Raw genomic sequence first — 112,436 nt, forward strand, 5'->3', positions numbered from 1 at the left:
CTCCACGATCGCCGACTACTTCGACCAACTCAAGACGTTCACCATGCTTGACATGGCGTCACAGATCACTTGTCCGACACTACTTCTCGAATCTGCTGGCGACCCGGTCGGCGGCGGCGGCCCTGCACTTCTGGACGCCATCAGCTCCACCACCAAAGAACTCATCAGCCCGCCGGCGTCGAGCGGGTTGGCCGGCCACTGTGGCGGTCTCGGTCAGAAGGTATGGGAACGAATCGTTTTCGACTGGCTCGACACCATCCTCACCCCAGCCGCCGCTACCGGGTAGTCGTCCGACACAGGAGCACCTTGAGAGCTCCACATCAGATCTACCCACCGACCACGCCCGCTGACTCGCCCCGGGTCCGCCGCGCCTCCTAGACCAATCGCTTGATCCTGACCCCAATGACCGAGCTGGAAGACTACGCAGCGAGATTATCAAGGACAACAACACCGACAGCTACAGCGGTGAGCATCGCGGCAGCGAGAGCGCCCGAACCACCCTTTTCCGCACCCCGTGGACTCTTTTGTCACCTACGCTGTCCGTCTGTCGACACCCCACGCGTCGTTCAGTCATCCGGTGTTTACGAGCCCCGCACCTAGTGGGCCAGGTTTGTGCACGGCCGGCCGATGATCCGCGATCGGCAATCTTCCGCAAACCGGCCCGCTACCGCGTTGAGGGGTTCACACTCGATGGCATGTTCGTCGGGGAGAAAAATGAGGTCAGAAGAAATGCGGAAAAGAACGAGAGCAGCGGTAGTCGCCGCCATAGTGCTGGCATCTGCGGGATTTGGGACTGGAGTCGCAACCGCGGCCCCCTACGTTCCCGACGTTAGCCACGTGATTGCCAACGCAAGCGCGAACGGGGAAACCATAATCGTAACGCTCACAAACAACATTCCGGCCAGCTTCGCACCCGTGGGCTGCAACTACGGACTATTTCCCGACGGAGTGATCCCAACACCGGGAGGAGCGCAGGCCATCCCTGGAACCGTCCGCAGCGCGGTACTTGCAACTCCGGGGGCCACCGATGCTCAGACAGTGACTCTTCCGCCCGGTGACTACGACCTTCACTTTGAATGCGTCGCCGAAGGGGTCGCCGACAACGCCGCTTTTGAAAACTTGACGCCTGGGCCGTTCTTCTGGGGCACCCAAGCAACGCTGGACTACTCCGGCTGGGCAGGAACAGGACACCCAGTGGTAGGTGTCACGACAGTCGAACCAGAACCAGAACCAGAACCAGAGCCCGCATGCTTCGGCAGCGTCTGCCTCCCCTAGTCCAGACCCATCGGTACACGGTGTGTGTCACGAAGTTTGGTGAGCGGCGACGCCACGGCGTACCGCCGGACTAACCGTGCCATGCACAGCAGACGACCCCACCGCGATCGGAGATCATGGTTGGGGTCGCTGTCGACTATGCGACTGGTCGTCCTGACGTATTTGAGAGCGACGTTGGCTACCCGGTGTTTAGCTGCTTCCGGCCGAACCGGAGCTGCTGCCGAACGCTCCGGCGGTGATACAGAAGATGCCCCCGTTGTTGTATGGGGTGGTGGGGGGAGCGGCTGGCGGTGTGTAGGTGATGGTCACCGAGGGCGGGGTGCCGCGGGCTGCTAGGACGGGGTCGCCGCCGTCGGGATCGAGTGATGATCCGCCGCCGCCGCCGTTGGCGAATGATCCGCCGCCGCCGCCGTACAGGCCGCCGCCGCCTCCACCTGTGCGTAGCGTGCCTGTTGCGGGGAAGCGTGCACCGGCGGTGCCGCCCTGCCCGAGGCTGCCGGCTTCACCCGGTGCCTGGGCGAAGGTGCCGCCGGCTCCGCCAGCGGTGGCGGTGCCGGGCTGGCCGACCTGCGCGAGGTTGCTGCCAGTAGCGTCGGGTGCGCTGCCGGCGTTGCCGCCGGCGGAGTTGATGCCAGCGCCGCCGCCTCCGCCGCTCACACCACCGGCGCCGCCGCCATTGGCCCCGCCGGTGGCGCCCGTTGCGTTGCCACCGACTACCGCGTACACGGTGGACTGTGAGACCGGGATGGTGGCGGTCACGACCGCGCCCACACCACCAAGGCGAGCGAAATTGCCATTGCCACCGGTGCCGCCGGTGGCGGTGATGGCGGTGACGCCCGCAGGCAACGTCAACACGTTCTCACCAACTGTGGTGTAGGTGCAGGTGACTGATCCACCCGGGGTTGATTCCACGCATTCGGCAGGCAGCGGCGCAGCCGACGCTGACGGCGCCCCGATAGCCAACGCGGCGAATGCGCCCGCCACAGAAACTGCCGCCAGGCTTTTCCGGCGCCACGCAGTCGGGGCGCCGCTGTTCAGACGCACCCGACCAGCGTCGCCTGACGTGTTCAGACGCCCGCGCCCTCACCCCCATTCAGTCGATCGCGTCCTACCAACTGTTCAGCACCCACGACACCGTCGGCGCCCTCAACCTCTACGCCGAGAACCCCGACGGGTTCAGCCAGCACGACCGCGACCTGGGCTACATCTTCGCCGCCCACGCCGCCATGTCTGGGCAGCAGTCTCACGTGGTGAACACTTCCGCAGCGCTCTGGCCTCCCGCGACACCATCGGCCAAGCCAAAGGCATGATCATGGAACGCTACAACCCGGCCCCATCCAAGCCTTCGAACTCCTACGCCAACTGTCCCAAGACTCCAACATCCGCATCGCCGACATCGCCCAGCGACTCGTCGAGAATGAACGGCCTGACGCCCTTTGACATCAACCGGATATGCAGCGGAGGCAGCACGAACGACGGAACCCGCGGCTGTCCACCTCACGCATCTGCTGCCCCGGGACACTGCACGTGCGGCGTGTGGGGGCTGATAGCCAATGTATTGCACCGGGCCCCATTGCCGGGCGGTGATCGGTGACGGAGCCGGCGGGACCCTGGCCCTGCACCTGGCCACCGACCACGCCGACTCGATGCGGATCGCGCCACTAGCCCCCGAACTGGGGTCTAAGGGCTTCGCACTTATACGCCGCTGGCACCGACGTGCACGATGTTGCGGCCCGGCCCGGACCGGCCCGTCGACGCGGACCTTACCGGGCCCGCGCCGCTGATGGCGTTCATCGGCATCCGCGACCTGCTGCCTCCCCCGCCTCGACTCCTACAGACTCGGGCCCGCCACGACGGCGTACCCATCGACCTCAAAATCGACGACGCCATGTTCGACAACTGGATCCGATGATCACTGCCCGAGTCGCGGCCGGCCATTATCGAACTCGCCGAGTTCACCAGTGCCGCTGCCACAGAGTCTCTGGCACACACCAGATCACGTGAGCGGGCGTTGTAAGTCTGCAGCGCGACAGCTGGCTACAGAGCCCCGACGCGCACGCTCAGGCAGGGCCTCTGTGACGGCGACGGGTCTCACGCCGCCCAGTGGCTCGATACCCGTCAAGGGCCGGTGCGCGCGGCCTACCGGCCCGCGCGACCCTTCACCACACTCTCTCGTTCCATCACCGCAAAGTGTCGGGGGCCGACCGCCGATGACAGGCTCGCGCCGCGGGCCAGCTCGCGATGAAACGATGATCGGGACTGCACCCGGTTGGGCGGCCTGCCCAGAAAGGGAAGTGTGGACCCGAAAGGCGTACTCAATCTGGGCACCACCCCATTTCGACGAAGCGTCTTCAAGCACTGCTGCCAATGCGCATACTGAGCACGATCAACAATCCCGCCACCACGGAAAGCCCTATGAAAACCGGAACCGGTAGCCGCGCCACGCTTCGCCCTCAGATTGAGCCCTCGCCGGCCCGGCGCCACAGCCGAATACTCGTTACGGCACTGACGGGCTTGCTCCTTGCAGCCGGATCACTCGGTATCCCTCACTACGCCGTCGCTGCCCCTGCACCGTCGGTGAGCACCCTATACGCCGTGGGCTATTCGCTGGAACGCAATAGACATGAAGTCGTGGCGGTACCCGCGGCCGGCGGCGCACCGGCGACCTCCGCCCTAGGAACACCTACGCCGCGGGCGGTAACAGCGATTGGCGACACCCTCTACATCGCCGACGGGCCTGCGGGTGAGCGGAACGCCGGAACCGTCGTCGCTGTCCCAGCCGACGGCAGCACTGAATCTGTCACCATCATCCGCGACCTGGATTTCCCCACGGGCATCACCGCTGTCGGGAACACCCTCTATATCGCTGACCTGCAACTCGGATCAATCGTCTCCGCGCCAGCAGATGGCAGCTCCTCCCCCACGACCGTTGTTGGTGGGCTCAATGGACCCGGAGCAATAACCTCGGCCGGAAGCACGCTCTACTACGCCTCGGACAACAGCGCCTCGATCTACTCCGTCCCGATCGATGGCAGCAGCAACCCGCGAACAATCGTGTTTGACGGAAGGGACGAAATAACAGGTCTCACCGTCATCGGAAACACGCTCTACTACTCGGTCGAAGGCGACCACCTGGGGTCCGTCTTCTCGGTTCCCATCGACGGTAGTTCTGCCCCCGTCGTCACGGCACGAAATATTTCAGGTATCCGTGGGCTGACCTCCGCCGGCAACACTCTCTACATCACAACACTGCGGGACATCTATTCGCTACCCACCGACTCCGAGACCACCACGCTCCCAGCTCCCCTTTTCAGCTACAACGGCAACGCTGGCTATCTCCTCGCGATAACGGCCATCACACAGACGACCCCGCCCCCCGCCCCGTGTACCGGATCAGTCTGTATCACCCCGGGAATGTTCGGCAGCAGCTGATTTACGCAGAGCGAGACGCCTACCGCCAGACAGCATGTTGACCAAACAATCGGTGTTGATGCGATCGCCTGCACCGCGTCTTGGAGCCCTAAAACCCTCTATAGAAATACGAGATTCCCCCAGGTAGCTGACACCGAGCTAGCGGGATCCCTGGATCCGTCGAGAGGTGTTCACTACCTGGAGGGGGCCGCAGCGCACAGGCCTGCCGACACCGAGCATCGAGTCTGAGAGTTATTCGTGCATAGCGTAAGAACTCGGCACTCGTGCATGATCGCTGTCTATCCTGGAAAGATATGAGAGACCACCACGCACGGCTAACGGTTTCAACCCTCGCCGCGTGCGGCGTCGCGCTCACAGGATGCAGTACAGGCGAAACGGCCAGCAACGCAGCATCCATTGACACGTCCGTCGAAAACACCTCCATTGCCCCGGCCTACGACAGCTCTTGTGTTCTGCAGATCGATGCACCCGCACATTTGAGTTTCACGGCAATCAACAACAGCTCGACGACCATCGAGACGCTGCGACGAATTTCGACTGAAGCCGCGCACGGGGTGTCGATCACTGCTGCCACCCGGACATTTCGAATCGAACCGCGAACGTCTATCGCTGCTGGGCAACCAATTCAAAACCTCGCAGCCCCCGGCGCACCCGAAAACACTCTTACCGTGGACTTGCGGGGACTCAAGGACATGGTGTATCCCGGCACGTCAGTGCCGGTGACATTTCACTTCGATCATGCAGGCCCCATTACCGTCGACGTTGCAGTCAACGCGTGCCCCCACACAGTCGCAGACATAAGCCCCCGCACCTGAACTACCTCAACCCCTCCGGGTACAAGGACCTCCGAAGAATCGGACGACTTCTCACAATCCGAACTTTCCGCATCGGACCACCAAAAGTCTGGGGCAGCTGCCGGTGTGATTTTTGCTCCGCATCGAGCGCGCCGTGCCATTGTGCTTCTGGGCAGTCCCCCTTGCCCACAAGAACGCAGCCAGGAGTTAGGTGGCGAGCACTTGCGGGGACAGGGTTTTGACCATCGCGTTGGCCCACTGCATCTGACGTAGCGACTCGGGGTGGCAGCCTTCGGCCAGGTCGAGCAGGTGAGTATTTTTCATGGCTTGCGTGCCTTGGGCGAGCAGTTCCCAATCCAACGAGACCCCGGCTGTAGTGCGGTACAGGTGCCGTAGATCCACGAGGAGCAGCAGGGCTGGTTCGGGCCGGCGCCCGAGTGCCTCACTGAGCCGTTGCTGCACTGAGTCGGTCACGGTGTGAGCGAGATCAACTGTTGATGATGGTCGCTTGAGGGTTAGTCCGTACTCTGCTCCAGCGTCGCTGAGTTGCTCGATGTGGTCGTCGGACCAGTGTGCGAGATCGAGAGCTACATGGTGGATTTCGTGTTCGACCCGATGGCGGGCAGCCACCGCGCGAAGCAGTCGGGCCAGGCCGATTTCGGAGCGGTGCAGCTCGGTCAGAGCCATCGTCAGGTGACTCATCGCTGCACCACCCGGTCGAGGCTGGTGGCCGCGGCTGCGCCCACTGTTGCCGGGGCTGCTGCGGGGTCGACGGGGGCTGAGGCGGTGTTGGTCGGCGCCGCAGAGGGCGCTGACCCCGTCGAGATTTTGCGGATCCCGGCGGCGGCGGTCTTGAACAAGGGTTGCTTCGAGGCCGGATCCCAGTCGGTGAGGGTGAGTTCATTGGCGGCCCGCTCATGCTGAGTTTGTGGGTTGCCGGTGTCCCAATACCCGTAGTGGAAGGGCACGAACACCACTCCTGGGCGGGTGCCACTGACCCGGACATGCACACGAATGGACGAGCGTGGGGTGAACACCTCCACCAGATCCCCTTCGGAGATGTCGTACCGGGCAGCGTCGGCGGCCGACACTTCCACCCACGGCGACGGGGCGGCGTGCTGCAGTTGCGGAGCTCGTGCGGTTTTGGTGCGGGTGTGGAAATGGAACAGGGTACGTCCGGTGGTCAAGACCAGTGGGTGGTCGGCGTCGGGAACTTCGTGAGGCCGGGCATAGTGTGCCGCTTTGATGATCGCTTTGGCGTCGGGGTTGAGCGCCCGGTAGTCGGTGGGTTCGACGGGGGCGCCGGTGACCAGGTCTTTGCCGTAACTCTCGCAATAGTCGGGCGCGCTGTAAAAAAAAGCCACCCGCGTAGAGGCGTTCGGTTCCTTCCGGGGCGTCGGAAGTGCAGGGCCACTGCACGCCATCACGCGTGCGGAGCATGTCGTAGCTCATGGCGCTGTAGTCACACGGCCGTCCGGCGCTGCACTTCTTCCACGCCTCGAAGGCTGATTCGGCGTCCGTCCACGGCGGCAGTTGCTGTCCGTCGTTGTCCCGGAAGTTCATGCGGCGAGCGAAGTCGAGGAAGATGTCGAGATCCGGTCGCGCCTGCCCGGGCGGTTCGACGGCCTTGTCCGACAGGTGCACGGTGCGATCGACGTTGGTGAAGGTGCCGGTCTTTTCTGCCCAGGCCGCAGCGGGCAACACCACATCGGCGAGCTCGGTGGTTTCGGTGGGGAAGATGTCCTGGGCCACGACGAAGAGCCGCTCTTGGCCGAGGATGGCCCGGATACGTGCCAACTCAGGCATCGACACGGCCGGATTGGTGGCGCTGATCCACAACATACGGATCGAGCCCTGCTCGGCGTACCGAAACATCTGCATGGCATGCGTGGGCGGAGCGTAATGCGGAATCTGCCCGGAGTCGATGTTCCACAACCGCGACAACTGTTCGATGTGTTCATCGTTGGACCAGTTCCGAAACCCTGCCAGGTCACCGTCGGCACCGCATTCTCGGGTGTTCTGCGCGGTGGGCTGACCGTTCATCTGCAGCACACCGCATCCGGGCGCACCGAGCATTCCCCGCACCAGGTGCACATTGTTGACCTGCACCGCCGCTGCTGTGGCTTGGTGGGATTGATAAAACCCTTGCAGCACAGTGGACAACAACTTCTCCGCAGTGCCCAGAAGCCGTGCTGCAGCGCGAATTTCGGCGGCATCAAGTCCGCAGATGTCGGCGGCACGCTCCGGTGGATACTCGGCGACACAGGCCTTGAGGTCAGCGAATCCGACAGTATGAGCAGCCAGGTACTGCTCGTCGATCCATCCCTGGGCGATGATGTCGTGGAGCAGTGCGTTCATCAAGGCCATGTTCGTTCCCGGCAGCGGCGCCAAGTGCACCGTGGCGTGCCGGGCCACCTCGGTCAGGCGGGGGTCCACGCACAGCAGTTTCGGCGGGTTCGGTCCGGCGAGGCGGTCCAGCATGCGGGTCCACAGCACGGTTTGCGTCTCGGCCACGTTGTGGCCGTACAGCGCGATGACATCGGCGTGGTCGATGTCGGCATACGAGCCGGGTTGTCCGTCGCTGGCAAAGGATTCTTTGAGGGCTTCGGCGGCGGTAGCAGTGCACAGCCGGGTATTGCCGTCCACATGGTTGGTGCCGATAGCCCCATGCGCGATGACCCCTAGGGTGTAGTACTCCTCCAAGAACAATTGGCCACTGGTGTAAAAGCCGATGGCGCTGGGACCTTGGTCATCGAGAAGGTGGCGGGTGTGCTCGACGATCCGGTCCATGGCGGTGTCCCAGTCCGTCTCGACAAGCACGCCGTCGACCCGGACCAGCGGCTGCGTCAAACGATCTGGAGAACTGTTGGCCTGCCACCCGAACAAGTCCTTGGGACCAAGGCGTCCGTGATTGACCCGATCCTGTTCCCGGCCGCGTACCCCGACGATCTGATCATCTTTGACCGCGATGTCGAACCCGTCGCCGTTGGAGTGCAACACCGACGCCGACCGCACCCACCGGTCAACATCCTGCTCCCCGATCCCGTCGGCCAAGAACATATCTACCCGCGCCGGCCACGGCTGGCCGGAACCGTACGGGGTTCGGGTACCCCACGGCTGCGCAGTGCCGGGATTGTGATGCATCCTGCGCCCTCCCACATCCGCCGTGAACGGCTTTCCTACCTCTCCTGCTTACTCGCAATGCTTGCGGCAGCGCAATGGGTGGGGCAGCGGACGTGTCAGGTCCTACGTGATGGGTGGCCACAGCAGTGCGGCCGCTCCCCCTTCGGCGGGCTCGCCGGCGGCGGCCGCGAACTTGCGCAACGACGCCGCCAAACTCTGTCGGGCACTGGGCGTCATGGTGTGCAAGATCGACTCGACGGCCGCGCGTCGCCGGCCGTTGACCCCCTGCACCAGGGCTGACCCGGCGTCGGTCAGGGTCAGCGCCAGATGGCGGCGGTCCGTGGGAGAGTCGTAGCGATCGATCAGGCCCGCTTTGTGCAACCGATCCACGGTACGGCTGGCGTTCGACGGATTGACATCAAGTTCGCGCGCCACCGCCGCAAGATTGACCTCATCGCGCGTGGCCAGCAACATCAACACCCGCAACTGGCCAATGGTCACGATTCCTTCGATATCAGCGATCGACGTTGCAGCAATCCCAACCAAGGCCCTCGACGCCGACAACACCGCATCCACCTGCGCATCAAACGATGCCGTCGCGGCCGAACCAGTCGATACCTCGCCTCTCGCCATACCCTTATCGTGCAGACTATCTTGCACAAGCGCAACAGTTGCGGGCCGGGCGAGACCGCGTGCTCGCGGCGGGAGCGGCGGGCGCGGCGCCATTCCGTCACGTCGATGCCATTTGGCAATCGGTTCACCGAGTCCTCGATGCGACCTCACCCAGCGCGTAGCCATGCTCGCTTGACGTAATCACTTGCTATGACACTTATGTCGTCGCCATGACGTAGCTGTGGGCACATGCGGTGGTACACGCCTGCACCGGTGAGACGGGGAAGTGCCGTGTGCACAAATCAGATGCGGGTTCGGCTTTGACCGTGAGCGGCCTGCACCGTCGTGTCATTGCGCAATAGTCACGCGTCCCGGCGCTGGCTCGCCCCGGCCACACACCACGGCGAGGACGTGCTGAGTGTGACGCCGCGCCGCGGTAGAGGGCGCCTTGGTGCCGGCTGAAAGTTGCCGGTGCATATCGTAAGAGTCCGGCACGTGCTGTGCACGGCGTTCTAAACTCGGTCATATGAGCACCCATTTTGCTCGACCAGCTGTTGCCGCTGCCGTCACTGCACTAGCAATTGCACTGTCGGGGTGCAGCGAAAATCAGTCGGACAACACTGCAGAACCCGCCGACACCTCAATCGACAATGCCTACATCGTCCCGGCTTTCGATCAGTCGTGTGCCCTACAAACCAATGCGCCCGCGGACTTGAGTTTCACTGCCACCAACAACAGCTCGACCATCACCGAAACGCTGCAGAGGATTTCAACACCCGCAGCCGCTGACGTCACAATCACCGCACCCGACAGTGTTCTCGCCATGGAGCCCCAAAGCTCGATCGCTGCCGGTCAACCGGTCGAGAACACCAACGAAACGGCTGCGCCCGACGAACCCTTCCACGTCACCCTTCACGGGGTAAAAAACACCCTGCAACCGGGAAAGTCAGTCCCCGTGGCGTTCCAATTCGAACGGGCAGGAACCCTCACTATCAACGTCGCGGTCGATGCATGCCCGACGCAGAAGGACTAACCCACTTCCGGGCCAAGCCATTCCTAGCCCGCGTACGCCGCACCGGCTCGATGTTGGTGAACGCTTCTTGGCCAGCCGTCATATGTGGCGCCGGGATCGTCGACAGTCAGGTCAATTGCTGTTGCTCATCGCCCATTACAACGGTGATGACATAGGAGAGCTGGCTGGCGGGGTGATGGCATCGCGCACGCCACCTGTGCGGCGCAAGCTCGCCGACCGATTTTGAGCGCGACGCTCGACTGCCGGGCGCATTAGCGATGTTGTGCAACACGCAAGCACGCGCTCTGGGTGCCCTCGTGCGGATCCGGCACACGCACCCTCAAAGACGGAATCGGGACAGCTTTCGTGGATGCACACGGGACAGATTGTGACAGGATGATATGCCGGTAGAGATGATGCCGCCGCCCTGATCGGGACCGACGCTCGCCGCCCGACAGGTGCGAGTTCGCTGCTGTTCGTCGAAAGGGGATCGCCCGGTGCCAGTGGAGAGAAACAACAAAGCGTTCATTGCCGACGACAGCGCAGACACCGTCGGCAGTGCCGCTCTCACCGTGGTGACCGTCGCGCATAGCGAGTTAGTCATTCTCACCGTGCAGGGCGCCGTGGACGCCCTCACCGCACCCCAGCTGTCCGAGTCAATCAATGACGCCCTCACCGGCGCCCCACGCGGTGTGATCATCGACCTGTCGACGACCGAGTTCCTGGCCTCTGCAGGTATGACCGCTCTGGTGACCGCCTACGAGGCGATCGCCCCGACCGGGCTGTTCGGAGTCGTCGCAGACGGGCCGGCCACCTCGCGACCCTTGCACCTGGTCGGTCTCGATCAGACTTTCACCCTCTACCCCACCCTGGATCAGGCGATCGCCGACATGGCGTGAGCGCGCCCTACCCTTAGAACCGTTCGGCGGTGGGTAGCTACCGCCTATGGCCCCCACACCCCAGATCCGGCGCAGCGCCGCAGACTGCGGGTTCACCCTGCACGAGGTACCCGCCGACGCCGCCAGTGCCGCCGTCTTCCGCCACCACTTCACCCCGTGACTCACTGACGAATGTCGCTGCACGGCCCCGCAGCGCGCCGACATCGTCCTCGCAGTGCACGAAATTGTCGCCGCCACCGTCACCCTCCGCTGGCGACTGACGTCGCGACGGATGTGCGCGCGACCGCCTTAACAGTCAACGCCCGTACCCGGCGCCCTCGGGGGCTTTTCCGTGGCGTGGTCAGCGTCGCATAGTCTTCGTCGGGTGCGGATCAACCTGGATAGACGTTGGTAATTGGACAGGGCCGGCCGGTGCCTCATCCCGGGTACCGCAGGCTCTACACGGCTCTCCGCACGTTGCGCCCCGTCGGCGCGCCGGGATCATCTGTCGAGGTTGTGCGTGCCAGCGTCGGCGCGGCGGTTGGCCTTGGACTGACGGGTCTGACGTTCTTCGTTGTTAGCGCCCATGTCGATGCCGCGCTGTACCTGGTTGCGCCCTTTGGTGCGACCGCTGTGCTGCTATTTGCCGCGCCGAGCAGCCCGTTAGCGCAACCGTGGCCCGTTGTTGTCGGTAACACATCTGCGGCACTCGTGGGTATTACCGTCACGCCACTGATGGCTAGTTCGATTGCCCGGGTGTGCGTCGCCGTTGCGGTGACGGTGGCGGTGATGCTGACGCTTCGGGCCGTTCATCCGCCTGCTGGGGCAGTTGCCATGACCGTTGCTCTAGCACCCGAGGCTGGACATTCGTTCGGTTTTTTGTTTGCTCTTGTTCCTGTTGCCGTCGGCACTCTCTTACTCGTGATCGTCGCCGCGATCTACGGACGAATAACACGACATCACTATCCACTTCGTCAGTTTGAGTCTGCTCCGGCGGCGGTGGAGCGGATAGGTCTCACGGAAAGTGAGTTGCACGACATCCTGGCTCGGTATGAGCAATCACTGAATCTCGGCGTAGCCGATCTTGCACGATTGGTAGGTGCCGCCGAAATACAAGCGGCCGGGCACCGAACCGAACCCATCGTTGCCGGCGACATCATGTCCACGGACCTGGTGACGGTTAGACCAACGGCATCGGTCAACGAATTGGTCGATCTATTTCACCGCCACGAGTTCACCTGTCTGCCAGTGGTACACCCGGCAGACCGCTTGGCGGGCGTGGTCTTCCAAATTCATCTGCTTGTCCGACTTCGAGAGTCATCGATCAAAGGCAGGCTCGATACCCTGTTCCGACGAGGGAATGCCCGTGAACGGTCAGCAGTATGCGCTGCGGACATCATGGATGTGGGGTCGCCGACGGCTTCAGTGCGAACACCTGTGGCTGCGCTGCTACCGTTGCTCGCCGCCAGCGACTGCGATGCAGTTCCGATTCTTGACGACGACATCATTGTTGGGATCGTTACCCAGACAGACCTGATTGCCGCATTGGCGCGTCACACGGTGAGCGAGTCGCAGGTGAGCATCACAGAGTCATTCCAGGACGCCCGTCAAGCGCACTGCCTGAGCTAACGTGGGCAGGTGATCACCGAACGTGTGCGTGGGCGTGTGCCGGTCGGCAGCGTAGCGCCCAGCACGACGAACTTGCGCCTCGACGAGGTATGCGAGGTTGTCTTCGCCATCGAATCAGGACACGTGATGTCCTACGGCGACATCGGCGTACTTGTTGGACTCGGCCCCCGGCAGGTCGGCCGTGCAATGGCCCTCATCGCAGCACAAGGAATGCCCTGGTGGCGTGTTGTCTACAGCGACGGAACCCCTGCACGCTGCCACGACGGGCAAGCGCCGCTGCTGCTGGCCCAGGAGCGAACCCCGATGCGCGGCACTCGAGTCGACATGTCGCGCGCACGACAGACCATTGTCGGCTGAGCAATCCACGTGCTGGAGCGATCACTGACAGAGGCCGTTTGTGAACACAACATTGTTCGTGGCTGGCTAGGTGTCAGTCAGTCTCAGAAGTCTGACAATACTGGATCAGACGCCGTATGCAGCTCACCGAGCCCGAGAATGGTTATCGATAGTCAGGGAAGTTTCGCCACGGTCATGAGCACTACAGAATCTTCGATGGATTCCAAGGAGTGCGGTAGCTGCGGCACTATGAGAAGATCGCCGCGACGGCCCTCCCACGAGTCGGGCCCTGCTCGGAGCTGCACTCGCCCAAAGAGGACCTGCACTGTCGCTTCGCCTGGATTCTCGTGCTCACTCAATTCTTGGCCCGCCGTCAGCGCGATCAGCGTCTGACGCAGGACGTGTTCGTGACCGCCGTACACCGTGTGCGCGGCGCGTCCGCTCGTGGCCGATGTCGCCTTCTCGAGTTGTTCGCGGGCAAGTGCTTCCAACGAGCGCTTCATCATGGAGTGTCCTTTGTTCTGTACGAGTGGAGTAAGACTGTTCGAGCTGCTGACGTTGGACTCGATCCCGTTGTGGTTGAAGTACGACTGCCCGGCCGAAGTGTCGATCCGCGCCGTCACCTGACCTGGCGGGTAGTCAGCCTTCACGATGGCGCAGGCCCCGGTAGAACTGCCGCGGCAATACTCCCACGCCGATGACCTTCGAGCGTGGACGCGTACGAGTGATCACGCCGGAACCGCGTTCACACCGGACTTGCCCGACCTGAGGGATTGATGGTTCTAGTCTTCGCTGGAGCTGCGATTCCCAATCCACGCAACAACTTCCGGGTCGCATGAGTGAATCTGCTGCATTTCCTCCCCACCGTCGCAGGTGAGTAAGGTCAATGTCACCGCGGACGAGTTCTTCGCCACGACACGCCATATCCCGCCTGAATCGGACCAACGGACCAGGGTCTGCACGACATCATCCACCACCGCCCACCCCCATGCCGGAGGGATCTAGGTGGTATGAGCTGTGTATCACCGATCACCCAGTAACCAGTCGCGGAACACTACTGCGTGGTTGTGTACGTCGTCTTTGGCTGAATACAGCAACACAATGGAGCTGACCGTCGCCGCCTGAATAATCGGCTCTGCCGGTGTCGGGTTGGCATCGAGCTCAGCGAGATATTGCTGACGGAATTCAACGAAGCGGTCTGCCCGGTGGCCGAACCAGGACCGAAGTTCTGGACTCGGTGCCACGGCTTTGACCCAGGCGTCGACGTCGAGATCGGATTTCGCAATCCCCCGAGGCCACAGCCGATCTATCAAGAAGGTTGGCGAGGTCTTCTTGATCGATCGCTTGTCGTAAGTTCGTTCCAATTCAATCGGACCCATTGCGTTAATGGTGGCATACGCACAGCTCTCGCACCAGGTTTACGGCCGAACCGCGGGCCGATCACACTCCCGGGGTGCGAATATGGGTCAGCCAGCAACCGGCGTCAGTTCGTCGGCCTTTCCGTTCGTCCAATTGTCGGGTCCGAAAACCTCGAAGTGAATGTTCTCGTCCGCGACATCCTTCTCGAGAAGAGCTGACCGCAGACCCAACATGAACGGCAGCGGACCACATAGGTAAGCGTGGGTGCCTTTTGTGATCGTTACGTTGTCCAAGTCGGCGCGACCCGCCTGCAGGCCGGACTCCGGAACACGACCACCCAGATCCTCGTACCACCGGTGCATGACGGCCGTGGGCAACTTCTCGACCAGCTGCGTCAGCTCCACCCGATGGGCATGACTATTCGGCGATCGGTCGGCATGAAGCACCGAAATGGGTCGGCTATCACTTGTCTCTGCCAGATGACGCAGCATTCCGATCATGGGCGTGCAACCGATACCCGCCGAGGCGAGCAAGATGGGAGAATTGTCCGGTTGCAGAGTGAGATCACCGAAGGGTGTGGTGACACTGAGAACATCACCCTCGAAAACGTTGTCATGCATATAGTTCGAAACCTCGCCGGCCGGGGTTGCCACTCGCTCGCCGTCCAATTGACCGGCGATTCGCTTAACAGTGATGCGCCAGTCGGAACTAGACGGTGCCGACGAGAGGCTGTACTGCCGTATCTGACGCGCGCCGTCGGCAAGAAGCACTCCCACCGACAGGTACTGCCCCGGTGTGAATCTCGGTAGAGCAGAGCCGTCCAGGGACGCAAGAACAAACGACAGTGTATCGGGTGATTCGTGCCGTCGATCGCGGACGCGGACGTCTCGCCAGACATCCCCCACAGCGACGCCGGCCCGCTGGTAGAGTCCGGCCTCCATCGCGATCAACGTCTCCGCCATCAGCCAGTAGACCTCGTCCCATGCCGCTGCCACCGGTGGCGTGATGGCTTCGCCCAGCACCTCGACAATGGCTGCGAACAGGTGTGTATGTACGACCTCGTACTGGGTGGGCTCGATACCCAATGAAGCATGTTTGTGGGCGATCCGAGAAAGGATCCGGTCCACCCGTACTTGATCTGGTTCGAGTTGCAGCGCAGCGAATGCTGCGATTGCTCCGGCGAGCGCGCGTTGCTGCTCGCCCTGCTTTTGGTTGCCGCGATTGAAGAGATTTCGTTCGAGGTCGGGTTCGGCAGTGAATAGGTTCCGGTAGAAGAGGGTCGTTATCTCGTCGATGGCCGCGCCGACCGCCGGTAGAGTCGCCCGTATGAGTTCCGTTGAAGTGGCCGAGAGCATTTCAATCTCCTGTCTTTGAGGGAATCTGAGGATCACTACCACCAAATCGCGGAAGCGACAGCAATACGCCGCGTGTAGGACTACGCGTGAGGTCCTCGACTGTGACGGTGTCCAAGGACTCGAAGAAGGACTCCTGGGCACCGCGAAGCGCAGACCGCAACAGGCATCCACTGCGGAGCGGGCAAGGCTGCGCGCCGTCACAGTCGACGACCTCACCATCACCTTCGAGGCGACGCGCGATCCACCCGATTGAAGCGACTCGACCCAACTCGGTGATAGCGAGCCCACCGCTGCGTCCGCGTTGGGCATCCACGATGCCGAGCTCGCTGAGCCTGGATATGACCTTTGCCGTATGCGCGTACGACACCGAGAGCTCTGCAGCGATCTGGCGAGTGCCCGGCCGGTCCTCGCTATCATCCACCGCAAGGCGCATGACGACGCGAAGCCCGACGTCGGTGAATCGAGTGAGTTGCACACTGCGAAGTTACTTGAATTTGCATCTGAAATACCAATTATGTGAGCGGAGACATATGTGCGTTCGTTTCGGCGAATCCGTTTGCCGAGGAGTATGGCGAAACCAGTTCTCTCGCATCGGTTCTCTACGAACCGCGACGGTGTGCGCGTTTCGGTAATCGTGCGTGATCGTGTCAGCGGCGAATTTGCCACGTCAGGGGTCTGGTCACGTGCGGATACCTGCGAATAGGCGCTTTCACCGCAACAGACTCAGCACTACAGTGCAGGTCGCCGGTCAGCCCAGTATCCACTCGCCCGGGGATGTTTCCACCAGCGTGTGGGGCTCTACAACGTCGGAGTCAACGGGTAACGGACCCATGATTCGGGGACGTTGGGCATGGGGATCGGCCTGCTGCTCGTTGTCGTCCCAGGCGATGCTGCCTCCGGCGGCGCGCAGTGCCTGACAGTCGATGGCGAGGGCGACCAGGGGCAGGCCGGCGTCCTGATAGACGGTGCTGGCGGTCTGACATATTTTGTCCTCTGTGGTGGCGTGGATGTATCCGACATCGTCGAGGGTCTTGCCGCGAGTGGACACTTCGTACTCGCCGAAGCGTTGCGCACCCTCCCAGTCGTCGGCGAATGCAATGTGGAACACTTTCTCGTTCATAGCTAGCCTCTCGGTATCATCAGTGCGATTTTTCTCGCTGGCCGTCAGCGGTGATGTTGATGTATTTGTCACCGTTTCGGTGTGCGTCGCGTCAGCTGTGGTGCACGATCATCAGCGGGCATTCGAGTCGTCGCAGCAGTGCCGTTGCCGTGGTGGGGCGCAAGGCCCCGAGCCACGTCGTATCCCGGCGGCCGACGACGACCAACTGAGCGTCGCTTGCTGCTTCAACCAGGGCACGGCGGGCTGAGGTTCGTACGACTCCTAAACGCACCGTGACACTGGGGAAACGTTGTTGCCAGGGCTTGAGCTCCTCGGACAAAGCGGTGTACTCCTCGAGTTCGAGCGCCCACTCGAGCACAGAATCGTCGCAGGCCTCCGTCGCGTCGGTGCTCCATCGGTGAATCACCACGAGATCCACGCACCGCAACGACGCCTCCTCGAACGCCGCTTCCACCGTCGGCGCACTCGTGGTGGCGTCATTGATGCCAAGGACTACCGGGCCAGTCGCGGGTATTTGATGTTTCGGGCTGTGGTGAAGTATCACTACCGGACATGGTGAGTGAGCGGCTACTGATCGAGCAAGAGCGCCCACGTGCTTGCCCGGGCCGTGAGCCCCGAGGACGATCATTTGCGCCCGGTGTGATCGTTCGATGAGGTCTACGACGGGCTGAACTGTGGGCTGATTGTTCGTGATCTCTGCTGCCACTGCGCCCTTGGTGACGTCGGCGGCAACCGTTAGTGCTTCGTCCAACAGTGCTTGGCACTCGTCTGTGCGGAAAGTATCGACGTCTATCGAGGCCCAGACTCCCATTCCGTTGCCGTAATAGAGGACGGGTGGTCGTGTGGTCGGTACAAGCATCAACCGGGTTCGCCGTCGCCGGGACTCGTGCGCAGCCCACAATAGTGCTTGTCGCGATGCCGACGAGCCGTCCACGCCGACTACGATAGGTAATTGACTCGAGCGTTCCTCAAATTCTGGATACATCGAGTACCTCCACTAGGTCAGGTGTTGAAGTACTTCGCTTCGGGGTGATGAAGGACAAAAGCATCGGTCGACTGCTCGGGATGTAGCTGTAATTCCTCAGACAGGTGGACCCCGATGCGCTGTGCGTCGAGCAGTGCGACCAGCTTGGTGCGATCGTCGAGATTGGGGCAGGCTCCGTAACCGAAGGCGTAACGTGCGCCCCGATAGTCGAGGTCGAAGAATCCCTGTGGTGTGTCGGGATCGTCGGCACCCGCGGTTCGTCCGCCGAAGTTTAGTTCTGCGCGGACCCGCTGGTGCCAGAATTCTGCGAGCGCCTCGGTCAGTTGCACCCCGATGCCGTGGACTTCCAGATAGTCGCGGTATGCGTTGTCGGCGAACAACTGTGCGGCATAGTCGGCGATGGGTTGGCCCATCGTGACCAACTGCATGGGCAAGACATCGACCTGACCGTTGGCGAGCGCACTGCGGCGCGATCGAATGAAGTCTGCAATGCACAGGAACCGACTTCGCTGCTGCCGCGGAAACTGGAAGGTGACTCGGGTTTTCGCTGTTGGGGATGGATGCTCCAAGACGTGGACGGTATCGCCGTCGCTGATCGCCGGGAAGTATCCGTAGACCACCTTTGCGTGTTGGATGATGCCTTCGGTGGTGAGGCGTTCGATCCATTGGCGTAGCCGTGGTCGTCCTTCGGATTCGACCAGGTCGTCGTAGCTGGGGCCGGTGGCGCCGCGCGTCCCGCGCAGCCCCCACTGACCTAAGAACAGTGCACGCTCGTCGAGGAGTTCGAGGTAGTCGGTGACGGGCACGCCGGCGGCGATGCGGGTTCCCCAGAACGGTGGGGTCGGGACGGGGTGATCGTCCTTCACGTCGGACCGAATTGGCACCTCTACAGGTATCTCGGTGGCCTTGCGCTGCAGTGCGATGCGTTGTGAACGTTCGTGGCGGGCCTTACGTTCAGCGAGTTTCGCTGCGGCAGCGTCCGCCTCGGGGCTGTTCGGTGGCGGGCCGTGCCCACGTTTGGTGGCCATGATGTCGTCCATCAGTCGTAGACCTTCGAACGCGTCGCGGGCATAGTGGACCTGGCCGGGGTAGGTGACGGCGAGATCGGTTTCAACGAATGCGCGCGTCAGTGCGGCTCCACCGAGCAATACCGGATACCTTTCGGCGAGACCTCGCGCGGTGATCTCGTGCAGATTGTCTTTCATGACAACGGTGGATTTGACCAACAACCCGGACATACCGATGACATCGGCCCGTTCGCCTTCGGCGGCGTCGAGGATTGAGGTGATGGGTTGCTTGATGCCGAGGTTGACTACGTCGTAGCCGTTGTTCGACAGGATGATGTCGACGAGATTCTTGCCGATGTCGTGGACGTCGCCTTTGACGGTCGCGAGCACGATGCGTCCCTTACCGTCGGCGTCAGCTGCCTCCATATGCGGTTCTAGATGTGAGACAGCGACTTTCATCACTTCGGCAGACTGCAGCACGAACGGTAGTTGCATCTGACCCGAGCCGAAGAGTTCGCCGACTGTCTTCATGCCCGATAGCAGGGTGTCGTTGATGATTGCCAGTGGCGGCGTGCGCTCCATAGCGGCATCGAGATCGCTGCTCAGGCCTTCGCGTTCGCCGTCGACGATGCGTCGCTCGAGACGGTCGAATAACGGCAGTTGAGCAAGCTCTTGTGCGCGGCTTTCACGAGCGGAGGCCGCTGAGACACCCTCGAACAGTGCCATCAGCTCTTGCAGAGGATCGTAGCCGTCGCGTCGACGGTCGTAGACCACGTCCAAAGCAATGGTTCGATGCTCGTCGGGGATCCGCGCGATGGGCAGAATTTTAGAGGCGTGCACGATCGCCGTGTCGAGGCCGGCTTGTACACATTCATGGAGGAACACCGAGTTCAACACTTGCCGTGCAGCGGGATTGAGACCAAAGGAGACGTTCGAAACCCCTAGGGTGAAGTGCACTTTGGGGTGACGTTGCTTCAGCTCTCGGACGGCTTCGATGGTCTCGATAGCGTCGCGGCGCACTTCCTCCTGTCCGGTGGATACCGGAAATGTCAACGTGTCGATGATGATGTCTTCTTCAGCCACATCCCAGTTGGTCGTTATATCAGCGATCAGCCGTTGAGCGATTGCGACTTTCCCCGTCGCGGTGCGTGCTTGTCCTTGCTCGTCGATGGTCAGTGCCACGACGGCAGCGCCATGCTGTGACACCAGCGCCATGATGCGCTGGAATCGTGATTGCGGGCCGTCTCCGTCTTCGTAGTTCACAGAATTAACCACACATCGACCGCCGAGTGCCTCCAGCCCAGCTTGCAGTACTGCAGGTTCAGTCGAGTCGAGCATGATCGGCAGCGTCGAACTGGTGGCCAAACGGCTGGCTAATGCGGACATGTCCTTGGCGCCGTCGCGTCCGACGTAGTCGACGTTGAGATCGAGCATGTGTGCACCGTCGCGGGTTTGCTCCTTCGCTATAGCGAGGCACTGCTGGTAGTTTTCGGCGATCATCGCCTCGCGAAAGGCTTTGGATCCATTGGAATTGGTGCGTTCCCCGATCACCAGAAAAGTGGAATCTTGGTGGAAGGGCACTGCCGTGTACAACGACGATACTCCGGGTTCGTGTTCGATCGTGCGCGATGGCCGAGTCACCGCGCGCAGTGCTTGGCAGACGTGCTTGATGTGCTCGGGCGTGGTGCCGCAGCACCCACCGACCAGCGACAGTCCGTAGTCGCGGACAAATCCTTGCAGTGCGTGGGCGAGTTCTTCCGGGCCCAGCGGGTAGAGCGCCCCATCGGGGCCGAGCGTGGGGAGTCCGGCGTTGGGCATGACGGACACTGGGACGCCGGAGTGGGTGGACAGGTACCGCAGATGTTCACTCATCTCTGCGGGCCCGGTAGCGCAGTTCAATCCGACCAGGTCTACACCTAGCGGCTCGATCGCTGCCAATGCTGCGCCGATGTCGCTGCCCAGGAGCATGGTGCCGGTGGTCTCGACAGTGACATGGGTGATGACCGGGATGTGGCGGCCCAACGACGCCATCGCGTGCCGAGCACCAAGTACCGCCGCTTTGACTTGGAGTAGGTCCTGCGATGTTTCGATGAGCAGCGCATCGGCGCCGGCCTCGATCATTCCCAAGGCGCACTCGATGTAGGCATCACGCAAGACCGCGAACGTGGTGTGACCCAGGCTGGGCAGTTTCGTGCCCGGCCCCATCGAGCCCAACACGAAGCGGGGGCTCGCATCAGTGGCCGAAGTACATTCATCAGCTGCGAAGCGGGCGATTTCGGTGCCTTTACGCGAGAGTTCACGAATGCGATCACCGATCCCGTAGTCCCCGAGATTCGATAGATTGCAACCGAAGGTATTCGTTTCTACTGCGTCCGCACCGGCTTCGAAGTAGGCCCGGTGTATGGCGGAAAGGACGTCCGGTCTGGTGTCGTTGAGGATTTCGTTGCAACCGTCGAGACCAGCGAAGTCGTCCACAGACAAGTCGGCGTTTTGCAGCATGGTTCCCATCGCGCCGTCTCCGACGATGACCCGCTGCGCCACCGTGGTCAGCAGCTCCGAGTCGTACGTTCGCGTCGATGTCATGGCAGAGAGGACTCCTGGCGGGTGGGCGGCGCAATAGTGTGTGGCCGGTCGGTCAGTCGGGTTGCTGTCAATGTGAGGGTGAAAGCACGTTGACACTGGTGACATTCCCACCCCCGGTCCTCACGAGGGTAGAGATCCTGTTCGCCGCAATAGGGGCAGTAGAAGAATTCCATGTCCGGGTTGACCATGTGGTGTGACGTCATCGCGGTGCCGGGGTAAGAGTCGATTCGTCCACCCGCCGAACCCATCCAGCGAAAGTCTCGGCAGGCAGGCAATTCGTTTGATACGTCTGGAGAAGGTGTTCGATATAATCAGGCAGGTCGTCGGCAGCCACTTTGAGGCCGCGCACTTTCCGGCCGAAGCCGACGTCGGCCGACAGCCCGCCTCCCAGTTGCACCTGGAACCCCTCGACGTGCTGACCGGTATCGGTGGTGATGATCTGCCCCCGCAGGCCGATGTCGGCGGTCTGTATTCGGGCACAGGAGTTGGGACACCCGTTGACATTGATGGTGACCGGTACCTCAAAGTCAGGTAGCCGACGTTCGAGTTCAGCGATGATCTGTTTCGCGCGGTCTTTGGTGTTGACGATCGCGAGTTTGCAGAACTCGATACCGGTGCACGCCATGGTGTGCCGGCGAAAGACGCTGGGATCAGCCGACAGTCCCAGCTTTTCGAGCTCCTCGGCAAGTGGAGTGGTGTGTGCTTCTGGTACGTCGAGAATGATTAGTTTTTGGTCGATCGTGGTGCGTACCCGCTGGGAGCCGTAGCGTTCTGCCAGCTCACCAACTCGCGTCAACATCTCGCCTGATGTGCGTCCCACGCTCGGTGTCACACCCACGTAGAACCGGCCGTCTTTTTGCGGGTATATACCGACATGGTCGCGCCGCAGGGTGCTGGGCGGTGCAGCTGCCGGCCCTTCCACAAGAGTGAACCCAAGGAATTCCTCCTGCAGAACGGTGCGGAACTTCTCGGTTCCCCAGTCCGCGAGCAGGAACTTCAGGCGCGCTTTGGCCCGTGCGCGACGGTAACCGTAGTCACGGAACAAGGACGTGACGCCCACCCAGACTGCAGGTACTTGCTCTGGCGGGACAAACACTCCGAGCCGCTGGGCATACATGGGGTTGGTGGACAGGCCCCCGCCCACCCACAGATCAAACCCTCGTTGCCCCTCTGGCCCAAGAACTCCTACAAACGCGACATCGTTGATCTCGTGAATGGTGCAGTGCCGGGAACATCCGGAGATGGCGGTCTTGTACTTACGCGGCAAATTGGAGAAGGCGGGGTCGCCGACGAACGGGGCCAGTGCGTTGAGCGATGGTGTGCCGTCGATCACCTCGTCGGCAGCGATGCCGGCAACCGGGCAGCCGAGCATGTTCCGGGGCGTGTCCCCGCAGGCTTCGATGGTCGAAAGCCCCACCGACTCCAACTGTTCCCAGATCGCCGGGACGTCTTCAATACGTACCCAATGGAACTGAATGTTCTGCCGGTTGGTGATGTCGGCAGTGTTTCGGGCGTACTGCCTCGACAGTTCACCGATGACCCGCAGTTGGGCGGTCGACAGTTGACCGCCGGCGATGCGAACCCGAAGCATGAAGTAGCTGTCCTCGAGGTCCTCGGCGTCGAGCTTGGCTGTCCTGCCTCCCTCGATCCCTGGGCGTCGCTGGGTGTACAGGCCGTACCACCGAAAACGGCCACGCAGATCCGACGGATCAATCGAGGCGAACCCGTTGCGCGCATACACGCCGATGATGCGATCGCGAACATCGAGGCCGTCGCTGTCGCGTTTGAACCGTTCGGTGAAGTTCAGCGGCTCACGATATCCATGAGCCCACTGCCCCTCACTGCGAGTGCGGACTGTTCTGGGACGCGCTCGAGGAGTCGCTCCTGTAGTCATAGCGGCACCGGGCTCTGCGTACCGATGGTGTACTCGTCGCCGGCGTGGACATGCAACTCACGCAGCCCGGCGACGCACGCTGCGCGTGTCTGGGGGTCCAGCCGGTCGAGCAACTGCGCCAGTTCACGCCGTCGATCAGCGACAGCCTCGCGCACCACAGCATGACCGCGGGTAGTCAAGCTCAACGTCACCACACTCCGGTGCGAAGGCTCATTCCCGCGCTCGACGTAGCCTGCTGCGCAGAGCTTGTCAGCCATCCTGGTCACAGAAGAACCCGCCAATCCCAGAGCTTGGGCCACGTGGGTGGAGGGAAGCGCGCGCTGCTCGTGCAAGACGAGCATCAATCGAAACTGCGGCAAAGTGAGCACATCGTTGATCGCGGTGAGGCTGCGCAGCGCGACACCGACAAGGTCGCGAGTAGCCACTTCGAATACATCGAGGTCGCCTTCGGTAACGGGTGCGGAACGAATCTTCTCTTGCATAGAGCAAGTCTTGCATAAAGCAATACATTTGGCTACATCGTCCACAGTCGTGCGCCGACCTGATTCCAGAAGCCTGCTGGTGCGCGTCGTGGCAGGTCAGCTGCCAGGATTGGCGAGGTGGCGTTGCGCCTCGTCCCACAGTCGCTTGATGACGTCGGCGGCGGGGTCGGCGCGGGCTGATCGATAGCCCGCACCGGCCCACACATTGGTCATGTCTGCATTGGCGGCGTGCATCGCTGCCTCTCGTAGCGGTCCGGTCATCGTGTTGACCTCTGGGTAGGCCGCGGGTGCGTAACGATTGAACTCGCGGTGGAAGAGATTCGACAGCCCTCGTGCTGGTCGGCCGGAAAACGCCCTCGTCACTACCGTTGTAGTGAACCGGGGGTCGGCCAAAGCGTCGCGACGAACGGGATGGGTCCCAGCTTCGGGACAGCGCAACAGCAGGGTTCCGACGGCGACCGCTGAAGCACCTGCGTTGAGCAATTGTGCGACGTCGGCGCCGGTTGAGACTCCCCCGGCGGCAATCAGCGGCAGACTCGTCACCTGTGACACTTTGTCGAGGAGCACGCGCAGTTCGATGTCGGGCGGTTCCGTACCCACGGAAAATGTTGACCGATGTCCGCCCGCCAAGGGTCCTTGCACTACGAGGTAGTCAGCTCCTCGATCTGCCGCGTCGCGCGCGTCGTGCGGCGAGGTGACGGTCACCACCACCTGCGTGTGCACCTCCTTGAGGCGGGCCACGTCGACGAGACGGGGAAGTCCGAAGGTAAAAGACAACCACGGCACCCGTGAGTCAACGAGGACGTCGACTTTGGCCGCATAGTCGCTGACGCCGTCCACCACGTCGGGCACCTGCGCTCCCAGAGCGGCGGCTACAGGGCTCAAGCGATGACGATAGGCACGCAGGGCAGCGTAGTCAGGTGTGAAGCTTGGTTCGGGGACAAAAACATTCACGCCGAACCGCTCCACTCCCTGATCGCGGACCCCGGCGACGGCGTAGCGTATCGCCGCGGGACTGATCGTTGCCCCCGCGAGGAAGCCCAACGCGCCAGCGCCGGAGACTGCGGTCACCAGATCGACTGTTGTAGGCCCGCCGGCCATGGGCGCGCCGACGATCGGAATGGGCAGATCCGCAAGGACGTTCCCGCAATTCTCGGTCGATGTCATCGTCAGCCTTCCACTACAGAACTCCAGACCGGAACGTTCCCAACCATGCACAGTGACCGACCTCGCTGTAGCGACATGTCTCACTTACCGCCCACGGTCGTCCCAGGTCGGCAACGTCAGCATCGACCCGAGGTGTTTGAGTTCGTCTCGATGCATCGCACTCAGACGTGCCAAAATCCGTTGGCCTTGTTCAGTGAGCTCGACCCGCACCATGCGGGCGTCGTCCGGATGAACTGCCCGCTCCACAAGCTGCTGCTTCTGCGCCCGGTTCACCAGTTCCACCACACTGTGATGACGCAGCTGCAAGCGATCGGACAGCTCAGCTATGCTCGCCCATTCCCGATCGGGGTAACCCTTGAGCGCCAACATCATCTGGTACTGCTGAGGCGCAATTCCATGAGCCCGAACCGCTTCCTCACTGAACCGCAAGTAGCGCCGGATGCCAAAACGGAAGCGCGCCAGCGCCTCAAACTCCCGCTTCGATAGCGGCTCTGGGTCGTGCTCACCATCCCTAAAAGCATCGTCGTCAGGGGTCATCATTTCACTCACAGTCACCTCACTTCCATCGTTACACGATACAGCTCGGGGGCTAGCATTCCGCGCCGTCTAGATGGGTCGAGACTCAAAACAACTCGTTACACGGCGCATTCGTCGTTCGCTCAGCAGCCCACCCCACCTACCGCCAGGTAGGTCGTAACTAATTTCTATCGTGTTACGATGTACCTGTCACGTTGAAGTGCTGACCGGTTGACAGGTACTACGACGGGCGACCGTCAGGCGGCGCGCGCCGCCGCCGGTCGCGTAATCCTCGTTACCTGGCTGCTGCGGCTCCCCAGGTCCGAACAGGGACGCCACTGACTAGGTAGGAGTTGGCAATGATCGCAATACTTCTGTATGCACTCGCCGCGATAGGCGGCCTCGCCGCGTTGTTGGCGGCGACGAGCGTGCGCGTAATCAAGCAGTACGAGCAGGGGGTCGTGTTTCGACTCGGCAGAGTGATGCCTGACGTTCGTGCTCCTGGCCTCATCACGCTGATTCCCATTGTTGACCGCCTGGAGAAGGTGAGCATGCAGATCGTCACCATGCCGGTGCCGGCCCAGGATGGGATCACCCGTGACAACGTCACCGTCCGAGTGGACGCTGTGGTCTACTTCAACGTTTCTGACCCCGTACGCGCGGCCGTGGATGTGCAAGATTACATCTCCGCTATCGGTCAAGTCGCTCAGACGTCCCTACGTTCCATCATTGGTAAAAGTGACCTCGACGACCTGTTGTCGAACCGCGAGCGCCTCAACGAGGGCCTCGAGTTGATGATCGACAGTTCGGCCCTTGGATGGGGCGTGCACATCGACCGGGTCGAGATCAAAGATGTCGTGCTTCCCGATTCGATGAAGCGCTCGATGTCCAGACAGGCTGAGGCCGAACGAGAGCGGCGGGCACGAGTGATCACCGCCGATGGCGAACTCCAAGCATCGGCGAAGTTGGCGCAGGCCGCCGAAGCGATGACTGAGCATCCCGCAGCATTACAGCTTCGCCTGTTGCAAACCGTGGTAGAAGTTGCTGCCGAGAAGAATTCGACGTTGGTACTTCCGTTCCCGGTGGAGCTGCTGCGGTTTCTCGAACGAGCGACCCCACCTGAGGACCCGCCGACCGCACAGCCGCCCAATCCAGATGGGGCGATTATGCCCAGAACCAACAGCGCCCCAGCCGAATATCAGGCGCGGTGCTACGTCACCTGAAGACCTGACAACGTAAAACTACGACTGACGTACAGCACGTCGTTATCGTGCGGACATCCCACCCGGCGGCGGCACAAGGAGAGGTTCAATTCTATGACGCACAGTGAGGCTTCGGTATGAACGTGGCAGCATTGGCACCGGCGGATGCGTGGGCACAGTTACGCGAGGGCAATAACAGATTCGTCGCTGGACGCCCGCATCATCCCAGCCAAGACATCGGTGATCGTGAGCGACTGGCTCACGGACAACACCCTAAAGCGGTCATATTCGGATGCGCAGATTCCCGGGTAGCTGCTGAGATCATCTTCGACCAGGGATTAGGTGATGTATTTGTAGTTCGCACTGCTGGACATGTCATCGGCAGTTCGGTGCTGGGTTCGATCGAGTACGCCGTAGACATCCTCGACGTACCTCTGATCGTGATCCTCGGGCACGACAGCTGCGGTGCGGTCGAAGCAGCACTCGGCGCCCTCGATAACTTGGACATCGCCGGCGGTCATATTCGCGACCTGGTCGAACGCGTCACACCGAGCATTCTGCTGGGCCGGAGTGAAGGCCTCACCACTGTCGACGAGTTCGAGGCCCGCCATGTCCAAGAAACCGGCAAGTTACTGATGGAACGCAGCAAAATTATTTCTGCAGGTGTGGCCGATGGTGACATAGGGATCATTGGTCTCACCTACCGCCTCGCAGACGGCAACGTCCATCTCTGCGCAGCGGTTGGGGATGTGAATGATGATGTGTAGCTGAAGTACACGAACGCCGGCGAAGAAGCTCACTGGACGAGTTCACCTCGTGACGAGGATGGCCATCACGCGGTCGTCCACCCTCTGGCACAGGTGAGAATGCCTCGACGATGGGAAGCGTCACCGTCATGAATTTCGAGCAATCCCTCGCGATAGCAATTGTCTTCGTCTGGTTAGGCATGGTGTTGGCTATCTCGTTCCTAGAGACCCCCTTAAAGTTTCGGGCGCCGGGGGTGGACGTGCCAACTGGTCTTGGAATTGGCCGGCTAATTTTTCGTGCATTGAACACGGTTGAAGTAGTGCTCGCGTTAGCGCTCGTCGCCGTACTTGTCACCGACCGTCCAGATGCAACGACAGCAGTGACGGCCGGTGTGACGGTTGCGATTCTCGCCCTGCAAGTAGTCCTTGTACGGCCCCGGCTAACGCGCCGAACCAACCTTGTTCTTGCCGGGGACGACGTTCCCCACTCGTACGCACACCATGCTTATATCGCTCTCGAGGTGGCCAAGGTCCTGGGCCTATTGGCCACCGGAATCGTGCTGTTGAGTTGATACGCCGGCTGTCACAACCGCCTACCGCCTCGACAAGGAAGCACGAGCTCAAGGTGAGGGTGCATGGGACAACCCCCTTGCCCACTGCATTCCGCACCGGCAGAGTCGTAATGTCAAAGTCTCATCCTGAACAAACAGGTGCCAGAACATGCTGATTTCTGTTGGTCACGGACGTCTGAACAAAGACGAGCTGCTGGCGCTGCTGCAGCAGTCCTCGATTGACGAGGTTGTTGATATTCGTCGTTTCCCGGGTAGTCGGCACAATTGACGGGGCTCAGGAAAGTTCCCCAGTGGTGCTCATCGAAATTCCCCACCCGTGAGGTGGGTCTACTGTAGCGGCCGGCGGATGGTTCCGGCGGCGGTGCGGTGGTTTTCTGATCGGGCGTGGTGGTCTCGCAGGCGATAGGAATCTCCGTCGAGTTTGAGGACAACTGAGCGGTGCAGGAGCCGGTCGAGCATGGCCGCTGCGACGGTGGTGTCGCCGAGGACTTCGCCCCATTCGGAGACGCTGCGGTTGGTGGTGATCACGATTGACGTCTTCAGATATCGTTGTGCCACAACCTGAAACAACGCAGAGGCAGCCTCGGCAGGCAGCGGTAGATACCCCAGCTCATCAATCACCAAGAGTGTCGGCCCGGCATAGAACCGCATGCAGGTGGCCCACCTGCCTTCGATAGCCGCTTTGTGGCAGCGGGCCGCCAGATCGGCGGCGGTGGTGACATAGGTGCGGTACCCGGCGTGCACCGCAGCTCGGGCCAGCCCGACTGCCAGATGTGTCTTTCCTGTGCCTGGCGGGCCCATGAGCAGGACATTTGTAGCTGATTCGAGGTATCCGCAGGTGCCGAGTTCGGCGATCAGCTGGCGGTCCACGCCGGGAGCGGCGTCGTAGTCGAACCCGTCTAAGGTGGCTGGGGTGGGCAGGCTCGCGAACCGCAACCGGCCGGCCAGGCGCCGGGCTTGATTCTCTTCGACTTCTACGGCTAGGAGTTGTTCGAGGGTGCTGGTCATCGACCACCCCTCGCCCTGTGCCCGCTCGAGCATCCCGGGCAAGGCCTCCGCGGCGGCGTGGAGTTTGAGCACCGCCAGGTGGTGCCGCAGTTGCTGGTAGACCGAGATCTCAGCCTGCGTGGCCGGCTCAGGCACCGCGTTGGTGGTGGTTGTTGTTTTGGTGCGGGTCATCGCAGCGTGGTCCTGTTCTGTGCGGCGCGCTCATAAGCGCTCATGTCGATCACGGTGGCAGACTCGTCGGCCGCGGCTACCGTGTGGGAGTTGTTGTTCAGCAATAGATCTGCAGCAGCGAGCGCGCTCTTGCCGGGTGGGATCCGTTGCTTGCGGCGGTGCGGAGGTCCACCGGTGTTGGCCGTGGCCATCACTTCGGTATTGAGCGCATGGACGTGGCCGTGATCGCGGACCATCACCCCCGACCCCTCAGCGGCGAGGCGATGGCGGGCGATGACGATCCCGCCGGCGGTGGCGATATCGATGTGGGCGTCGCCGAGCTGATGGGTCACCATCACCTCGCCCATCGCCGGCTCCGGCGGCACCGAATACTGATTGCCTTTCCACGCCACCATCGCCTGCCGGTTCACCTTCCGGGTCTCGGTCATCGTCGCCGGATAGGGTGAAGTCGGCAGCGATGCCAGGGGTTCACGCCCAGCAACCGTTGCGACGGTGGACTTTCCGTCAGCGGTGACCCGGACGCGGGTGTCTCCTCGGCGAGTGCAGAACGTGTCCAAACTTTTCTGGGCTTGCTCGGCGGTGACGTCATCGCCCAGGGTCCGCCACCACCGCTGAGCGGCGACCCGGTTGGCAGCCTCCACGACACCTTTGCGATTGCCGCGCCGCGGCGGGCAGATCGCCACACTGACCCCGTAATACTTGGCCACTCCCGCGAAAGATGCTGTCACCGAGCCCGAATCGGGATGGCAGACCGTGGCCATCCGGTCAAACCGCCACACCTTCGTGAGGCCGCCATGCTGGCGGGCGACCCGGCCGAGGCCGGCGATCAACGTCGGCTGGGTCATTTCGGCGGCCAAAGAGCCCCGCCAACGCCCCGAGTGGGCCAGCGACCCAACCAGCAGATGCGCAGTCTTACCCCAGCCCCACGACGATGGCGGGTCGGGTAGGTCCACCCAATCCCATTGCTTCTCTTCACCCGCCGGGTGATCGATGATCGCATTCGGGCGGCTGGTCGCGGTCTGACATTGCGGGCAGACCGGGCGCAGGTTCCGAGTGCGGATCTGGCGGGTCAGCGTCTGATAGGACTGGGTGTAGCCGAGGTCTTCGAGCTCATCGCACAACGTTCGGGCCCACAGATGTGGGTCGTCGATCAAGCGTGCGGTGATGTAGGCGACGAACACCTCGAACGCATCGACGGCGCTGCGCGCCCGCACACCGGGCGAGCGGGTGCCGTTGAGATAGGCGCGGACCGTTTTGCGGTCTCGGCCGGTGTGGCGGGCGATCGCCGAGATCGTCAACCCTCGTTTGTGCAGGGCGTGTACTTCCATATCGTCCTCCCATGTAAGCATGAGGAAGCGGGTCTCCTTCGAGTAGCTGATGAGTGGTCAGAGACCATCAGCATCGAGGGAGACCCGCCCTCGTTGGCGGTGCCACACGGGTGGGGAATTTCCGTAAGCGTTACTGGGGAATTTCAATGAGCGCCGTCACAATCCAGATGTCGGTAGCGATGCCATGACTCAGTGGGTGGCTCAGGGCGGTATTAGATACCGCACCGATCCTCGACTCGGAGGGCGGCGTCGCCTGCCAGCCGACGCTGTGGTCGAGGATTCCTGGTGGCGAGTACAGCAGTTCGCTGCCTACGCAGCCCATACCCGCACACCAGAGTTCACGGCCGCCGTTCGTGAACTCCTCGAATCCGAGGGACGCACCGCGATGATGTGCAGTGAAAGCGTGTGGTGGCGATGCCACCGCAGACTCGTGGCCGACGTTGTCGTGATGCGATGGAACGCACCCGTTGAACATCTCATGCATACCGGACGACTCACGCCACACTCACCGGCAGCCGGCGCCCGCATCAGAGCGGACGGACACATAATTTGGGACGGCGATCCCGACCGTCGGTAACGACGTAGGCTCCCGTCCCCTACGCCGTCGTATCGGCAGTATGGGTCGCGAGCGGACCCCTCAGCACACCGCGACATCAACCAGTAACCGAGAGCGTTCATGGGGGGCTCGCGTCGCTCAGCAGCTGGTCGTCAGCGGGCCTTTCGTTTTTGGGTTCGACGTGCCGTCGACGGCGGCCGCTTCCAAGTCGAGCGTGCTGTGAGCCAGAGCTAGGTAGCGCAGTGCCAACTCCACACCCGTTCTGTACCCCGCGTCATACTCGGGATCACGCTTGGGGGCCGTACTGAGCGCACTGGTCAACCGATCTCCGATGGCCTGCAGGTTCGCCCGCTCACGTCGACCATCGGAGCGTCCTCTGGGTATTGAGGCGTCGGTGTGCCCGACCTCCGACGCCAATGTGTCAAGCACGCAGATCCTGGCGAAGCGCATCCCGGCCTCGTGGCCGACACAGAACAGCGACGCACGACGGTCCAAGCGCGCCGTGGTCGAGAAATGCTCGTGCAGAGCAGCTAGTAACTGAGCGAGTGTCCGATTGCCTCGACCGGGGTCAGGCATTCTTACGCCTTCGCACGATCGTCCGTTCCGCCACTGCCCGTTTCTGATCGCGCTTCTCCTTGATCGCTAGACGCTTCTTCTTCGAACTCGAATTCTTCTCTGCCATCGTCCCTCAATGCCATAGGTCAATCGCGGCCGCAAGGACCGCTCACCGACCGACCATAGCCCAATAAAAAATAAAATCCAGCCTGCCCCCGGACGGCTCCGCTCAGACCTCAGCGCGTACCGCAGAATTTCGACATCTTCTCTTCCCCAGTAGATTTCGGGGCAACCCCTGCAGAGAGGAGCGACTGGCATTTATTTATTTTCCGGCTAGAGTCCGAGGAACGGATAAACAAAGGAGTGTGGCCGTGAAAGCGGTTGTCATGGAGTGCTGTATTCGGGTCTGCGCGACGCCGGCGCGGTTTTTGGCGTTTCGACACGACGCGGAGCGACTCGCCAGCGCGGCGTTCTCGGGACGAACGCGGCGTTCGAGCGCGACGGTCGATGCGGGGCCCCGCCTGTTGCTGCGGCAGTGGCACATGCTGAACGACCTAACACGTCTTGGTGAACCGCAGTGCCGAGAGTTGTGTTTGGCCTTCGCCGGCAATCCGGCCCGGGTGACCCCGGCGAAACTCGAGGCGCTGTCCCGCGACATCCTGGCCACGCTCGATACCAGCACAGTGGAGACGTCGACCGAGACTGTTCCGTGGATCCTCACGCTGACGACAGACGTCGATGCTGCGTACCGACGTCAGATGACCGACAGACACCCGACTCTGCACACCAGCGCCAGCACCGCTCCTGGCGATGTGACGCGCTTCAAGACTCTGGCTACGCAGGAAGTCATGCAATGACCACCGTTCCGTTATCCAAAGAACGCCCCGGGGGTCGCCTCGAGCAACAGTTGTCTGAACTGTGTCGATTGCGGACGGAAGTCAGTGCCGAGATGATGGGCCATCGCCGCATGGGTGACTTAGACAACAACGACGCTTACCACCGAAGCGTGACAGACCTCGAAGCACTCGACAGCCAGATAGCTCGGATCCACGCTGTGCTCGAGGTCATCGATGAACCGGACCTCGGAGACGACACCGTTCGGATCGGTTCCGTAGTCACCGTCGAGTTCGATCACGATCACTTCGATCGCGCCCGATTTCTGCTCGGTGCACATGAACAACACGAGCTGGTCGCCGTCGAAATCTGCTCTCCCAATTCGCCACTCGGCCAAGCGATACTGGGTTCGGCAGTGGGAGACGAACGCACCTACGTACTGCCGACGGGACGGGAATGCACGGCAACGGTAGTGGACTGCGTCCACCACCATTGGTGACCGGACCAGTCGACAGTTCCTCAACATCAGGCGGAGTACCGGTAATGATCATCGGCTACGCCGACGACCTCAGACGACGGATATGTAACGCGCTGATCGATTCGGGTGCGGTTGTCGAGGTCATCGACCCCGACCGGCCTGGACTGCGAACTCAACACAGCGGACACCATCGGTCGCGTCACCTCGACGACGTTCCCAACGCATACCGCGACGCCGAGCCGTCCTATGTCGTCACCGTCACCCAAGAGATTGATGACGAGCACCGGTCGCTGCTGGGTCGGTGGCGACGTCGGTGCCACCGACGCGTCGAGACGGCGCGTTTGCTCGGAGCCGCGACCGACGCCACTTCGATACCGGATTCCTGTCGCATCCTTGTCGTCGGAGATGCCCGCAAATCCACCCCGACACGGACCAGCCACTCGTGGATCAAGCACCTCGCGCGCGAGGTCACCTACGAAACCGAGATCAACGGCACTCAAGTGGATTCCGCGACCTACCTACTCGTCAGAAACAACGTGGAACTGCGCAAGTCGCTGAACCTCGTCGCCGCATGGTGGTCGAGGACCAAAGCCACGCGAACGCCGACCGTTGCCTACTGATCGCGCCCTCATGCTGGTAGGACGCTGACTGTCCGCGCTAAATGGTTTTAGCAGCATCTCCTGCCGAGTCCACGCATTCACCGAGAAGCCGCCCTTATGTCAGGTCCGCCGGTCGCGGGCATCACCCCCGGATTGTTGGGCAGCAGCTGAAGCCGGCCGGATCATCGGCCGACCTGCCTCCGCGGGCGCCCACGGTGAGGGCTCGAGCGAGGGTGAAGTCGTGAGGACCGAACGGCCGCGGCGGCGATCGCTATCCGCAGCACGTCAGCTTTCGTACTCCAGGCACTTCGCTAGAACTGCATGCAGCGCTGGGTTGGTGTCGTCCCGACGCCACGCAGCTCGCATGTCGACCGAAGGTGCAGGATCGGTCACGGGAACAAAGGCAACATTCGGATCCATCACATTTCGAGCGACCGATGCCAAAGTGAGGTGACACCCGACCTGCGCGCCGACCAGCGCGAGCGCTGTGTGGGTGTCTGGCGCGACCTGCACGACTTCGGCGACGAATCCGCTCGCCTGCGCGAGTCTGCGCATCCGGTCCGGCAATACCGCGCCTTCATGCGCCGGCAAGGTGATGAATGATTCGCCGGAGAGCTGGGCGATGGAGATCTTCTCACTGCGCGCCAAGGGGTGCGTATCGGCGACGGCGATCACGAGAGAATCGGGCATCACAACCCTCGTCATGATCGTCGAGGGGATGATGTCCCATCGGCCCAGAGCAATATCTGTGTCGCCGTTGGCAAGCCGTCTCATCGCCGGTCGCGCGAAGTTCTGGCTCGACAGCTCCAGTTCGATCCCCGGCGCCCGCAACCGCACCGTGCGCGCCAGCTGGGCGATGAGCCGATTGGTCGAAACACCGGCGAACGCGATCCGCACCAAGCCTGCCTCACCGTCTTCTGCCGCGAGCACCGCGGCCTCTGCGCGTCGCAGAGCTGTGAATACATCCCTGGCCGGCTCGACGAGTGCCCGACCACTTGACGTCAACTTCACCGAGCGGGTGTTGCGTTCGAACAGCCGACTCCCCAGCTTGCGCTCGAGCTGACCGATGGTGCGGCTCAGCGCAGGTTGCGCAACATGGAGCCGCTCTGCGGCACGGCCGAAATGGAGCTCCTCGGCGACGGCCGAAAAAGCTCGCAATTCCCCGATGTTCACCAGCGACATCCATGATTCATGACAACTGAGTTATAACAGAACTGGCAATCGAGTATTGGACTGATACCAATTCCCTGCGGCATAGTCCTCAACATGACCCCAAACGATCCTGCCTTCGCCGAAGATACCCCCGGCGATGTCTTCGCCGATGTCCTCACCCAGATCAACCAATTCATCCGGTTGCGCGTCGTTCCACGTGAACTCGAGATCATGTCGCACGACGAGATCCCCGCCGACCTGCGTCAGCAGGTGAAGGACATGGGTCTTTACGGCTATGCGATTCCCCAGAAATGGGGCGGCCTGGGGCTCGATCCCGCACAGGACGTGGAAGTCGCGATGGAGCTCGGCTACACCGCGCTGTCCCTCCGCTCGTTGTTCGGCACCAACAACGGCATTGCAGGTCAGGTGCTGGTCGGGTTCGGCACGGAGCACCAGCAGGAGCAGTGGCTACCGGGCATCGCCTCCGGTGATATCGTCGCCTCGTTTGCCCTCACCGAACCGGGCGCGGGCTCCAACCCGGCCGGGTTGAAGACCACCGCTACGGCGGACGGTGGAGACTGGATCATCAACGGTAGCAAGCAATTCATCACCAATGCGCCCGACGCCGGCCTCTTCGTGGTCTTCGCCAAGACAGACCTCCAGCCCTCCCGCGGTAATGGGATCGCCGTCTTTCTCGTACCGGCCGACAGCCCTGGCATCGTCGTCGGACCCAAGGACGCGAAGATGGGGCAAGAAGGATCACGCTCGTCAGGCATCACGTTCACCGACGTGCGGGTCGGCGCGGACGCGCTCGTCGGAGGCGACAGCGAAGCCGGGTACCGCGCGGCGCTGACCTCTCTGGCCCGAAGCCGCATGGTCATCGCCGCTCTTGCTGTCGGACAGGCACAACGAGCACTCGACGAATCGGTTGCCTACGCAGCCACCGCCACCCAGGGCGGCACGCCCATCGGCGAATTTCAGCTGGTGCAAGCCATGATCGCCGATCAGCAGACCGGGGTGATGGCCGGGCGCGCACTCGTCCGGGACGCAGCCCGAGCATGGGTGAATGGCACCGACCGTCGGATCGCACCATCGGTCGCAAAGCTGTTCTGCACCGAGATGGCCGGCAAGAACGCTGATCTCGCGGTCCAGGTCCATGGTGGGGCGGGGTACATGCGCGGGGTCGCAGTCGAGCGTATCTACCGCGACGTACGCCTGCTCCGACTGTACGAGGGCACCAGCGAGATCCAGCGCCTCATCATTGGCGGTGGCCTACTTCGTGCCGAGCGGCAGCGCGCATGAGAACCGCTCTGCTGTAACACGATTCGTGATCAATTGGTCTCCAGATCACGGATTTCAGCACCATCGAAGAGGCACGGGTCAATGGCCTCCGTATGATACAGTCAATTGACTGAGTCGATTGACTGTATCTTCTTCGAACCGGGATCACTCCGTCAGGCATAGAAATTTCGGAAGCTGCGGTTCCGCCGTCCACACACTGCGCCGCCCGCATCGGCCTTCCGAACGAACCTCTGCGGAGACCGCAGACCCAACCCCGCCCGACAAGTGAAAGTGAGCAAGCTATGCAGAGCAACTCGGAATTGGCATCGCCGAAGGTGGCACTCGTCACGGGAGCAGGACGCTCACGGGGCATCGGCGCGGCTACGGCGTTGCACCTCGCCAGCGCCGGCTACGCCGTGGTCCTCACGGACGTCATACCTGATGGGCACGCCGGTGAGGAGACGATGGGAGCACTGAAGGCGACTGCCGAGAAGATCGGGGAAAACGGTGGCAGGGCGCTTATTCAGCCCCTTGATGTCACCGACAATGTGCAGGTCACCGAGGCCATCGACAATACAGTGACCACCTTCGGTGGGCTATCGGTGCTCGTGAACAACGCAGGGACTGGCGTCGGAGTGGGACCGTTTGCCACGCTCGACGACTCGAAGTGGGACCTGTCGTGGCAGATCAACGTGATGGGGGCGGTTCGGTTGAGCCGCGTCGCCCTCCCTCACCTCGCCGAGCAAGGCGGAAGCATCGTTAATGTCGCTTCCACAGCGGGCATCGCCGCGGAGGCGGGCTATGGCGCGTATGTCGTCACCAAGCACGCTCTCGTCGGACTCACCCGACTCCTCGCCGCGGAACTCGGCCCGTCGGGCGTCCGCGTCAATGCTGTTGCCCCAGGGATGATTCACACCGACCTCGGCGCGTCTGAGCTCGATGTCATCGCCGACTCCTCTGGCTCGACCGTCGAAGAGGCTACCCGCGCGGTCGTCGACGGGATCCCCCTCGGACGCCTCGGCACACCCGACGACGTCGCCGCGGCGATCACCTGGCTCGCTGAAGCCGCCGACTACGTCTCGGGTGCGATCCTCCCCGTCCACGGCGCCGCGGTGTCCGGACTCAACTGACCTTCCTCTCCGAGGAAGGCGGGGACCCCGCCCGTCCATTGATGTACGGACAGAGCCCTTTAGCCCCGCAGAAGCATCCGACGACGCCTCCCACAGCAAGGCACTGCCAGGGCGTATCACCTCGCCGGGTCGGCCAGGGCGATCCGCCCTGGCCGAGTGCTGCGCACGGGTCGACCTACCCGCATCGACGTCCTTTTCCATCTCCGAAATCACATCTGCGTTAATTTCTCGGTCAAGTGACATAGTCGGTTGACTAAGACGGCAGGAAAAACTACTGTCCCATGCATATGGTCCAGGTCACAATTCTTGGATCACCAGGTACAGGAGTTCATATGACAGCGAGTAGCCAACGTTTGAGTGGCAACCTCACCACCTTCAAGATCGTGACGATGGTGGTCGCGGCGGCCGCGCCGATGGGTGCCGTCATCGGCATCATTCCGATCGCGATGGCGATCGGCACCGGGGCCACCACACCACTTGTGTTCGTCGTCGCGGCCGCGTTGCTGCTGTGTTTCGCAGTCGGTTACGCGGCGATGAGCAGACGGATGTCGGCCTCCGGCGGCTTCTACACCTACATCGCCAAGGGGCTCGGGCGGTCGACTGCCATGGCCGCAGCGGTCATCGCGATCACCGCCTACCTGTCACTGACACTGCTGATCTTGGCCGGGGTGGGGAACTTCGGGAACACGGTGGCCGCCGTCCTCACCGGGCATGACGTGCCGTGGTGGGCCTTCTCGGCAGTTGCGCTCGCGCTCGTCGCGGTGATGGGAGTTCGCGAGATCAACATCGCGGGAAACGTTCTCGCAGTCATGCTCGGCGTCGAAATCCTGGCAATCCTGGTGCTCGACATCGCGATCGTCGCCCAGAAGGGCCTCGACGCTTTCCCGTTGGCTGCGATGAACCCGACTGACCTATTCACCGCGGGCTCGTTCGGATTGGGAATCATGTTCGCGTTCACCACGTTCCTCGGCTTCGAGTCCGCCGCGATCTATGCCGAGGAGTCGAAGGACCCGCACCGGACGATCCCCCGCGCTACCTACTCAGCAGTCGTCCTGATCGCCACTTTCTACGCGGTGACCACCTGGATCATGGTGGGCGGCATCGGAGTCGACAATGTGCAGGAGACCGCTGAAGCGAAACTGAGCGGACTGTCGTTCTGGCTCAGCGCCGAGTATGCGTCGGATCTGCTGACCAAGGTCATGTATGTCACCGTCTTCACGAGCCTGTTCGCGGCCATGCTCGCCTTGCACAACGCTTCGAGCCGGTACATTTTCTCGATCGGACGCGAAGGTGCGCTGCTTCCAACATGGTTCGGCGTCGCGCACTCCAAGTTCGACACTCCGGCACGGGCAAGCATCGCGGTGACGATCCTGACATCGGCTGTCACCGTGGTCTTCGCGGTGCTCGGTGCCGACCCGTACCTGACCATGCTCACCATCATGACCGGACTCGGGACGCTCGGAATCGTCCTCCTCCAGGCACTTGCTGCCGGCGCAATCATGGTCTACTTCTGGCGGACCTCACGCAGTAGCACCGGCGTACTCGTCGGATCGGCGATCGGTCTCGTCGCCTTCGTCACTGTCTCCATCTTGATCCTCAAGAACTTTCAGACCCTGGCAGGCAGCGATTCCGCGTGGATCAACGTCTTGCCCTGGTGCCTTCTCTTGGCTGCCGCGCTCGGCGGCCTTCGGGGCGTCTGGCTCAAATCGCACAAACCCGATGCGTACGCGCGCATCGGCACCTTCGGCGACCAGACGGCTCCCGCCCACGAGGAGCTGCCCAGCACTCCCCTGCAGAAGTAGGCAGAGCACTTCACCCAGCAGTCGTCCAAACATCCACCTTCAGAAAGGTCTTCATGAAAACGCGCATCACCGAACTGTTCGGCATCCAGTACCCCATCATCCAGGGCGGAATGCACCACGTCGGATACGCGGGGCTGGCCGCCGCGGTATCGAACGCCGGCGGCCTCGGGCTGATCACCGCACTCACCCAGAAGACGCCCGGCGACCTCGCCGCCGAGATCAAGAAGTGTCACGACCTCACCGAGAAACCGTTCGGCGTCAACCTCACCTTCCTCCCGTCCGTGAATCCGCCGGACTACGGCGCCTACGTGAACGCCATCATCGACGGAGGCGTACGGATCGTCGAGACGGCAGGCAATGAGCCCTCTCAATGGCTACCGCCCCTCAAAGCCAACGGCGTCAGCATCATTCACAAGTGCACAACGGTGCGCCACGCACTCAAGGCGCAGGCGATCGGATGCGACGCGGTCAGCGTCGACGGCTTCGAATGCGGCGGGCATCCCGGCGAGGACGACATCCCCAACATGATCTTGCTACCCCGGGCTGCCGACGAGCTGGAGATCCCTTTCGTCGCCTCTGGAGGGCAGGCCGACGGCCGATCTCTGGCGGCATCCCTCGCGCTGGGAGCGGAAGGGATCAACATGGGCACCCGGTTCCTCGCCACGAAGGAAGCTCCGGTTCATGAGAACGTCAAGAGGGCCATCGTCGGGGCAACCGAACTCGACACTCGGCTGATCATGCGTCCCCTGCGGAACACCGAGCGCGTTCTCAACAACGCAGCGGTGGAGCGTCTTCTGGACAAGGAACGGACCCTCGGGGCCGACATTACATTCGAGGACATCAGGGCCGAGGTTGCCGGCGTGTATCCGCGGGTGATGATCGATGGCGATGTCGGCGCAGGCGGTTGGTCGTGCGGAATGGTTGCCGGACTGATCCACGACATCCCCACCGTCGCCGAACTGATCGAACGCATCGTCGCCGAGGCCCGCCACATCACCGAGACTCGGCTGCCCGGACTGTTTCAAGAGCAGAACGAGCCGGCCTTCACCTGACAGGCCGCAGCCGGCGATCAACGGTCGCGAGGCGTCGCCAGCGATGTGAAGTAGTCGGCAAACGCATCCAGTGACGCCTCCGCGGCTGCGGTGTCCCGGTCGGCCAGCCACCCGAGGACCAACCCGTCGATCGCGCTGGTCAACATGCGGGCGAGCACCGACCGCGGCACGACCCAACCGACACCGGCGATCTCCTCCATCGTCGCGATCGACCGTTCCGTCTGGGCGTAATACTGGGCGTACTGCCACTCGGCCAGGGCGGCGAGGTCCGGCTCACGCAGGACGTAAGTGGTCAGTTCGTATCCGACCAGCTGACGTTCAGGATGCGCCTTGGCCTTGTCCCACGCACTACGGATCCCGTTGCGGAACGATTCGCCCACATCGGTGGTCACCTTCTTGGCGTCGATGGCAGCGTCGATCATGGAACCGATCGTGATCTGGACCAGCTCCTCGAGCAGTTCCTTCTTCGAACCGAACGAGTAGTGGAAGACGCTTTGGTGGACACCGGCTTCCGCGCAGATCGCCCGCGTGGTCGTTTGCGCCACTCCATCGCGGGCCATCACCTGAAAAGCCGCCTCGACCAGGTCTTGACGCCGCTGTTGCACGGAAACGCGTGCCATGTGCTGTTCTCCTCATCTCGACCAAACGGGCAGTCACTTGTCGAACTGCGTCATTGTAGTCACTTGACCAAGATCATAGTTAGTCGGCCGACTGAGTCGGTTGACATACTTAGTGGTTGTAGTCATGCTCGTACTCAGAGCGTCAAGCAGTTCTCGCCAATCAATCAAGGAGACAACGTGAGTGAAGATGTCGCGCGGAGCGACCGGGTATGCGTCATCGGCGCGGGACCGTCTGGGCTGGCCACAGCGCGGCAGCTGCGCGAAGCCGGCATCCCTTTTGACGTCCACGAAAAGCATTCCGACGTCGGTGGTATCTGGGACCCCACCAACGAGGGGAGCCCGATCTACCGGACCGCTCATTTCATCAGTTCGAGGTTCAACAGTGGGTTCTACGGCCACCCCATGCCCGATTCGTACCCCGACTACCCGTCGTGGTCACAGATCCGAGACTACATCCACGACTTCGCTACCGACGAAAAGCTCTACGAATACATCACATTCAACTCCCGGGTCGAGCACGCCGAGCTTCGCAGTGACGGACAGTGGGACGTCACCGTCGGCGGCGAGCAAAAGCGCTATCGAGCACTGGCGGTGGCGACCGGTGTCACGTGGCACGCCAGCACCCCGGAACTGAAAGGGCAAGAGACCTTCACGGGCAAGATGATGCACTCGTCGGAGTACTCCGACAGTTCGATCTTCTGGGACAAGAAAGTGCTCATCGTCGGTGCAGGCAACTCAGGGGTCGACATCGCATGCGACGCCGCCACCAGCGCCGAACGCGCATTCCTCAGTGTCCGCCGCGGATATCGCTTCATCCCCAAACACATCTTCGGCATGCCGCTGGACGTGTTCTCCAAAGGGGGACGGAAGGCGCCTGCGGGAATAACCCTGCCCGACAACATGGATGAGATCGTCGACGCTCTCGTCGGTGACGTGACTCGCTTTGGACTCCCGGCACCAGATCACGATCTGCTCACATCGCATCCGATCGTCAACGATCAGATCATCCACCATTTCAATCACGGCGACATCACCGCCAAGCCCGACATCGACCGGCTCGAGGGATCGGACGTCGTGTTCAAAGACGGTACCCGAGAACAGATCGACGTTCTTCTGCTGGCGACCGGATACGACTACAAGATCCCCTTTCTGGATGATCAGTTGTTCGAATGGCAGAACGGCAGACCGCAGCTCTACCTCAACACCTTCAACCGCACGGTTGACTCCCTGTATGTCGTGGGTTTCGTCGAGTTCGCCGACGCAGCGTACAAGCGATTCGAGGAAATGGCCCAGCTGGTCGCCATGGACCTCACGCTCGAAGGAGCCGAGAAGGCGACGTTCGCGGAGATGAAGGCACATCACCAGCCCGATCTTCGCGGCGGCCGACACTACGTCGACTCTCCCCGTCACGCCAATTACGTCGACACACTCACGTTTCAACAACGAATGCGCGAGATTCGCGATCAGTTCGGGGTCGACCAGCTGACCGACACCGCGCCCTGAGTTGCACACACCGTCCCACGTGCTCGGCCCCGGCTGAGCAGATCCCAGCAAAGGATAGTCATGTCGAATGTCAGACGAGGGCGAACAACCCATCTCTACGACGGCGAACTGGTCGTGTTCCACATCGGAATGACTTTCAACAAATGGTGGCGGCCCGACCTATGGGTGCCGGTATTCCTCGCCATGCCGATGATGGTGAAAGAGTTGAGCGAAGACCCGGAGTCGGGCCTGCTCGACTACGAAATGCTGTTCAACCGCAATGGCCCCTATGTGGTGCAGTACTGGTCGTCGATCGACAAGCTGTATGAGTACGCATCTGAGGGATCCCTGGCCCACCGGCCGGCGTGGGCCAAGTTCAATCGCACGGCGCGAAAGGCGCCCGGTGCGGTCGGGGTCTGGCACGAGACATTCGTGGTCGAGCGTGCCGAGAGCATGGTCGTCGACACCAAACCTCTGGGCCTCCCGCGGGCCACCACAGCCGTGGCCGTGCAGAAGGAACACGCCCGTGCACAGTCCCGACTGACCGACGGCCGCACAACCTTGCCCTCAACGTCAGCCGGCCTCGACCGCACCGGAGGAGGTGACAACCCATGAGTTGGTACACCGTTGCGCGCCATGAGCCCTCGACACCGGCCATCGTCGATGGAACCCAGACGTTGACTTTCGGGCAACTCCGCTCGGTTGTCGCGCGTATCACGGCTGGTTTCGACAAGATGGGCGTAGCCGCCGGCCATACTGTCGCGGTCGTCCTGCCCAACTGCTGGGAACTGCTCGCGATCGAACTCGCTGCCTTGAGTACCGAGCGGTACTTCCTGCCCATCAATCACCATCTGACAGCTGACGAGATTGCCTACATTCTGGGCAACAGTGCGCCCTCCGTGGTGGTGACCAACAACGAACTGCTCGATGTGGTCGAGGCTGCTGCAGGCCAGGTCACCGACTCCGTTTTCGACCATGTGCAAACCACCGGGCCCGGTGTCCACGCCTTTGATCGAGTATGGGCCCATCTCCCCGATTGTGATCCCGAGGTTCGACGCGCTGGCTCGGTCGTCTATTACAGCTCAGGAACCACCGGCCGGCCCAAGGGAATCCGGCGGCCGCTCAGCGGCACCACACCGGAGCAGGAATCTGACGCGTCCCAGGTTGCCTGGGCCAAACTCCAGGTCGCTCCGGGCCCCGGGGTGCATGTGGCCGTCGCGCCCCTCTACCACGCAGCTCCAAACGGAATGGCCCTCGGAGCGCTCGGCCGTGGTGTGACAGTCGTCATTGCACCCGGAAAGCGTTTCGACGCAGCCCGATTCCTGTCTCTCGCCGGCGAGGTGGGGATGACGGAATCTTTTATGGTTCCGACGATGTTCGTGCGCCTGCTGCAACTCCCGCCGGCCCAGCGGGAGGCCTTCGACCCAAGCCTGTTGCGATGCGTCGTCCATGCCGGTGCACCCTGCCCCATCTCGGTCAAACAGCACATGATCAGCTGGTGGGGACCGATCGTCTCCGAGTTCTACGGGTCGACCGAGAGTTCAGTGACCACCACCGTCACCAGCGCGGAATGGCTCGACGCCCCTGGCACCGTGGGAGGTGCGCGCCCCGGTTGCCGGATTGAGATCCACGATCGACAAGGCAGTGTTCTGCCGCCCGGGGACGAAGGCCTCATCTGCATCATCGGCAGCCAGCCCTTTGAATACATCGGCGATCCGGGCAAGACCCAGGAGAGCTGGGTCGACGGTGGACTTGTCCTCGGCGACATCGGGCGGCTCGACGAGGCTGGGCGGTTGTTCGTTCTCGACCGTCGCAGCGACCTGATCCTCACCGGCGGCGTCAACGTGTATCCGGCGGAGATCGAACTGGCCCTGAGCAACCATCCGCAGGTTCAAGACATCGTTGTCATCGGGATGCCCGACGACGAATGGGGCCAGCGAGTTCTCGCGGTCGTGCAACCCGCCGAAGGTGTCGATAGGAATGCTCTCGCAGAGGATCTGGCGGCTTACGCCAGCCCGATCCTCGCGAAGTTTAAGCAGCCACGCGAGTACCGCATTGTCGACGAGATCCCACGAATGCCCACCGGGAAGGTCAATCGGACGGCCATCCGCGAACGACAGATTGACTCTGGGCAGGCCTGAACCTGCAAATTGAGTCGCCGATACCCACTTGCCGCATCAACCCAGATACCTGACTGCACGGTCGACGCCGTGCACAAACCGCGTCGCACTCTCTGAGCGCCCCACTCCGAAGGACGAAACCTCATGCTACTCAACGACACAACTGCGGTCATCACAGGCGGAGGCCAAGGTATCGGCGCCGCGATCGCCCGCACGTTCGCCGACAATGGCGCGCGAATCGTCATCGGCGATCTGGACGAAGCCCGCGCCAAAGAGTTCGCCGCGTCGATCGGTGTCGACGCCGTGGGCGTGGGCTGCGACGTGGCAGACGGTGACAGCGTGTCGGCGCTGCTCGACGTCGCCATCGCCTCTTTCGGATCGCTCGACGTGATGGTCAACAACGCCGGCATCACCCGCGACGCGACCATGCGCACGATGACGGATCAGCAGTTCGATGATGTTGTCGCCGTGCACCTCCGAGGTACCTGGAACGGCACCCGCCTGGCTGCGGGCATCATGCGCGCAAACGGAGGAGGCTCGATCATCAACATGTCCTCGATCTCGGGCAAGGTCGGGTTCATCGGCCAGACCAACTATTCCGCCGCCAAAGCCGGCATCGTCGGGTTGACGAAAGCCGCAGCCAAGGAGGTAGCTCACCACGCAGTGCGCGTCAACGCCATCGCCCCCGGGCTCATCCGCACCGCCATGACCGAGGCCATGCCCGCTGCGGCACTTGAGTCCAAGATGGGCGAGATCCCGATGCAACGCGCGGGCGAGCCTTCCGAAATCGCTTCGGTTGCGCTGTTTTACGCATCCAAGATGTCCTCGTACATGACCGGTACCGTTGCCGAGGTCACCGGCGGACGGCACATCTGACTCCCGGCCTGGCACGTCGGTCCCCAATCTTGGACCGTGAGCAGATGCGGCACAACAGCAATGCAACGACCAGGAGATCTCGAATGTCACATCCCACTCGAGCAGGCATCGACGAATCAGCGGCGAAGCGCACAGATGTGGCGACAGTTCGCAGCGAAGATCCTGCTGACGGCGTGAGAGTTTTGACCATTGATCGCAGGCATCGACGAAACGCTCTGGACCACGCCACGTACCTGGCCCTTGTTGCTGCGCTGGAAGATACCGACGCAGACCCCGACATCAGGGCGATCGTACTGACCGGCGCCGGTGACACCTTCACCAGCGGCAACGACATCGCCGACTTCCGGCAACAAGGCCCTCGCGGTGGGCCCCTGTTGTTTTCGGCCTTGATCAAGCTGCGAAAGCCGGTGATCGCGGCCGTGGAAGGCCATGCAGTGGGGATCGGAGTGACATTGCTGCTGCACTGCGACCTGGCGTTCGCAGGTGAGACGGCACAGTTCCGGCTGCCCTTCACCGCGCTAGGACTGTGCCCCGAAGGTGGATCGAGCTACCTCCTCCCCCGTCTCGCCGGCGAGAAACGCGCCAACGAGATGCTGTTGCTCGGGGAGAGGTTCACTGCTGCGGAGGCGGCTGCAGCGGGTCTTATCAATCGGGCTGTGCCATCAGGCGACGCGCTAGAGGATGCGGTTCGGGCGGCAGCGACGCTCGCGCAGCGGCCAACAGCATCTGTGCTGGCCACCAAGGCGCTCATCCGAGCCCATCGGGATCCCACAGTCTCCGCAGCTCTGGCTGCCGAGTTAGAGGTGTTTGCCGAGCGGCTCGCCGATGAGGCAACTCAGGCCATCCTGTCCGCGCCACGCGGCTGACGGGCCCGACACAACCGCTGTCAGACGAAGTTAGCAGCGCCACGAACAAGTCTTCGTCACTTTATGGCTGCTCTGTCGTGCGAGCCGTGGACAGGAGGGCCGCAATGACGGCAGGTGCTGGCGTCACCAACCTCTACTCGAACACTGGCGACTCTGTCGGGCAGCGGCAGCCGTCGTACCGACGCATATATCGGGTCAGCGTCCGACATAAGACCCTCGCTTGCTTGTCTAACAAACTCGGCAACCGCCTTGTCATGAGCAGGTGTCGTCAGAGGCGGCGAGACGGCTGCGGGTTCGCTAGAGCCGGAAGCTTCGCCTGGGTCGGACACTCGTCAATTTGACCACAGACACCCCACGTATTTGCAGATTATCCTGACGCACTTGATGGCTCGCCAACGCGGACGCGGACCTAGTCGTCAGTCGCGCATCCGTTAATACTTGCCCCGGCCCCTCGTGCCTCTGTCTTGCGGCCACAACATCATTACCCCAGCTCACGACCCATTCGTTTATTGCGGCGGACCTCGGTCGCTCGGGGCCTCACTGGGACTAACAGCGCTCCGCCGATTGCGCGTTGACCTGTTGACGTGCGGCCGCCGACGACGCCCTGTGCGTGTTCTGCGCTGAATTACACAGTCTACCGTTGTCGGAATCCTCGGTGTTCGCAATGTCGCGCTGGTCGACGCCAGTATCATCTGCGCTAATTGGATTTAGCGCGGCACTTCTAGCAACCAGCAATGGCCACTCAGTGAGAGGTCCACACTCCTCGCCCGAGAACCGCCACGTGACCGACTGCGCACGTACGGCCCAGCTACGCGGCACATGACGGTGCAGCTATTCACGATCGAACGACGACAATTGGTGACAGGGGGTGAGCGAAGCGCCTACCCGCGGGCCATATCCACGAACCGACTCAAATGTAGTTGGTGCGCAACGGTAATCGTCGACGTCGGACCGTTACGGTGCTTACCAAGAATGATGTCGGCTTCACCGGCGCGGGGGTCGTCCCGCTCGAACGCATCAGGCCGATGCAGCAGGATGACCATGTCGGCATCCTGCTCCAGTGAGCCTGACTCGCGAAGGTCAGAAATCATGGGGCGCTTGTCAGTTCGCTGTTCAGGACCACGGTTCAGCTGACTGATTGCGACCACCGGAACCTCGAGCTCCTTCGCGAGAAGCTTGATGCTTCGCGAGAACTCCGAGACTTCCTGCTGGCGAGATTCGACCTTTTTACCCGAGGACATCAGCTGCATGTAGTCGATGACCACCAGCTTGAGATCATGCTTCTGCTTCAAACGCCTTGCCTTGGCCCGGATTTCCATCATCGTCAGGTTGGGCGAGTCGTCGATGAACAGCGGCGCCTCCGAGATCTCACCCATCCGGCGTGCCAGCCGCGTCCAGTCGTCGTCGCTCATCTTTCCTGAACGCATGTCGCCGAGCTTGATCTTCGCTTCGGCCGAGAGCAACCGCATCACGATCTCGGTTTTGCTCATTTCCAGCGAGAACATGGCACTCGTCATGTGGTGCTTGATGGAGCATGAACGCAAGAAGTCCATGGCGAGCGTGGAGTTGTGAGTCGGGATCATGGAATCACCTGCGAGGTACATGTGATCAGCGTTGTCGACCTGGACGCACCGTACCGGCACGCTCTCGACCTGTCGCACGTCGACGATGTACCTCGCCGAAGACCGTGCGAGATTTGTTGCCTGTCGACGTTCTTTGTGCAGAAGGGCCTTGCGAGAAAGTCCAAAGACCTCGTCGTCAGTCGAGAAGGTCAAGGTGTACGCGACCGAAGACGCCTCGGTGTGGCCTTTGACCCGCTTTGTCGAAGTGCCGCAACGATATCCGAGACTCACAACGACTTCGCGAACGTCGCTGACCAGACGTGCATTAGTGCCCGTGAATTGCACAGCACCACCCGCCGTGACTGTACCGTCGGTGTCCAGCAACCCGGCGAGAAGCGCGCGCCGCTGGTCCTCTGAAGACCTCAGGTACGCGGTCGGTATGTGCTTGTTGTTCAGAACGCCCAGCATACGAAGACGGCCCTGCACGCTGCCCACTGTGTTCAAGCACTCTTGGCAGGCGTACTTTCCGGTAAACTCGCGGCCGCACCATTTACAGGGCGTGGGCGCAACTGGCGCAGACATGAAACGCGACTTCCCGCCGCACGACTGTCCGCAAGTCCTCACATGAGCGAAAGCCGGAACGAACTCGACGCCGCAAACAACGCAGTTCTTGGAGGCGATCGGGTCGTTGGCCGGAAGCCTGATCCAGTATCGCATTGTCACATTCGGACTCAACCGGCAGACATAACCTTCGGCCTCGATCCGCATCGGGATTTCCGGGTCATCCGAGGTGAGATTCGCGGTGGCCGAGGTACCGTCACCGAGCCAAGCACCAAGCGTGTAGGGCTGGACCAGCAGGTCGCGCTCCGGCAATTGGACCGGCTTCGCGTTGGAGACCGAGTGATTGACCCGGCGATCCTTGGTGTTCGTCCTCAACGTGGAGAGTATCTCCGCTGTCGTCCGAACCTCAGCTTGCGCTTTCGAGTGGCGGCGAGAAGCTCGGGTGTCGGTCAACCACTGGTGCTGCTCATCGGCCACGATCACTGAACCATCGGAGAACTCAACTTCATAGCAAGGCCGATCAACCATCTCCTCAGTGGCCGCAACAACGCGGGTGGGCTTGCCGTCGGCGCCGATCAGGTGATCGCCGACCTGGATCTCACCCATGGTGGTCCATCCCGATGGCGTGGCCAGCGGCGTATCGAGGGCCAAGGCTTTTCCGACGCCAGGTCTCGCCGCCACGATGATCATCTGACCCGCATGCAAACCGTTGGTGAGTTCGTCGAGATCGTGGAAACCCGTTGGCACCCCGAGCGACAGACCGCCCCGCGAGGCGATCGAGTCGATCTCGTCCATCGTCGGCTGCAGTAGCTCTTCAAGAGCCACATAATCTTCTGCGGTACGGCGTTCGGTGACCTCATAGACCTCGGCCTGCGCGCGGTCGACGACTTCGGCGACATCCTGCCCGTCGGCCCCGGCATAGCCGTACTGGACGATGCGGGTGCCCGCTTCCACCAGTCGACGCAGGATGGCCTTCTCGGCGACGATCTCCGCGTAGTAGCCGGCGTTGGCGGCCGTGGGAACCGTCGAGATCAAGGTGTGCAGATAGGGCGCGCCACCGATGCGGCGCAACTCTCCTGCACGGTCCAGCTGGCCCGCCACGGTCACCGCGTCGGCTGGTTCACCCTTGGCATACAGATCGAGGATCGCGTCGTACACGGCTTGATGGGCTGGACGGTAGAAGTCGCCGGGCCGCAGCTTTTCGAGGACGTCGGCGATGGCGTCCTTCGACAGCATCATGCCGCCCAGCACAGATTGCTCCGCGGCCATGTCTTGCGGAGGCTGGCGACCGAAGTCCTCACTCGGGGGGGCCTGCTCTCGAGCCTCGGCATGCCCACGGTCGTCAACTACGGCCAAGACGCCACCCCTTCTCGCTTACCTGTTCGAAATCAGTCTCGCAGGACTGTCCGACAAGCCCCGACCAGCTCCGGTCACGCCGATCCATCAATCCACTCGGCCAGACACTAAGGGCTCGGAGCAATCGCGCCAAACCGAGCTGTGCACCATCCTGTGCACCAACTGTGGACGCTCCGCGCATACCTGTTAGCGCCCTGTTGGGAACTTGTGGATAAGTCGACGAACTTTCGACATTCAGGCACTTCAGAGGTGGTTTCACGCTTTTGAACACTGTGGATACCTTTTCGGCGGCGTGTCTCTCCATGTCCGTTTTCGGCGTGTTCCTTTTCGCGCGTCGGTTCGGTAGCAGCTTCGCGCGTCGGTTCGGTAGCAGCCCGATGGCGCCTCGCCGTAGCACGAACGGGTGAACGCCTTGACCGGCCCCGAAATGACCCTTACGATCACGCCCCACCAGACCCGCCAACCCAACACATACGAGCCCGCGAAGTGGTGCAATGATCACCAGGCAAGCAATGCTGGGGAGGCATTCATGAGAAAACTCATCGGTGTGATGGCAGCGTTGGCGGCGACGGCGGGGTTGCTCACAACCGGCTCGCCGGCGTCGGCCGCTCCCGGTCCCGACTACACGCAGGTGCCTGACCTCTCTGGCTATACGGCGGTCGATCCTGACCCGTACTTCTCACTCGACTACAACGACAACGGGCGCACCTTCTTCGTGACCCCTGGCGGTCGGGTGTGCGCGATCGGCTCGGGGTACGCATACGTCGGCTGCAACGGCCGGCCGGGCGGAGCTCCCCGGGACGCCGTCGGCGTGGCCATCTCAGGAGGCCAGGAAGGTCCGTACTGGGTACCCCGGGACACGACGTACAGCACTGCCCCCGAGGGTTGGTTCGAGCCGCCGCTGCTCGGTGTCGGGCAGTCGATCACGGTCGCCGGCTCGACCTGCGCGGTGAGCCCCGTCAGCGTCACCTGTGTCGGCGGGCCGCGTGCGTTCACCGTCGCCCAGTCGTGGTTCAAGTTCGTCTACCCAGCGGGCGACAAGTACCACGACAACAACATCAACCCGAGGTATCTGCCGCCAGATCAGCGTTGAGCGAGACCCGGAGTCGGCGCATGCGCCTCTGTCATGTCCCGTTCAGCTCGTCCTGATACGTCTTCATCGCGCCGATCATGGCGCTGAACACCCGGTGCGCAGCCTCGAGATCCTCGTCGGGGAGTTCCGCCAGCGCGTCGTGCGTGTGTTTGCCGAGCGGCGCGAAGAAGGCTCTCGCCACCGCCATCCCGTGATCGTCGTAGTGCAGCATCACTTTCCGACGGTCCTTCTCATGTGCCTCACGCCGGATGTGCCCGGAGCCGATGAGCCGTTCCACGAGATGCGTCACCGCTCCGCCGGATACCTGCAGTCGCTGACCGAGCGCGCCCGATGTGAGCGGCTCGCCCGCAGAATCTGCGACCATCACATGCAGGAGCGCCCGAAAATCATTGGCACTGAGGTCGTTCAGCCCAGCGAACACACGCGAGATCTGATCCGACTCCGCCGAGAGCGCCCGCACATCGGCCGACATCTGAAACTCCAACTCGGCACGCGGGTCCCCCGAAGGGACTTGCTCGGACATCGTTTCCTCCTGCCGACGGCGCTACTGCCACCGGAAGATAGTTTACTTGCTCAATATTTGAAAATATGAGATTGTCTGAAATATGGCGATAAATGACACGTCAACTGATTCTCGCACCCTTTGGGATCAGCTTGCCGCTTCAGTGACCGGACGACGATCGTGGTGCATCGCACTGGTGATCGTTCTGATCTCGATCGCCGCGATGGGACTCATCGGTGAGAACGACTCGGCCGGCGAGGCTCCTCAATCCCTGCCGGCCAACGCCGACTCCGCCGACGTCGACGAATTGCTGGAACAGTTCCCCGACTCGGACGTCGCGCCGGCGGTCCTCGTCGTGGTGCGCGATGACGGTGGCACCCTCACCCCGGCCGACCAGGAGGCCGTCGCAGCGGCCCAGCAGCGCATGCTCGCGGTCGAGCGGTCCGTTCCCACAGACAGTCTTACCGGCCCGCCGGTGGCGCTCTCACCGGACCAGATGGCCGCGATCTCGATCGTGCCGGTCAGCGCCGACCTCAACGGCTTCAAGCTCACCGATCTCGTCGACGAACTCCGAGCCGCAGCTGACGACGGACTACCGAGCGACCTCACCACCTACGTCACCGGCGGCCCGGCGTTCGGCGCCGACACCGCCAACTCGTTCTCCGGCGCCAACGTCACCCTGCTCGCCGTCACGGCTCTGGTGGTCGCCCTCCTGTTGATCGTCACCTACCGGTCCCCGGTGCTGTGGCTGGTCCCGCTCATCGTCATAGCGTTCGCCGACAGGCTGGCCAGTTCTGTTGGCACCGGCCTGGCCGAACTCACCGGTCTGTCGTTCGACGGCTCGACGTCGGGGATCACCAGCGTGCTCGTCTTCGGGGCCGGCACCAACTACGCGCTGCTGTTGATCTCTCGCTATCGCGAAGAGTTGCGGGCCGAGGCCGACCATCGAATTGCGTTGCGGCGCGCCGTCCGTCAGGCCGGCCCGGCCATCCTGGCGTCCAACGCAACGGTCGTGTTGGCCCTGCTGACCCTGCTCCTCGCCGTGCTCCCGAGTACCCGTAGCCTCGGCGCGCTGGCAGCCGCAGGTCTGGTGGTGGCGGTGATCTTCGCGCTGCTGGTGCTGCCCCCGCTGCTGGCTCTGTTCGGGACCAAACTCTTTTGGCCGTTTGTACCCAAGGTGGGCGACCCCGTCCCCACCGAGGGTGGCACCTGGTTCCGTATCGCCGGAGCGGTCTCCCGGCACCCCGCACGAGTACTCGTGGTCTCTCTGACCGCTCTGATCGCGTGCTCACTCGGCCTGGTGGGCGCCAACATCGGCCTCTCGCAGACCGAACAGTTCCGGGTCAGCGCCGACTCGGTCGAGGGGTTCGACAAGCTGTCCGAACACTTCCCGCCGGGGCAGTCCGATCCCACCACCGTCCTCGCGAAAACGTTCGCGGCCGAGGAGGTTCAAGGAATCATCGAGTCGACGCCGGGGGTCGTGTCGGTGACGGAGACCGGACAATCCCCGACCGGGTTCACGAAGTGGTCCGTGGTACTCGATGCCGATCCGGCCTCGCAGGAAGCCTTCGACATCATCGAAGAGCTGCGGACCTCCACCGACGAATTGCGCGGTGCCAACGCTTTTGTCGGCGGATCCGACGCCAAAGCGCTCGACATCCAAAACGCCTCTGAGCGCGATCGATTGGTGATCATCCCACTGATCCTGGCGGTGGTCTTCATCATCCTCATCGTATTCCTCCGAGCGCTCGTCGCGCCGCTCGTGCTGGTCGCGACGACCGTGCTGAGTACTCTCGCCGCGATCGGGATCGGCAGTCTCATCAGCGAACACATCTTCGGCTTCCCCGGCGTGGACAACAACGTCCCGCTGTATTCGTTCCTGTTCCTCGTCGCGCTCGGTATCGACTACACCATGTTCTTGGTGATCCGCGCCCGCGAAGAGACACCGGAATACGGTACGCGACAGGCGATCATCCGCGCGGTCGCGTCGACCGGCGCCGTGATCACCAGTGCCGGAATCGTTTTGGCAGCAGTGTTCTGCGTGCTCGGCATTCTGCCGCTGATCACGCTCACCCAGATCGGGATCATCGTCGGCCTGGGTATCCTTCTCGACACGTTCCTGGTACGAACAGTGGTGATACCCGCTCTCTTCAGTCTGATCGGGCCTCGCATGTGGTGGCCCGGCAATGTGGATACACAAGCGCGTCCACACCCGCAGTTACAACCGCAACAGAAATAGGAGATGGCAACCATGGCGTTCTCACCTCGACGGCTCAGCCGCGCAGTGATCGGTGGGCTGGCAATCGCTTTCGCGCTGGCCTGCGCGGCCCCCGCCTCGGCCGACACCAGTTCACTGCCCCAGCCGCTCAAGCCGGTGGCCAAACTGGACACCCAGCGCTACCTCGGTACCTGGAACCAGGTCGCCGCAATCCCCCAGCCGTTCAACCTGATCTGCGCCCGTGACACCCAGGCGCAGTACGACCTGATCGATGCGAGCAACATTCGGGTCGAGAACACCTGCACCACCTGGACCAACGGTGAGAACAAGATCGTCGGCAACGCGCGCGTCAACGACGCCGTCACCGGCGCACAACTGCACGTGAGCTTCCCCGGCGTCCCCACGCAGGAGTCGAAGTCCGGTCCCACCAATTACGTCGTCACCTATATCGCCGATGACTACTCCTGGGCATTTGTCGGAAGCCCCGAACGCACGTCGGCGTTCGTCCTGTCCCGGGAGCCGAATGTGAGCACCGCGCAGTGGAAGCAGATCCGCAAGGTCGCCGAGGACCGCGGCTACAACGCCTGCACCATCCTCACCTCACCGACCACCGGTGGGTCCAACGAGATCCGCCCGCTCTGCACTGTCTGAGCTGACACCCACACAACAACAACAAACCCCCGACCAGATGGCCGGGGGTTTGTTGTCGGATCGCTGTGTGACTACTCGCCGGCAGCCACGGTCAGGCTGAACTTGGCGGCGACATCGCCGTGCAGGTTCACCACGACCGGGTACTTGCCGGTGGCCTTGATGTGGCCTTCGGGCAGTTCGACGCTGCGCTTGTCGATCGCCGGTCCACCGGCGGTCTTGATCGCGCCCACGACGTCAGCCGTGGAGACCGAACCGAAGAGCTTGCCGGAGTCGTGGGTCTTGACGCCCAGCTTGACCTCGGAGAGTCCTTCGATGGCCTGCTTGAGCTCGTTGGCGTGCTCGACGCCACGAACCTCGCGCAGATCACGCGAACGGCGGATGCCGTCGACCTGCTTCTGGGCTCCACGGGTGGCGACGATGGCCAGTCCGCGGGGCAGCAGGAAGTTACGGCCGTAGCCGTCTTTGACCTCGACGGTGTCGCCTGCGACACCCAGGTTCTCAACCTCTGCGGTGAGGATCAGTTTCATGTTCTTGGTCCTTTCCGCTTATCGAGAGGTCGAGGTGAAGGGCAGCAGGGCAACTTCGCGCGAGTTCTTCACCGCGATGGCCACGTCCCGCTGATGCTGGACGCAGTTACCGGTGACCCGACGCGAGCGGATCTTGCCACGGTCAGACAGGAAGCGACGCAGCAGCGCCGTGTCCTTGTAGTCGATCAACAGGTTCTTCTCTTTGCAGAAAGTGCAGGCCTTGGCCTTGACGATCTTTTCTGCACCACGGACCTTCCGTCCGCCTTTAGCTTTTCCAGCCATGTGTACATACTCCAAAAGTGTTCAGATCCTCGGCATGTGACTGCCGAGACCCTGGAATGTTCGTCAGAACGGTGGTTCGTCGTCCCCGCCACCGAACGATCCGCTCGCCGGGGCACTGCCCCACGGATCGTCGTTCTGCGCAGCGCCGCCGCCGCCGGAATTGCCTCCGCCGCCGCCACGGTTTCCACCGCCGCCGCCGGAACCGGCATTGCCGCCACCGCCACCGCCGCCTCCACCGCGCGAGGCCCGATTGACCTTTGCGGTGGCGTAGCGGAGCGAGGGACCGATCTCGTCGACCTCGAGTTCGACCACTGTGCGCTTCTCACCCTCACGGGTTTCGTACGACCGCTGCTTGAGCCGGCCGGACACGATCACGCGTGAACCCTTGGTGAGAGATTCGGCAACATTCTCGGCGGCATCACGCCAGATGTTGCAGCGCATGAACAGCGCTTCGCCGTCTTTCCATTCGTTGGTCTGCCGGTCGAACGCACGCGGCGTAGAAGCCACGGTGAAGTTCGCGACGGCGGCACCGGACGGTGTGAACCGGAGTTCCGGATCAGCCGTGAGGTTTCCAACGACGGTGATGATGGTGTCGCCTGCCATGTGTATCTCCCGAGTTCAGTTGCGGTTGCGCAGTGGTTGGGGTCGATGTGCACCGAGCGAGCGAGCCCCCTGTGAGAGGAGCCTAGAGCCCGGTACCGACACGCATGAGACGTTCAGAAGGACCGAATGGTTCAACTGGACGCGTCAGCAGTGCTTACTTGGCCGGTTTTGCAGCAGCCTTGGCCGCGTGCTTGGCAGCAACCTTGGCGCGACGCACCTTGGCCCGCTCATCGACACGCATCACCTTGGTGCGCAGCACCGACTCGTTCAGCTTCAGCTGACGATCGAGCTCGGTGACGGTTTGGGGCTCCGCATTGAGATCGACGACTGCGTAAATTCCCTCGGTGTGCTTGAGAATTTCGTAGGCAAGACGGCGCTTGCCCCAGACATCGACGCCTGCAACATTTCCGCCATCCTGGCGAATCACGTTGAGGAAGGTATCCAACGATGGAGCAACAGTTCGCTCATCTAGGTTGGGGTCGAGAATGACCATCAATTCGTAGTGACGCATAAGACCTCATCACCTCCTATGGACTAGGTCGGCCACGGACGTTCCGTGGCAGGAGGGTCGCCGCGTCGGCAACGCTGGCCAGGTTACCTCAACAGACCGTGACCAGCGAAATTCCCCATTCGGGACCATGAAACCTGAATCGCTAGTTAGTTTTTGCGGATGAGCACACCGACTGTGATCGCCGTCACCGATGATCTGACCGCCGACTGGCTGACGGGGGCCCTCGGAGACGGCTCGGTCGCCTCCTTCGACACCACTCGGATCGGGACCGGCCAGATGAGCGAAAGTCACCGCGTCAGTGTCCGCTACGGCGACGGGCACGGGCACGGGCCGGAGTCGGTGGTCCTGAAGATTGCTGCGTCCGATGAGACGAGTCGCTCCACCGGGGTCTCCCTCGGACTCTACGAACGCGAGGTCCGCTTCTACGCCGACATCGCCGACTCCATCGGCAGCGGCGCCCTCGCCCGGTGCCACCATGCGAGCTACGAACCGGGCACCGGGACCTTTGCCCTGGTCCTCGAGGACGCGGGGCCGGCGGAGGTGGGCAACGACATCGTGGGCGCCACGCTCGCCCAGGCCGAACTCGCGGTGCAGGCACTGGCGCGGATCCAGTCAGCAGTCCTGGGCAGCGACGATCTGGCCGCCACCGAGTGGCTCAACCGGGAACCGCCGATCGATCAGGCGCTGCTGGCGTCGCTGTTCCCGGCGTTCGTGGCCCGATACGGCGACCGTCTGGACCCGCGGCATCAAGCGTTGGCACAGCAGATGGTCGACAGTTGGGACGGCTATCTGGCCGAGCAGCAGAGCCTCCCGCATCAGAGTCTGATCCACGGCGACTTCCGCCTCGACAACCTGCTCTTCGGGCAACCGGGTGCCGCTCGCCCGGTGACGGTCGTCGACTGGCAGACCGTCGCGTGGGGCCCGGCGACCAACGACCTCGCGTACTTCCTCGGGGCGTCGCTACCGACCGAACTGCGACGGACGCACTTCGACGATCTGCTGCAGATCTACTTCGACGGGCTCGGTGGGCGAGGTCCCGCAACGGTCGACGAGGTACGCGACGGCGTCCGCAAACACACGTTCTTCGGCATGCTGATGACGATCGTCCCGTCGGTGATCGTCGAGCAGACCGAGCGCGGCGACGAGATGTTCATGACGATGTTCGCGCGACACTGCGAGCTGGCCCTCGACCTCGACTCCGCCGCGACCCTGCCCGCGCCGAGTGTCCTGCAACCCCTCGTACCCGAACCGTCGGACGAGTTCGCTCACACCCCCGGCGACGAGGACCTGTGGAACGAGAGCTGGTACTTCGACTTCGCCGACGCCGAGGCAGGAGTCGGCGGATACGTCCGGATCGGACTCACCCCCAACCAGAAGAGCTCCTGGTACACCGCGATGATCTGCGGTCCCGGCCGGCCGACGGTCGCGGTCCTCGACTTCGACCTACCGACTCCCCAGGACCTGACCTTCTCCACCGACAGGCTCGAGGCGACCCACCGCTTCGACGAACCGCTCACGACCGCGTCGGTCCTGCTGCGAGGGCGCGGTGAGTCCTTCGACGATCCGGCCGCGATCCTGCGGGGTGAGCGGGGCCGACCCGTCGAGGTGCAGATGGATCTGCGCTTCGCCAGCGCGGGCGCTGCCTACCAGTACCGCGTGACGCCGCGCTACGAAATTCCCTGCCTCGTCACCGGGACGATCAGTGTCGATGACGAGATGATCCCGATCCGGGACGTGCCCGGGCAGCGGGACCACTCGTGGGGTGTCCGCGACTGGTGGGGCATGGACTGGGTGTGGAGTGCACTGCACTTCCCGGATGGCACCCATCTGCACGGCCTCGACCTGCGGATCCCGGACCTACCGCAGATGAGTATCGGGTATGCGCAGCTGCCTGCCCTGCCGTTGCTCGAGCTCACCCGACACGTCGCCGAGTCGGAGTTCACCCCAGACGGCCGCCGCTCCGACGCACTCCCTGCCGCCACTCGCCTCGAGGTCGAACCCGGCGGCGCCAGACTCACCTTCGAACCGCTCGGCCATGGGCCACTGCGGCTGGAATCCGAGGACGGCAGGGTCGCCTGTTTCGCCCGGGCGTGGGGCCGGGTGACCGGCGCCGACGGTCGAACCGGGGTGGGCTGGATCGAATGGAACCGCAACCAGATTTCGTAGCGTCTGATACCCGCCCTTACTCTGTAGCCCATGCCATCGCCGCCCCGCGCTTCGACGTGGGAACATGCGACCCCCGACGAGCCCTCCGGCCAGGCTGCTTCGTGGCGGACCCGCATCAGCGCAGGACGCGGCGAACTGGTCCTGATCCTGCTGATCTCGCTGCTGATCAGTTCCTTCTTCATGTGGCTGAGCTACCTGGGCAAGGCGACGTGTGGCGGAGCGCCGTTCGACGAGTTCGGCCGCAGTTCCGTCTGGCCCGTGGGTTCGGGCGAGATCGTGATGCCCTGTTACTCGGATCTGCAGTTCCTATGGGTCGGCCGCGACATCAACAACCACATCTTCCCGTTCATCCACGGCGGGATCGACGACAACGGCGTGCTCTACGGCGGCGTGGTCGAGTACCCGGTGCTGTCCGGTCTGCTGATGTACATCGGCGCCAGCGGCGCTCACACCGACATCGACTTCCTGACCCAGTCAGCACTTCTGCTCGCGCCGTTCGGGGTGCTCATCGTCATCCTGCTCGCCCTGCTGGCGCGCTGGTGGGTGCTGCTCTGGGCCGCGACCCCGCCGCTGATCCTCTATGCGTTCCACAACTGGGAACTCCCCGTCGTCGCGACCTCGGTCGGCGCGGTGGCGGTCATGGTGCTGGGCTCCCGCATCAACACCCGCACAGGCCGACCGTGGATGTCGTTGCGTACCAGTGCGCTCTGGGCATCGTTCATCCTCTCGATCGGGTTTTCGCTCAAGATCTATCCCGGCCTGTTCGTCCTCCCGCTGGCCATCTTCGTGCTCACCCGCGGACTCGCCCCGGGAGCAGGCGCGAGCGACGACAGCGGACGCGGCGGCGACTCCCGGGTCCGCCTCGACTGGGCGGGCGCAGGTGCGGTGGCCGGTGTCGCGGTCGCGACGGTGCTCGCGGTCCAATTGCCGTTCATGATCGCCGGGTTCGAGGGCTGGCAGGCGTCCCTGTCGTTCCAGGGCAAGCGCAAGGCCGATGTCGACACGAACTCCATCTGGTACTGGGGTCTACGGCATTTCACCGGCAGCGGACCCAGCGACGATCCCAGCCTCTACAACTCCATCGTCGGGGTCGCCTCGCCACTGCTGATCATCGCCTCACTGGCGTTGGCGGTCTGGTTCGGTCTACGGCACTGGCAGCGCGGCAACGTCTTTCCCTGGATCGGCGTCAGCGCCGCGATGCTGGCCGGGTTCATGCTGTTCCACAAGGTGCATTCACCGCAGTACACCCTCTGGATCCTGCCGTTCTTCGTTCTGCTCAAAGTCGACTGGCGCGTGATCCTGCTGTACCTGATCGGCGACCTCGCCCTGGACCTCACCATCTTCCGGATGTTCGGGATCCTCACCCGCGGCGACGACATGACCTGGTGGGTCATGGGTGGCGTACAGCTCGGCGTGTGGTCGCACGCACTGTGCCTGGCGTTCCTGATCTATCATTTCGTGGGCGCGGGGCTGCGAGTACCGCCTGAAATACCCTCGACGGCCGGGCCACGGAGCGCTACCGTACCGGCATGAACTGGTTGAGCGCCCCTGTCCTGTCCGGTACGCGAGTTACTTTGCGCCCCTTGGAACTCTCGGACGCGGCCGCCCTGGCCACAGCCGTCGACGCCCCGGAGAAGTTCCGTTGGACGACTGTTCCCGCCGACGAGCAGGACGCCCGTGACTACATCCAGACCGCCCTCGACACCCCCGATCGGGTCGCCTTCGCCGTCGTCGACTCGGTGACGGACCGGATCGTCGGCTCGACCAGCTTCTACGACGTCAGTCCGACGAATCGAGCGCTGGCCGTCGGTTACACCTGGTACTCGGCCTCGGTGCAGGGCACCACCGTCAATCCCGACGCGAAGTTGCTCCTGCTCCGGCACGCGTTCGAAGAGCTGGGCGCGGTACGCGTGGTGTGGCACACCGACGAGCGCAACGCGCAGTCGCGGGCGGGGATCGCCAAACTGGGCGCGACCTTCGAAGGTCTGCTGCGCAAACACAAGCCGTTGGCCGGCGGTGAATGGCGGACCACAGCGCAGTTCGCGATGACCGACGACGACTGGCCCGCTGCCCGGGCGAAGCTCCTGCAACGTCTGAGCTGAACTCAGGCGCCTGGAGCTAGGAATCCTCGAGAAGTAGTGGTCCCGTGGCCGCGTCGTCGTCGCGATGGCGGACCGCGGGTGTGCGCCGCGGCCACGGCATCCGATCGGGGGCGAGATCGAGAACACCGCCGCCGGGATCGTCTGCGGACAATCTCCGCCAGCCGCTGCCCCGCCGGACCAAGTCCTCGGTCGGATGGTAGATCTGCCAGATCACCAACGCGCACAGCGCGATCACCGCGATGTCGCGGATCACCACCGCCGTGAGGAACCACTGCTCCGGCAGTCCGTCACCGGTCTCCTGGAACAGGTACCACATCATGCGCGGCACCCACACGAGCGAATCGATCACCATCCACGCCAACAAGATACGAGTGTGTGGCAGCGCCAGCACCGCCAACGGCACCAACCACAGCGAGTATTGCGGACTCCAGACCTTGTTCACGAGCAGAAACCCTGCGACGGTCAAGAACATCAGCTGCGCCAGGCGCGGGCGCATCGGGGCGTGGAACCCGATGAACACCACGACGAGACACACCAGGATGAACAAGCCCATGCTGATCGCATTGAGCAGCGACGGCGCCTGCCCGGGCTGATTGCCCCACTCATACCCGGATACTGCCGAGATGACGTTGAAGAGGGTATCGGGGTCGGTGCCGCGTTCGGAGTTGTACCGGAAGAACTCTGACCAGCCGCGGGGATAGAGCACCATGATCGGCAGGTTGATGACCAGCCAGGTGGCGGCGGTCATGACAGCGGCGATCCCGAAGTCGCGGACCTTGCCCGCCCGTAGGCACAGCACCAGCAAAGGGATCAGCAACAACCCCGGATAGAGCTTCGCCGCCATCCCGATCCCGAGGAAAAGTCCCGTCAGCCAAGGGTTTCGACGTGACCAGGCCAACATCGCCACGGCCAGCGCGGCGGTGGCGATGGCGTCGAAGTTCGTGAAGATGTGCACGATCACCAACGGTGATGCGGCAGCCAGAGCCGCCGCCCATACCCGACGCTGCGCGGTGAGCGCGGTGGCCCAGATGGTGACCAACCAGCACAGGGCGAGACCGAGTGCGACCAGATTGAAGAACAGCACGACGTCGAGAGCCGCAGGTACACCCCAGTTCTCGTGTGCCCACGCCCACCCCTGCGCCGTCTGCGCGGCGGCGTACATGAACATGCCCGTCGCGACGGGATACTCCATGAATCGCTGCTCTTGCCCGCCGGTGCCGTCATCCTGGAACCACGACGCCTTGTACGGCAGTGCCCCCTCGTTCAGCTTCTCGGCGCTGTAGAGGGGGATGGTGTCGGCGTAACACATTGCCGTGTACTGACGGTGGTTGTCCCAGTCAAGACCGAGCACCTTGGTGTTCTTGTCCGGAGCCTGCTGCAGGCAGCCGGCTTTCGCGAACCAGCCGAGGGCCATGAACACGAGGGCGATCAGCAGGATCACGCGGATCGGGGTCCAGCCGGGACTGCGGCCGACCACAGCGTGCAGCCCGACAGGGCCGCCGATCACCATGCTGCCCGGGGCCACTACGGGGTCGCTGCGACTCGGCAGCACCCGCGTACTCGCCTCGCGCCGATCGGCCGCGTACTCCGACGGCGACGCGAACAGGTTCAGAGAATCCGTGGTCGGCGTCTGCTCGGCGCGGGGCCCATCGTCTCGGGCCTCGACTCCGCTGTCCGAATCCCCCTCAGTTGTCACGGACAGCGCCTACGGGCTACCGCGGCCCGGGCCGCCCTCTTCTGCAGGCAGCGTCGGTTCGGTCTCCGTCTCGGTGTCCGGATCTGGATTCGCCTGCCCCGGCAGCGGTATCACCACACCCGGCGCCAGGGTCACGCCCGGCGGGGTCGTCGTGGTCGGCGGAGCGGTCGTCGTGGACGGCGGCCTGGCTGTGGTGGTGGTGTAGGTCTCGGGCGGCGCCTCGTAGGGCACGCCGGCGACGCCACCGATTTCCGTGGGCTCAGGGAAGCTCTCGATCGGCTGGCCGTCGAGCGCACGGTTCATCGCCGTACGCCAGATCTGCGCGGGCAATCCTGAGCCGTAGATGGTTGCGCCGCTGTAGTTCTTCAGCGCACCACCCTTGTCGGTACCGACCCACACCGCCGTCGACAGCTGCGGGGTGTAACCGACCATCCAGGCATCCTTGTTCAGGCCTGTGTCCCCGAGCTGGGTGGTTCCGGTCTTCGACGCCGACGGGCGCTCGCCCCCGTCGAGGGCGTTGCCGTTGGAGTACGCCGCGATCGGTTCCAGTGCCGCGGTGGTGTTGTCGGCGACCTCGGCAGGGAGCCGGCGCTCACCCTGGTTGTCGGTGCGCTCATACAGCACCTCGCCCTTGGAGTTCTCGACCTTCTGCACGAAGTGCGGTGAATGGAACATGCCCGACGCGGCCAGGGTGCCGTAAGCCGAGGCCATGTCGATGACCCGCGAATCGTACTGTCCGAGAACCACACCACCCTCGACGCCGCCGTCCGGGTTCTGCAGGGTCTTGACCCCACTGTTGGAGACCTCGGGGATACCCGCGCGGTGGGCCGCTTCCGCGACTGCGTTGGGTCCGCCGTTGAGGTCCATCATCAGCCGGTAGTAGACGGTGTTCAGCGACATCTTCATCGCGGTGGCCAGGTTGCAGCTGCCACATGATTCGCCGTCGGAGTTGTTGACGGTGAATCCACCCGCACCCTCGAAGGGCGCTGAGCTGTAGTTCTTGGACAACGGGATGCCCTGCTCGAGGGCGGCGACGAGCGCGAAGACCTTGAACGACGACCCGGTCTGCAGGTCGGCCTGCGCGTAGTCGTAACCGTTGCCGTCGTTGCCGCCGAAGTAACCCTTGACGCCACCTGTGCGTGGATCGATCGAGACCACCGCCGTGCGGATGTCGTTCGGTTCGCCCTCACGTAAGTCGTTGGCGCTGCTGACGTTGGCGTTCTGGACCTGCGGATCGATCGTCGTCGTGACGCGGAGCCCGCCGGTGCGGATCTCCTCCTCCGAGATGTTCAGGGTGCCCAACTCCGCCAGCACCTGTCGCTTGATCAGACCGTTGGGTCCGTTGCTCGCCGGATCCCCGGTCTCTGCCTGCTGGTCGACGACCTTCGGATACTGCTGAGCCGCAGCTTCTTCCTCGGTGATGGCGCCGGTGGTGACCATTCCGTCGAGGACGTAGCTCCACCGACCCTCCGCTGCCTGCAGATTGGTCGCGGGATCGTAGTACGAGGGCGACCGGATCGAACTCGCCAACACCGCGGCCTCGGGCAAGGTGATGTCGCGGATGTCTTTGTTGAAGTACGCCTTGGAGGCAGCCGAGACACCGTAGGCGCCGCGACCGAAGTAGATGGTGTTCAGGTAGGCGGCCAAGATGTCCTGCTTCGACCACTCATTGGCCATCTTGGTGGAGATCGCGAGCTCGCGGAACTTGCGCTGGTAGCTGGCCTCGTCGCCGGTCAGCACGTTCTTGACGTACTGCTGGGTGATCGTCGAGCCACCGCCCGCGTCCTCGCGGCCGGTGATCTTGCCGAGCGCGGCGCGACCGTAACCGCTGATCGAGAACCCGGCGTTCTCCTCGAACTCGCGGTCCTCGGCGGCGATGACCGCCTGCTGCAGTACGAGAGGGATCTCTTCGATCGGGACGTCGGTACGGTTGCCCTCCGGCGGCACGATCTTCGCGATCTCGCCGCCGCGCGAATCGACCACCGTCGCGATCTGGCTCTGCTTGATGTCGCCGGGTGCGGGCACGGACAGGTCTGCGTAGGTGAACAGGAACACTGCCGCCATCACCAGGACGAACCCCGGCAGCAATGCGCCGCCGAGGCCGATGATCCAGGCGATGACCTTGTGGATGCGTCGCTTCTTCTGGACCGGGGTCCGGCCAGCCGAAGCGGGACGTCCGCCGTCGTGCTCCGAGGTCCAACTGGACCTGTTCGGTCCGTCAGGGCCACTGTTCACAGATACTTCTCCATACCTTCGGTACCCAGTACTTCCGGGCCACCGGCGATGTCCACTTGCGCGGACCCACCGGCTGAATTGTTTGCCACGCGTCCACCGGCCACCCGGCGACTACGTCGCACGCGTGGCCGTGGCGGCAGTCCAGATACGTACGACTGGACCAAATGGTTCCAGCTACACGTCCGGCACACCTCCACCACATGTACCGAGAACTCCTCCTGGCTCACTGCCAGGTGCAGGATCTCCTCGGTCGTCCGGGCTGATCCCGACACCTGCCCGAGTTTCTCGCCGAACACCCACGACACGATGGTGACCTGCTCTTTTCTGCAGATCGGGCACCGCGTGGCGGACGGTCGACCGTGAAACTTGGCCGCACGCAGCAGATAGGGGCTGGCGTCGCAGACTTCGGCGACCCCGGTACGTCCGGAGTACACCTCGGCCAGCCGAGACTTGCGCTGTAACGCGTAGTCCACCACCTGTCGCTGCAATCGCACTCGTCAAGAGTACGTGGCACGGCGAAACCCATGTCTGCGGTTGTCCGACCGGACGCCCGGTTCGGCACGGTCCACGGAGGTCATCTCAGCGCTGTGTGGCGGAAACGTTTCCGATCACCGCAGTTCAGACGCAGTTTCCGACCCGGTTATATCGGCGCGATACATTCGGGTGTACTGTTTGGCACACAGGTTTCTGCAACACGTTGAATGGAGGTGTAATCCCGATGCTCGAACTCGCAGTACTCGGCTTGCTCCTCGAGTCCCCGATGCACGGCTATGAGTTGCGTAAGCGGCTCACCGGTCTGCTCGGGGCGTTCCGGGCGTTTTCGTATGGATCGCTGTACCCGTCGCTGCGACGTATGCAGGCCGACGGTTTGATCGCTGAGGATGCGGCCCCCACGGGAACGCTCAAACGACGCGCTCGTCGCGTCTATGCGCTGACCCCCAAGGGTCGTGAACGGTTCGCAGAACTGGTCGCGGACACGGGTCCTCAGAACTACACCGACGACGGCTTCGGAGTGCATCTCGCATTCTTCAGCCGGACCCCCGCAGAGGCGCGGATGCGCATTCTCGAGGGTCGTCGCCGGCAGGTGGAAGAGCGCCGCGAAGGTCTCCGTGAAGCAGTTGGACGCTCGAACCGCACAGTCGATCGCTACACGAAGCAGCTCCATCAACTGAGTCTCGAATCCAGTGAACGTGAAGTCCGCTGGCTCAACGAGCTCATCGCCGCCGAGGGATCGGAGCGAGTCGAGGACCCGACAGCAGTGTCGAGAAACCCCGGCCCACTTCCGACCGAGACGGTCCATGCAGAACCCGAAACAACCTCAGTTACACCACACAAAGAAGGGGAACCCGACCATGGGTGACAACACCAATTCAGTTCGCGTGGCGATTGTTGGCGTGGGAAACTGCGCCTCATCCCTGGTCCAGGGCGTGCAGTACTACCAGGATGCCGATGAGAACGCAGTCGTTCCCGGCCTCATGCACGTGAAGTTCGGCCAGTACCACGTTCGCGACGTGCAGTTCGTCGCCGCGTTCGACGTGGATGCCAAGAAGGTCGGATTCGACCTCTCCGACGCCATCTTCTCCAGCGAGAACAACACCATCAAGATCGCTGACGTGCCGCCGACCGGGGTCACCGTCCAGCGTGGGCACACCCTCGACGGACTCGGCAAGTACTACCGCGAGACCATCACCGAGGCCGATGGCGAGGGCGCCGACGTCGTCCAGACCCTGAAGGACGCCAAGGTCGATGTGCTCGTCTCGTACCTGCCCGTCGGATCCGAGCAGGCCGACAAGTTCTACGCGCAGTGCGCCATCGACGCGAACGTCGCGTTCGTCAACGCACTCCCGGTCTTCATCGCCAGCGACCCCGTGTGGGCCAAGAAGTTCGCCGACGCCGGCGTGCCGATCGTCGGAGACGACATCAAGAGCCAGGTCGGTGCCACCATCACCCACCGCGTCATGGCAAAGCTGTTCGAAGACCGCGGCGTCACCCTGGACCGCACTTACCAGCTGAACGTCGGCGGCAACATGGACTTCAAGAACATGCTCGAGCGTGAGCGTCTGGAGTCCAAGAAGGTCTCCAAGACCCAGGCCGTGACGTCCAACCTGACCGGTTCGCTGTCGGGCAAGATCGACGACAAGAACGTGCACATCGGCCCGTCCGATCACGTCGCATGGCTCGACGACCGCAAGTGGGCCTACGTCCGCCTCGAAGGCCGCGCCTTCGGCGACGTGCCGCTGAGCCTCGAGTACAAGCTCGAGGTCTGGGACTCCCCCAACTCGGCCGGCATCATCATCGACGCCGTGCGTGCAGCCAAGATCGCCAAGGACCGTGGCATCGGTGGACCCATCCTCCCCGCCTCGGCCTACCTGATGAAGAGCCCGCCCGAGCAGCTCGCCGACGACGTCGCGCGCACCCAGCTCGAAGCCTTTATCGTCGGCGCAGACGCCTGATCTGATCTAGACGTTCCACACCAAGAGCCGCACACCTGCAAAGGTGTGCGGCTCTTGGCATTCGAGGGTGTAGAACTCCCGGCCATTGACTTCAAGTCAACTTGAGGTCCTACGCTCCTGCGATGACCCAGAACTCAGCAGCGACGACGCCGAAGACGTCTGACCTCAACAGCATCCGAGCAATCATCGAAGACGTACAGGCCGGATTCAATCGCAACGACGCCGACCTCATGAACGTTCACTTGGCCGAGGACGCCATCATCGTGAACGCCCGCGGTGTGAGGCTCACGGGGCGTCCGGCCATCGACGAGGCGACACGCGAGGGTCTGGCCGCAGGTTTCCTGCGCGATGCCACCGCGTATTACCAACTCACCGACATTGCACTGCTGGCCCCCGACGTCATCACGGCCGGCAAGAACGCTTGGTCGACCCAGCAGGATTTCGAGGTAGGGAACCCGCCGGAAATGAATGCGCTCTACATCTTCATCCGCCGATCAGGCCGTTGGCTGATCTGGCGTCGGCAGAACACCTTGATCGCGTGAGTTTCAGCGACCACTGTGACGGTGAAGGTCAAGCAACGCAGGGCCGAGCCGATACTCGCAGTATCTATTTGCTATCGTAATCTCACACTTCAGGGGAGGAACTTTGATGAGTGGTCGATTCAAGAGCTTGGTTGCCGGTGTTGCTGTCGCCGCGACGATCGGCGTGGGTGGCGGCCTGGCGGTGGGCACAGCGCCGGCCACGGCCGTGACCGTGCGGGAAACTCAGGGGATCTGGGTCATCACGCTCACACATGAGGAGACGGTGGCCGCCGCCCAGGTCGGTGCGGGCAATGTGATCAATGCCGTGCTGGGCAACGACCACTGGCGGGTGACGTTGGACAGCGATTCCAAATACGCAGGCGGTAGTTACTACCGACCGGACAAAGGCCGCACGTGGAGCAATGTCACCGGCCAACAGGTGATCTCCGAAGCCGCCGCCCACCGGAACGGGTACGTGGTGCTCGGAGTGTTCCCAGACAACCCGGACATGCCTTTGTGGGTCGCGCAAGCCTGGTAAGTCCGCCCCGCACGCCCCGCGCGTGCGCAGTCACAACAACACACCGCCGGAAATCTCGATGCGCTCACCCGTCGCCCAGCGGAGCTCATGAGAGACGAGGGCTGAGATCGCGTCGGCGATGTCAGTCGGGTCGCCCACGCGCCCGAGAGCGGTCTGTCCGGAGAGTGCCGCGCGCATGGCTTCGCTGTCGCGCATGGCTCCACCGTTGAAGTCGGTCGCGGTCGGGCCGGGGGCGATCGAATTGATCCGAATGCCTCGCGGCCCCAGTTCGAGAGCAAGGCTGCGGGTCAGCGCTTCGAGGGCCTTCTTCGACGCCGCATAGACGGAGGTCGCCGGGCTGACGTGTCGACTGAGCGAACTCGACACGTTCACGATGCTTGCCCCGTCCGACAGGTGGGGCAAGAAGGCTTGCGTGACGAACAGTGGACCACGGACGTTGACCGCGAAGGTGGCGTCGAAGTCTTCCGCCGTGATGTCGCCGAGCGGCGCGAACAGGCCCACCCCGGCGTTGTTGACCAGCACGTTGATGGTGCCTGCGTCCCATTCCTGTCTGATGCCGGCGAGCACAGCGACGCGAGCGTCCTCGATCGAGGAGAGGTCGGCCACATCCATCTGGACCGCGATCGCCTCGCCGCCCGATTGGACGATGTCGTCCACGACCTCGCCTGCACCGCCTCGAGAGGCCGCGACGACTTTGATCTTGCGCTCGGCCAAAGCCAGTGCGGTGGCTGCTCCGAGTCCGCGGTTGGCGCCTGTCACTAGGGCTACACGGGTCATGACGCCTCCTGGTCAGTTAAGTAAATGGATACTTACTTGTAAGGTAGCCCTGACAGCAAAACCCGTCAATTCAAAGCAGGAGAAAGACGATGGCCCGCGACGCCGAAGCCACCAGAGAGCGGATCCTCGCTGCTGCCACCGACGAGTTCGCCGCACACGGATATGCGGGTGGGCGGGTCGAGCGGATCGCCACCAAGGCGCAGAGCAACGTTCGGATGATCTACGCGTACTACGGCGGCAAGAGCGGTCTGTTCGATGCAGCTCTGGCGGAGGCGTTGCGCCGCATGGCCGAGGACGTCCCACCGCGCCCCGATGACCTTGCCGGCTGGGCCGGTGACGTGTTCGACCATCATCAGCGCTTCCCCGAAATACTCCGGCTGAGTATGTGGGCTCAGCTCGAGCGGCCCGAGGCCACCGCTGAGCCGAGCGAGGTCTATCGGAACAAGGCGCTCGCCGTCGCAACGGCCGCGGCGCAACCGTTGTCGGCCGTCGACGTCCTGGTCTTCATCTACGCCATCGCGCAGGCCTGGCAGCTCTCACCACAGGGACTCACCGGACTCGATGAGAATCCAGGCAGCGGTCATGACATCGCCGCTCGCCGGCAATCGGTCGTCACCGCTGTCGAGCGGATGCTGCAAGCTCAATCGATGAACGGAAGCAACGAATAGCGGGGCGACCTCGTGACCTCTCGCCGACGACCAGCCCGTATTCTGCCGATGTGTCGAGGTCGGTAGAGCAGTGGGCAGCACAGTTGCAGCAACTGGACCGCAGCGAGTGGCTCGCGTTTCTGGACTCGAACTCGGGCCTACCTGGCCCGCGAGCAAACACATCATTGGCCACCGCATTGGCGCACCTCGCCGATCCGGGCATGGTTGATCAACTTCTGGCAAGCGATGACGAATACCAGATGCTCTGCGGCGCTGTCTGTCTGGGCGCGCAGGTCGTCGACCCTGAGGTGCGGGCGAAGCTCCGGGTACTCGCTGTCGATGAACGGTGGCGGGTTCGCGAAGGCGTGGTGATCGGCATCCAAGAAGCAGCCGACACCGATCTACCCGCCGTGCAGTCGGTCGTACTGGACTGGGCCGGCGACCCAGAACCCCTGATGGCCCGCGCTGCCGCCGCGGCCATATGCGAACCGCGGCTGCTGCGCTCACCTGAGGCAGCCGCCATTGCCATCGACGTATGTCGGCACGCGACGGCGGTATTGGTCGCCCTACCCGGCACCGCGCGGCGCTCCGCGGCAGCACGGTCTCTGCGTCAAAGCCTCGGATATTGCTGGAGCGTTGCAGTGGCCGCCGACCCGACAGCACTGGCCGAGTTCAAGGCCCTCGACAACACAGACCCGGACGTCGAGTGGATCGTCCGGACCAACCTCAAGAAGAAGCGACTGGCCCGACTCCTCTGACCTGGGCGGAAGGCCGCTCGGGACCTGAGCACGGTCAGCCATAACACGGCTCATGGAGCTCATGACAAGATGGACCGTGCCGGTAGAAACGATGCCGCCTTCGCTCGCGGTGGCATTCATTGCCCGGGCGGTGACCTGTAGACAACTGTGAAGGGAAGCCCGCCTGTGCGCACAGAAGACAACGACTCCGTCGTCATCGGCGGTGGGCAGATCGCCGGCACTGCAGCGTTGACCGTGGTGACCGTCGAACGTGACCAACTGGTCATCGTGACAGTGCAGGGCAGCGTCGATGTCCTGACCGCACCGCAGCTGTCCGAGGCAGTCGACAACGCTCTCACCGGCGAACCACGAGGCCTGATCATCGACCTGTCGACCACCGAATTCCTGGCCTCCGCGGGCATGTCTGCGCTGGTCGCAGCGCACGAGGCGATCGCCCCGGCCGGCAAGCTCGGAGTCGTGGCAGACGGCCCATCCACCGCGCGACCGATCCGCCTGGTCGGTCTCGACCAGACACTGACCCTCTACCCCACCCTCGAGGACGCCATCGGGGCCATGACCTGATCGCGCACACATAGGGTCGCGCAGTAACCAGGGACGGGTCGTTGCGTGGACCAATTGGTTCATGTTAGATCGAAGAGATCCGATCAACTATGTCGACAAGGAACCCGTGCCAGCACACATCGCTACTGCTCCACCCGTCGCCCATGCCGCACTTCTAGGCCTCGGGGTGTACCGGCCACGTCGTGTTGTACCCAACTCAGAACTGGTCGACCAGATCGACTCCACTGACGAATGGATCCGGTCGCGTTCTGGCATCGAGTCTCGTCGGTGGGCCGGGGCCGACGAGACAATCGTCTCGATGAGCGTGGCCGCTGCCGCCGATGCGCTTGCCGCGTCCGGCTTGGCCGCCGATCAGATCGACGCGGTTGTTCTCGCGACGTCCTCGCAGATGGTGCTGGGACCGTCTGCCGGAGCGGTCGTCGCAACGGAACTGGGGATGCATGACACCGCCGCCTACGACATCTCTGCAGGCTGCGCCGGATTCTGTTACGCCCTGGGCAACGCAGCAGGCCTTGTACGGGCAGGCCAGGCGCGGCATGTGCTGGTGATCGGGGTGGAGCGGTTGTCCGACCTTCTCGATCCCACCGACAGGACCTGCGCGTTCATCTTTGCCGATGGCGCAGGTGCGGTTGTGGTGGGCCCATCGGACTCAGAGGGTATCGGTCCGACCGCATGGGGTTCCGATGGAAGTCAAACCGATGCGATCAAGCAGGACAAAGACTTTCAAGAGTACTTCGCTGAGGTCGCGGTTGCCGCGGACGGTGGTGCAGCAGCGGAGCGTCCGTATATCCGCATGAAGGGCCAGGCCGTATTCCGTTGGGCTGCGACCTTTTTGGACAAGGCGGGACGGGACGTCCTGGACAAGTCCGGCCTCACTGTCGATGACCTGGACGCGTTCATACCGCATCAGGCCAACAGTCGTATCACTGACGCCCTGATCCGGGTGCTGCATATGCCCGACTCGGTCGCGGTCGCTCGGGACATCGTCGAGACCGGCAACACCAGCGCAGCATCGATCCCCATGGCGATGGAACAGGTCATCCGTTCCGGCCAGGCCCGGCCTGGAGACACCGCAATGCTGCTCGGTTTCGGAGCGGGGTTGGCTTACGCCGGGCAGGTCGTCCGACTGCCTGCGATCGTCTAGCGAAAGGGTCCCGACCAGCGCCGTAGGCATCGCTCATTCGTCGTTCGCAGCACCCCTGCCGGCAACGATGAGTCGTCGATGCGTCTGCACCTCGGGCCCCAGCGGTAGAAGGTTGCGAACGAGTTCATCCCCAACCAGGTGCAGTTCGTCGTCGGTCATCGGGTCGAGCGCATCGAGAATGAACAACGCAGTGGTCGTGGCGTCGTTCAATTGGGTACGCCGACCTTGACGCCAGTTCCACCGCCGGCAGGTCACGCCGATGTCGTCGCACCACACCACCTCACCGGCGGTGGGGTGTTCGGTCACGTCTTCGCCGGCGGCGGTGGTGTCGAACTGCTCGCTGCCATCTGCGCGGATCAGCCGAGGGGCGCCGCGATAGCGGCCCAGATCCTCACCCCCGAGCGGGATCTGATGGATGACCGAGATCGCGTTGTAGACGTCGGTCAGCCGGTTCACGCGCGGCAGCCCGGACTCGGCACGCCGGAGCAACGCCTCCGCGCTGTTACGGGTGCGCTGGGGTTTTGCTCCGAACGCGCGATACGCCTCACGCCAGGAAGCCATGTGCGGCAACTCTTCCACCGGATACTGGGCCAGGGCGAGACGCGCGGACTCCTCCGCCTCCTGCAGCAACGCTTCACTCGTGTCGTCACTGGGACCGGGGACCAATCCATCAACCGCGATCAACAGGGCGCGGTAGTCCGGGCGCAGATCGAAGACCGCCTCGTCGACGCCGGCCCTGCTCAACACGTCAAAGTCGCTCATAATGTTCATCCTTCGGCGGAGTCAGTTGCGTTGCCGAGCATATCCCTCGGACTACCGCGCATCTGTCGTCGCCGGGGGTCCGATCAACGACGAAGACCCACCGGGAGTCGGTGGGTCTTCGTCTCGTCAGGGGTAGTGCCCGGCTTCGGATCAGCCGACGACCGTGGTGTCGTAGTAACCGTCCCCGTCGGTGTCGACATGCACGGTGTCGATGTAGCCGTCGTTGTTGGCGTCCTCATGCATCTCGTCGGCCATGCCGTCGCCGTCGGTGTCGTACTCCTCGTAGTTCGCGATGCCGTCACCATCGGTGTCGGTGAGTGCCGTGTCGACGATTCCGTCGGCGTTGGTGTCGTAGTACTCGGTGGCCATGATGTTCTCCTCGCTGGTGTGTGGCTTTCGGGGATAGGAGTGACCCACACCGGCGAATGTTCCCTGCACGCTGCGAGGTCAGCCGAACGCTCGACACGCGCATCTCACCCTGAAAACCGGCCAACAAAAGAGGCCGGAGGGTAAATACCCCTCGTCGAGCCGCTACGTACCGGTTTTCAGGGCAGGCCCTACAGCTGCCAGTGCACCGGCTGGGAGATGATGTCCGCCAGCCGCCTGCGGTAGTACTTGGCCGACTCCTCATTGAACGCGCTCATCGTCTTCGCGGTCGCCGCGGCGTCACGAGCACGCATCGCATCGAGGACGTCCTGCTGCATCTCCACCGCGGCCAGCCTGGTGGCCATCGGATGCTCATTGGGTTCGGCGTCGCGCACCAGTAACCACAGCGTCTCCATGACGATCTTCAGTGCGGGATTGCCGGCCGCCTCGTACACGCACCGCTGAAAGACCGCGTTGTTCTCCTGGAAGTTCGCGTAGTCGCCCGGATCTTCACGCATCCTGTCGAGCGCGGTCTGCATGACCTCGATCTGCTCGTCCGTGACGTTCTCCGCGGCAGCGCGGGCCACGATGGGCTCCAGCATCAACCGGACGTCGATCACGTCGCTGATGTTGGCGCTGTCGATCTGCAGGAACAGCTTCATCGTGTTCCCCAGCGATTCGAGCTCGGGCCGCTTGGCGACCGGGCCACCGCCGATGCCGGACTTGATGGTCACCAGGTCCCGACTCTCGAGCAGACGCAGCGCCTCGCGGACCGTCGTGCGGGCGACCCCGTGCTCGGCCACCATCTCTTTCTCGGTCGGAAGCCGCTGACCGACCACGATGCCGCCGGTGAGGATCTGATCCGCGATGACGTTCGCGATTTTCGCGGACATCTTCTGTCCGCGTATACGCGGCCCTACTGTGTCTTCTGCGGTCATATCTCCCCCATGGCGATCAGCTGGCGCTGTGTGGTCACCAGCGCGTTCGGCTCGTACGCTGACAACACTTCCAGCGTTCTGGCATTGCGCCCAACAGTACCCATCCGAACTGTGACGTGGATCAAGTCTGTACATAGTTAGCGAAATTAGATACTGTAGCCAATGTCAGCAAAGTACCCAGCGCGGCACAGGAGGTAGCGATGTTGCCAACGCGGCCACCGAAACCCGAACTGGCACAATCATTTCGCGACGGCGGACACTGGACCGATCACCCGATCGGCCACTTTCTGACCCGTGCAGCCCAGCGCTATCCGATGGCGACCGCGGTGGCCGACGGCGACCGCCGGCTCACGTTCGCCGACATCGACCTGCAGGCAACCCGGCTGGCGGCTGCTCTGCGCGCCCGCGGGGTCACCGCGGACGACGTGGTGTCCTTTCAGCTTCCCAACTGCGCCGAGGCCGTCATCGTCTTCCAGGCCGTCATGAAGCTGGGCGCCGTCGCCAACCCAATTGTGCCGATCTACCGGTCACGGGAGTTGCGGTTCATCCTCGGCCAGTCGCGTGCCAAAGTCGTGTTCATTGCCGCCGAACTCCGCGGTGTCGACGTCGACGAGATGTATCGGGACCTCGCCGCAGAACTTCCGGACCTCGAATGGATCATCTCGCTCGGAGAGACCTCGGCCGGCGGTCTCGCCGTCACCTGGGCCGACCTCATGGACTCGGTCAGTACCCAGATGGTCAACCAGACAAGGGCCATCGCGCCGCCGGCAGCTGACGACGTCTGCCTGCTGCTGTACACCTCCGGCACCACCGCAGATCCCAAAGGGGCCCTGCACAGTCACAACACCCTGGTCTACGAGAACCGGTCGATGATCGACTGGTTCAGCCTCAACGAGACCGACGTGATCTTCAACCCCTCACCCGTCACGCATGTCACCGGCATCAACTGCGCATTGATCCTCCCCTTCGTACTCGGCGCACCCGTTGTCCTGCAGGACGCCTGGGATCCAGCGGTCGCACTCCAGCGCATCGTCGACGAGCATTGCAGCTTCATGATCTTCTCCACCCCGTTTCTGCGTGGGCTGCTCGATGTCTCCGAATCAACCGGCACACCCACACCCTCGATCCGGTACATCGTTTGTGGCGGCGCCGACATCCCGGACGCACTCACCGCAGCAGCCACCGATCGTCTCGGGACGGTGGTGCGGATGTATGGCGCCACCGAGGGTCCGTCGGTCAGTACCGCCGATCGCTGGGACCCTCTCTACCTCCGGATCAGCACCGACGGACGGCCGATGGGCCCGACCGAATTGGTGGTGGCAGGTGGTAACGGCGGTCTCGCACAGGTCGGCGAGGTCGGCGAGATCATGTGGCGTGGCCCGGACACCTTTCTCGGCTACCTCGAGTCCGCTCTCAACGCAGCGGCTTTCACTGCTGACGGATTCTTCCGGACCGGCGATCTCGGCCGGTTCGACAGCAGCGGCGCAATCCACATCGTCGGTCGGATCAAGGACATCATCAACCGGTCGGGCGAGAAGATCAGTGCCCACGATGTCGAGAATCAGCTCAGCGAACACCCCGCTGTCGTCGAGGTCGCTGTCGTCGCCGGCCCGGACCCTCGAACCGGTGAACGCGGATGTGCGTTCGTGGTGACCCGCGATCACAGCGACCTCACGCTCGGAGAAGTCCACTCATTTCTTCTCGAACGCGAGATCGCCGTCCAAAAGATCCCGGAGAGCGTTTTCGTCGTCGATTCGCTGCCGAAGACGGCCAGCGGCAAGGTACAGAAGTTCGCACTGCGCGACTGGACCCGCGACCGGGATGCTCTTCCACCGCAGATGGCGACGATGACGTTCGCCGCAACACACGAGAAATAGGGGCCGAATGACTGTTCAGACGCCTGGCATCGAACACCTCGTCGTCACCGAGCCGGAACCGGGTATCGCACTCGTCGAGCTGGCCCGCGGCAAGGTGAACGCGATCGACACCCAGATGTACGACGAGATCGCAGAAGTATTCGACACGTTGTCCGACAACCAGGACATCCGTGCCATCGTGCTCACCGGCCGCGGCCGGATCTTCTGTGCGGGCAATGATCTCGGAAGCTTCCGGGTGATGGATGCGGTCAGTGGCGACGTCGAGATGCGCGGCGTGCGACGCGCGCTCTTCGGCCTCTACGACTGTGCGCTACCCGTCATCGCAGCCATCAACGGGCCGGCGCTCGGCAGCGGACTTGCCCTGGCATCTCTCAGCGACATCGTGGTCGCCTCCGACCGGGCCACGTTCGGTCTGCCGGAGATGGGAGTCGGTGTGCTCGGCGGCGGCCGCTTCACCGCCAGAATGCTTCCGCAACAGGCGATGCGCCGGATGTTCTTCACCGCCGAACCCGTCGATGCCCAGACCCTGAGAAGCTGGGGTGCGCCGCTCGACGTGGTACCTCACGACGACCTTCTCGAGGTCGCGATGTCGCGGGCGCGCGTCATCGCCGCGAAGAGCCGATACGCACTGACCCTGGCAAAGCAATCATTGAACGGGTGCGAAGACGTCGACCTCAAACGCGGCTACGAACTCGAACAGACCTTCACCGTGCGACTGTCCGAGCACCCCGACTCCAAGAAGGCAGTCGAGGCCCGGATCGCGGAGATGACGAAAGGAAAGAAGTCATGACGCCGACACCCGGATCCAGCGGATCAGCTGCAGCACAGGTCATCGACGTCGACGCGTTCTCAGAGAAGTGCGTCGCATGGCTCGACGAGCACCTCGACCGGCGTGAGACCGGATCGTCGGTTGCTGCAGACCCGAACTACGCGATCTTCCACAACCACACCCACGACGAGGAACGTGCCCTGATCGACGCTGCCCGCGCTTGGCAGCGGAAGAGGGTCGACGCCGGCTTCGGTGCCATCACCTGGGGTCCGGAATGGGGTGGCGCAGGACTGACCGCCAGCCACGAACGGGTGTACGTCGGTCTCGAGCGGCAGTACAACACGCCCGACCGGCACGAGACCGTGCTCGTCACCGTCGAATTGGTGGCCCCCACCCTCCACGTCCTGGGCACCGAGGATCAGAAAAAGCAGTTCGTCGAACCCTTCCTGCGGACCGATCTCCTCTGCTGTCAGCTGTTCTCGGAGCCGGGCGCCGGATCCGATCTCGCCGGTCTGTCGACCAAAGCAGTCAGGTCCGGCGACACCTGGCGGATCAACGGGCAGAAGGTCTGGAGTTCGGGAGCGCAGTTCTCCGAGTGGGGCCTGCTCATCGCCCGCACCGACACCTCCGTGGCCAAACACCGCGGAATGACGGCCTTCATGGTGCCGATGGACGCGCCCGGGGTCGATGTGCGACCCATTCGGCAGAGTTCCGGCGGGTCGACATTCAACGAGGTCTTCCTCACCGACGTCGAACTGCCGGACACGATGCGGGTCGGTGCCGAAGGCGATGGTTGGAAGGTGGCGCTCACAACGCTTGGCTTCGAACGTAATTCAAGCGCAGGCATCGTCAGCGCGGGCGGCAACAGCGCCGATCTGGTGCGACTCGCCAAGAGTTTGGGCATCACCGACGATCCGCTGGTACGACAACAGCTGGCAGACGCCGCGATCTACGAGCGCGCCTCGGCACTGATGGTGGCTCGTTACGCCGAGCGCGAGCAGTCGGGGGCCGTTCCGGGAGTGGAGGGTTCGATCGGCAAACTCGTCTGGACCCAGAACCTCAAGCGCATCGGCGATGCCGCCGCGTCGTTCCTCGGCCCGAAGATCCTCGCGGACACCGGAGAATCGAATACCTTCGCCTGGACCGAACATCTCCTGGGCGCGCCCGGCTACCGCATCGCGGGTGGCTCCGACGAGATCCAGCGAAACATCATCGGCGAACGCGGGCTCGGACTGCCCCGCGAACCACGTTAGGAGTGCGGCAATGCCTCTCGAATTGACTGTCGAACAACGCGATCTCGAATCAAGTCTCCGGTCGTCGCTGTCGCGGACCGCAGCAGGCGACGATGTCTGGGGTTCCCTGCTGGAGATGGGTTTGACCGAGGTCCCATTCCCGGAGAACTACGGTGGCGCCGGATTCACCTTGAAGGACACCGCGGTGGTGATGGCCGAATTGGGTCGATCACTCGGCAACGCTCCATACTTCTCCTCGGTGATCCTGGCCGGCTTCACGCTGCTGCACGCCGCGTCGGATGCCGCCCGAGCACAGCATCTGCCGGCTATCGCAGACGGCAGCGTGACGGCCGCTCTCGTGACCGGTTACCCGTTTGCGACAACGTCGATCACGGCGACCGGTGGTGCCGACAACACGATCGTTCTCGACGGGGCGCAGGAAGCCGTGGTTGCCGGGGCGGACGCTGACCTGCTGGTTGTGGTCGCCGAGGGACCGTCCGGCCCGGAGCTGGCGATCATCGACGGCAATGTCAGCGGTGTGGTCCGCACAGCACGGGAGTCCCTCGACTTCACGAGGCCGCTCGCGCGGATCGAGTTCACGGGTGCACTGGCCCATCGCATCGGCGGCGACAACCTCGCCGCAGGTCTCGTGAAGGCGCAGGCCATCGCGATCACCGCACTCGCCGCCGAACAGGTGGGCGCAGCGCGCGCCTGCCTGGAGATGTCCGTCGACTACGCCAAGACCCGGCAACAGTTCGGTCGTGCCATCGGGTCATTCCAGTCGATCAAACACCGGCTCACCGACATGCTCGTGGCGATCGAACTCGCCGAGGCCGCGGTACTCGATGCCGCCGAGGCCGACACCCGCAGTGACGGTGAGCTGGTGGTCGCTGCCGCGACGGCCCGTGTTCTCGCCTCACGGGCCGCGACGTTCGCGGCCGAGGAGTCCGTGCAGATCCACGGCGGTATCGGATTCACCTGGGAACATCCGCTGCACAGGTACTTCCGCCGGGCCAAGACGAGCGAACTGCTCTTCGGCAACACCGCGGTCCACGCGGATACAGTTGCTGCCGCGCTCGTGAACTGAACCAAACGATCCACCTATACGAAGACGAGCCACCTGTAGGTGGCTCGTCTTCGTATTTCCGGCTCGTTTGTGCAGTGCAGCAGCAACGTCAGTGCGCGATCACGGCTTGTTGACCGCGCCCGCATCGACGGAGTACTGCGAGGCCGTCACGTAGCGCGCCTCGTCGGAGGCCAGCCAGGCCACGAGGTTGCTGACGTCGCGTGGGTCGATCCACGGCACCGGGAGGAGGTTGGTCACCTTCATGGCCTCGGCGGCGGCATCGCGGGTGGGATTCGGATCATCCGGCGAGAACAATCCCCAGGTCCGCTCGTTCTGGATCATCGGGGTGTCCACACCGGTCGGGTGAACCGTGTTGACCCGGATGCCATAGGGGCCGAGTTCCTGCGCGAGACTCTTCATCAACCCGACGACGCCATGCTTACTCGCCGTGTAGTGCGGCGCGTTCGCGTAGCCCTGCATTCCGGCAGTGGAACTGGTCAGCAAGATGACACCGCCTCCCCGCTTCTTGAGGTGCGGGATGGCAGCGTGCGCAGTGAAGAAGACGCCGGTCAAATTGATGTCGAGGACGTCGCGCCACGCCTCTTCGGGCATCCCGTCGGCGTCGTGACTGATGAAGATACCCGCGTTGGCCAACACGATATCCAGCCCGCCCAGCGCCGCAACGCCGTCGGCAAGAGCACCGGTCAGCGCCGTGAGGTCGCGGACGTCGACCTCGCGCGCCACGATCCGCCTGTCCAGAGCCTCGACCAGGCGCACGGTCTCAGCCAGGTCGGTGGGCTCCGCCAACTCATAGAAAGGCGTCACGCTCTCGATCGGCCGACAGATGTCGACCGCGATGATGTCCGCACCCTCTTCGGCGAGACGGATGGCGTGTGAACGCCCCTGCCCGCGTGCAGCTCCCGTGATGAAGGCGACTTTGCCCTCGAAACGACCACCCATGTGTTCTCACTCCTCATATTTGCGTTTACAAACGTTGGCAATCGACTGATGACTGTTCAGCCGACGACGAGCAGCAGATCTCCGCCGTCGACCTGGGCGCCCCGGCTGATCGGAACCCTGGTGACAACCCCCGCTTTGGTGGCGGTGATGGTCGCTTCCATCTTCATGGCCTCGATCGAACCCACCGACTCACCCTGGGCGACGGTGTCGCCTTCCTTCACCGACAGCGTCACCACACCGGTGAACGGCGCCGGCAAGTGGCCGGGATCGCCACGGTCGGCCTTCTCCGCAGCTCGTGCGGTCGTCTCGATACTGCGGTCCCGCACTTGGACGGGCCGCAACTGTCCATTGAGGATGCACAAGACGTTACGCATGCCGTTGGCGTCCGGGTCGGAGATCGCCTCGAGGCCGATGAGCAGTTCCACACCCTTCTCGAGCTGGACCCGGTGCTCTTCGTCCTGGCGCAGACCGTAGAAGTACTGATTGGTCGACAGCTGCGACGTGTCGCCGTAGCTGTCTCGATGCGACTCGAATTCCGTTGTCGGGCCGGGGAACAGTAACCGATTCAGGGCTTCCCGCCGTTCGCGCGATCCGGCGCCGAGTGCCGAGGTGTCCGCCTCGGTCAGCGGAACGATGGCACGCGGCTCCGCGCGACCGGCGAGTGCACGCGAGCGCAGTGGTTCAGGCCAGCCGCCGGCTGGTTCGCCGAGCTCACCACGCAGGAAGTCGATCACCGACGCGGGGATGTCGTAGCCGGAGGGATCCGCCTCGAAGTCCGTCGCCGTGGCGTCGGCACCTACCAGCGACAGAGCCAGATCTCCGACGACCTTCGACGACGGGGTCACCTTGATCAACCGGCCAAGGATCCGGTCAGCGCCTGCGTAAGCCGCCTCGATGTCCTCGAAGCGGTGGGCCAGCCCGAGGGCGTCGGCCTGCTGCCGCAGGTTGGACAGTTGGCCTCCCGGGATCTCGTGGGTGTAGACCCGCCCGGTGGGTGCCGGCAGTCCGGACTCGAATGGCGCGTACGCCGATCGCACTGCCGCCCAGTAGGGTTCGAGGTCACACACCGCGGCGAGGTCGAGTCCGGTCGCACGGTCGGTGTGATCGGTCGCGGCGACGATCGCCGACAGCGCGGGCTGGCTCGTGGTGCCGGCGAGTGCAGCACTGGCGCCATCGACGGCGTCGACGCCGGCCTGCCAGGCCGCGTAGTAGGTCGCGAGCTGTCCGCCCGGCGTGTCATGGGTGTGCAGGTGCACCGGGAGATCGAAGCGCGAACGCAGCGCGCTGACGAGCGTTGCGGCCGCCGCCGGGCGCAGCAGCCCGGCCATGTCCTTGATGGCCAAGATGTGTGCGCCCGCCTCGACCATCTGTTCCGCGAGCCGCAGGTAGTAGTCCAGGGTGTACAGCGTCTCCCGCGGATCGGCGAGATCGCCGGTGTACGACATCGCCACCTCGGCGACCGCCGTGCCGGTCTCTCGGACGGCGTCGATGGCCGGTCGCATCTGTTCGATGTTGTTGAGTGCGTCGAAGACCCGGAAGATGTCGACTCCGGTGTCGGTTGCCTCGCGGACGAACGCGTGGGTGACCTGATCGGGGTACGCGGTGTACCCGACGGTATTGCGGCCGCGAAGCAGCATCTGCAGGCAGATGTTCGGCATCTCGGCGCGCAGCGCGGCGAGGCGCTCCCACGGATCCTCGTGCAGGAAGCGCAGGGCGACGTCGTACGTCGCACCGCCCCAGGCCTCGACGGACAGCAGTTGCGGGGTCATGCGCGCAACGTGCGGTGCGACGGTGACCAGGTCGCGCGTACGCACCCGGGTAGCCAACAGCGACTGATGCGCGTCCCGGAACGTCGTGTCGGTGACGGCCAGCGCGGACGCGGCGCGCAGGTCGGTTGCGAATCCGTCCGGACCCAGCCGGAGCAGCCGATCACGGGATCCTGGTTCCGGCCGGGCACCGACATCGATGGTGGGCAACTTGTCGATGGCGTAGACCGACGACGGTCGCTCGCCGTGCGGCCGATTGACGGTGATGTCTGCCAGGTATCGAAGGATCTTGGTGCCACGGTCGGCAGAGACGTTCTGCGTCAACAGCTCCGGGTGTTCTTCGATGAACGTCGTCGTGACGTTCCAGGCGAGGAAGTCGGGATTGTCGAGAACCGCCTGCAGGAACGGGATGTTCGTCGCGACTCCGCGGACGCGGAATTCGGCGATTGCGCGTCGAGACCGGGCACAGGCCGTGGCGAAGTCGCGCCCGCGGCAGGTGAGTTTCACCAGCATCGAGTCGAAGTGCGAGCCGATCTCCGAGCCCACGCCGACGCTGCCGTCCAGGCGAACCCCGGACCCGCCTGGGGTGCGGTAGGCGGTCACCCGCCCGGTGTCGGGCCGGAAGCCGTCGGTCGGGTCTTCGGTGGTGATGCGGCACTGCATCGCAGCGCCGTGGATTTCGATCGAGTCCTGGGTCAGGCCGAGGTCCGCGAGCGTCTCACCGGAGGCGATCCGCAGCTGCGAACCCACCAGATCCACGTCGGTGATCTCCTCGGTGACGGTGTGCTCCACCTGGATGCGTGGGTTCATCTCGATGAACACGTAATTGCCGTACGGATCGAGAAGGAACTCGACGGTACCGGCGCAGGTGTACCCGATGTGCCGGGCGAACTTCACCGCGTCGGCGCAGATGCGTTGACGCAGTTCGGGATCCAGTCCCGGCGCAGGTGCGACCTCCACCACCTTCTGGTGCCGGCGCTGCAGGGAGCAGTCCCGCTCGTACAGATGGATCACGTCGCCGGTGGCGTCGGCGAGGATCTGTACCTCGATGTGGCGAGGGTCGACGACCGCCTGCTCGAGAAATACCGTGCCGTCACCGAACGCGGTCTTCGCCTCACGCGAGGCCGCCTCGATCGATTCGCGCAATAGCGCCGGGTCGGCGACGCGGCGCATCCCGCGTCCACCACCACCGGCGACAGCTTTGACGAACAGTGGGAAGCGCATCTCGGCGGCCGCCTCCACCAGCGTGTCCACGTCGTCGGACGGTTCAGACGACGCGAGCACCGGGAGCCCGGCAGCGCGAGCGGCGGCGATGGCCTGGGACTTGTCGCCGGTCAATTCGAGGATCTGGGCCGACGGACCGACGAACACGATGCCCTCGGCCTCGCAGGCGGCTGCCAGGCCCGCGTTCTCCGAGAGGAATCCATACCCCGGGTACACCGCGTCGGCACCCGAGCGTTTGGCTGCCGCGATGATCTCGGAGACCGACAGATACGCACGCACCGGATGCCCCACGTCGCCGATCTGATAAGCCTCGAAAGCCTTCGCGCGGTGCGCCGAGTTGCGATCCTCATACGGGAAGACCGCGACGGTTGATGCTCCCAGTTCGACTGCAGCGCGAAATGCGCGGACCGCGATCTCTCCGCGGTTGGCGACGAGGACTTTCGAGAACATGGCGTTCCTCCGGGTTGCGAGTCAGGGCGGAATGGCAAAAACGCCTCGCGGGGCCGGCGAGGCGTGGAGCAGGGGGTGTGAGCTGAGTCTCCCACATTGAAGCACAACTTACTAGATGGGCCATAAAGTTACTCGACGCGCGCATCCCGCAAGAAAAGAACGCCAACTTGCTGCGCAATATCTCTGTACATGTTTCTATTGTGCCGATGTTTCTATAGTGTGACTTGAAATACAGTCCGACAGCACCTCGAGGAGGACTCGTGACGAACGAGCAGAACGCCGATACCTGGATCACCGACTGGGAGTACAGCGAGCGGTACCCCGTCTACACGCGAGCCAACGCAGGCGAGGTGCTCCCGGACCCGTCGAGTCCCCTGAATGTGAGCCTCGTCTGGAACAAGGGCCTCAACATCGGCTGGCGTGAGGGCTACGTCGAACACCTCGGTACGCACCTGGCATCGGAACTCGACGAGGTGATGCCCGAAACGCTCGGCAACTTCGGTGGGTACCACTTCACGAACTTCTCGGCGACCGAACTCAACGGTGCCCGCCTACCGGGCATGACCGTGCCGGAGTGGAACCGGCTGTGGGTCGGTGACCATCCGGACCTGCCGGACTACGTGGAGAAGCCCGGCCACGCCAACGCCGAGCTCACCGCACGGCTGGCAGAGAAGAGCGCCTGGGCGCTGACCACCGACGAGTTCCCGGAAGCCGAGCAGACCAAGCGCCGTGCCGACCAGGCCCGTGCGAACCGGCCCGACCTGAGCACACTGAGTGATCAGCAGTTGGTCGATCACGCCCGGTCGTTCGTCCCCGACCTGATCTTCTGCTACGCCTACCACCCGGTCACCACCACGCTGTCGACGGTCGGACCTGCGGTCGCGGGCGCACTGCTGGCCTCGATCGGCGAGGCCGACAAACTCGGCGACCTGCTGAGCGGGCTCGGCGGCGTCGACTCGGCTGCTCCGTCGTTCGCACTGTGGGACATGGGCCGTCTGGTTGCGAGCTCCGAGGAGTTGACCTCGTTGTTCGACAACGGACTGGCCACCCTGCTCGACTCCGTGGACGCCAGCGGGTCTCCCGATGCAAAACAGTTCCGGACCGACTTCGATGACTTCCTCTACAAGTACGGCTCGCGCGCACCCAACGAGTGGGACATCCGTTCGGACAGCTGGGAATCCAAGCCCGTTCTGGCCCTGCTCGCGATCAACGGGATGCGGCTGAGCCCCGACTCGTCGAACCCCGAGCTGATCCGGGAGCGCAACGAGACCAAGCGGATCGCCCTGACTGCAGAACTCGCCGCCAAGATGCCCGATGAGGCGACTCGGCAGAGCTTCCTCGACGCAGCCAAGTCGATCACGCGGTTCATGCCGTGGCGTGAACGGACCAAGACTGCCTGTGTCAAGGTGATGGGCGAGATGCGCACTGCCCTCTACGAATTGGGCCACCGAATGGTCGCCCGCGGGGTGATGGAAGACCATCACGACGTCACGATGCTGCTCGCCGACGAGCTCGACGCCTTCGCAGCCGACCCCGAGTCCTTCACGGAGACCATCGCGCAGCGGCGCGAGCAGTATCTCGCGCTCTTCGACCTGGAGCCACCGTTCTTCCTGTTCGAGCCGCTTCCGCTGTCGCAGTGGCCGAAGCGCACCGAGCACAAAGCGGAGATCGCTGTTCCCGGCGACTCGCTTGCCGGTGTCTCCGGGGCGCCCGGGGTCAGTCGTGGTCGCGCCCGGATCTTGCATGATCCCTACGAGGCCGAACACCTGGAAGAAGGCGACATCATCATTGCGCCGCAGACAGATCCGGCCTGGACGCCTCTGTTCGACTTTGCCGGTGGCGTCGTGGTCAACGTGGGCTCGACCATCACGCACTCGTCCATCGTCTGCCGGGAACTGGGCATCCCCTGCGCCGTCTCGGTACAGGACGCCACAGCGCGCATCCCCGACGGTGCGATGATCGAGGTCGACGGCAACACCGGAACAGTGACGGTCCTCTAGTGGTCGAGATCGGTCTGACCCTCCCCCAGCTCGGCGAACACGTCGACGCCGCGGCCATCCGGGCGTTCTCGACCTCGGCTGAGGAACTCGGCTTCGCGAGCCTGTGGGTGCAGGAACACTTGTTCTATCCGGAGGCGAACGAGTCGATCTACGGCGGCCGGCACACCACCAGCGTCCACCCCGCGTATCGCTCGGTGCTCGGGGCGACCGAGCTGATGGCCTTTGTCGCCGCCTGTACCGAGAAGGCGATGATCGGCAGCAGTATCCTCGTCGCCGGCTACCACCGTCCCGTTGAATTGGCACAACGCCTTTCAACACTGGATGTCTTGTCCGGCGGTCGACTCGTCGCGGGTCTCGGAGCGGGGTGGTCGGACGAGGAGCACGGCCAGATGGACGTCGACCCGCGCACGCGGGGCCGACGGATGAGCGAGCTCGTCAACGCCGTGCAAGCGTGCTGGGGTCCTGACCCGGTCGAGTTCTCCGGAGAGTTCTTTTCCATCCCGCGGTCGGTGATCCGTCCCAAGCCACTGCAGCAGCCGCACCCACCGCTGCTGTCCGGACTACGGTCGGCGGCCGGATTGGCCCGCACCGCAGCATTGTTCGACATCTGGAACCCCAGCAGCGGTACCGCCGAGGCCTTGCAGGAGCAGCTCGACACGATGGCAGGTCTACGTGCCGGCGACGCGGCACCGGTCCGACTCTTCCTGCGCTCATACCTGCAACGTCCCACCGATGCCGTCGGCTCCGGCGGACACGGCATCGAGGGTGTCCGCGGCGACCTGCGGACCGCAGTCGAGGCAGGGGCCGAGCAGTTCATCGTGGAGATAAACTTCTGGGACGAGATGCGATCCACCCAGGACTGGGCGGATGCGCCGGCCCGGCTGGCCTCGCTACTCGAGACCGCCGAAGAACTCTCGACCGACATTTCGAAAGCGAGTGTGTTGTGAAGGCAGCAGTATTCGACGGCAACAGCCCGTCGCTGACGATCGAAGACATCCCCCGGCCCGAGCCGCGGCGCGGCGAGATCCTGTTGAAGGTCACCGCCTGCGGTGTCTGCCACACCGATCTCCACGTGCTCAAGTCCGAGGTGAAGTTCCCGGTCCCGGCGGTACTCGGTCATGAGGTGTCCGGTGTGGTCGAGCAGACCGGCGAGGGCGTGGACAACGTCGCCGTCGGTGACCGCGTCGTCTGCAGCTTCATCATGCCGTGCGGCGATTGCCGGCATTGCGTCAGCGGCAAAGAGGATCTCTGCGAAAAGTTCTTCGCACACAACCGATTGAACGGCACTCTCTACGACGGAGAGACCCGCCTGGGCCGCGAAGACGGCACGCCGCTGGCCATGTACTCGATGGGCGGACTGGCCGAATACTGCGTCGTGCCGGCGTCTGACGCCTTCAAGGTTCCGGAGGGAGTCGGGCTCGGTGAGGTCTCGATCCTCGGTTGCAGCTCGTTCACCGCACTCGGTGCGATCAACAACGCCGATCTGGTGCTGGGCGACCGGATCGCGGTGATCGCAGCTGGTGGGGTCGGATCGTCCATCGTGCAGTTCGCGGCCGCGTCCGGTGTCTCACAGATCATCGCGATCGACATCGACGACGAGAAGCTCAAGGCCGTGGCAGCGCTGGGTGCCACCCACACGATCAACTCGCGGGACACCGATGTGGTCGCCGAGGTGAAGGCCCTCACCGACGGCCACGGAGTCGACGTCGCCTTCGAGGCCCTCGGCAACAAGCACACCTTCGCCACCGCGCTGGACGTTCTCGACGACGGCGGCCGCGCTGTGGTGGTCGGCATCGCACCCGCGGGCAGCGTCGGTGAGATCGACCTGGCCCGTCTGGTAAGGCGCAAGCTGGAGATCCACGGTTCGTATGGCGCCAAGGCTCGTACCGACATGCCCGCGCTGCTTCGGTTGGTGTCCGCCGGGATCGTGGAGCCCGAGCGCGTCATCACCCGCAGATACACGCTGGATCAGGTCGACGAGGCCTACCAGGCGCTTGCCCGCGGTGAGATCATCGGCCGCGCGATCATCGAGATGGAACCATCAGAGTGAGTGAGGCACCGGCGGAGGGCCTCGTTGCCGTCGTGACCGGCGCGGCCTCCGGCATCGGCCGCGCCGCGGTCGAGATCATCCTGGAACGTGGTGGGAAAGTCGTCGCATTCGACACCACCCCGGAGTCGTTGGACTGGCTCGCAGGGAACCCGAACGCAATGCCGTTCGTCGGCGACGTCACCTACGACGTCGACAACCGCGCCGCCATCGAGCTGGCCGAAGAGTCGTTCGGCCGGCTCGACGCCCTGATCCTGAATGCCGGCGTACCGGCCTCCGGTTCCATCGAGACCCTCGATATGGAGGTCTTCGACCGTTCGATCAACGTCAACCTGCGCGCCGTCGCGCTGGGTGTACGGGAGTCGATTCCGGCTTTCCGACGCAGTGGGGGCGGCTCGGTGGTCATCACCGCCTCGGCGACCGCGATGGGTGGTGAACCCAATCGTTGGCCCTACGCGGCCGCCAAGGCCGGCGTCGTGAATCTCGCGCGGTCGTTCGCGATCGACCTGGCGAACGACAAGATACGGGTCAACACCGTGTGCCCTGGCCCGATCAGCACCGGGATGACCAAGCGCATCGAGGAGAACACCCCGGAGCGGTATCAGTCGCTCGCGTCGATGGTTCCCCTGCAACGATGGGGCACCGCGCGTGAGGTCGGTGAGGTCATCGCCTTCCTGGCCTCACCGTTGGCATCGTTTGTCACCGGCGCATCGATACCCGTCGACGGCGGGGCGACCTGCGGCAGTGGGCAGACCATCCCGATCCCTGCACCCGCCTGACCCGCAAACGCTCCACATATGCGAAGACGCACCACATATTTGTGGTGCGTCTTCGTATTTCTGGAGCGTTTGCGGGTTGGGCTGGGACTAGCGGCGAGGGTCGACCAAGACCTTGGCGTGTTCGCTGGTACCCGAATCGAGCTCCCTGAACATCGCCACCAGCTCGCCGAGCCCAATGGTGCCGGTGTGCAGCGACTTCACGTCGATACGTCCGTCGGCGATCAGCCTCATGGTGGCGGCGAAGTCCTCGTGGGAGTACGCGAGCGATCCGATGACGGTCAGTTCGCGACTCTGCCAATCCCCATAACTCACAGACGAATCGGTGCCCGGATAGCCGAGCAACGCGAGCGTCCCGCCGCGCCGCACCAGTTCCGCCGAGGGCTGCAGCAGAGCTGCGACCCCGGTGCATTCGAACAACACGTCCGCGCCCAACCCGTTCGTGGCGTCGGCAAGCATCCCGGGCAGGTCGGCCGGCTCGACCACATCGGTGAAGCCGAGGGCGGTGGCCGCGGCCCGGCGCGGGGCCGACGGTTCGCTGATGATGAGCCTGCCCGCCCCACCGGTGCGTGCGTGTTGTGCGGTGAGCAAGCCGATCGGTCCTGCGCCTTGGACGACGACGGTCGACCCGAACCGGAGCTGAGCCCGCCGGACCGCGTGAAACGTCACCGTCGCCGGTTCCATCAGCGCCGCTTCTTCGTCGGACAGCTCGTCGAGCACGGGAATCGCTCGCCGGGCAGACACTTTCAGCTTGGTCGCGAAACCACCATGGGTGGGCGCATCGTCGGTGATGCCGTTGGCCTCCGCGAACGCCAGATCACAGTTGGAGGCGTGACCTGCGCGGCACTGGGCACAGATACCGCACGCAGGGCCGACACCGGCAACCACGCGTTGCCCGACCTCCACCGTCGTGACGTCGGCGCCGACCGCGCTGACGGTGCCCATCCATTCATGTCCGAACACCGCAGGTGGCAGGGCGGCCGACGCGTACCCGTGGGTGTCGGTGGCACAGATGCCGCAGAATCCGATGTCGACGACCACACCGTCAGGCGCCGGCCCGGGCTCGGCCTCGACAACGGTCTCCGCGACCTCGGGCGCGATCATGTGAACGAACTTGCTCTCCACTGCAGATGTCATGCGTGTCATCACTTTCCGGTCATGCGCTCGACGATGGGCGCGAATTGTTCGTAAGCTCGGTCGCCGATGGTGAAGTAGGAGAAGCCGAACTCTTCCCGCCGCTGTTCGAGCTGCTCGCAGATGTCATCGACCGACCCGACGAGCGCGTGGGGAAAAGCTCGCAGCTCGTCGCGAGAGAATCCCGTGCGCTCGATCAGCGCCTCCTCGGTTACGTCGGTCTGCCCTTCGATGGCCACGAAATAGGCGCCCGTCTCGAGTTCGATGCCGTCCACCCGGTCTCCCGCGCCGTCGCGCACCCAGCCCAGCTTCTTGTGTGTCTCTTCGACGGTCGAGGTGAGCACGCTGTCCGAACCCAGCACACCCGAACGGTTGTTGAAATTGATACTGACGATGTCGGCGGTTCTGCCTGCCAACGTCAGCACTCGCCGCGCGCCGCCGCCGATCATGATCGGCGGCGTGATCTCGGGCACCGGCAACGGCGCGAAGCTGTGCGCCTTGACGAACGTGCCGTCGACCTTGATCTCGTCCCCGGCCAGGTACTGGGTGATCAGCTCGACGGTTTCTTCGAGTCGGTCCACCCGCAGACCTGCCGACGGGAAGTCGATGCCCATCGCGTCGTATTCAGAGCCGAGCCAGCCTGCGCCGAGCCCGATCTCGATTCGGTCTGGTGCGAACATCGCAAGAGTCGCAGCCTCTTTCGCCAGCACCACCGGTTCGTGGTAGCTGGTGCAGAACATGCGGCAACCTACCTTCAACGTGTCGGTGACCTCTGCGGCGACGGCCATGCTCGTGATCGGTGCCATCGTCACCGGACGATGCCCGGTCGGGTCGAGCGCTGGGCCCGGCCCGATGTAGTGATCGGACACGTGCAGGGCTGAATAGCCCATGTCTTCGACCTTGTGCGCGACGTCGCGCCATTCCTGTCCGGTGTTTGCCCGATAGACCTGGGCAGCGAACCTGAAGGGTTTCTTAGTCATGACTACAGTTTCTCATTCATCGTCGATTTTCACGAGGCCGGGCTCGGTGCGAGTGCCGCCGCCTTCAGCACCTCACGCGCGGCCCGGCCGAGGTCGGCAGTCCATCCACGCGGGTCGGTGACGGACCGGGCGGACGGTGCCTCCACACTGACCGCCGCAGTCGCCGGCAACCGGCGTAGCAGTTCGACCAGGGGCAATGCCCCCGTTCCTGGAGCGAGGCGATCGGTTCGGGCCTCCGTGATCGCCGCGTTGTGATCCGCGGCGGGTGCGTCCGTGGGCGCATCACAGAGCTGGCAGTACGGCATCAGGTCGGGGGCGATGGCATCGAGCTCACTCCACTGCGAACCCGCACGAGAGAAATGCAGTGCGTCGACGAGCACTCCGGCATCCGAACCGCGCGCGTCGAGAACGAACTTCGCTGCAGCCGTCATGTCGCGAACCGACGAGAACACCATGGGCTCCAAACAGGATCTGAGTCCGTACTCGCCGGACAACTCCGCCAACTCGGCAAAGTTGTCTGTGGCCCGCGAATAGTCGTCATCGAGAACGGTCACCAGGAGATGGCTCGCGTCGAGTTCGGCGCCCGCCTCGAGCACCGCCGACCAATCTGCCCGCGAGCTCCCCGGATGCAGTTTGACCACCTCGACATCGAGCACCCGCATCCCGTTGTCGGACAGGGCGGTCTTGGTCTCGCGCAGGAGCGCCGACCCCGCACGGAGCTGAAACCCACGGTCCTGCGCCGTCTGCGCCACCCGTAGGCCGACAGCGTCGAAACCGCCGAATGCGGCGTTGTCGATGAACTGCGGTGGCGGCACGCCGATCGCCGACAGGTGCGAGAGGGACAATATGCGTTGCGCTGGAGTGACTTCCACCCTTACTCCGATCTGGTTGCCGCCTGAGATGACACTGCCCGGGCGGTCGTGCTCGGGCCCGGGCAGTGTCACTCATGGGGTGTTGATTCCTACTTGAGCCACAGGGCCTTGAACTGATCTTGGTAGTCCGCGACACCTACCCAGTAGCCCGTGTCGGCGTCGATGACGGCCGAGTCGATGTTCTCCGCATTGAGCAGCTGTGTCGGGAGGAACGCCGCGTCCGCCGGAGCGAGGTCGTCCCCATTGAACTGGCGGGCCAGCATGTCGATGACACGCCATCCGAGAATCTGGACCGGGAATCCGACCCACACGCTGTTGTCGCCGTCCTTGAGCGATTTCAGGTTGTCGGGAGTGGGGGTCTGACCCGCGAAGGTCACCTGATCCTGCAGTCCCGCGCCGCGCAGGGCGGCGTCGACGCCGAGCACGAGGTCTCCGAAGGAGAACACCGCGTAGTTGATGTTCGGATCACGCTGCAGCGTACTGACGACGCTCTGCGGGGTCTTGGTGCCGAGGTCGGCGACCTGCTGGTTGACGAGTTCGACCTTGCAGTCGGGGCACTGAGCCTTCATCTGCGCGGTGAACGCGTCGGTGAAGATGTTCAGGATCGGGTAGTCGGTGATGGTGAAGATGGCGACGTTGGCCTTGCCTTCGGACTCGGCGACCACCTGGCTGGCGACCATCTTGCCCCACTCCTGCACCTGCCCGTCTCCGTCCAGCGACGTCGAGATGACGCCTGGGATCGGTTCACCGGACACACTGTCGGCGATCACCGGGATGCCGGCCGCCTTGGCGGATTCGATCTGCTTGGCGACCATCGACAGGGGGGTACCGGACATGTGGATGGCATCGGGCTTGAGCGCGATCGCCTGGTCGATTGCCTTGCCTGCGGCCTCGGCATCGGTGCCCATGGTGATGCGCTGGTACCGCCAACCCAGCAGATCGGCCGCCTGCTGGATGGCGTCGTTCTTGGCACTGGAAATAGGCTGCGGCGTCTCGATGCTGATGACGTACTTGCCGGCGACGGGAGCCTTGCTCAGCGGGGTGTCGAGGACGAGACCGGCAGGCGCCGCTTCGTACTGGTCTGCCACTGCCTGCGCGCCGGAGACGTCGGCCGCCTGGCCGCTGCCGCCGTCGTCGGAGCTGCTACACGCTGTCGCGAACATACTCGCGGCGACAACGGCGACGAACGCCTTTGTCCATCTGGTGGTCTTCACTGGGATTCCTCTCGGGGGTGGCTTGAGCGCCGTGGACTGAACGAAAATTGTTGTCGGGAAAACTATTTGAGCCAGAGCTTCTCGAACTGCTCCTGGTAGTCGGCAACACCGATGTAGAAACCGGTGTCGGGATCGAGTACTGCGGAGTCGATGTTGTTCTTGTTCAACAACTGCGTCGGCAGGAAGGCGTCATCGGCGGGTTGCAGGGAGTCGCCGTTGAACTGACGCGCGAGCATGTCGAGAACACGCCAGCCGATGATCTGGATCGGGAATCCGACCCACACGCTGTCGTCACCGTCTTTGAGCGACTTCAGGTTCTCGGGCGACGGGCTCTGTCCGGCGAACCGGACCTGGTCCTGTAGGCCTGCTCCCCGCAACGCAGCGTCGACACCGAGGACGAGGTCGCCGAACGAGAAGACCGCCCAGTTGATGGAGGGGTCGCGCTGCAGCGTGCTGACCACACTCTGCGGGGTCTTGGTACCGAGGTCGGTGACCTGCTGATTGACCATCTGGGTCTTGCACCCAGGGCACAGGGTCTCGAGCTGCGCCTTGAACGCATCGGTGAAGATGTTCAGGATCGAGTAATCGGTGATCGTGAAGATGGCGATGTTCGCGTTGCCGTCACTGTCCGCGACGACCTGACTCGCCACCATCTTGCCCCACTCCTGCACCTGGGCGATGCCATCGATGGAGGTGGAGATGACACCCGGGACCGGCTCGTCGCCCACACTGTCGGCGATGACAGGAATGCCTGCCGCCTTGGCGGATTCGATCTGCTTGCTCAGCATCGCGAGCGGGGTACCTGCGATGTGGATGGCGTCCGGCTTCAGGGCGATGGCCTGGTCCATGGCCTTCGGTGCGGCCTCGGCATCGGTGTCCATCAGGATGCGCTGATAGCGCCAGCCCAGCACGTCCGCCGCCTGCGCGATGGCGTCGTCCTTCGCGACCGCGATCGGCTGAGGCGTCTCGATACTGATGACGAACTTGCCGGTGTCCGGGGCACGGCTCAGCGGAGTGTCGAGGATCAGGTTGGTCGGCGCGGCCTGGAACTGATCCGCGACAGCAACGGCCGCCGACACATCCGCGGGCTCGCTCGATCCGCCGCTGTCCGAACTGCTGCATGCAGTCGCCAAGAGACTCGCGGAGACAACGGCGACGATCGCCTTTGTCCAGCTGGTTTTTCTCACAGGTGTCCTTTCCAGGGTGGCCGAGCGGCTGAGAAGTGAAAGAAGAGTCAGACCCGGCGAGCGGTCCGCGCAGCGAGCGCGACGGCGATGATCAGCGCCAGACCGTTGAAGAGGTCGTTGACGTAGCTCGGTGCGCCGGCGAGCTGCAGGCCCTTGACACCGGTGGCGAGGAGGTAGATCGCGATGAGGGTACCGAGGACGTTCACCCGGCCTGCGCGGATCTGGGTGGAGCCGAGGAATACGGCCGAGAACGCCGGGAGCAGATAGGACGGCCCGATGTCGGGTGCCGCGGTACCGAGCTTGGCGGCCAGGATCACGCCGGTCAATGCCGCAACCGTCGCTGATGTGACCAAGGCGCCGAACATGATTCGCTCGACGCGGAGTCCGGCGAGGCGAGCTGCCTGCCGATTGCCTCCGGTGGCATAGAGGTAACGGCCGAGCGGAGTCTTCTCCAGGACCACGTACATGACCGCTGCGACCGCGATCATGTAGAAGAACGGAAGCGGCAGACCCAGGAACGGCTTGCTGCCCATGTCCAGGAATCCGTCGGTGAAGCCCTCGGTGATCTGCTTTCCGTCTGTCACGAAGTAGGTACCTGCCAGCAGGATGCTGGACATACCCAACGTCGCGATGAACGAGTCGACGTTGAGCTTGACCACCACGAATCCGTTGACCGCACCGATGAGGGCACCGCACAACAGGGTGGTGATGATTGCGATCGGAGCGGCGATCCCCTGCGACAGCTGATACGAGACCATCGCCACCGAGAAGCCCATCACCCCCGCGATCGAGAGGTCGAAGACTCCTGCCGCGAGGGGCACGATGAGGCCGATGGCGAGCATCGCCGTGATGGCCTGATCGCCCGCGATGATACGGAAGTTGCCCTCGGTCAGGAACAGGTCGGGGATCCAGATCGCGAACAGCACGATGATGGCGACCCACACGTACAGTCCGCTGAATCGGTCGAGTCCCAGATTGATCTTGCGGCCCTGCGGCTTGTCGGGCAGAAAGTCGCCGCCACCCTGGGGCTGACCCTTCGGTGACGTCGCCTTGCCTTCGGCCGATTGTGTTGTCATGGTGTTCCTTTCGGACATCGCGGAGGAGGCTCAGGCCTCGACGCGAGCAGGTTTCTTGAGTGTCGAGGCGGTCAACCGGTCAGGGTCGATCCGGGGGCGGGAGAAGTCGTCGACCACGCAGCCGGCCGACAGCACGATCACGCGATCGCACAGGCGGGTGAGTTCGCCGTGATCGGTGGAGACCACCAGCACCGCGGCGCCGGACTGCGCGGCGTCGTCGACAAGTGTGTGGATATCGGCTTTTGCGCCGATGTCGACGCCTTGGGTGGGTTCGTCGAGCAGTAGTACGCGCGGCTTGCGGCGCAGCCAACGGGCCAACACCACCTTCTGCTGGTTGCCGCCGCTGAGAGTGCCGAGATGACGCTCGGTGTTGCCGGAGGGGCGTACTCCGAGCCTCTCGAGCCACGTCGCGACGTCCGACTTCTCACGCTTCATCCGCAGCATGCCGCCCTTCGTGTACGCCCAGGGATCGGCGACCGAGACGTTCTCCCGGAGGGATGCGGTGGCGAAGGCGGCATTGCTCAATCGTTCGGCGGGAACACATCCCACGCCCGCAGCCATCGCGAGATCGGGACGGCCGTTTTCCACGGTCTTGCCGTCGACGACGACCGTGCCACCCCTGGTCTCGGCGCCGAACAGTGCTGGCACGATCTGTTCGCGACCCGATCCGGTGATACCCGCGATTCCGAGCACCTCACCCGATCGAATCGAGAAGTCGAGGTCTGTCACGGAACCGCAGGACAACCCACGGACCTCGAGGACGGGATCTCCTGCGGTGTCGGTGGTCTCGTCGGGTTCTGCGAGGAACTCCTCGACGCGGCGACCGATCATCAATTCCACCAGTCCCGGCTCATCGAGACCCTCGAGGCTCCGGGTGGTCACGATGTTGCCGTCGCGCATGACCGTCACGCTGTCGCACAGCGAGAAGACCTCATTGAGGTGGTGCGAGACGAACAGCACCGCGACCCCGCGATCCCGAATCCTGCGCACGAGGTCGAAGAGTCGGACCGCCTCGGCCGCAGGCAGGTTCGCGGTCGGCTCGTCGAGCACCAGGATGTTCGTCGCGCCCGAGCGGTCCTGCACGGCGCGGGCGATCGCCAACATCGTGCGTTCACTCATGCTCAGTGCGGAAGCGAGCTTCTTGAGATCGATGTCGAAGCCGAGTTCGGCGAGGGCGGCTCTGGCCTGCGCTCTTTCGGCCTTGAAGTCGATCGTACCGACGGCCCGGGTCTTGTAACCATGCCCCAGCGCCAGGTTGTCGACGACGTCGAGACTCTCGACCAGCCCCAGCTCTTGGTGGACAAACCGCAACCCGGCTGCTTCACCGCTCCCGGGGACACCGAGGTTCAGTTCGCTGCCCGCGACGACGATCTTCGCGCCGTCGTCCGGATCATGATATCCGGCAAGAACTTTGATGAGTGTAGATTTTCCGCATCCGTTCTGTCCGACCAGACCGCGAATTTCACCGGGCGCGAGAACGAGAGTCACATCGTTGAGTGCTCGCTGACCGCCGAAAGTCTTGGAAAGACCGCTGATACTGAGCGCGTCTGTCATTTGGGCCTACCTACGTGAGGTGAGTTACTTGAACCGTTGTTTTGTTACCTACGTCATACTGAACTATGTACATGGATAAGTCCAGCGTTCGGGCAAAGTCGTTATATTTGCCCCTCACGTGCACAATTACCGCTATGAGCTCGTCCAGCTGGCACGTTCTTGTTGAATCAACGTCGGCCTGAGGCCACCTGTATCTATAGTCATCAGAAAGTTAGCGAGTGCCGCTATGGCTGCTCGCCCGAACGATGAGGGCTGCGTGATGACCGAGTACACGCCAGGCGCGATCGTCCAGATCGCCTATGTCGTCGACGACGTGCGAGCCGCGGCGGAAGACTTCGCATCGCGAACCGGCGCCGGTCCGTTTTTCGTGCGGCGCAACCAGGTGACGTCAGCGCTGGGTCCGGACGGGACCGCAGGTTCTTTCGACCACTCGTCCGCCTACGGACAGTGGGGGCACACACAGATCGAATTCGTCGAGGTCCACAGCGCAGAGCCTGCCGCGTTCGCCCAGACGGCGTTGGTGAGCAACCACATTCATCATGTCGCGATCATGGTGTCGTCCTTCGGGGATCAACAGCGCCAGTTCGCCGACAGCGGGTGGCCGGCGGTACTGACCGCCACCACACCCAACGGCAACAATTTCGCCTTCCACGACGCCCGTGCGCAACTCGGGCACCTGGTGGAGATCTACGAACCGCGCCCGACGATCCTCGCGCTCTACCGCAGGGTCGCCGACGCAGCCGTCGACTGGGATGGCCGCGACCCGGTCCGGGACATGTGAGTCGTACCGGACGAGGCCGCCCGCCCTCAGGCGTCTGCGAGGAGTGCGGCTGCGCGTTCGCGCGCCATGGTCAGGACCGCAGGGTTGCCGGAATTCCACAGCACCGTCAGCTGCTTCTTGCAGATCCTCCATTCACCACCAACGCGCACAACGGAATCGGTGTAATACCCGCCGATGGTGAACATCGCATCACCCGCAGTGTTCGGCAGTACGTGCTCGGCGCGGACGTACGAGATCACCGTGCCGCGATCACCCTCGACTGTGATGTGCAGATTGGACAGGAAGTGCTGCGACGCCGTCAGTCCCGGGAACAGCATCCGCCCGCGTTGCACCCAGTCCTCGGCGCGGAACATTCCGCCGTTGCCTGCCCGATAGCTGGTGTAGTCGATCTCGATCTCGTCGGTGAACACCGATCGGTACATGACCCAGTCCCGCAGGTCGATACCGCGCGAGAAGCGCGACATCAGGTTGGTGATCTCCCGGTGCGCGGTGTTCAGTTCTGCTTCCGTGGCCATGTCGGATCGCTTTCGTCGTGGGTGGGGGCGGATCAGGCGGGTAGCTGAAGGGAGATCTTCTCGAAGTACTCGTCCAGGCCGTCGGGACCGAGCTCTCGGCCGATCCCCGACTTCTTCATGCCCCCGAAGGGCGCCATCGCATTGAAACGACCGCCGTTGATGGAGACCTGCCCGGTACGAAGTCGGCGCGCTATCGCGATCGCCGCGGCGTCATCGGCGGCGAAGACACCACCGGACAGTCCGTAGTCGGAATCGTTGGCGATGTCGATCGCCTCGTCGATGTCGCTGTAGGTGAGGACAGTGAGCACCGGTCCGAACACTTCGTCACGGGCGATCGCCGAGGTGTTGTCGACGCGGCTCACGACCGTCGGGCGAACGAAGAATCCGGCCTGCAACCGTTCATCGAGACCGGTGACCTCTCCCGGACCGCCGACCAGGAAGACTGCGTCTGCGGGGACGTCCGAGAGCATGTCGAGAACGGTCTGCTGCTGTTCACGCGACGCCATCGGACCGATGTCGATCGCCTCATCGAGCGGATCACCGACACTCTGGCCGCCGACCAGTTCGACGAGTTTGGCCTCGACCTGCTCGAGGTCCCCGATGGGCACGAGCAGCCGCGTCGTGGCGGCGCAGGTCTGTCCGTTGTTGACGTAGCAACCCCGGACAGCGGCGGTGACCGCTGCGTCGACATCAGCGTCGGGCGCCACGATGAACGCGGACTTGCCCCCGAGCTCGAGGGTTACTTTCTTGATGTCGGCTGCAGCTACCTGTCCGACCCGAGCCCCTGCTGAGGTGGATCCGGTGAGGCTGACGAGATCGACGTCGGGGTGGCCCGCAAGGCGCTCGCCCACACGGCCGCCTGCGCCGGTCACGATGTTGAGGACGCCCGGGGGCAACCCGGCTTCTTCGGCGATCTCCGCGACCACGAACGCTGCGAGCGGCGCGACACTGCTCGGCTTCACGACGGACGTGCAGCCGGCGGCGATCGCAGGCGCGACCTTCGCGGCGAGTTGGTAGAGCGGGTAGTTCCAGGGCGTGATCGCCCCGACCACACCCACCCCGACCTTGAGGATCAGGGAGTTGCCCCGCCTCTCCTCGAGACTGGTGGTCTCCAGGATGTCGGCCATCGACCGGAAGATGGTCACCCCCAGTCCGACCTGGACGGTGCGGGAGCGGGCGATCGGCGTACCCACCTCGCGGGCCATCATCTCGGCCAGTTCGGTTTCCCGTGCGACAAGACCGTCGGCGATCCGGCGCAACACAGTGATCCGATCAGCGAGTGGCGACTGCGACCATTCACCGAAGGCGGCCCTCGCCGCGGCGACCGCGTCGTCGACGTCGCTTTCCGTGCCCGCCGGAACACGTGCCATGAGCTGCCCGGTGGCCGCCTCGAGGACATCGATCGTGCCCTCGCCTGCGGAAGGAACCCACTTGCCGCCGATGTAGAGCTCGTTCCGGTCTGCCATTGCCGCGCCTCACTGTTGTCCGATATCTGGTCGTGCTACGCCGTCCGATGTCGCCTCCGCGGAGCCGAGTGGTGGCCGTCACAGAGAGCGTATCCGACTTTGAGGATGCACTGTCAAGTAACTCGACCGGATCAATTCTGTACATAGTTTCGGGCTCTTTCTTGACATCCACTACTATTTGGGTAGGTTATGAGCACCGTCACAGTCCCGGCCGAGGTGGTGTATCAGTCACCGCCGACGCAGGTCCCCCGACCCCGGGGCACCGAGAACCAATCGAGGAGCACCATGAACGACCTCGCGACCAACACGTCCACGCAGGCCACCGCATCGAGCGAGTTGGTCGGCCTCGTGGTCAAGGGGATGTTCCGCGGCCCGGTCTCACCCGAGCTGCAGCTGGTGATCGACGCCGGGGACGCCGTCGCCAAGGGCCCGATGGTGATGCCGACCCCCGCCGGGATCAGCGCGGCCGGCGCACTCGTCCGGTTGCCGGAGGGCAGCGACGAAGAGAAGGCGGTCAACGACTTCCTGCACGCCTTCCTCCCGGTCAACCGACGCCTGCGCGAGTTGTGCACCGCATGGCAGTGCCGGCCGGACGGCTCGGTGAACGATCACTCGGACGCCCAGTACGACGCCCGGATCCGCGACCAACTCGACGACATCCATACCGACGTGTCGAAGATGCTCCGGCGCGCGGGCAAGCAGTCCGCAGACCTCCTCGCATATCGGGATCAGCTCAATGTCGCGCTCGAGCGCTTCGACGGTGGCGACACCGCGTCCCTCACCTCTCCGCTGACCGACGGCTACCACACCGTCTGGATGTGGCTGCACCAGCACGTGCTGATGATGCTCGGCGTCACCCGCGCCGAAGACGAGGCCCTCGAAGAGAAGCTCGTCGCTGGCAGCGCGGAATGACTCTGTCCGACAACTCTGTTCATTCCTATACCCGAGCTGCGGTCCCCTATGGACAGGGCCGCGGCCGGGGACTCGGAGCCGACGTACTCGGTGTTCACGGTGTCGAGATGGACAATCTCGTCGCTCTCGGTCTACCGGTGGTGCCGGGCCTGACCGTTCCGATCGGATCCGGCAGTGGCCTGGAGAACCGCGAAACCGCGAACACCGCGATCGATCTGCTCGAAAAGCTGGCAGTCCGCGGCATCTGGCCTGCCACCCGCACCGAACGTCGCCCGATGTTGATGCACCTGCGCTGCAGCGCGCCGGTGCCGGTATCGGCGCTGCCGCCCGCGATCTCGGTCATCGGTTTGTCGAACCGCAACATCGACGCCCTGGTCGAGGTCATCGGCCGCGACCGCGACATCTACGACTCCTGGGCCGCGAATCTGCGCTTCGTCGCCGAAGGTGCCCTGGGTGTCGACGTCGACGATCTCGATGACCTCGACGACGATCATCCCGACAGCCGCGCTCGGGTCCCAGCGTTGCTCGATCTCATCGAGGAAACCACCGGCGCGCCCTATCCCGCCGATCCTGCCGAACAACTCGGACTCGCGGCCAAGGCGATGCTGGCCCGGTGGGCCTCCCCCCGCGGCCAGCGTGCCCGCAAGGCGCTTTCTCTGCCCGACGATCTCGGCATCGCCCTCCACGTCCGGGCCCTGCGACTCGGGTCGTGGAACGAGTCCGGGTACGGCTCCGCGATCAGCCGCGACCTGGAGACGGGAAAGTATGCCCCGCACGGCGTCTTCCACCTCGGTGTCCGCCGTACCGACCCCAACCCCGGCCCCGGCGAACCCCTCGGCCAGGTCCCCGGTGGCGTCACCATTCTCGATCAGATCTTCGCAACCCTCGAACCGCACCTACGTGGCGTCGCGGAGGTCGAGTTCGAGGTCCGCGACCGGCAACTCGCCCTGCTCAGCGCGGGCGCGCTCGAACATCCGGGCCCGCGTGCGGTCACCCACCTCGCGGTCGACCTGGCCAACGACCACTCGATCGAACGCAGCGAAGCAGTCCGGATGCTCGAGCCCGACCTCATGCAGGATCTACTGCACGCGCAGCTCAAGCTCAGTGGCAACGAGGAACTACTCGCCCAGGGCCTGCCCGCATCTCCGGGGGCCGCGATCGGCGAGATCGCCCTGTCGAGTGAACGCGCGCTCCAAGTGGCCGGTCAGGGCAAGGACGTCGTCCTCGTCGCCTCCGAGACCAGTCCCGCCGACGTACCCGCGCTGCTCGCCGCCACCGCGGTCGTCACGTCCAACGGCGGCCTGGCATCCCATGCCGCTGTTGTCGCGCGTGGCGCAGGACGGCCGGCGGTCTGCGGTGCCACCTCCCTACGCATCGACCTGACCGCACGCACCGTGACCGCCAACGGTGTCACCATGTCCGAGGGCGATGTCGTCTCGGTCAACGGCCGGACCGGCGACATCTACGCCGGAGCCGTCATGATCCGGCCGGCAGAACCATCACCCGAACTCGAGGTCCTCCTCGGCTGGGCCGATGAGATCCGTGAACTGGGCATCCGCACCAACGCCGACAACGCCGAGGACGCCGCCACCGCTTTCCGGCTCGGAGCCGAGGGAATCGGCTTGTGCCGCACAGAACATCAGTTCATGGGCGACCAACTGCCGCTCGTGCAGCGTCTCGTTCTCGCCGAGAGCGAGGCCGAGGAGATCGAGGCCATCGCAGCTCTGACCACCGCACAGCAATCGGACTTCACCGATCTGCTGCGGGTGGTCGGCAACCGACCGATCACGGTGCGATTGCTCGACGCACCCCTGCACGAGTTCCTGCCTGCCGACGGCCAGTATCGCGATGCCGCCCAGGCCGAACGTGCCGCGGCGACACACGAATCCAATCCGATGCTGGGCCTGCGCGGCGTCCGCTTCGCGATGGTGCAGCAACGGTTGTACCCCGCGCAGGCCGAAGCGCTGTTCCGTGCCTGGGTGACCGTCAACGCAGAGGGGCTCTCGCCGGTACTCGAGGTCATGATCCCCCTGGTCTCGCTGCCCGGCGAGCTCAGCAAAGCCATCACCCAGGTGGACAGCGCCGCCGCCGCCGTGGCCACCGACACCGGCGTCAAGGTCCCCTACCTCGTGGGCAGCATGGTCGAGACCCCGCGCGCAGCGCTGCTCGCCGCCTCGCTGACCGCCGACGCCGAGTTCCTGTCGTTCGGCACCAACGATCTGACCCAGCTGACCTACGGCTTCTCCCGCGATGACGTCGAGAAGACCATGCTCGCCCACTATCTGGACCACGGCCTGCTGACCGACAGCCCGTTCGCCGTACTCGACCGCGATGGCGTGGGCGCACTGGTCACAATGGCGGCGGAGCGGGCTCGTGGGTCACGGCCGACGGTGAAACTCGGCGTCTGTGGAGAACATGGCGGCGATCCGGAGTCGATCTCGTTCCTGAACTCCATCGGCCTCGACTACGTCTCGTGCTCACCCCGCCGCGTACCTGTCGCACGGCTTGCTGCAGCACACGCGACCCTGGAAAGTGGCCGATGAGCACCGAACTGGACGATCTGCGCGCAGCCGTACGCGATGCAGCAGCCGACCTCGGCGGACCAGACCTGTGTCGTTCACTCGACGCCTCGGGCCCCGGTTGGGATGCCACGGCCTGGTCCGTGATCGCCGAGCAGATCGGCGTCGGAGCACTGGGTCTGCCCGAATCCTGCGGTGGACTCGGTGGATTGGCCGAACTCGTCGTGGTGGCCGAGGAGCTCGGCGCCGCACTGCTGCCCGTGCCCTTCCTCTCGACCGTGTTCGCCGGACAGGTACTCGTCAACACCGGCGGTGCAGACGACGTTCTCTCCGAGATCGCCGAGGGAACTCCCGCTGCCGTCGCCGGGCTGAACCGCCAGGGCTGGTGGTCCCCCGATGATCTGATGTTCACCGCGGCCGATCAGGGCGGCTCGTGGTCGCTCACCGGACGCGCTCCCGCCGTTCTCGGTGCTGCCGGTGCTCGCTGGTTGGTCATCCCCGCTGACACTCCTGGTGGTCCCGACGTGTTCCTGGTCGATTCGGCCACACCCGGCGCGGCCGTCGTTCCGCTCGAGACCCTCGACCTCTCCCGCGGGCAGGGGTCCGTCACTCTCACCGACGTCTCTGCGACGCGGTTGACCACCGGTGGAACAGCCGCTGCTGCAGTACTTCCCGCACTGGACATCGCCTGCATCGTCTTGGCCGCCGAACAGCTCGGCGGAGCGCAGACCAGTCTCGATCAGACCGTCGAGTACGTGAAAGAGCGTCGGCAGTTCGGACGCGAGATCGGCAGCTTTCAGGCCGTCAAACACACCCTCGCCGACCTGTTGGTGCTCGTCGAGTCGAGTAGGTCAGCAGTCACCCGAGCGGTGGAGGCCGACGATCTCGTCGAGGCAAGCGCCGTCGCCCAGGCGTGGTGCAGCGATGCCTACCGGACCGTCAGCGCCGAGGCGGTCCAACTCCATGGTGGTATCGGCTTCACCTGGGAACACCACTGCCATCTGTACTTTCGACGCGCCCGCGCCGACGCCCAGCTCTTCGGCGGCACTGCGCTCCACCGTGAGCGACTGGCCGCCGCTCTCGCCTGGTAACCCCGATTTTGGTGGGTTCTGGCGAACAAAACCCCAGGTCGGCGTCACCAGAAGCCACCAAGATCGGGAGTCGGGTCAGCGCTTGTCGCGTTGCGACCAGGGCTGATCGCGGTTCTCGCGGGGCTCCGGCGGTAGACCGAGAACCCGCTCACCGATGATGTTGCGCTGGATCTGATCGGTTCCGCCGGCCAGTCGATATCCCGGGCTGCCCAGCAGGTGTTCGGTCCAGGCGAACTGATCGTCATCGACATTGGCGGTGACGTTGCTGCCCAGCAGGTCCGCCGCGATCTCGCCGATCTTGCCGAGTACGTCCGACGCCATCAGTTTGCCGACCGACGCTGCCGGTCCAGGCGAGATTCCCGCCGCGGCAGCGCGTGCGACGCGATCGGCGGTGGCGGCACGGAGTTCAGAGCGGATGTAGACGTCGGCGATGTCCTGACGGACGAGCGGATCGTCCGAAACCCCCAGGGACTGTGCCAGCGAGACCAGTTCGGCGACCGAGCCACCCTTCTTGCGGGTGACCGACCCCGAGGCGGTGCGTTCGAAGGCGAGGGTGGCACCAGCGACCTTCCAGCCCTGCCCCACCTCACCGAGCCGCATGCTGTCCGGGACGCGGACGTCGTGGAGGAACACCTCGTTGAAAGAGGCGCCGCCACTCATCTGGCGGATCGGCCGGATCTCGACGCCCTCGGCGTCGAGCGGGATGAGAAACGCCGTGATGCCCTTGTGTTTCGGCACATCAGGGTCGGTGCGGGCGAGCAACATCCCGAGATCGGCGAATCGAGCTCCGGACGACCAGACCTTCTGCCCGTTGAACACCCACTCATCGCCCTGCCGGACACCGCGGCAGCTGAGCGCCGCCAGGTCAGAACCCGCCCCGGGCTCACTGAAGAGCTGGCAGGCCAGCAGATCGGTACGGAGCAACGGGTTGGCGTAGGCAGCCCGTTGCTCGTCGGAGCCGAACATCGCCACGGCCGGTCCGACCAGACCTGTGGTGACACTGATCAGTTCTGTGGACGGCGGAACATCGAAGTCGCGCTCTGCCTGGGCAATAGCCGAAGCGAACGATGCAGGCAGTCCCCGCCCACCGTGTTCGACGGACAGGGTCACAGCCCCGTAGCCGGCGTCGAAGCGCTGCCTGCGATAGTCACGGACCGCGTTCAGCAGCGCGAGTTCGTCCTCGTCGGACAGATTGCGGAACACCGCCAGATCAGGCCGGGCGTCCGGGGAGGGTGCCGGCCGCGGCGGCAGGATCGATGCGAGCCAGTCGCGGACCTCCGCCTGGAAATCTGCCAGTTCGGGGACGACGTCGAGAGCCTTGGTCACAGCGAGCCTTTCGAGATCACGTGGTCAGAACAGTGCACGCCGACAGTCCCGGGGCGCCGTACACGTGGGTGAAGCCGATGGACGGTCGGTTCGGCACCTGATGGCCTTCGGCCCGCCCCTGCAGTTGCCGGACCACCTCGTGGACCTGACGCAAACCGGATGCGCCGATCGGCTCGCCGCCGGCGAGACAACCGCCATCGGTGTTGATGGGTAGCTCACCGTCGAACCGTGTTGCGCCACTGTCGAGGAGCTTGCCCTGGTCTCCGTGTGCGCAGAGACCGGTCTCGGCCATGTGGATGATCTCCGAGCCCGAGTCGGTGTCCTGCAACTGCGCGACCTGCACGTCGGACGGGCTCACCCCGGCACTGGCGAAAGCAGCGGCAGCCGCATCGATGCTGGGGCTGTGGACGGGTTCGGTGTGGAGCCAGGGCGAGAACACCTCGAAGGATCCGAATCTGCGGGTGCGCACCTCGACTGCGGCCAGCCGGATCGGGTTGTCGCACAGATCGAATGCCCGGTCGTCACGCGCCAGGATCAAACCCACGCCGCCTTCGCCCGGCGAGCAGAACATGTATTGGGTCAGCGGATCGTTGACCGGTGCGGAATCGAGCACCTGCTGCGCGGTCAACAACTTGCGGCGCCACGCCATCGGGTGCGCGGCACCATTGGCGAAAGCGCGTTCGGACACCGCGGCGAGTGCGTGTTCATCGAGGCCATGCTCGTGAAAATACCGGCGTGTCTTCATCGCGAAGTACTGGGTGGTGACCATCATGCCGGTGCGGGCGTACCACTGACCGAGGCCGTAGGCCGCCGGGTCGGAACCGAACGCACCGCGCGGATGCTTGTCGAAACCCACGACCGCCACCACGTCGGCGCGGCGCGCGGTCAGCATGTCGGCAGCGGTCGACAGGGCGACTCCACCTGTGGCGCAACCGTTCTTGACCGTGGTGAACGGAACTCCGGTCAGGCCCAGGCGCGACACCAGCGAGTCCGGTTTGCCGGACACGTTGCTGCCACCGACCGCGGCATCCACATCGGACCAGCTGATACCTGCATCCGCGAGGGCCGCACGCAGCGCGTGCTCGCCCATGTCCATACCGGTGACACCGTCGTGCCGCCCGAAGGCGTGCATACCCGCGCCAACGATGTAGATGTCCTCTTTGCTCACGACGACACCCTCTCGGACGGGACCTTCGCGAAAGCAAAGGTGAACTCGGCATCACTGACGTCGAGCAGACACAGCTCGACCTGATCGCCGATGGCGACCTCACCGACGATCCTGGATTCGACCAGCACCGAACCGAGGTCGACGTAGCCGACGACAAACGGTTCGAAACCGGATGCAGGCGCCTCAAACGGCGGCTTCGGCGCGAACGATTGCCGTGTCCAGGTCCAGACCGTGCCAAGCCCGGGCAACGCCTGTCGTACGACGTCGACCCCGGCGCAGCCCGGACACCGATTCGCGGCCGGGAACACCACGACATCGCATTCTGCACAGCCACTTCCGGCCAGCAGCGGCGGATCGAGCTGGGCGAACAGGGTTGCGTCGATGGCGACCGAATCCATGGCGTACCTACCCGGCCAGCAGGCTCAGCGGTCGCGACAACACCGCGCTGAGGGTGCGCAGGAACTCCGCGGCGGGAGCCCCGTCGACGGCCCGGTGATCGAAGGTCAGGCTCAACGTCAAGACCTGGGTCTTGACGGGAGTCTCGCCCTCCCAGCGGAATCCGTCCTTGGCACGTCCGACACCGAGGATCGCCACATTGCCCGGGTTGATGACCGGCGTGAAGAAGTCGACACCATAGGCACCGAGGGTGCTGACGGAGAACGTCGCACCTTCCATGTCGGCCATCGCGAGCTTGCCCGTTCGCGCGGCCGCCGCGAGTGCGCCGGTACGACCGGCGATCTCGCCTACCGACAGTGCGTCTGCGCCCTTGACGACCGGGACGATGAGTCCGCCCTCCACCGCCACCGCGACACCGAGGTTGATCTCCGAGAACAACGTGATCTTGTCATCGGCGATGCCCGCGTTCAGCAGCGGATGCTGCTGCAACGCAACGGCGACCGCCTTCATGATGAAGTCGTTGAGACTCGGTGCCTTCGCGCCGCTTTCGCCGGCCTCCGCCTTGAGTTGCGCCCGGGCTGCGACGAGCGCGGTCACGTCCGCCTCGTAGCCGTGGGTCAGCTGCGCCATCGTCTGCAAGCTGTCGACCATGTTACGGGCGATCGCTCCCCGCATGCCGGTCAACGGGATGACCTCCCCCGGTTGCGGTCCGGACACAGGTGCCGGTTGCGCAGAGGCTGCGGACGGCGCCGCGGCAGCCGACGATCCGGCGGCCTTCTCGACGTCGGCCTTGGTGACCCGGCCACCGATTCCGGTACCCACGATCTTCGCGAGATCGACTCCCAGTTCCGCGGCCCGCCGACGGACCAGAGGCCCCACGAACTGACCGGCAGACTCTCCTGCCGGTTCGGATGCGGCAGCAACCGGAGCGACGGCAGCGGGTGCAGCAGCCAAGAACTCTTCGACATCTTCGGACACGATGCGCCCACCGGGGCCGGTACCGCGGACGGCAGTGAGGTCGACGTTCGATTCGGCAGCGACGCGCCTGGCGTTCGGCGAGGCTTTGAGCCGCGTTCCGTCGCCGCTGACGGCCGCAGCCGTGGCGAGCGCTGCGGGTTCGGCCTCGGGGGCGACTACGTCTTCGGCTGCAGCGGCCGGGGCGGCCCCGTCTGGGGCCTGTTCACCCTCTCCGAGCAACCAGCCGATGACCGCGCCGACCGGCAGTACGTCGCCGGCCTTCGCGTTCGTGGCGAGGAATCCTTCGGCCTCGGCCTCCACGTCGACCTCGACCTTGTCGGTCTCGAGGCGCAGGAGGACGTCACCCATACCGATGCGCTGTCCCGGGGTGGCCAGCCACTCGCCGATCACCCCTTCTTGCATCGTGAGGCCGAGTTTCGGCAGCACGATCTGCTGTGCCACGACTCAGCCCCTTTCGAGCAGACGGCGCGCTCCGGCGACGATGCGGTCGGCGTCGGGCACGTAGGCCTTCTCCAGCGGCGTGCTGAACGGGACCGGGGTGAACGGCGCGCCGATACGCAGGACCGGGGCATCGAGGTAGTCGAACGCCTCCTCCTGGATCTGCGCGGCCACCTCGGCGCCGATACCGCCGAAGGTCACGGCCTCGTGGACCACGAGGATGCGATTGGTCTTCGACGCCGACTTCACGATGGTCGCGGTGTCGAGCGGCTGGACCGACCGCGGGTCGACGACCTCGACCGATACGCCGGATTCGGCCAGGATGTCCGCGGCCTTGAGCGCCTCGACGACCATGCGACCGAACGCCACGATGGTGACGTCGTCGCCCTCGCGCGGAATCGCGGCCTGCCCGAGCGGGATCTCGTAGATCTCCTCGGGGACCTCACCGCGGGCACCGAGCAGGACCTTGTTCAGCATGAACACGACCGGGTTGTCGTCGCGCACGGCCGCGACCATCAGGCCCTTGGCGTCGTGGGCGTTGGACGGCATGACGACCTTGAGGCCGGGCGTGTGCGCCAGCCACGTCTCAAGGCTCTGCGAGTGTTGGGCACCCGCGCTGACGCCGGCGCCATAGGCGACGGCGATGACCATCGGCACCTTGACCTCGCCGCCGTACATGAACTTCATCTTCGCGGCCTGGTTCACCACCTGGTCGAGTGCGACGGCCAGGAAGTCCATGAACATGATGTCGACGATCGGACGCAGTCCGCGTGCAGCGGCTCCGACTCCGAGCCCGATCAGACCCATCTCGGCGATCGGGGTGTCGACCATCCGGCGGGGGCCGAACTCGTCGAGCAAACCGTCGTACATGTGGAAGACGCCGCCGTAACCCGCGACGTCCTCACCGATGACGAAAACGTCTTCGCTCTCGCGCATGGTCTGGGCGACGGCCTCGTTGTAGGCCTTGACATACGTGGTGACCCTGGCCGTGGCGGCCTCCGCGGGTGCGGTCAATTCTGTTGCAGTAGACATTGGTTCAGCCTTTTCTAAAGGTTCAGTCGCTGTAGACGTTGAGGGCGAAGTCGGCCAGGTCGGGGAACGGGCTGTTCTCCGCGAAGGCGACGGATTCGGCGATGTCGGCGTCGACCTCGGCCCAGATGTTGGCGAACTCACCTTCGGTGACGAGGCCCTCGGACACTGCCCGCGCCTCGAGCAGCTTGATGGCGTCCCGCTCTTTCCACGCCTCGACCTCTTCCTGGGTGCGGTACGTCTTACGGAGACCCTTCACACCCTGGTGGTCGTAGTAGCGGTAGGTCTTGGCCTCGACCAGCGTCGGGCCACCACCGTTGCGGGCGCGTTCGACGGCGCGGCCCACTGCAGCGCGCACCGCGATGGCGTCCATGCCGTCGCAGATTTCGCTGGGGAAGCCGTACGCAGGCGCACGATCGGCGACGTTCTCGAGCTTCATGTGGTCGCGCAGCGCGGTGAACTCGGCGTATCCGTTGTTCTCGCAGACGAAGACGACCGGCAGTTCGAGGATGCCCGCCATGTTCGCGGCTTCGTGGAAGGCGCCGATGTTGCTGGCGCCGTCACCGAAGAACGGGATTGCCACGGTGTCTTCACCGCGGTACTTGGCGGCGAAGGCCGCGCCGACGGCGATGGGGATTCCGCCGCCCACGATGCCGTTGGCGCCGAGCATGCCGATGGAGAGGTCGTTGATGTGCATCGAGCCGCCACGTCCCTTGCAGTAACCGTCGACCCGCCCGAACAGCTCGGCGAACATCTGCCGGAACTGGGCGCCCTTGGCGACGGCGTGACCGTGCCCGCGGTGGGTCGAGGAAATCTGGTCCGTATCGCGCAGGTTGCTCATCGCACCCGCGGCGACGGCCTCCTGGCCGACGTACAGATGGAGGAAGCCGGGGAGTTTGCCGCCCTCCATGAGGCGGCCGGCCTCGGTTTCGAACTGGCGGATCCGGACCATCCGCCGATGGAGGTCCAGAAGCACCTCACGGCTGGGCGTCGGGTCGTTCGATCCGACGGGCTCGATGGCCTCACGGGTTGCGTTTGTCGCGGTCGAAGTCACCACGAGCACCTCTTCTCTGTGTCCAAACAATGCAGCGACGAAGTTCGGGCTGACTTTGTTTACGTCTTCTACAGTATGGACCACAACTGTAGCCCAATGTAAGTAGAATCACTATAAAGTTACTAAGGTCTGAGGTCAGGCTGCTTCTTACTTGACTTGGTGTCCAGTAAATCGCACCATAGGCCCGGACGTGGACCGTTTGAAGGAGAAAAGTCGATGCTCGACCGAATCAGAGATCGGGCGGTGTCCGACCCCACCGGGGTCGCACTGATCGACGACAACAGCTCATTGACGTGGACCGAGGTCGCGGACGCCCTCGATGCGCTCGGCGAGCACTTCATCGCACTCGCCCCCGATTCCGACGAACGCGTCGCGGTGATCGGTGAGAACACCGTCGAGACCCTGCTCGCGCATGCCGCGGCGATCGGTCGCGGCGTCGGGACGGTCGCGGTGTCTCGGCAGCTCAAGCCCGCCGAGATGGCCGATCAACTGCTCGACTCCGGCGCGGTGGCCGTGGTGACGGGGCCGCTGGGCCTGGCATCCTCTGTAGCAGCGGCACAGAAGACCGTTTTGCGAGCCGTCGTCGTCCACAACACCGAGGCAGGCGACGGAACAGTCCCGTGGCGAGATGTCGTGACCCCAGTCGAGGCCGCAGCATCCGCCGCGCCGACGGAGCGACCCGCCCGTCCCCCACTCGTCTACACCTCCGGCACCACTGGTCGCGCCCGCGGCACGCAGGTGCGCTGGCTTCCCGCCCCCGTCGACACGGCCCAGGAATACGCCGATGCAGTGGCCGCCCGATCGGGCTACCCCGCGGGCGTCCACCTGGTGGTCGGCCCGCTGCAGCACAACGGGCCACTCACCGCGATCCGTCACCTGCTGTCAGGTCGACCTGTGGTCGTCATGGGCCGGTTCGACGCCGAACGCGCGTTGTCACTGATCGAGACCCACCGGGTCACCTCCACCCTGATGGTCCCCACCCACTTCCAGCGCCTCCTGGCTCTTCCCGAGGCGACGCGCGCGAAGTACGACGTTTCGAGTCTGGAGTGGGTTGCCCACACCGGCTCCGCGTGTCCGGCGGACGTCAAACGCGCGATGATCGACTGGTTCGGACCGATACTCGTCGAGTCCTACGGCGGCAGCGAGATCGGTTCGGTCTGCCGGATCGATTCCGTCGAATGGCTCGCGCACCCTCGGTCGGTCGGGCGGGCGACGCCGCCGTTCGAGGCAGTCGTCGTCGGCTCGGACGGCACCGAACTGGGCCGCGGCGAGGTGGGAGTCCTCGGATTCCGCACCCCACCCGAACGCAGCGTCGTCTATCACGCCGACCCCGAAAAGACCGCTGCTGCATACATCTTGCCGGGTGTCGCCACCCTTGGCGACGTCGGATATGTCGACGAAGACGGATACGTCTTCATCACCGATCGGGTTGCGGACATGGTGGTGTCGGGCGGCGTCAACCTGTACCCGGCCGAGAGCGAACGCGTCCTGCTGACTCATCCCGCGGTCGCCGAGGTCGCGGTGATCGGTGTGCCCGACGACGATCTGGGTGAATCCCTGCTCGCACTCGTCGTTCCGGAGCCCGGAGTAACGCTCGACATCGGCGAGCTGAAAGCGTTCGCCAAGGACTCGATGGCGTCATACAAATGCCCCAAGAAGTATGTCGTCGTCGACGAACTGGCCCGCAACGTGATGGGCAAACTCGACAAGAAGGCACTGCGCGCCCCGTACTGGAGCACCGACCGCACCATCGCCGGCTAGTTCGGCGAACCCACTGGAAGGCATTCATGATCGAGGTTTTGTTCGTCCGGCACGGCCAACCCGTTTCGCGGGTGCGTAATCCGGGCCTCGCGCCCGAGGGGATCGCGGATGCCCGCAAGCTCGCCACCTGGCTGCGGCACGAGCAGATCGACGCGATAGTCGCGAGCCCACTCGCCCGGGCGCTCCAGACCGCAGAGACCGTTGCCGGGGGAATGGGACGCGAAGTCGATCTGGTGCTCGAGGATCTCCGGGAGTGGGACGACGACATCAGTCCCGAGGACTACATGGCCCTCGAGGACATGGCCCCCGATGACGCCCGGCTGACCGCGGTACGCGATGGCCGATTCGAGGAGTACGTGCCCGCCCTCAACCTGCCGAAGTTCCGGGCCCGCGCACGCTCGGCGCTGGAGCAGATCTTCGACCGGTACGAATCCGGCCGCGTGGTGGCAGTGGCTCACGGCGGAATCATCAACGCGGCCGTCGCCGACGTCCTGGAAATGCCGAAGACGTTCTGGCACAACCCCGCATACACCTCGGTCGCCCGGGTTCGGAAGCTCGATTCGGGCGTGATCATCGTCGACTCGATCAACGACACCGCACACCTGCGCGGCACGGTGACGGTATGACCCAGATGGTCGACGCAACAGCCGTCCTCGATGACACCCTGGCGAACGCCAGCAGGGTCATCCTCGTCAGACACGGATTACCCGGCGATCTCGGTGTGGCTGATCCCGGACTCGGAGACGAAGGCATCAGCCAGGCACAGCGATTGGGTGAATGGCTGCGGGACGAACCTGTGGCGCAGGTTGTCTCCAGTCATTACACCCGTGCTCACGAGACCGCGCTGTTCGCGGCCGAGCCGCATGGCCTCGACGTCTTTGTCGACGAGAGATTGCGGGAATGGGACAGCGACCGGACCACGTACTCCACGCCGGAGGCCATCGCAGAGACGCCGCGCGGAAAAGCGTTTGCAGAAGCCCGCTTCGACGACTTCATCCCGGACTACGACAAGGTCGAACTCGCCGCACGTATGCGCGCAGCGGTGCTCGAGGCCGTCCAGCGGGCTCCGGGACAACTGACGGTTGTCGCTTCTCATGGCGGCGCCATCAACACGCTGCTCACCGACATCCTGCAGGCGCCGTCGCCGTTCTTCTTCAATCCCGGCTACACCTCGATGAGCCGCATCGCCGTGATGCGTTCAGGCTGTCGACGGTCACGTAATTCCTCAGGGGTTTCCGTCAGGTAATTCCCCATGTCCGAGCGTGCTGGGGTCAGCGTAGCTGAGCAGGTCGGGTGGGG

General features: G+C 63.8%; 99 protein-coding genes and 7 pseudogenes. 56 read left to right on the forward strand and 50 right to left on the reverse strand.

The window, feature by feature from the left end:
* Positions 1-286, forward strand: a pseudogene (locus tag DFR67_RS30650) (alpha/beta hydrolase family protein); the annotation flags it as partial.
* A gap of 1,178 nt (positions 287-1,464) precedes the next feature.
* Here the strand turns inward: DFR67_RS30650 and DFR67_RS25380 are convergent.
* Positions 1,465-2,259, reverse strand: a complete 795-nt coding sequence (locus DFR67_RS25380) for a hypothetical protein (RefSeq protein WP_245938157.1) — start codon at positions 2,257-2,259, stop codon at positions 1,465-1,467.
* Positions 2,260-2,338: 79 nt separating this feature from the next.
* Here DFR67_RS25380 and DFR67_RS30865 point away from each other — a divergent pair.
* From DFR67_RS30865 to DFR67_RS30330, 5 genes and pseudogenes are all read left to right on the forward strand, one after another.
* A pseudogene (locus DFR67_RS30865) lies at positions 2,339-2,569 on the forward strand (hypothetical protein); the annotation flags it as partial.
* 41 nt (positions 2,570-2,610) lie between these two features.
* Positions 2,611-2,715, forward strand: coding sequence for an ANTAR domain-containing protein (locus DFR67_RS31630; protein WP_110472344.1), 105 nt, complete (start codon positions 2,611-2,613; stop codon positions 2,713-2,715).
* A gap of 283 nt (positions 2,716-2,998) precedes the next feature.
* Complete coding sequence (locus DFR67_RS30325) at positions 2,999-3,187, forward strand: hypothetical protein (RefSeq protein ID WP_146240539.1); 189 nt, start codon at positions 2,999-3,001, stop codon at positions 3,185-3,187.
* Positions 3,188-3,906: 719 nt separating this feature from the next.
* Complete coding sequence (locus DFR67_RS25390; RefSeq protein ID WP_110472266.1) at positions 3,907-4,707, forward strand: NHL repeat-containing protein; 801 nt, start codon at positions 3,907-3,909, stop codon at positions 4,705-4,707.
* Between the two features lie 293 nt (positions 4,708-5,000).
* Positions 5,001-5,522: a copper chaperone PCu(A)C gene (locus tag DFR67_RS30330; RefSeq protein WP_146240540.1), complete on the forward strand. Its 522-nt coding sequence runs from the start codon at positions 5,001-5,003 to the stop codon at positions 5,520-5,522.
* Between the two features lie 186 nt (positions 5,523-5,708).
* Here DFR67_RS30330 and DFR67_RS25395 read toward each other — a convergent pair whose 3' ends face one another.
* The 3 genes and pseudogenes from DFR67_RS25395 to DFR67_RS25405 form a co-directional block, all read right to left on the reverse strand.
* Positions 5,709-6,203: a hypothetical protein gene (locus tag DFR67_RS25395; protein WP_110472267.1), complete on the reverse strand. Its 495-nt coding sequence runs from the start codon at positions 6,201-6,203 to the stop codon at positions 5,709-5,711.
* Positions 6,200-8,645, reverse strand: a pseudogene (locus DFR67_RS25400) (molybdopterin oxidoreductase family protein). Before DFR67_RS25400 ends, DFR67_RS25395 begins: the two are co-directional and overlap by 4 nt.
* A 102-nt stretch (positions 8,646-8,747) precedes the next feature.
* A complete protein-coding gene (locus tag DFR67_RS25405; protein ID WP_110472268.1) occupies positions 8,748-9,257 on the reverse strand; it encodes a MarR family winged helix-turn-helix transcriptional regulator in 510 nt (169 codons plus the stop codon).
* 505 nt (positions 9,258-9,762) lie between these two features.
* Between DFR67_RS25405 and DFR67_RS25410 the strand changes: the two genes are divergently transcribed.
* The 4 genes from DFR67_RS25410 to DFR67_RS25425 all read left to right on the forward strand — a co-directional run bounded on the left by DFR67_RS25410 (position 9,763) and on the right by DFR67_RS25425 (position 13,112).
* Complete coding sequence (locus tag DFR67_RS25410; RefSeq protein WP_110472269.1) at positions 9,763-10,269, forward strand: copper chaperone PCu(A)C; 507 nt, start codon at positions 9,763-9,765, stop codon at positions 10,267-10,269.
* 476 nt (positions 10,270-10,745) lie between these two features.
* The gene (locus DFR67_RS25415) at positions 10,746-11,147 is read left to right on the forward strand and encodes an STAS domain-containing protein (protein ID WP_245938158.1); all 402 of its coding nucleotides are present in this window, start codon (positions 10,746-10,748) and stop codon (positions 11,145-11,147) included.
* A gap of 411 nt (positions 11,148-11,558) precedes the next feature.
* Complete coding sequence (locus DFR67_RS25420) at positions 11,559-12,755, forward strand: HPP family protein (RefSeq protein WP_110472271.1); 1,197 nt, start codon at positions 11,559-11,561, stop codon at positions 12,753-12,755.
* 9 nt (positions 12,756-12,764) lie between these two features.
* Positions 12,765-13,112, forward strand: coding sequence for an MGMT family protein (locus DFR67_RS25425; protein ID WP_245938160.1), 348 nt, complete (start codon positions 12,765-12,767; stop codon positions 13,110-13,112).
* Positions 13,113-13,264: 152 nt separating this feature from the next.
* Here the strand turns inward: DFR67_RS25425 and DFR67_RS25430 are convergent, their stop codons facing one another.
* The 11 genes from DFR67_RS25430 to DFR67_RS25490 all read right to left on the reverse strand — a co-directional run bounded on the left by DFR67_RS25430 (position 13,265) and on the right by DFR67_RS25490 (position 25,583).
* Positions 13,265-13,597, reverse strand: a complete 333-nt coding sequence (locus DFR67_RS25430) for a cupin domain-containing protein (RefSeq protein ID WP_110472345.1) — start codon at positions 13,595-13,597, stop codon at positions 13,265-13,267.
* Positions 13,598-14,113: 516 nt separating this feature from the next.
* Positions 14,114-14,470 carry a DUF488 domain-containing protein gene (locus tag DFR67_RS25440; protein WP_110472272.1) on the reverse strand — a complete coding sequence of 119 codons (357 nt, stop codon included), beginning with the start codon at positions 14,468-14,470 and terminating at the stop codon, positions 14,114-14,116.
* Positions 14,471-14,557: 87 nt separating this feature from the next.
* The gene (locus tag DFR67_RS25445) at positions 14,558-15,805 is read right to left on the reverse strand and encodes a globin domain-containing protein (RefSeq protein ID WP_110472273.1); all 1,248 of its coding nucleotides are present in this window, start codon (positions 15,803-15,805) and stop codon (positions 14,558-14,560) included.
* Between the two features lies 1 nt (position 15,806).
* Positions 15,807-16,280: an RrF2 family transcriptional regulator gene (locus DFR67_RS25450; protein WP_110472274.1), complete on the reverse strand. Its 474-nt coding sequence runs from the start codon at positions 16,278-16,280 to the stop codon at positions 15,807-15,809.
* A gap of 273 nt (positions 16,281-16,553) precedes the next feature.
* Positions 16,554-16,925 carry a DUF952 domain-containing protein gene (locus tag DFR67_RS25455; protein ID WP_110472275.1) on the reverse strand — a complete coding sequence of 124 codons (372 nt, stop codon included), beginning with the start codon at positions 16,923-16,925 and terminating at the stop codon, positions 16,554-16,556.
* Between the two features lie 91 nt (positions 16,926-17,016).
* Positions 17,017-17,910 carry a universal stress protein gene (locus tag DFR67_RS25460; protein WP_110472276.1) on the reverse strand — a complete coding sequence of 298 codons (894 nt, stop codon included), beginning with the start codon at positions 17,908-17,910 and terminating at the stop codon, positions 17,017-17,019.
* A gap of 17 nt (positions 17,911-17,927) precedes the next feature.
* Positions 17,928-21,500, reverse strand: a complete 3,573-nt coding sequence (gene metH / locus DFR67_RS25465) for a methionine synthase (RefSeq protein WP_110472277.1) — start codon at positions 21,498-21,500, stop codon at positions 17,928-17,930.
* 199 nt (positions 21,501-21,699) lie between these two features.
* Positions 21,700-23,394, reverse strand: a complete 1,695-nt coding sequence (locus DFR67_RS25475; protein WP_110472279.1) for a nitrite/sulfite reductase — start codon at positions 23,392-23,394, stop codon at positions 21,700-21,702.
* Positions 23,391-23,876: a MarR family winged helix-turn-helix transcriptional regulator gene (locus tag DFR67_RS25480; RefSeq protein ID WP_110472280.1), complete on the reverse strand. Its 486-nt coding sequence runs from the start codon at positions 23,874-23,876 to the stop codon at positions 23,391-23,393. The genes DFR67_RS25475 and DFR67_RS25480 overlap by 4 nt, the downstream gene beginning before the upstream one ends.
* Before the next feature lie 96 nt (positions 23,877-23,972).
* Complete coding sequence (locus tag DFR67_RS25485; protein WP_110472281.1) at positions 23,973-25,043, reverse strand: nitronate monooxygenase; 1,071 nt, start codon at positions 25,041-25,043, stop codon at positions 23,973-23,975.
* Between the two features lie 84 nt (positions 25,044-25,127).
* Positions 25,128-25,583: a MarR family winged helix-turn-helix transcriptional regulator gene (locus DFR67_RS25490; RefSeq protein WP_245938165.1), complete on the reverse strand. Its 456-nt coding sequence runs from the start codon at positions 25,581-25,583 to the stop codon at positions 25,128-25,130.
* A gap of 335 nt (positions 25,584-25,918) precedes the next feature.
* Between DFR67_RS25490 and DFR67_RS25495 the strand changes: the two genes are divergently transcribed.
* The 4 genes and pseudogenes from DFR67_RS25495 to DFR67_RS31680 all read left to right on the forward strand — a co-directional run.
* Positions 25,919-26,782: a slipin family protein gene (locus tag DFR67_RS25495; RefSeq protein ID WP_110472282.1), complete on the forward strand. Its 864-nt coding sequence runs from the start codon at positions 25,919-25,921 to the stop codon at positions 26,780-26,782.
* A 122-nt stretch (positions 26,783-26,904) separates the two neighbouring features.
* Positions 26,905-27,528: a carbonic anhydrase gene (locus DFR67_RS25500; protein WP_425451344.1), complete on the forward strand. Its 624-nt coding sequence runs from the start codon at positions 26,905-26,907 to the stop codon at positions 27,526-27,528.
* 128 nt (positions 27,529-27,656) lie between these two features.
* Positions 27,657-28,079, forward strand: a complete 423-nt coding sequence (locus tag DFR67_RS25505; protein WP_110472347.1) for a hypothetical protein — start codon at positions 27,657-27,659, stop codon at positions 28,077-28,079.
* 148 nt (positions 28,080-28,227) lie between these two features.
* Positions 28,228-28,344, forward strand: a pseudogene (locus DFR67_RS31680) (DUF488 domain-containing protein); the annotation flags it as partial.
* A 62-nt stretch (positions 28,345-28,406) separates the two neighbouring features.
* Here DFR67_RS31680 and istB read toward each other — a convergent pair.
* Both istB and DFR67_RS25515 read right to left on the reverse strand, forming a co-directional pair.
* Positions 28,407-29,258: an IS21-like element helper ATPase IstB gene (gene istB, locus DFR67_RS25510; RefSeq protein WP_109671159.1), complete on the reverse strand. Its 852-nt coding sequence runs from the start codon at positions 29,256-29,258 to the stop codon at positions 28,407-28,409.
* A complete protein-coding gene (locus DFR67_RS25515; RefSeq protein WP_110472284.1) occupies positions 29,255-30,607 on the reverse strand; it encodes a Mu transposase domain-containing protein in 1,353 nt (450 codons plus the stop codon). Before DFR67_RS25515 ends, istB begins: the two co-directional genes overlap by 4 nt.
* A 133-nt stretch (positions 30,608-30,740) precedes the next feature.
* On the opposite strand from DFR67_RS25515, the pseudogene DFR67_RS25520 reads away from it, so the two are divergent.
* Positions 30,741-31,163: pseudogene (locus tag DFR67_RS25520) on the forward strand (DUF488 domain-containing protein); the annotation flags it as partial.
* A gap of 117 nt (positions 31,164-31,280) precedes the next feature.
* Here DFR67_RS25520 and DFR67_RS25525 read toward each other — a convergent pair.
* The gene (locus DFR67_RS25525; protein WP_110472286.1) at positions 31,281-31,718 is read right to left on the reverse strand and encodes a hypothetical protein; all 438 of its coding nucleotides are present in this window, start codon (positions 31,716-31,718) and stop codon (positions 31,281-31,283) included.
* A 350-nt stretch (positions 31,719-32,068) separates the two neighbouring features.
* On the opposite strand from DFR67_RS25525, the gene DFR67_RS30980 reads away from it, so the two are divergent.
* The 3 genes from DFR67_RS30980 to DFR67_RS25540 all read left to right on the forward strand — a co-directional run bounded on the left by DFR67_RS30980 (position 32,069) and on the right by DFR67_RS25540 (position 33,629).
* A complete protein-coding gene (locus DFR67_RS30980; protein WP_211325159.1) occupies positions 32,069-32,554 on the forward strand; it encodes a hypothetical protein in 486 nt (161 codons plus the stop codon).
* Positions 32,555-32,703: 149 nt separating this feature from the next.
* A complete protein-coding gene (locus DFR67_RS25535) occupies positions 32,704-33,030 on the forward strand; it encodes a GreA/GreB family elongation factor (RefSeq protein WP_245938161.1) in 327 nt (108 codons plus the stop codon).
* Between the two features lie 44 nt (positions 33,031-33,074).
* The gene (locus tag DFR67_RS25540) at positions 33,075-33,629 is read left to right on the forward strand and encodes a hypothetical protein (RefSeq protein WP_110472288.1); all 555 of its coding nucleotides are present in this window, start codon (positions 33,075-33,077) and stop codon (positions 33,627-33,629) included.
* A 264-nt stretch (positions 33,630-33,893) separates the two neighbouring features.
* Here DFR67_RS25540 and DFR67_RS25545 read toward each other — a convergent pair whose 3' ends face one another.
* Positions 33,894-34,790 (reverse strand): LysR substrate-binding domain-containing protein, encoded by an 897-nt coding sequence (locus DFR67_RS25545; protein ID WP_342766759.1) that lies wholly within the window; start codon positions 34,788-34,790, stop codon positions 33,894-33,896.
* An 84-nt stretch (positions 34,791-34,874) separates the two neighbouring features.
* Here DFR67_RS25545 and DFR67_RS25550 point away from each other — a divergent pair, with 84 nt between their 5' ends.
* The 4 genes from DFR67_RS25550 (at position 34,875) to DFR67_RS25565 (ending at position 40,025) form a co-directional block, all read left to right on the forward strand.
* Positions 34,875-36,062, forward strand: a complete 1,188-nt coding sequence (locus tag DFR67_RS25550) for an acyl-CoA dehydrogenase family protein (protein WP_110472289.1) — start codon at positions 34,875-34,877, stop codon at positions 36,060-36,062.
* A 281-nt stretch (positions 36,063-36,343) separates the two neighbouring features.
* Positions 36,344-37,171, forward strand: coding sequence for an SDR family NAD(P)-dependent oxidoreductase (locus DFR67_RS25555; protein ID WP_110472291.1), 828 nt, complete (start codon positions 36,344-36,346; stop codon positions 37,169-37,171).
* Positions 37,172-37,503: 332 nt separating this feature from the next.
* Positions 37,504-38,973, forward strand: coding sequence for an APC family permease (locus DFR67_RS25560; RefSeq protein ID WP_158540042.1), 1,470 nt, complete (start codon positions 37,504-37,506; stop codon positions 38,971-38,973).
* A gap of 53 nt (positions 38,974-39,026) precedes the next feature.
* Complete coding sequence (locus DFR67_RS25565) at positions 39,027-40,025, forward strand: NAD(P)H-dependent flavin oxidoreductase (RefSeq protein WP_110472293.1); 999 nt, start codon at positions 39,027-39,029, stop codon at positions 40,023-40,025.
* 17 nt (positions 40,026-40,042) lie between these two features.
* On the opposite strand, the gene DFR67_RS25570 is transcribed toward DFR67_RS25565, so the two are convergent.
* A complete protein-coding gene (locus DFR67_RS25570) occupies positions 40,043-40,645 on the reverse strand; it encodes a TetR/AcrR family transcriptional regulator (RefSeq protein ID WP_110472349.1) in 603 nt (200 codons plus the stop codon).
* A 177-nt stretch (positions 40,646-40,822) separates the two neighbouring features.
* Between DFR67_RS25570 and DFR67_RS25575 the strand changes: the two genes are divergently transcribed.
* The 5 genes from DFR67_RS25575 (at position 40,823) to DFR67_RS25595 (ending at position 45,989) form a co-directional block, all read left to right on the forward strand.
* On the forward strand, positions 40,823-42,148 hold the full coding sequence (locus tag DFR67_RS25575; protein ID WP_158540043.1) for a flavin-containing monooxygenase: 1,326 nt from the start codon (positions 40,823-40,825) through the stop codon (positions 42,146-42,148).
* A gap of 60 nt (positions 42,149-42,208) precedes the next feature.
* Positions 42,209-42,742, forward strand: coding sequence for a DUF4188 domain-containing protein (locus DFR67_RS25580; RefSeq protein WP_110472296.1), 534 nt, complete (start codon positions 42,209-42,211; stop codon positions 42,740-42,742).
* Positions 42,739-44,268 carry an AMP-binding protein gene (locus tag DFR67_RS25585; RefSeq protein WP_110472297.1) on the forward strand — a complete coding sequence of 510 codons (1,530 nt, stop codon included), beginning with the start codon at positions 42,739-42,741 and terminating at the stop codon, positions 44,266-44,268. Before DFR67_RS25580 ends, DFR67_RS25585 begins: the two co-directional genes overlap by 4 nt.
* Positions 44,269-44,391: 123 nt before the next feature.
* A complete protein-coding gene (fabG, locus tag DFR67_RS25590) occupies positions 44,392-45,123 on the forward strand; it encodes a 3-oxoacyl-ACP reductase FabG (RefSeq protein ID WP_110472298.1) in 732 nt (243 codons plus the stop codon).
* An 83-nt stretch (positions 45,124-45,206) separates the two neighbouring features.
* Positions 45,207-45,989 (forward strand): enoyl-CoA hydratase/isomerase family protein, encoded by a 783-nt coding sequence (locus DFR67_RS25595; protein ID WP_110472299.1) that lies wholly within the window; start codon positions 45,207-45,209, stop codon positions 45,987-45,989.
* A gap of 881 nt (positions 45,990-46,870) precedes the next feature.
* Here the strand turns inward: DFR67_RS25595 and dnaB are convergent.
* Complete coding sequence (gene dnaB / locus DFR67_RS25600) at positions 46,871-49,468, reverse strand: replicative DNA helicase (RefSeq protein ID WP_211325160.1); 2,598 nt, start codon at positions 49,466-49,468, stop codon at positions 46,871-46,873.
* A gap of 529 nt (positions 49,469-49,997) precedes the next feature.
* Between dnaB and DFR67_RS25605 the strand changes: the two genes are divergently transcribed.
* The gene (locus DFR67_RS25605; protein ID WP_110472302.1) at positions 49,998-50,561 is read left to right on the forward strand and encodes a hypothetical protein; all 564 of its coding nucleotides are present in this window, start codon (positions 49,998-50,000) and stop codon (positions 50,559-50,561) included.
* Between the two features lie 31 nt (positions 50,562-50,592).
* On the opposite strand, the gene DFR67_RS25610 is transcribed toward DFR67_RS25605, so the two are convergent.
* Positions 50,593-51,084: a MarR family winged helix-turn-helix transcriptional regulator gene (locus DFR67_RS25610; RefSeq protein WP_110472303.1), complete on the reverse strand. Its 492-nt coding sequence runs from the start codon at positions 51,082-51,084 to the stop codon at positions 50,593-50,595.
* Positions 51,085-51,166: 82 nt separating this feature from the next.
* Between DFR67_RS25610 and DFR67_RS25615 the strand changes: the two genes are divergently transcribed.
* Positions 51,167-53,302 (forward strand): MMPL family transporter, encoded by a 2,136-nt coding sequence (locus DFR67_RS25615; protein WP_211325161.1) that lies wholly within the window; start codon positions 51,167-51,169, stop codon positions 53,300-53,302.
* A 12-nt stretch (positions 53,303-53,314) separates the two neighbouring features.
* Positions 53,315-53,932 (forward strand): lipocalin family protein, encoded by a 618-nt coding sequence (locus DFR67_RS25620; RefSeq protein ID WP_110472350.1) that lies wholly within the window; start codon positions 53,315-53,317, stop codon positions 53,930-53,932.
* Between the two features lie 71 nt (positions 53,933-54,003).
* Here DFR67_RS25620 and rplI read toward each other — a convergent pair whose 3' ends face one another.
* From rplI to rpsF, 4 genes and pseudogenes are all read right to left on the reverse strand, one after another.
* Positions 54,004-54,459 carry a 50S ribosomal protein L9 gene (rplI, locus tag DFR67_RS25625; protein ID WP_110472305.1) on the reverse strand — a complete coding sequence of 152 codons (456 nt, stop codon included), beginning with the start codon at positions 54,457-54,459 and terminating at the stop codon, positions 54,004-54,006.
* Between the two features lie 18 nt (positions 54,460-54,477).
* Positions 54,478-54,741, reverse strand: coding sequence for a 30S ribosomal protein S18 (rpsR, locus tag DFR67_RS25630; protein ID WP_023958686.1), 264 nt, complete (start codon positions 54,739-54,741; stop codon positions 54,478-54,480).
* Between the two features lie 63 nt (positions 54,742-54,804).
* Positions 54,805-55,344 (reverse strand): single-stranded DNA-binding protein, encoded by a 540-nt coding sequence (locus DFR67_RS25635; RefSeq protein WP_110472306.1) that lies wholly within the window; start codon positions 55,342-55,344, stop codon positions 54,805-54,807.
* Positions 55,345-55,579: 235 nt separating this feature from the next.
* Positions 55,580-55,855, reverse strand: a pseudogene (rpsF, locus tag DFR67_RS25640) (30S ribosomal protein S6); the annotation flags it as partial.
* A gap of 159 nt (positions 55,856-56,014) precedes the next feature.
* Between rpsF and DFR67_RS25645 the strand changes: the two are divergent.
* From DFR67_RS25645 to DFR67_RS25655, 3 genes are read left to right on the forward strand one after another with little or no spacing between them, the layout of a single operon-like run.
* Positions 56,015-58,021 (forward strand): DUF7064 domain-containing protein, encoded by a 2,007-nt coding sequence (locus tag DFR67_RS25645; protein ID WP_110472307.1) that lies wholly within the window; start codon positions 56,015-56,017, stop codon positions 58,019-58,021.
* 30 nt (positions 58,022-58,051) lie between these two features.
* On the forward strand, positions 58,052-59,554 hold the full coding sequence (locus DFR67_RS25650) for a glycosyltransferase 87 family protein (RefSeq protein ID WP_110472308.1): 1,503 nt from the start codon (positions 58,052-58,054) through the stop codon (positions 59,552-59,554).
* Positions 59,551-60,123, forward strand: coding sequence for a GNAT family N-acetyltransferase (locus DFR67_RS25655; protein WP_110472309.1), 573 nt, complete (start codon positions 59,551-59,553; stop codon positions 60,121-60,123). Before DFR67_RS25650 ends, DFR67_RS25655 begins: the two co-directional genes overlap by 4 nt.
* Positions 60,124-60,139: 16 nt before the next feature.
* Here the strand turns inward: DFR67_RS25655 and DFR67_RS25660 are convergent, their stop codons facing one another.
* The 3 genes and pseudogenes from DFR67_RS25660 to DFR67_RS25670 form a co-directional block, all read right to left on the reverse strand.
* Positions 60,140-61,735, reverse strand: coding sequence for a glycosyltransferase family 87 protein (locus DFR67_RS25660; RefSeq protein ID WP_110472351.1), 1,596 nt, complete (start codon positions 61,733-61,735; stop codon positions 60,140-60,142).
* Positions 61,736-61,828: 93 nt separating this feature from the next.
* Positions 61,829-63,883: a transglycosylase domain-containing protein gene (locus tag DFR67_RS25665; RefSeq protein WP_110472352.1), complete on the reverse strand. Its 2,055-nt coding sequence runs from the start codon at positions 63,881-63,883 to the stop codon at positions 61,829-61,831.
* A 269-nt stretch (positions 63,884-64,152) separates the two neighbouring features.
* Positions 64,153-64,542: pseudogene (locus tag DFR67_RS25670) on the reverse strand (DUF5318 family protein); the annotation flags it as partial.
* A gap of 230 nt (positions 64,543-64,772) precedes the next feature.
* Here DFR67_RS25670 and DFR67_RS25675 point away from each other — a divergent pair.
* From DFR67_RS25675 to DFR67_RS25690, 4 genes are all read left to right on the forward strand, one after another.
* Entirely contained in the window at positions 64,773-65,414 is a 642-nt protein-coding gene (locus tag DFR67_RS25675; protein WP_110472311.1) for a PadR family transcriptional regulator, read from the forward strand.
* Positions 65,407-66,507, forward strand: a complete 1,101-nt coding sequence (locus tag DFR67_RS25680; RefSeq protein WP_084837771.1) for an inositol-3-phosphate synthase — start codon at positions 65,407-65,409, stop codon at positions 66,505-66,507. The genes DFR67_RS25675 and DFR67_RS25680 overlap by 8 nt, the downstream gene beginning before the upstream one ends.
* A 122-nt stretch (positions 66,508-66,629) precedes the next feature.
* Entirely contained in the window at positions 66,630-67,049 is a 420-nt protein-coding gene (locus DFR67_RS25685; RefSeq protein ID WP_110472312.1) for a YybH family protein, read from the forward strand.
* 106 nt (positions 67,050-67,155) lie between these two features.
* The gene (locus DFR67_RS25690) at positions 67,156-67,566 is read left to right on the forward strand and encodes a hypothetical protein (RefSeq protein ID WP_110472313.1); all 411 of its coding nucleotides are present in this window, start codon (positions 67,156-67,158) and stop codon (positions 67,564-67,566) included.
* Between the two features lie 30 nt (positions 67,567-67,596).
* On the opposite strand, the gene DFR67_RS25695 is transcribed toward DFR67_RS25690, so the two are convergent.
* A complete protein-coding gene (locus tag DFR67_RS25695; protein ID WP_110472314.1) occupies positions 67,597-68,343 on the reverse strand; it encodes an SDR family NAD(P)-dependent oxidoreductase in 747 nt (248 codons plus the stop codon).
* A gap of 89 nt (positions 68,344-68,432) precedes the next feature.
* Between DFR67_RS25695 and DFR67_RS25700 the strand changes: the two genes are divergently transcribed.
* From DFR67_RS25700 to DFR67_RS25715, 4 genes are all read left to right on the forward strand, one after another.
* A complete protein-coding gene (locus DFR67_RS25700) occupies positions 68,433-69,011 on the forward strand; it encodes a TetR/AcrR family transcriptional regulator (RefSeq protein ID WP_110472315.1) in 579 nt (192 codons plus the stop codon).
* A gap of 50 nt (positions 69,012-69,061) precedes the next feature.
* Positions 69,062-69,748, forward strand: coding sequence for a HEAT repeat domain-containing protein (locus DFR67_RS25705; protein ID WP_170135283.1), 687 nt, complete (start codon positions 69,062-69,064; stop codon positions 69,746-69,748).
* Between the two features lie 165 nt (positions 69,749-69,913).
* On the forward strand, positions 69,914-70,309 hold the full coding sequence (locus tag DFR67_RS25710; protein ID WP_110472354.1) for an STAS domain-containing protein: 396 nt from the start codon (positions 69,914-69,916) through the stop codon (positions 70,307-70,309).
* 106 nt (positions 70,310-70,415) lie between these two features.
* Positions 70,416-71,453: a beta-ketoacyl-ACP synthase III gene (locus tag DFR67_RS25715; protein WP_110472355.1), complete on the forward strand. Its 1,038-nt coding sequence runs from the start codon at positions 70,416-70,418 to the stop codon at positions 71,451-71,453.
* Positions 71,454-71,486: 33 nt separating this feature from the next.
* Here DFR67_RS25715 and DFR67_RS25720 read toward each other — a convergent pair whose 3' ends face one another.
* The 3 genes from DFR67_RS25720 to DFR67_RS25730 all read right to left on the reverse strand — a co-directional run bounded on the left by DFR67_RS25720 (position 71,487) and on the right by DFR67_RS25730 (position 73,519).
* Positions 71,487-72,215 (reverse strand): B3/B4 domain-containing protein, encoded by a 729-nt coding sequence (locus tag DFR67_RS25720; protein ID WP_211325163.1) that lies wholly within the window; start codon positions 72,213-72,215, stop codon positions 71,487-71,489.
* Positions 72,216-72,365: 150 nt separating this feature from the next.
* Positions 72,366-72,584: a hypothetical protein gene (locus tag DFR67_RS25725; RefSeq protein WP_084837773.1), complete on the reverse strand. Its 219-nt coding sequence runs from the start codon at positions 72,582-72,584 to the stop codon at positions 72,366-72,368.
* 188 nt (positions 72,585-72,772) lie between these two features.
* Entirely contained in the window at positions 72,773-73,519 is a 747-nt protein-coding gene (locus tag DFR67_RS25730) for a FadR/GntR family transcriptional regulator (RefSeq protein ID WP_110472317.1), read from the reverse strand.
* A 200-nt stretch (positions 73,520-73,719) separates the two neighbouring features.
* On the opposite strand from DFR67_RS25730, the gene DFR67_RS25735 reads away from it, so the two are divergent.
* The 4 genes from DFR67_RS25735 to DFR67_RS25750 are packed head-to-tail and all read left to right on the forward strand — an operon-like array spanning position 73,720 to position 78,484.
* Positions 73,720-75,396 (forward strand): AMP-binding protein, encoded by a 1,677-nt coding sequence (locus tag DFR67_RS25735; protein WP_110472318.1) that lies wholly within the window; start codon positions 73,720-73,722, stop codon positions 75,394-75,396.
* A gap of 7 nt (positions 75,397-75,403) precedes the next feature.
* On the forward strand, positions 75,404-76,186 hold the full coding sequence (locus DFR67_RS25740; protein ID WP_110472319.1) for an enoyl-CoA hydratase-related protein: 783 nt from the start codon (positions 75,404-75,406) through the stop codon (positions 76,184-76,186).
* On the forward strand, positions 76,183-77,418 hold the full coding sequence (locus DFR67_RS25745; protein ID WP_110472320.1) for an acyl-CoA dehydrogenase family protein: 1,236 nt from the start codon (positions 76,183-76,185) through the stop codon (positions 77,416-77,418). The genes DFR67_RS25740 and DFR67_RS25745 overlap by 4 nt, the downstream gene beginning before the upstream one ends.
* A 10-nt stretch (positions 77,419-77,428) precedes the next feature.
* On the forward strand, positions 77,429-78,484 hold the full coding sequence (locus DFR67_RS25750; RefSeq protein ID WP_110472321.1) for an acyl-CoA dehydrogenase family protein: 1,056 nt from the start codon (positions 77,429-77,431) through the stop codon (positions 78,482-78,484).
* Between the two features lie 99 nt (positions 78,485-78,583).
* Here the strand turns inward: DFR67_RS25750 and DFR67_RS25755 are convergent, their stop codons facing one another.
* Together DFR67_RS25755 and DFR67_RS25760 are read right to left on the reverse strand one after the other, a co-directional pair.
* Entirely contained in the window at positions 78,584-79,423 is an 840-nt protein-coding gene (locus DFR67_RS25755) for a mycofactocin-coupled SDR family oxidoreductase (protein WP_110472322.1), read from the reverse strand.
* 56 nt (positions 79,424-79,479) lie between these two features.
* Positions 79,480-82,863: a pyruvate carboxylase gene (locus DFR67_RS25760; protein WP_110472323.1), complete on the reverse strand. Its 3,384-nt coding sequence runs from the start codon at positions 82,861-82,863 to the stop codon at positions 79,480-79,482.
* A 260-nt stretch (positions 82,864-83,123) separates the two neighbouring features.
* Here DFR67_RS25760 and DFR67_RS25765 point away from each other — a divergent pair, with 260 nt between their 5' ends.
* Genes DFR67_RS25765 through DFR67_RS25780 form a run of 4 tightly spaced genes read left to right on the forward strand, consistent with a single transcriptional unit; the run spans position 83,124 to position 87,689 of the window.
* On the forward strand, positions 83,124-84,863 hold the full coding sequence (locus tag DFR67_RS25765) for a PEP-utilizing enzyme (protein ID WP_110472324.1): 1,740 nt from the start codon (positions 83,124-83,126) through the stop codon (positions 84,861-84,863).
* Positions 84,863-85,810, forward strand: coding sequence for a TIGR03619 family F420-dependent LLM class oxidoreductase (locus DFR67_RS25770; protein ID WP_110472325.1), 948 nt, complete (start codon positions 84,863-84,865; stop codon positions 85,808-85,810). Before DFR67_RS25765 ends, DFR67_RS25770 begins: the two co-directional genes overlap by 1 nt.
* On the forward strand, positions 85,807-86,913 hold the full coding sequence (locus DFR67_RS25775; RefSeq protein WP_110472326.1) for a zinc-binding dehydrogenase: 1,107 nt from the start codon (positions 85,807-85,809) through the stop codon (positions 86,911-86,913). The genes DFR67_RS25770 and DFR67_RS25775 overlap by 4 nt, the downstream gene beginning before the upstream one ends.
* On the forward strand, positions 86,910-87,689 hold the full coding sequence (locus DFR67_RS25780) for an SDR family NAD(P)-dependent oxidoreductase (RefSeq protein WP_110472327.1): 780 nt from the start codon (positions 86,910-86,912) through the stop codon (positions 87,687-87,689). Before DFR67_RS25775 ends, DFR67_RS25780 begins: the two co-directional genes overlap by 4 nt.
* An 87-nt stretch (positions 87,690-87,776) precedes the next feature.
* Here the strand turns inward: DFR67_RS25780 and DFR67_RS25785 are convergent, their stop codons facing one another.
* From DFR67_RS25785 to DFR67_RS25815, 7 genes are all read right to left on the reverse strand, one after another.
* The gene (locus tag DFR67_RS25785) at positions 87,777-88,823 is read right to left on the reverse strand and encodes a zinc-dependent alcohol dehydrogenase (protein ID WP_110472356.1); all 1,047 of its coding nucleotides are present in this window, start codon (positions 88,821-88,823) and stop codon (positions 87,777-87,779) included.
* Between the two features lie 8 nt (positions 88,824-88,831).
* Positions 88,832-89,800 carry a TIGR03621 family F420-dependent LLM class oxidoreductase gene (locus tag DFR67_RS25790; RefSeq protein WP_110472328.1) on the reverse strand — a complete coding sequence of 323 codons (969 nt, stop codon included), beginning with the start codon at positions 89,798-89,800 and terminating at the stop codon, positions 88,832-88,834.
* Between the two features lie 29 nt (positions 89,801-89,829).
* Positions 89,830-90,672, reverse strand: a complete 843-nt coding sequence (locus DFR67_RS25795; protein ID WP_245938162.1) for a sugar phosphate isomerase/epimerase family protein — start codon at positions 90,670-90,672, stop codon at positions 89,830-89,832.
* An 89-nt stretch (positions 90,673-90,761) separates the two neighbouring features.
* The gene (locus DFR67_RS25800; RefSeq protein ID WP_110472329.1) at positions 90,762-91,886 is read right to left on the reverse strand and encodes a sugar ABC transporter substrate-binding protein; all 1,125 of its coding nucleotides are present in this window, start codon (positions 91,884-91,886) and stop codon (positions 90,762-90,764) included.
* A 62-nt stretch (positions 91,887-91,948) separates the two neighbouring features.
* Positions 91,949-93,073 (reverse strand): substrate-binding domain-containing protein, encoded by a 1,125-nt coding sequence (locus DFR67_RS25805; protein ID WP_158540044.1) that lies wholly within the window; start codon positions 93,071-93,073, stop codon positions 91,949-91,951.
* A 47-nt stretch (positions 93,074-93,120) separates the two neighbouring features.
* Positions 93,121-94,149: an ABC transporter permease gene (locus DFR67_RS25810; RefSeq protein ID WP_110472359.1), complete on the reverse strand. Its 1,029-nt coding sequence runs from the start codon at positions 94,147-94,149 to the stop codon at positions 93,121-93,123.
* Positions 94,150-94,179: 30 nt separating this feature from the next.
* Complete coding sequence (locus DFR67_RS25815) at positions 94,180-95,703, reverse strand: sugar ABC transporter ATP-binding protein (protein ID WP_084837790.1); 1,524 nt, start codon at positions 95,701-95,703, stop codon at positions 94,180-94,182.
* A 226-nt stretch (positions 95,704-95,929) separates the two neighbouring features.
* Here DFR67_RS25815 and DFR67_RS25820 point away from each other — a divergent pair, with 226 nt between their 5' ends.
* Positions 95,930-96,484: a VOC family protein gene (locus DFR67_RS25820; protein ID WP_245938163.1), complete on the forward strand. Its 555-nt coding sequence runs from the start codon at positions 95,930-95,932 to the stop codon at positions 96,482-96,484.
* Between the two features lie 26 nt (positions 96,485-96,510).
* Here DFR67_RS25820 and DFR67_RS25825 read toward each other — a convergent pair whose 3' ends face one another.
* Both DFR67_RS25825 and DFR67_RS25830 read right to left on the reverse strand, forming a co-directional pair.
* The gene (locus DFR67_RS25825; RefSeq protein WP_110472330.1) at positions 96,511-96,999 is read right to left on the reverse strand and encodes a nuclear transport factor 2 family protein; all 489 of its coding nucleotides are present in this window, start codon (positions 96,997-96,999) and stop codon (positions 96,511-96,513) included.
* A 32-nt stretch (positions 97,000-97,031) separates the two neighbouring features.
* Positions 97,032-98,465, reverse strand: a complete 1,434-nt coding sequence (locus tag DFR67_RS25830) for an aldehyde dehydrogenase family protein (protein ID WP_110472331.1) — start codon at positions 98,463-98,465, stop codon at positions 97,032-97,034.
* A gap of 285 nt (positions 98,466-98,750) precedes the next feature.
* Between DFR67_RS25830 and DFR67_RS25835 the strand changes: the two genes are divergently transcribed.
* The 3 genes from DFR67_RS25835 to DFR67_RS25845 are packed head-to-tail and all read left to right on the forward strand — an operon-like array spanning position 98,751 to position 102,987.
* Positions 98,751-99,377, forward strand: coding sequence for a hypothetical protein (locus DFR67_RS25835; protein WP_084837955.1), 627 nt, complete (start codon positions 98,751-98,753; stop codon positions 99,375-99,377).
* Positions 99,374-101,920, forward strand: coding sequence for a putative PEP-binding protein (locus tag DFR67_RS25840; RefSeq protein ID WP_110472332.1), 2,547 nt, complete (start codon positions 99,374-99,376; stop codon positions 101,918-101,920). Before DFR67_RS25835 ends, DFR67_RS25840 begins: the two co-directional genes overlap by 4 nt.
* On the forward strand, positions 101,917-102,987 hold the full coding sequence (locus DFR67_RS25845; protein ID WP_110472333.1) for an acyl-CoA dehydrogenase family protein: 1,071 nt from the start codon (positions 101,917-101,919) through the stop codon (positions 102,985-102,987). The genes DFR67_RS25840 and DFR67_RS25845 overlap by 4 nt, the downstream gene beginning before the upstream one ends.
* A gap of 75 nt (positions 102,988-103,062) precedes the next feature.
* Here the strand turns inward: DFR67_RS25845 and DFR67_RS25850 are convergent, their stop codons facing one another.
* The 6 genes from DFR67_RS25850 to DFR67_RS25875 are packed head-to-tail and all read right to left on the reverse strand — an operon-like array spanning position 103,063 to position 109,376.
* Positions 103,063-104,313, reverse strand: coding sequence for an acyl-CoA dehydrogenase family protein (locus DFR67_RS25850; protein WP_110472334.1), 1,251 nt, complete (start codon positions 104,311-104,313; stop codon positions 103,063-103,065).
* A gap of 16 nt (positions 104,314-104,329) precedes the next feature.
* Positions 104,330-105,481 carry a thiolase family protein gene (locus DFR67_RS25855; RefSeq protein WP_110472335.1) on the reverse strand — a complete coding sequence of 384 codons (1,152 nt, stop codon included), beginning with the start codon at positions 105,479-105,481 and terminating at the stop codon, positions 104,330-104,332.
* The gene (locus tag DFR67_RS25860; protein WP_110472336.1) at positions 105,478-105,879 is read right to left on the reverse strand and encodes a Zn-ribbon domain-containing OB-fold protein; all 402 of its coding nucleotides are present in this window, start codon (positions 105,877-105,879) and stop codon (positions 105,478-105,480) included. Before DFR67_RS25860 ends, DFR67_RS25855 begins: the two co-directional genes overlap by 4 nt.
* A 7-nt stretch (positions 105,880-105,886) precedes the next feature.
* Entirely contained in the window at positions 105,887-107,296 is a 1,410-nt protein-coding gene (locus DFR67_RS25865; protein ID WP_110472337.1) for a dihydrolipoamide acetyltransferase family protein, read from the reverse strand.
* A 3-nt stretch (positions 107,297-107,299) separates the two neighbouring features.
* A complete protein-coding gene (locus DFR67_RS25870; RefSeq protein WP_110472338.1) occupies positions 107,300-108,325 on the reverse strand; it encodes an alpha-ketoacid dehydrogenase subunit beta in 1,026 nt (341 codons plus the stop codon).
* Positions 108,326-108,347: 22 nt separating this feature from the next.
* Positions 108,348-109,376: a thiamine pyrophosphate-dependent dehydrogenase E1 component subunit alpha gene (locus DFR67_RS25875; protein ID WP_245938164.1), complete on the reverse strand. Its 1,029-nt coding sequence runs from the start codon at positions 109,374-109,376 to the stop codon at positions 108,348-108,350.
* A 216-nt stretch (positions 109,377-109,592) separates the two neighbouring features.
* On the opposite strand from DFR67_RS25875, the gene DFR67_RS25880 reads away from it, so the two are divergent.
* From DFR67_RS25880 to DFR67_RS25890, 3 genes are read left to right on the forward strand one after another with little or no spacing between them, the layout of a single operon-like run.
* Positions 109,593-111,137 (forward strand): AMP-binding protein, encoded by a 1,545-nt coding sequence (locus tag DFR67_RS25880; RefSeq protein ID WP_110472340.1) that lies wholly within the window; start codon positions 109,593-109,595, stop codon positions 111,135-111,137.
* Positions 111,138-111,163: 26 nt separating this feature from the next.
* On the forward strand, positions 111,164-111,763 hold the full coding sequence (locus tag DFR67_RS25885) for a histidine phosphatase family protein (RefSeq protein WP_110472341.1): 600 nt from the start codon (positions 111,164-111,166) through the stop codon (positions 111,761-111,763).
* The gene (locus DFR67_RS25890; RefSeq protein ID WP_110472342.1) at positions 111,760-112,383 is read left to right on the forward strand and encodes a histidine phosphatase family protein; all 624 of its coding nucleotides are present in this window, start codon (positions 111,760-111,762) and stop codon (positions 112,381-112,383) included. The genes DFR67_RS25885 and DFR67_RS25890 overlap by 4 nt, the downstream gene beginning before the upstream one ends.
* Positions 112,384-112,436 lie beyond the last annotated feature (53 nt).

Origin of the sequence: Williamsia limnetica (genome assembly GCF_003217475.1) — a bacterium.
GTDB classification, from domain to species: domain Bacteria; phylum Actinomycetota; class Actinomycetes; order Mycobacteriales; family Mycobacteriaceae; genus Williamsia; species Williamsia limnetica.

What these genes read in the sequence shown, in the direction of transcription:
- DFR67_RS30325 (WP_146240539.1), top strand. Translation starts at nt 2,999, where the DNA reads ATGTTGCGGCCCGGCCCGGACCGGCCCGTCGACGCGGACCTTACCGGG.
- DFR67_RS30330 (WP_146240540.1), top strand. Translation starts at nt 5,001, where the DNA reads ATGAGAGACCACCACGCACGGCTAACGGTTTCAACCCTCGCCGCGTGC.
- DFR67_RS25395 (WP_110472267.1), bottom strand. Translation starts at nt 6,203, where the DNA reads ATGAGTCACCTGACGATGGCTCTGACCGAGCTGCACCGCTCCGAAATC.
- DFR67_RS25405 (WP_110472268.1), bottom strand. Translation starts at nt 9,257, where the DNA reads ATGGCGAGAGGCGAGGTATCGACTGGTTCGGCCGCGACGGCATCGTTT.
- DFR67_RS25410 (WP_110472269.1), top strand. Translation starts at nt 9,763, where the DNA reads ATGAGCACCCATTTTGCTCGACCAGCTGTTGCCGCTGCCGTCACTGCA.
- DFR67_RS25430 (WP_110472345.1), bottom strand. Translation starts at nt 13,597, where the DNA reads ATGATGAAGCGCTCGTTGGAAGCACTTGCCCGCGAACAACTCGAGAAG.
- DFR67_RS25440 (WP_110472272.1), bottom strand. Translation starts at nt 14,470, where the DNA reads ATGGGTCCGATTGAATTGGAACGAACTTACGACAAGCGATCGATCAAG.
- DFR67_RS25445 (WP_110472273.1), bottom strand. Translation starts at nt 15,805, where the DNA reads ATGCTCTCGGCCACTTCAACGGAACTCATACGGGCGACTCTACCGGCG.
- DFR67_RS25455 (WP_110472275.1), bottom strand. Translation starts at nt 16,925, where the DNA reads ATGAACGAGAAAGTGTTCCACATTGCATTCGCCGACGACTGGGAGGGT.
- DFR67_RS25460 (WP_110472276.1), bottom strand. Translation starts at nt 17,910, where the DNA reads ATGTATCCAGAATTTGAGGAACGCTCGAGTCAATTACCTATCGTAGTC.
- metH (WP_110472277.1), bottom strand. Translation starts at nt 21,500, where the DNA reads ATGACATCGACGCGAACGTACGACTCGGAGCTGCTGACCACGGTGGCG.
- DFR67_RS25475 (WP_110472279.1), bottom strand. Translation starts at nt 23,394, where the DNA reads ATGACTACAGGAGCGACTCCTCGAGCGCGTCCCAGAACAGTCCGCACT.
- DFR67_RS25480 (WP_110472280.1), bottom strand. Translation starts at nt 23,876, where the DNA reads ATGCAAGAGAAGATTCGTTCCGCACCCGTTACCGAAGGCGACCTCGAT.
- DFR67_RS25485 (WP_110472281.1), bottom strand. Translation starts at nt 25,043, where the DNA reads ATGACATCGACCGAGAATTGCGGGAACGTCCTTGCGGATCTGCCCATT.
- DFR67_RS25490 (WP_245938165.1), bottom strand. Translation starts at nt 25,583, where the DNA reads ATGATGACCCCTGACGACGATGCTTTTAGGGATGGTGAGCACGACCCA.
- DFR67_RS25495 (WP_110472282.1), top strand. Translation starts at nt 25,919, where the DNA reads ATGATCGCAATACTTCTGTATGCACTCGCCGCGATAGGCGGCCTCGCC.
- DFR67_RS25505 (WP_110472347.1), top strand. Translation starts at nt 27,657, where the DNA reads ATGAATTTCGAGCAATCCCTCGCGATAGCAATTGTCTTCGTCTGGTTA.
- istB (WP_109671159.1), bottom strand. Translation starts at nt 29,258, where the DNA reads ATGACCCGCACCAAAACAACAACCACCACCAACGCGGTGCCTGAGCCG.
- DFR67_RS25515 (WP_110472284.1), bottom strand. Translation starts at nt 30,607, where the DNA reads ATGCTTACATGGGAGGACGATATGGAAGTACACGCCCTGCACAAACGA.
- DFR67_RS25525 (WP_110472286.1), bottom strand. Translation starts at nt 31,718, where the DNA reads ATGCCTGACCCCGGTCGAGGCAATCGGACACTCGCTCAGTTACTAGCT.
- DFR67_RS25540 (WP_110472288.1), top strand. Translation starts at nt 33,075, where the DNA reads ATGATCATCGGCTACGCCGACGACCTCAGACGACGGATATGTAACGCG.
- DFR67_RS25545 (WP_342766759.1), bottom strand. Translation starts at nt 34,790, where the DNA reads ATGTCGCTGGTGAACATCGGGGAATTGCGAGCTTTTTCGGCCGTCGCC.
- DFR67_RS25550 (WP_110472289.1), top strand. Translation starts at nt 34,875, where the DNA reads ATGACCCCAAACGATCCTGCCTTCGCCGAAGATACCCCCGGCGATGTC.
- DFR67_RS25555 (WP_110472291.1), top strand. Translation starts at nt 36,344, where the DNA reads ATGCAGAGCAACTCGGAATTGGCATCGCCGAAGGTGGCACTCGTCACG.
- DFR67_RS25560 (WP_158540042.1), top strand. Translation starts at nt 37,504, where the DNA reads ATGACAGCGAGTAGCCAACGTTTGAGTGGCAACCTCACCACCTTCAAG.
- DFR67_RS25565 (WP_110472293.1), top strand. Translation starts at nt 39,027, where the DNA reads ATGAAAACGCGCATCACCGAACTGTTCGGCATCCAGTACCCCATCATC.
- DFR67_RS25570 (WP_110472349.1), bottom strand. Translation starts at nt 40,645, where the DNA reads ATGGCACGCGTTTCCGTGCAACAGCGGCGTCAAGACCTGGTCGAGGCG.
- DFR67_RS25580 (WP_110472296.1), top strand. Translation starts at nt 42,209, where the DNA reads ATGTCGAATGTCAGACGAGGGCGAACAACCCATCTCTACGACGGCGAA.
- DFR67_RS25585 (WP_110472297.1), top strand. Translation starts at nt 42,739, where the DNA reads ATGAGTTGGTACACCGTTGCGCGCCATGAGCCCTCGACACCGGCCATC.
- fabG (WP_110472298.1), top strand. Translation starts at nt 44,392, where the DNA reads ATGCTACTCAACGACACAACTGCGGTCATCACAGGCGGAGGCCAAGGT.
- DFR67_RS25595 (WP_110472299.1), top strand. Translation starts at nt 45,207, where the DNA reads ATGTCACATCCCACTCGAGCAGGCATCGACGAATCAGCGGCGAAGCGC.
- DFR67_RS25605 (WP_110472302.1), top strand. Translation starts at nt 49,998, where the DNA reads ATGAGAAAACTCATCGGTGTGATGGCAGCGTTGGCGGCGACGGCGGGG.
- DFR67_RS25610 (WP_110472303.1), bottom strand. Translation starts at nt 51,084, where the DNA reads ATGTCCGAGCAAGTCCCTTCGGGGGACCCGCGTGCCGAGTTGGAGTTT.
- DFR67_RS25615 (WP_211325161.1), top strand. Translation starts at nt 51,167, where the DNA reads ATGGCGATAAATGACACGTCAACTGATTCTCGCACCCTTTGGGATCAG.
- DFR67_RS25620 (WP_110472350.1), top strand. Translation starts at nt 53,315, where the DNA reads ATGGCGTTCTCACCTCGACGGCTCAGCCGCGCAGTGATCGGTGGGCTG.
- rplI (WP_110472305.1), bottom strand. Translation starts at nt 54,459, where the DNA reads ATGAAACTGATCCTCACCGCAGAGGTTGAGAACCTGGGTGTCGCAGGC.
- rpsR (WP_023958686.1), bottom strand. Translation starts at nt 54,741, where the DNA reads ATGGCTGGAAAAGCTAAAGGCGGACGGAAGGTCCGTGGTGCAGAAAAG.
- DFR67_RS25635 (WP_110472306.1), bottom strand. Translation starts at nt 55,344, where the DNA reads ATGGCAGGCGACACCATCATCACCGTCGTTGGAAACCTCACGGCTGAT.
- DFR67_RS25645 (WP_110472307.1), top strand. Translation starts at nt 56,015, where the DNA reads ATGAGCACACCGACTGTGATCGCCGTCACCGATGATCTGACCGCCGAC.
- DFR67_RS25650 (WP_110472308.1), top strand. Translation starts at nt 58,052, where the DNA reads ATGCCATCGCCGCCCCGCGCTTCGACGTGGGAACATGCGACCCCCGAC.
- DFR67_RS25655 (WP_110472309.1), top strand. Translation starts at nt 59,551, where the DNA reads ATGAACTGGTTGAGCGCCCCTGTCCTGTCCGGTACGCGAGTTACTTTG.
- DFR67_RS25665 (WP_110472352.1), bottom strand. Translation starts at nt 63,883, where the DNA reads ATGGCGGCAGTGTTCCTGTTCACCTACGCAGACCTGTCCGTGCCCGCA.
- DFR67_RS25675 (WP_110472311.1), top strand. Translation starts at nt 64,773, where the DNA reads ATGCTCGAACTCGCAGTACTCGGCTTGCTCCTCGAGTCCCCGATGCAC.
- DFR67_RS25680 (WP_084837771.1), top strand. Translation starts at nt 65,407, where the DNA reads ATGGGTGACAACACCAATTCAGTTCGCGTGGCGATTGTTGGCGTGGGA.
- DFR67_RS25685 (WP_110472312.1), top strand. Translation starts at nt 66,630, where the DNA reads ATGACCCAGAACTCAGCAGCGACGACGCCGAAGACGTCTGACCTCAAC.
- DFR67_RS25690 (WP_110472313.1), top strand. Translation starts at nt 67,156, where the DNA reads ATGAGTGGTCGATTCAAGAGCTTGGTTGCCGGTGTTGCTGTCGCCGCG.
- DFR67_RS25695 (WP_110472314.1), bottom strand. Translation starts at nt 68,343, where the DNA reads ATGACCCGTGTAGCCCTAGTGACAGGCGCCAACCGCGGACTCGGAGCA.
- DFR67_RS25700 (WP_110472315.1), top strand. Translation starts at nt 68,433, where the DNA reads ATGGCCCGCGACGCCGAAGCCACCAGAGAGCGGATCCTCGCTGCTGCC.
- DFR67_RS25720 (WP_211325163.1), bottom strand. Translation starts at nt 72,215, where the DNA reads ATGAGCGACTTTGACGTGTTGAGCAGGGCCGGCGTCGACGAGGCGGTC.
- DFR67_RS25725 (WP_084837773.1), bottom strand. Translation starts at nt 72,584, where the DNA reads ATGGCCACCGAGTACTACGACACCAACGCCGACGGAATCGTCGACACG.
- DFR67_RS25730 (WP_110472317.1), bottom strand. Translation starts at nt 73,519, where the DNA reads ATGACCGCAGAAGACACAGTAGGGCCGCGTATACGCGGACAGAAGATG.
- DFR67_RS25735 (WP_110472318.1), top strand. Translation starts at nt 73,720, where the DNA reads ATGTTGCCAACGCGGCCACCGAAACCCGAACTGGCACAATCATTTCGC.
- DFR67_RS25740 (WP_110472319.1), top strand. Translation starts at nt 75,404, where the DNA reads ATGACTGTTCAGACGCCTGGCATCGAACACCTCGTCGTCACCGAGCCG.
- DFR67_RS25745 (WP_110472320.1), top strand. Translation starts at nt 76,183, where the DNA reads ATGACGCCGACACCCGGATCCAGCGGATCAGCTGCAGCACAGGTCATC.
- DFR67_RS25750 (WP_110472321.1), top strand. Translation starts at nt 77,429, where the DNA reads ATGCCTCTCGAATTGACTGTCGAACAACGCGATCTCGAATCAAGTCTC.
- DFR67_RS25755 (WP_110472322.1), bottom strand. Translation starts at nt 79,423, where the DNA reads ATGGGTGGTCGTTTCGAGGGCAAAGTCGCCTTCATCACGGGAGCTGCA.
- DFR67_RS25760 (WP_110472323.1), bottom strand. Translation starts at nt 82,863, where the DNA reads ATGTTCTCGAAAGTCCTCGTCGCCAACCGCGGAGAGATCGCGGTCCGC.
- DFR67_RS25785 (WP_110472356.1), bottom strand. Translation starts at nt 88,823, where the DNA reads ATGACATCTGCAGTGGAGAGCAAGTTCGTTCACATGATCGCGCCCGAG.
- DFR67_RS25790 (WP_110472328.1), bottom strand. Translation starts at nt 89,800, where the DNA reads ATGACTAAGAAACCCTTCAGGTTCGCTGCCCAGGTCTATCGGGCAAAC.
- DFR67_RS25810 (WP_110472359.1), bottom strand. Translation starts at nt 94,149, where the DNA reads ATGACAACACAATCGGCCGAAGGCAAGGCGACGTCACCGAAGGGTCAG.
- DFR67_RS25815 (WP_084837790.1), bottom strand. Translation starts at nt 95,703, where the DNA reads ATGACAGACGCGCTCAGTATCAGCGGTCTTTCCAAGACTTTCGGCGGT.
- DFR67_RS25820 (WP_245938163.1), top strand. Translation starts at nt 95,930, where the DNA reads ATGGCTGCTCGCCCGAACGATGAGGGCTGCGTGATGACCGAGTACACG.
- DFR67_RS25825 (WP_110472330.1), bottom strand. Translation starts at nt 96,999, where the DNA reads ATGGCCACGGAAGCAGAACTGAACACCGCGCACCGGGAGATCACCAAC.
- DFR67_RS25830 (WP_110472331.1), bottom strand. Translation starts at nt 98,465, where the DNA reads ATGGCAGACCGGAACGAGCTCTACATCGGCGGCAAGTGGGTTCCTTCC.
- DFR67_RS25835 (WP_084837955.1), top strand. Translation starts at nt 98,751, where the DNA reads ATGAACGACCTCGCGACCAACACGTCCACGCAGGCCACCGCATCGAGC.
- DFR67_RS25840 (WP_110472332.1), top strand. Translation starts at nt 99,374, where the DNA reads ATGACTCTGTCCGACAACTCTGTTCATTCCTATACCCGAGCTGCGGTC.
- DFR67_RS25845 (WP_110472333.1), top strand. Translation starts at nt 101,917, where the DNA reads ATGAGCACCGAACTGGACGATCTGCGCGCAGCCGTACGCGATGCAGCA.
- DFR67_RS25860 (WP_110472336.1), bottom strand. Translation starts at nt 105,879, where the DNA reads ATGGATTCGGTCGCCATCGACGCAACCCTGTTCGCCCAGCTCGATCCG.
- DFR67_RS25870 (WP_110472338.1), bottom strand. Translation starts at nt 108,325, where the DNA reads ATGTCTACTGCAACAGAATTGACCGCACCCGCGGAGGCCGCCACGGCC.
- DFR67_RS25880 (WP_110472340.1), top strand. Translation starts at nt 109,593, where the DNA reads ATGCTCGACCGAATCAGAGATCGGGCGGTGTCCGACCCCACCGGGGTC.
- DFR67_RS25885 (WP_110472341.1), top strand. Translation starts at nt 111,164, where the DNA reads ATGATCGAGGTTTTGTTCGTCCGGCACGGCCAACCCGTTTCGCGGGTG.
- DFR67_RS25890 (WP_110472342.1), top strand. Translation starts at nt 111,760, where the DNA reads ATGACCCAGATGGTCGACGCAACAGCCGTCCTCGATGACACCCTGGCG.